The sequence below is a fragment of the Pseudomonas sichuanensis genome, from assembly GCF_003231305.1.
Lineage (GTDB): Bacteria > Pseudomonadota > Gammaproteobacteria > Pseudomonadales > Pseudomonadaceae > Aquipseudomonas > Aquipseudomonas sichuanensis.
On sequence record NZ_QKVM01000014.1, the window covers coordinates 1 to 107,488 of the forward strand.

At 64.5% G+C, this 107,488-nt stretch carries 107 protein-coding genes, 1 tRNA gene, 1 pseudogene and 1 riboswitch; of the genes and pseudogenes, 62 read left to right on the top strand and 47 right to left on the bottom strand.

Going from position 1 to position 107,488, the window contains the following annotated elements:
- Positions 1-18: 18 nt before the first annotated feature.
- From DM373_RS29195 to DM373_RS09515, 8 genes and pseudogenes are all read left to right on the top strand, one after another.
- Positions 19-273, top strand: a pseudogene (locus tag DM373_RS29195) (hypothetical protein); the annotation flags it as partial.
- A gap of 161 nt (positions 274-434) precedes the next feature.
- On the top strand, positions 435-950 hold the full coding sequence (locus DM373_RS09485; RefSeq protein WP_110993315.1) for a hypothetical protein: 516 nt from the start codon (positions 435-437) through the stop codon (positions 948-950).
- 393 nt (positions 951-1,343) lie between these two features.
- Positions 1,344-1,664 (top strand): hypothetical protein, encoded by a 321-nt coding sequence (locus DM373_RS09495; RefSeq protein WP_110993316.1) that lies wholly within the window; start codon positions 1,344-1,346, stop codon positions 1,662-1,664.
- Positions 1,665-1,715: 51 nt separating this feature from the next.
- Positions 1,716-2,024 carry a hypothetical protein gene (locus tag DM373_RS28705; protein ID WP_157966832.1) on the top strand — a complete coding sequence of 103 codons (309 nt, stop codon included), beginning with the start codon at positions 1,716-1,718 and terminating at the stop codon, positions 2,022-2,024.
- 327 nt (positions 2,025-2,351) lie between these two features.
- Entirely contained in the window at positions 2,352-2,834 is a 483-nt protein-coding gene (locus DM373_RS09500; protein ID WP_110993317.1) for a hypothetical protein, read from the top strand.
- A gap of 173 nt (positions 2,835-3,007) precedes the next feature.
- Positions 3,008-3,331: a hypothetical protein gene (locus tag DM373_RS09505; RefSeq protein ID WP_110993318.1), complete on the top strand. Its 324-nt coding sequence runs from the start codon at positions 3,008-3,010 to the stop codon at positions 3,329-3,331.
- A gap of 151 nt (positions 3,332-3,482) precedes the next feature.
- Entirely contained in the window at positions 3,483-4,202 is a 720-nt protein-coding gene (locus tag DM373_RS09510; RefSeq protein WP_244215054.1) for an SMI1/KNR4 family protein, read from the top strand.
- Between the two features lie 123 nt (positions 4,203-4,325).
- Positions 4,326-4,589, top strand: coding sequence for a PAAR domain-containing protein (locus DM373_RS09515; protein ID WP_011531938.1), 264 nt, complete (start codon positions 4,326-4,328; stop codon positions 4,587-4,589).
- A 198-nt stretch (positions 4,590-4,787) separates the two neighbouring features.
- On the opposite strand, the gene DM373_RS09520 is transcribed toward DM373_RS09515, so the two are convergent.
- The 6 genes from DM373_RS09520 to DM373_RS09545 form a co-directional block, all read right to left on the bottom strand.
- On the bottom strand, positions 4,788-6,173 hold the full coding sequence (locus tag DM373_RS09520; RefSeq protein ID WP_110993319.1) for a TolC family outer membrane protein: 1,386 nt from the start codon (positions 6,171-6,173) through the stop codon (positions 4,788-4,790).
- Positions 6,173-8,260 carry a peptidase domain-containing ABC transporter gene (locus DM373_RS09525; RefSeq protein ID WP_110993320.1) on the bottom strand — a complete coding sequence of 696 codons (2,088 nt, stop codon included), beginning with the start codon at positions 8,258-8,260 and terminating at the stop codon, positions 6,173-6,175. The genes DM373_RS09520 and DM373_RS09525 overlap by 1 nt, the downstream gene beginning before the upstream one ends.
- A 37-nt stretch (positions 8,261-8,297) precedes the next feature.
- Positions 8,298-9,455: a JmjC domain-containing protein gene (locus DM373_RS09530; protein ID WP_110993321.1), complete on the bottom strand. Its 1,158-nt coding sequence runs from the start codon at positions 9,453-9,455 to the stop codon at positions 8,298-8,300.
- Between the two features lie 1,025 nt (positions 9,456-10,480).
- Positions 10,481-10,792 carry a hypothetical protein gene (locus DM373_RS09535; RefSeq protein WP_110993322.1) on the bottom strand — a complete coding sequence of 104 codons (312 nt, stop codon included), beginning with the start codon at positions 10,790-10,792 and terminating at the stop codon, positions 10,481-10,483.
- Positions 10,793-10,935: 143 nt separating this feature from the next.
- Entirely contained in the window at positions 10,936-11,139 is a 204-nt protein-coding gene (locus tag DM373_RS09540) for a LuxR C-terminal-related transcriptional regulator (RefSeq protein WP_110993323.1), read from the bottom strand.
- A 43-nt stretch (positions 11,140-11,182) separates the two neighbouring features.
- Positions 11,183-12,475 carry an HlyD family secretion protein gene (locus tag DM373_RS09545; RefSeq protein ID WP_110993324.1) on the bottom strand — a complete coding sequence of 431 codons (1,293 nt, stop codon included), beginning with the start codon at positions 12,473-12,475 and terminating at the stop codon, positions 11,183-11,185.
- 291 nt (positions 12,476-12,766) lie between these two features.
- Here DM373_RS09545 and fdnG point away from each other — a divergent pair, with 291 nt between their 5' ends.
- The 7 genes from fdnG (at position 12,767) to DM373_RS09585 (ending at position 21,950) form a co-directional block, all read left to right on the top strand.
- Entirely contained in the window at positions 12,767-15,835 is a 3,069-nt protein-coding gene (fdnG, locus tag DM373_RS09555) for a formate dehydrogenase-N subunit alpha (RefSeq protein ID WP_157966833.1), read from the top strand.
- Positions 15,835-16,785: a formate dehydrogenase subunit beta gene (fdxH, locus tag DM373_RS09560; protein ID WP_110993327.1), complete on the top strand. Its 951-nt coding sequence runs from the start codon at positions 15,835-15,837 to the stop codon at positions 16,783-16,785. Before fdnG ends, fdxH begins: the two co-directional genes overlap by 1 nt.
- The gene (locus DM373_RS09565) at positions 16,782-17,438 is read left to right on the top strand and encodes a formate dehydrogenase subunit gamma (RefSeq protein ID WP_110993328.1); all 657 of its coding nucleotides are present in this window, start codon (positions 16,782-16,784) and stop codon (positions 17,436-17,438) included. Before fdxH ends, DM373_RS09565 begins: the two co-directional genes overlap by 4 nt.
- A 4-nt stretch (positions 17,439-17,442) precedes the next feature.
- Positions 17,443-18,363, top strand: a complete 921-nt coding sequence (gene fdhE / locus DM373_RS09570) for a formate dehydrogenase accessory protein FdhE (protein ID WP_110993329.1) — start codon at positions 17,443-17,445, stop codon at positions 18,361-18,363.
- A gap of 135 nt (positions 18,364-18,498) precedes the next feature.
- Positions 18,499-19,926, top strand: a complete 1,428-nt coding sequence (gene selA / locus DM373_RS09575) for an L-seryl-tRNA(Sec) selenium transferase (protein ID WP_110993330.1) — start codon at positions 18,499-18,501, stop codon at positions 19,924-19,926.
- Complete coding sequence (selB, locus tag DM373_RS09580; protein WP_110993331.1) at positions 19,923-21,845, top strand: selenocysteine-specific translation elongation factor; 1,923 nt, start codon at positions 19,923-19,925, stop codon at positions 21,843-21,845. Before selA ends, selB begins: the two co-directional genes overlap by 4 nt.
- A 9-nt stretch (positions 21,846-21,854) precedes the next feature.
- Positions 21,855-21,950: transfer RNA gene (locus DM373_RS09585), tRNA-Sec, on the top strand.
- Between the two features lie 145 nt (positions 21,951-22,095).
- On the opposite strand, the gene DM373_RS09590 is transcribed toward DM373_RS09585, so the two are convergent.
- Both DM373_RS09590 and DM373_RS09595 read right to left on the bottom strand, forming a co-directional pair.
- Positions 22,096-23,085 carry an asparaginase gene (locus DM373_RS09590; protein ID WP_110993332.1) on the bottom strand — a complete coding sequence of 330 codons (990 nt, stop codon included), beginning with the start codon at positions 23,083-23,085 and terminating at the stop codon, positions 22,096-22,098.
- A 149-nt stretch (positions 23,086-23,234) separates the two neighbouring features.
- The gene (locus DM373_RS09595; RefSeq protein WP_110993333.1) at positions 23,235-24,677 is read right to left on the bottom strand and encodes an alanine/glycine:cation symporter family protein; all 1,443 of its coding nucleotides are present in this window, start codon (positions 24,675-24,677) and stop codon (positions 23,235-23,237) included.
- Positions 24,678-24,856: 179 nt separating this feature from the next.
- Here DM373_RS09595 and DM373_RS09600 point away from each other — a divergent pair, with 179 nt between their 5' ends.
- Positions 24,857-25,660, top strand: a complete 804-nt coding sequence (locus tag DM373_RS09600) for a helix-turn-helix domain-containing protein (RefSeq protein ID WP_110993334.1) — start codon at positions 24,857-24,859, stop codon at positions 25,658-25,660.
- A 110-nt stretch (positions 25,661-25,770) separates the two neighbouring features.
- Here DM373_RS09600 and DM373_RS09605 read toward each other — a convergent pair whose 3' ends face one another.
- Entirely contained in the window at positions 25,771-26,610 is an 840-nt protein-coding gene (locus tag DM373_RS09605) for an alpha/beta hydrolase (RefSeq protein WP_110993335.1), read from the bottom strand.
- Between the two features lie 159 nt (positions 26,611-26,769).
- Here DM373_RS09605 and DM373_RS09610 point away from each other — a divergent pair, with 159 nt between their 5' ends.
- On the top strand, positions 26,770-27,654 hold the full coding sequence (locus tag DM373_RS09610; RefSeq protein WP_110993336.1) for a sugar nucleotide-binding protein: 885 nt from the start codon (positions 26,770-26,772) through the stop codon (positions 27,652-27,654).
- Positions 27,647-28,579 (top strand): NAD-dependent epimerase/dehydratase family protein, encoded by a 933-nt coding sequence (locus tag DM373_RS09615; protein WP_110993337.1) that lies wholly within the window; start codon positions 27,647-27,649, stop codon positions 28,577-28,579. Before DM373_RS09610 ends, DM373_RS09615 begins: the two co-directional genes overlap by 8 nt.
- A gap of 92 nt (positions 28,580-28,671) precedes the next feature.
- Here DM373_RS09615 and DM373_RS09620 read toward each other — a convergent pair whose 3' ends face one another.
- A complete protein-coding gene (locus DM373_RS09620) occupies positions 28,672-29,112 on the bottom strand; it encodes a winged helix-turn-helix transcriptional regulator (protein ID WP_110993338.1) in 441 nt (146 codons plus the stop codon).
- A 100-nt stretch (positions 29,113-29,212) separates the two neighbouring features.
- On the opposite strand from DM373_RS09620, the gene DM373_RS09625 reads away from it, so the two are divergent.
- Positions 29,213-30,457, top strand: coding sequence for an MFS transporter (locus DM373_RS09625; protein ID WP_110993339.1), 1,245 nt, complete (start codon positions 29,213-29,215; stop codon positions 30,455-30,457).
- Here the strand turns inward: DM373_RS09625 and DM373_RS09630 are convergent.
- From DM373_RS09630 to DM373_RS09650, 5 genes are all read right to left on the bottom strand, one after another.
- Positions 30,445-31,128, bottom strand: coding sequence for an OmpW/AlkL family protein (locus tag DM373_RS09630; protein ID WP_110993340.1), 684 nt, complete (start codon positions 31,126-31,128; stop codon positions 30,445-30,447). The two genes, DM373_RS09625 and DM373_RS09630, sit on opposite strands and share 13 nt — an antisense overlap.
- Before the next feature lie 109 nt (positions 31,129-31,237).
- Positions 31,238-31,750 (bottom strand): DUF3299 domain-containing protein, encoded by a 513-nt coding sequence (locus DM373_RS09635; protein ID WP_110993341.1) that lies wholly within the window; start codon positions 31,748-31,750, stop codon positions 31,238-31,240.
- Between the two features lie 170 nt (positions 31,751-31,920).
- Positions 31,921-33,186, bottom strand: a complete 1,266-nt coding sequence (locus DM373_RS09640) for an ABC transporter permease (RefSeq protein ID WP_110993342.1) — start codon at positions 33,184-33,186, stop codon at positions 31,921-31,923.
- The gene (locus DM373_RS09645) at positions 33,186-33,896 is read right to left on the bottom strand and encodes an ABC transporter ATP-binding protein (RefSeq protein WP_110993343.1); all 711 of its coding nucleotides are present in this window, start codon (positions 33,894-33,896) and stop codon (positions 33,186-33,188) included. Before DM373_RS09645 ends, DM373_RS09640 begins: the two co-directional genes overlap by 1 nt.
- Positions 33,897-34,466 (bottom strand): DUF2796 domain-containing protein, encoded by a 570-nt coding sequence (locus DM373_RS09650; RefSeq protein WP_110993344.1) that lies wholly within the window; start codon positions 34,464-34,466, stop codon positions 33,897-33,899.
- 132 nt (positions 34,467-34,598) lie between these two features.
- On the opposite strand from DM373_RS09650, the gene DM373_RS09655 reads away from it, so the two are divergent.
- Entirely contained in the window at positions 34,599-34,943 is a 345-nt protein-coding gene (locus tag DM373_RS09655) for a hypothetical protein (RefSeq protein ID WP_110993345.1), read from the top strand.
- 124 nt (positions 34,944-35,067) lie between these two features.
- On the opposite strand, the gene trxA is transcribed toward DM373_RS09655, so the two are convergent.
- The 3 genes from trxA to DM373_RS09670 are packed head-to-tail and all read right to left on the bottom strand — an operon-like array spanning position 35,068 to position 37,081.
- Positions 35,068-35,940 carry a thioredoxin gene (gene trxA / locus DM373_RS09660; RefSeq protein WP_110993346.1) on the bottom strand — a complete coding sequence of 291 codons (873 nt, stop codon included), beginning with the start codon at positions 35,938-35,940 and terminating at the stop codon, positions 35,068-35,070.
- A gap of 28 nt (positions 35,941-35,968) precedes the next feature.
- The gene (locus DM373_RS09665) at positions 35,969-36,628 is read right to left on the bottom strand and encodes a class I SAM-dependent methyltransferase (RefSeq protein ID WP_110993347.1); all 660 of its coding nucleotides are present in this window, start codon (positions 36,626-36,628) and stop codon (positions 35,969-35,971) included.
- The gene (locus DM373_RS09670) at positions 36,629-37,081 is read right to left on the bottom strand and encodes a YbaY family lipoprotein (RefSeq protein WP_110993348.1); all 453 of its coding nucleotides are present in this window, start codon (positions 37,079-37,081) and stop codon (positions 36,629-36,631) included. It abuts the gene before it with no gap.
- A 96-nt stretch (positions 37,082-37,177) separates the two neighbouring features.
- Here DM373_RS09670 and nrdR point away from each other — a divergent pair, with 96 nt between their 5' ends.
- The 12 genes from nrdR (at position 37,178) to DM373_RS09730 (ending at position 46,034) form a co-directional block, all read left to right on the top strand.
- Positions 37,178-37,642, top strand: a complete 465-nt coding sequence (gene nrdR, locus DM373_RS09675; RefSeq protein WP_016393425.1) for a transcriptional regulator NrdR — start codon at positions 37,178-37,180, stop codon at positions 37,640-37,642.
- Positions 37,643-37,644: 2 nt separating this feature from the next.
- Positions 37,645-38,775, top strand: coding sequence for a bifunctional diaminohydroxyphosphoribosylaminopyrimidine deaminase/5-amino-6-(5-phosphoribosylamino)uracil reductase RibD (ribD, locus tag DM373_RS09680; RefSeq protein WP_110993349.1), 1,131 nt, complete (start codon positions 37,645-37,647; stop codon positions 38,773-38,775).
- Positions 38,776-38,817: 42 nt separating this feature from the next.
- Positions 38,818-39,483: a riboflavin synthase gene (locus DM373_RS09685; RefSeq protein WP_110993350.1), complete on the top strand. Its 666-nt coding sequence runs from the start codon at positions 38,818-38,820 to the stop codon at positions 39,481-39,483.
- An 18-nt stretch (positions 39,484-39,501) separates the two neighbouring features.
- On the top strand, positions 39,502-40,593 hold the full coding sequence (gene ribBA, locus DM373_RS09690; RefSeq protein ID WP_110993351.1) for a bifunctional 3,4-dihydroxy-2-butanone-4-phosphate synthase/GTP cyclohydrolase II: 1,092 nt from the start codon (positions 39,502-39,504) through the stop codon (positions 40,591-40,593).
- Positions 40,594-40,684: 91 nt separating this feature from the next.
- A complete protein-coding gene (gene ribH, locus DM373_RS09695) occupies positions 40,685-41,161 on the top strand; it encodes a 6,7-dimethyl-8-ribityllumazine synthase (RefSeq protein WP_110993352.1) in 477 nt (158 codons plus the stop codon).
- Positions 41,158-41,658: a transcription antitermination factor NusB gene (nusB, locus tag DM373_RS09700; protein WP_110993353.1), complete on the top strand. Its 501-nt coding sequence runs from the start codon at positions 41,158-41,160 to the stop codon at positions 41,656-41,658. The genes ribH and nusB overlap by 4 nt, the downstream gene beginning before the upstream one ends.
- A 17-nt stretch (positions 41,659-41,675) precedes the next feature.
- Positions 41,676-42,632 (top strand): thiamine-phosphate kinase, encoded by a 957-nt coding sequence (gene thiL, locus DM373_RS09705; protein WP_110993354.1) that lies wholly within the window; start codon positions 41,676-41,678, stop codon positions 42,630-42,632.
- A complete protein-coding gene (locus tag DM373_RS09710) occupies positions 42,629-43,132 on the top strand; it encodes a phosphatidylglycerophosphatase A family protein (protein ID WP_023632630.1) in 504 nt (167 codons plus the stop codon). The genes thiL and DM373_RS09710 overlap by 4 nt, the downstream gene beginning before the upstream one ends.
- A 17-nt stretch (positions 43,133-43,149) precedes the next feature.
- Positions 43,150-43,890: a substrate-binding periplasmic protein gene (locus tag DM373_RS09715; RefSeq protein WP_110993355.1), complete on the top strand. Its 741-nt coding sequence runs from the start codon at positions 43,150-43,152 to the stop codon at positions 43,888-43,890.
- A 298-nt stretch (positions 43,891-44,188) separates the two neighbouring features.
- Positions 44,189-44,806 carry a GTP cyclohydrolase II gene (ribA, locus tag DM373_RS09720; protein ID WP_110993356.1) on the top strand — a complete coding sequence of 206 codons (618 nt, stop codon included), beginning with the start codon at positions 44,189-44,191 and terminating at the stop codon, positions 44,804-44,806.
- Positions 44,803-45,222, top strand: a complete 420-nt coding sequence (locus DM373_RS09725) for an MFS transporter (RefSeq protein WP_110993357.1) — start codon at positions 44,803-44,805, stop codon at positions 45,220-45,222. The genes ribA and DM373_RS09725 overlap by 4 nt, the downstream gene beginning before the upstream one ends.
- Complete coding sequence (locus DM373_RS09730; protein ID WP_110993358.1) at positions 45,222-46,034, top strand: cobalamin-binding protein; 813 nt, start codon at positions 45,222-45,224, stop codon at positions 46,032-46,034. Before DM373_RS09725 ends, DM373_RS09730 begins: the two co-directional genes overlap by 1 nt.
- Here DM373_RS09730 and DM373_RS09735 read toward each other — a convergent pair.
- The 4 genes from DM373_RS09735 to DM373_RS09750 form a co-directional block, all read right to left on the bottom strand.
- Positions 46,012-47,886, bottom strand: coding sequence for a TonB-dependent receptor domain-containing protein (locus DM373_RS09735; RefSeq protein WP_110993359.1), 1,875 nt, complete (start codon positions 47,884-47,886; stop codon positions 46,012-46,014). The genes DM373_RS09730 and DM373_RS09735 overlap by 23 nt on opposite strands.
- Before the next feature lie 79 nt (positions 47,887-47,965).
- Positions 47,966-49,861: a 1-deoxy-D-xylulose-5-phosphate synthase gene (gene dxs / locus DM373_RS09740; protein ID WP_110993360.1), complete on the bottom strand. Its 1,896-nt coding sequence runs from the start codon at positions 49,859-49,861 to the stop codon at positions 47,966-47,968.
- Positions 49,862-50,045: 184 nt separating this feature from the next.
- Complete coding sequence (gene ispA / locus DM373_RS09745; protein WP_110993361.1) at positions 50,046-50,933, bottom strand: (2E,6E)-farnesyl diphosphate synthase; 888 nt, start codon at positions 50,931-50,933, stop codon at positions 50,046-50,048.
- Positions 50,930-51,172 (bottom strand): exodeoxyribonuclease VII small subunit, encoded by a 243-nt coding sequence (locus tag DM373_RS09750; protein ID WP_011531978.1) that lies wholly within the window; start codon positions 51,170-51,172, stop codon positions 50,930-50,932. The genes ispA and DM373_RS09750 overlap by 4 nt, the downstream gene beginning before the upstream one ends.
- A 224-nt stretch (positions 51,173-51,396) precedes the next feature.
- On the opposite strand from DM373_RS09750, the gene DM373_RS09755 reads away from it, so the two are divergent.
- From DM373_RS09755 to DM373_RS09765, 3 genes are read left to right on the top strand one after another with little or no spacing between them, the layout of a single operon-like run.
- Positions 51,397-52,800 (top strand): MBOAT family O-acyltransferase, encoded by a 1,404-nt coding sequence (locus DM373_RS09755; protein WP_110993362.1) that lies wholly within the window; start codon positions 51,397-51,399, stop codon positions 52,798-52,800.
- Positions 52,787-53,914 carry an SGNH/GDSL hydrolase family protein gene (locus tag DM373_RS09760; RefSeq protein WP_167409816.1) on the top strand — a complete coding sequence of 376 codons (1,128 nt, stop codon included), beginning with the start codon at positions 52,787-52,789 and terminating at the stop codon, positions 53,912-53,914. Before DM373_RS09755 ends, DM373_RS09760 begins: the two co-directional genes overlap by 14 nt.
- A 1-nt stretch (position 53,915) precedes the next feature.
- Complete coding sequence (locus DM373_RS09765) at positions 53,916-55,109, top strand: SGNH/GDSL hydrolase family protein (protein ID WP_110993363.1); 1,194 nt, start codon at positions 53,916-53,918, stop codon at positions 55,107-55,109.
- 73 nt (positions 55,110-55,182) lie between these two features.
- Here the strand turns inward: DM373_RS09765 and ribB are convergent, their stop codons facing one another.
- Positions 55,183-55,833, bottom strand: a complete 651-nt coding sequence (gene ribB / locus DM373_RS09770) for a 3,4-dihydroxy-2-butanone-4-phosphate synthase (protein WP_110993364.1) — start codon at positions 55,831-55,833, stop codon at positions 55,183-55,185.
- A gap of 80 nt (positions 55,834-55,913) precedes the next feature.
- A riboswitch (FMN riboswitch) is annotated at positions 55,914-56,055 on the bottom strand.
- Positions 56,056-56,148: 93 nt separating this feature from the next.
- Between ribB and DM373_RS09775 the strand changes: the two genes are divergently transcribed.
- The 4 genes from DM373_RS09775 to DM373_RS09790 all read left to right on the top strand — a co-directional run bounded on the left by DM373_RS09775 (position 56,149) and on the right by DM373_RS09790 (position 59,153).
- Positions 56,149-57,354: an RtcB family protein gene (locus DM373_RS09775; protein WP_110993365.1), complete on the top strand. Its 1,206-nt coding sequence runs from the start codon at positions 56,149-56,151 to the stop codon at positions 57,352-57,354.
- 94 nt (positions 57,355-57,448) lie between these two features.
- Positions 57,449-58,432, top strand: coding sequence for a zeta toxin family protein (locus DM373_RS09780; protein WP_110993366.1), 984 nt, complete (start codon positions 57,449-57,451; stop codon positions 58,430-58,432).
- A gap of 158 nt (positions 58,433-58,590) precedes the next feature.
- A complete protein-coding gene (locus tag DM373_RS09785; protein ID WP_110993367.1) occupies positions 58,591-58,821 on the top strand; it encodes a type II toxin-antitoxin system ParD family antitoxin in 231 nt (76 codons plus the stop codon).
- Positions 58,818-59,153 carry a type II toxin-antitoxin system RelE/ParE family toxin gene (locus tag DM373_RS09790; RefSeq protein WP_110993368.1) on the top strand — a complete coding sequence of 112 codons (336 nt, stop codon included), beginning with the start codon at positions 58,818-58,820 and terminating at the stop codon, positions 59,151-59,153. The genes DM373_RS09785 and DM373_RS09790 overlap by 4 nt, the downstream gene beginning before the upstream one ends.
- A gap of 304 nt (positions 59,154-59,457) precedes the next feature.
- Here the strand turns inward: DM373_RS09790 and DM373_RS09795 are convergent, their stop codons facing one another.
- From DM373_RS09795 to exaC, 9 genes are all read right to left on the bottom strand, one after another.
- A complete protein-coding gene (locus DM373_RS09795; protein WP_110993369.1) occupies positions 59,458-60,156 on the bottom strand; it encodes a LexA family transcriptional regulator in 699 nt (232 codons plus the stop codon).
- A 163-nt stretch (positions 60,157-60,319) separates the two neighbouring features.
- On the bottom strand, positions 60,320-60,847 hold the full coding sequence (gene ppa / locus DM373_RS09800) for an inorganic diphosphatase (RefSeq protein ID WP_003255365.1): 528 nt from the start codon (positions 60,845-60,847) through the stop codon (positions 60,320-60,322).
- Between the two features lie 94 nt (positions 60,848-60,941).
- Positions 60,942-61,757, bottom strand: a complete 816-nt coding sequence (locus tag DM373_RS09805) for a M90 family metallopeptidase (RefSeq protein ID WP_110993370.1) — start codon at positions 61,755-61,757, stop codon at positions 60,942-60,944.
- A gap of 5 nt (positions 61,758-61,762) precedes the next feature.
- Positions 61,763-62,410, bottom strand: coding sequence for a DedA family protein (locus tag DM373_RS09810; RefSeq protein WP_110993371.1), 648 nt, complete (start codon positions 62,408-62,410; stop codon positions 61,763-61,765).
- A gap of 332 nt (positions 62,411-62,742) precedes the next feature.
- Positions 62,743-63,201: a GNAT family N-acetyltransferase gene (locus tag DM373_RS09820; protein WP_110993372.1), complete on the bottom strand. Its 459-nt coding sequence runs from the start codon at positions 63,199-63,201 to the stop codon at positions 62,743-62,745.
- Positions 63,202-63,307: 106 nt separating this feature from the next.
- Entirely contained in the window at positions 63,308-64,126 is an 819-nt protein-coding gene (gene eutC / locus DM373_RS09825; RefSeq protein WP_110993373.1) for an ethanolamine ammonia-lyase subunit EutC, read from the bottom strand.
- Between the two features lie 8 nt (positions 64,127-64,134).
- The gene (locus DM373_RS09830; protein WP_110993374.1) at positions 64,135-65,529 is read right to left on the bottom strand and encodes an ethanolamine ammonia-lyase subunit EutB; all 1,395 of its coding nucleotides are present in this window, start codon (positions 65,527-65,529) and stop codon (positions 64,135-64,137) included.
- A gap of 49 nt (positions 65,530-65,578) precedes the next feature.
- Complete coding sequence (gene eat / locus DM373_RS09835; protein WP_110993375.1) at positions 65,579-67,027, bottom strand: ethanolamine permease; 1,449 nt, start codon at positions 67,025-67,027, stop codon at positions 65,579-65,581.
- A gap of 208 nt (positions 67,028-67,235) precedes the next feature.
- Entirely contained in the window at positions 67,236-68,756 is a 1,521-nt protein-coding gene (gene exaC / locus DM373_RS09840; RefSeq protein ID WP_110993376.1) for an acetaldehyde dehydrogenase ExaC, read from the bottom strand.
- Between the two features lie 266 nt (positions 68,757-69,022).
- Here exaC and DM373_RS09845 point away from each other — a divergent pair, with 266 nt between their 5' ends.
- The 4 genes from DM373_RS09845 (at position 69,023) to DM373_RS09860 (ending at position 73,322) form a co-directional block, all read left to right on the top strand.
- Positions 69,023-70,996 (top strand): sigma-54-dependent Fis family transcriptional regulator, encoded by a 1,974-nt coding sequence (locus DM373_RS09845; protein WP_110993377.1) that lies wholly within the window; start codon positions 69,023-69,025, stop codon positions 70,994-70,996.
- 66 nt (positions 70,997-71,062) lie between these two features.
- Complete coding sequence (gene mpl / locus DM373_RS09850; RefSeq protein WP_110993378.1) at positions 71,063-72,412, top strand: UDP-N-acetylmuramate:L-alanyl-gamma-D-glutamyl-meso-diaminopimelate ligase; 1,350 nt, start codon at positions 71,063-71,065, stop codon at positions 72,410-72,412.
- Positions 72,409-73,038, top strand: coding sequence for a flavin prenyltransferase UbiX (gene ubiX, locus DM373_RS09855; RefSeq protein ID WP_110993379.1), 630 nt, complete (start codon positions 72,409-72,411; stop codon positions 73,036-73,038). Before mpl ends, ubiX begins: the two co-directional genes overlap by 4 nt.
- Entirely contained in the window at positions 73,035-73,322 is a 288-nt protein-coding gene (locus DM373_RS09860; protein WP_110993380.1) for a YceK/YidQ family lipoprotein, read from the top strand. The genes ubiX and DM373_RS09860 overlap by 4 nt, the downstream gene beginning before the upstream one ends.
- Before the next feature lie 125 nt (positions 73,323-73,447).
- Here the strand turns inward: DM373_RS09860 and DM373_RS09865 are convergent, their stop codons facing one another.
- The 3 genes from DM373_RS09865 to DM373_RS09875 form a co-directional block, all read right to left on the bottom strand.
- A complete protein-coding gene (locus DM373_RS09865; protein ID WP_110993381.1) occupies positions 73,448-74,092 on the bottom strand; it encodes an oxidoreductase in 645 nt (214 codons plus the stop codon).
- A gap of 26 nt (positions 74,093-74,118) precedes the next feature.
- Positions 74,119-75,852 (bottom strand): C13 family peptidase, encoded by a 1,734-nt coding sequence (locus DM373_RS09870; RefSeq protein WP_110993382.1) that lies wholly within the window; start codon positions 75,850-75,852, stop codon positions 74,119-74,121.
- Positions 75,853-76,017: 165 nt separating this feature from the next.
- A complete protein-coding gene (locus DM373_RS09875; protein ID WP_110993383.1) occupies positions 76,018-76,473 on the bottom strand; it encodes a MaoC family dehydratase in 456 nt (151 codons plus the stop codon).
- A 148-nt stretch (positions 76,474-76,621) separates the two neighbouring features.
- Between DM373_RS09875 and DM373_RS09880 the strand changes: the two genes are divergently transcribed.
- The 3 genes from DM373_RS09880 to DM373_RS09890 are packed head-to-tail and all read left to right on the top strand — an operon-like array spanning position 76,622 to position 78,297.
- The gene (locus DM373_RS09880; RefSeq protein ID WP_110993384.1) at positions 76,622-76,984 is read left to right on the top strand and encodes a CidA/LrgA family protein; all 363 of its coding nucleotides are present in this window, start codon (positions 76,622-76,624) and stop codon (positions 76,982-76,984) included.
- On the top strand, positions 76,981-77,697 hold the full coding sequence (locus tag DM373_RS09885; RefSeq protein ID WP_110993385.1) for an LrgB family protein: 717 nt from the start codon (positions 76,981-76,983) through the stop codon (positions 77,695-77,697). Before DM373_RS09880 ends, DM373_RS09885 begins: the two co-directional genes overlap by 4 nt.
- 9 nt (positions 77,698-77,706) lie before the next feature.
- Positions 77,707-78,297 (top strand): LON peptidase substrate-binding domain-containing protein, encoded by a 591-nt coding sequence (locus DM373_RS09890; protein WP_110993386.1) that lies wholly within the window; start codon positions 77,707-77,709, stop codon positions 78,295-78,297.
- A gap of 99 nt (positions 78,298-78,396) precedes the next feature.
- Here DM373_RS09890 and DM373_RS09895 read toward each other — a convergent pair whose 3' ends face one another.
- Both DM373_RS09895 and DM373_RS09900 read right to left on the bottom strand, forming a co-directional pair.
- Positions 78,397-79,713 carry a bifunctional DedA family/phosphatase PAP2 family protein gene (locus DM373_RS09895; RefSeq protein WP_110993387.1) on the bottom strand — a complete coding sequence of 439 codons (1,317 nt, stop codon included), beginning with the start codon at positions 79,711-79,713 and terminating at the stop codon, positions 78,397-78,399.
- Between the two features lie 3 nt (positions 79,714-79,716).
- Positions 79,717-80,409 carry a DNA-3-methyladenine glycosylase gene (locus DM373_RS09900; RefSeq protein ID WP_110993388.1) on the bottom strand — a complete coding sequence of 231 codons (693 nt, stop codon included), beginning with the start codon at positions 80,407-80,409 and terminating at the stop codon, positions 79,717-79,719.
- Positions 80,410-80,706: 297 nt separating this feature from the next.
- Between DM373_RS09900 and DM373_RS09905 the strand changes: the two genes are divergently transcribed.
- The 13 genes from DM373_RS09905 (at position 80,707) to DM373_RS09965 (ending at position 93,145) form a co-directional block, all read left to right on the top strand.
- Positions 80,707-81,978, top strand: coding sequence for a glutamate-5-semialdehyde dehydrogenase (locus DM373_RS09905; RefSeq protein WP_110993389.1), 1,272 nt, complete (start codon positions 80,707-80,709; stop codon positions 81,976-81,978).
- A 34-nt stretch (positions 81,979-82,012) separates the two neighbouring features.
- Positions 82,013-82,639: a nicotinate-nucleotide adenylyltransferase gene (gene nadD / locus DM373_RS09910; RefSeq protein ID WP_167409817.1), complete on the top strand. Its 627-nt coding sequence runs from the start codon at positions 82,013-82,015 to the stop codon at positions 82,637-82,639.
- Positions 82,640-82,683: 44 nt separating this feature from the next.
- On the top strand, positions 82,684-83,112 hold the full coding sequence (gene rsfS, locus DM373_RS09915; protein ID WP_110993391.1) for a ribosome silencing factor: 429 nt from the start codon (positions 82,684-82,686) through the stop codon (positions 83,110-83,112).
- Positions 83,113-83,121: 9 nt separating this feature from the next.
- Complete coding sequence (rlmH, locus tag DM373_RS09920) at positions 83,122-83,589, top strand: 23S rRNA (pseudouridine(1915)-N(3))-methyltransferase RlmH (RefSeq protein ID WP_023631106.1); 468 nt, start codon at positions 83,122-83,124, stop codon at positions 83,587-83,589.
- 16 nt (positions 83,590-83,605) lie between these two features.
- Positions 83,606-85,504, top strand: coding sequence for a penicillin-binding protein 2 (gene mrdA, locus DM373_RS09925; protein ID WP_110993392.1), 1,899 nt, complete (start codon positions 83,606-83,608; stop codon positions 85,502-85,504).
- A gap of 38 nt (positions 85,505-85,542) precedes the next feature.
- Positions 85,543-86,646 carry a rod shape-determining protein RodA gene (gene rodA, locus DM373_RS09930; protein ID WP_167409818.1) on the top strand — a complete coding sequence of 368 codons (1,104 nt, stop codon included), beginning with the start codon at positions 85,543-85,545 and terminating at the stop codon, positions 86,644-86,646.
- A 17-nt stretch (positions 86,647-86,663) separates the two neighbouring features.
- Entirely contained in the window at positions 86,664-87,674 is a 1,011-nt protein-coding gene (mltB, locus tag DM373_RS09935) for a lytic murein transglycosylase B (protein WP_110993394.1), read from the top strand.
- Complete coding sequence (locus tag DM373_RS09940) at positions 87,674-88,672, top strand: septal ring lytic transglycosylase RlpA family protein (protein ID WP_110993395.1); 999 nt, start codon at positions 87,674-87,676, stop codon at positions 88,670-88,672. Before mltB ends, DM373_RS09940 begins: the two co-directional genes overlap by 1 nt.
- Before the next feature lie 262 nt (positions 88,673-88,934).
- Complete coding sequence (locus tag DM373_RS09945) at positions 88,935-90,095, top strand: D-alanyl-D-alanine carboxypeptidase family protein (protein WP_110993396.1); 1,161 nt, start codon at positions 88,935-88,937, stop codon at positions 90,093-90,095.
- Between the two features lie 72 nt (positions 90,096-90,167).
- Positions 90,168-90,443 (top strand): DUF493 domain-containing protein, encoded by a 276-nt coding sequence (locus tag DM373_RS09950; protein ID WP_110993397.1) that lies wholly within the window; start codon positions 90,168-90,170, stop codon positions 90,441-90,443.
- A complete protein-coding gene (lipB, locus tag DM373_RS09955; protein WP_110993398.1) occupies positions 90,443-91,090 on the top strand; it encodes a lipoyl(octanoyl) transferase LipB in 648 nt (215 codons plus the stop codon). The genes DM373_RS09950 and lipB overlap by 1 nt, the downstream gene beginning before the upstream one ends.
- A 2-nt stretch (positions 91,091-91,092) precedes the next feature.
- Positions 91,093-92,109 carry a lipoyl synthase gene (gene lipA / locus DM373_RS09960; protein WP_110993399.1) on the top strand — a complete coding sequence of 339 codons (1,017 nt, stop codon included), beginning with the start codon at positions 91,093-91,095 and terminating at the stop codon, positions 92,107-92,109.
- 97 nt (positions 92,110-92,206) lie between these two features.
- Positions 92,207-93,145 (top strand): S66 peptidase family protein, encoded by a 939-nt coding sequence (locus DM373_RS09965; protein WP_110993400.1) that lies wholly within the window; start codon positions 92,207-92,209, stop codon positions 93,143-93,145.
- 84 nt (positions 93,146-93,229) lie between these two features.
- On the opposite strand, the gene DM373_RS09970 is transcribed toward DM373_RS09965, so the two are convergent.
- Both DM373_RS09970 and arfA read right to left on the bottom strand, forming a co-directional pair.
- Positions 93,230-94,543: a lytic murein transglycosylase gene (locus DM373_RS09970; protein ID WP_110993401.1), complete on the bottom strand. Its 1,314-nt coding sequence runs from the start codon at positions 94,541-94,543 to the stop codon at positions 93,230-93,232.
- Positions 94,544-94,793: 250 nt separating this feature from the next.
- Positions 94,794-94,958, bottom strand: coding sequence for an alternative ribosome rescue factor ArfA (gene arfA / locus DM373_RS09975; protein ID WP_110993402.1), 165 nt, complete (start codon positions 94,956-94,958; stop codon positions 94,794-94,796).
- 85 nt (positions 94,959-95,043) lie between these two features.
- Here arfA and DM373_RS09980 point away from each other — a divergent pair, with 85 nt between their 5' ends.
- Positions 95,044-96,735, top strand: coding sequence for a hypothetical protein (locus DM373_RS09980; protein WP_157966834.1), 1,692 nt, complete (start codon positions 95,044-95,046; stop codon positions 96,733-96,735).
- Between the two features lie 27 nt (positions 96,736-96,762).
- Here the strand turns inward: DM373_RS09980 and holA are convergent, their stop codons facing one another.
- The 3 genes from holA to leuS all read right to left on the bottom strand — a co-directional run bounded on the left by holA (position 96,763) and on the right by leuS (position 101,110).
- On the bottom strand, positions 96,763-97,800 hold the full coding sequence (gene holA, locus DM373_RS09985; RefSeq protein WP_110993404.1) for a DNA polymerase III subunit delta: 1,038 nt from the start codon (positions 97,798-97,800) through the stop codon (positions 96,763-96,765).
- Between the two features lie 36 nt (positions 97,801-97,836).
- Positions 97,837-98,442 (bottom strand): LPS-assembly lipoprotein LptE, encoded by a 606-nt coding sequence (locus DM373_RS09990; protein WP_110993405.1) that lies wholly within the window; start codon positions 98,440-98,442, stop codon positions 97,837-97,839.
- A gap of 61 nt (positions 98,443-98,503) precedes the next feature.
- A complete protein-coding gene (gene leuS, locus DM373_RS09995) occupies positions 98,504-101,110 on the bottom strand; it encodes a leucine--tRNA ligase (RefSeq protein WP_110993406.1) in 2,607 nt (868 codons plus the stop codon).
- Positions 101,111-101,349: 239 nt separating this feature from the next.
- On the opposite strand from leuS, the gene DM373_RS10000 reads away from it, so the two are divergent.
- Both DM373_RS10000 and DM373_RS10005 read left to right on the top strand, forming a co-directional pair.
- Complete coding sequence (locus tag DM373_RS10000) at positions 101,350-101,664, top strand: hypothetical protein (protein WP_110993407.1); 315 nt, start codon at positions 101,350-101,352, stop codon at positions 101,662-101,664.
- A 129-nt stretch (positions 101,665-101,793) separates the two neighbouring features.
- A complete protein-coding gene (locus tag DM373_RS10005; RefSeq protein WP_110993408.1) occupies positions 101,794-102,555 on the top strand; it encodes a YdcF family protein in 762 nt (253 codons plus the stop codon).
- Positions 102,556-102,681: 126 nt separating this feature from the next.
- Here DM373_RS10005 and lnt read toward each other — a convergent pair whose 3' ends face one another.
- From lnt to DM373_RS10030, 5 genes are all read right to left on the bottom strand, one after another.
- The gene (gene lnt / locus DM373_RS10010) at positions 102,682-104,199 is read right to left on the bottom strand and encodes an apolipoprotein N-acyltransferase (protein ID WP_110993409.1); all 1,518 of its coding nucleotides are present in this window, start codon (positions 104,197-104,199) and stop codon (positions 102,682-102,684) included.
- A gap of 8 nt (positions 104,200-104,207) precedes the next feature.
- Complete coding sequence (locus DM373_RS10015) at positions 104,208-105,047, bottom strand: HlyC/CorC family transporter (RefSeq protein WP_110993410.1); 840 nt, start codon at positions 105,045-105,047, stop codon at positions 104,208-104,210.
- 26 nt (positions 105,048-105,073) lie between these two features.
- Positions 105,074-105,547 carry an rRNA maturation RNase YbeY gene (ybeY, locus tag DM373_RS10020; RefSeq protein ID WP_110993411.1) on the bottom strand — a complete coding sequence of 158 codons (474 nt, stop codon included), beginning with the start codon at positions 105,545-105,547 and terminating at the stop codon, positions 105,074-105,076.
- Positions 105,540-106,538, bottom strand: coding sequence for a PhoH family protein (locus DM373_RS10025; protein ID WP_110993412.1), 999 nt, complete (start codon positions 106,536-106,538; stop codon positions 105,540-105,542). The genes ybeY and DM373_RS10025 overlap by 8 nt, the downstream gene beginning before the upstream one ends.
- A 249-nt stretch (positions 106,539-106,787) precedes the next feature.
- Positions 106,788-107,333, bottom strand: a complete 546-nt coding sequence (locus tag DM373_RS10030) for a tetratricopeptide repeat protein (protein WP_110993413.1) — start codon at positions 107,331-107,333, stop codon at positions 106,788-106,790.
- Positions 107,334-107,488: the final 155 nt, after the last annotated feature.

Consider the following 107,488-nt stretch of genomic DNA (forward strand, 5'->3'; position numbering starts at 1 on the left):
AGACGTTTGCAGGAGTAGTTGCTGGGTAGCCATGACGGCAATGTCACCTTGCTCAAGCGTCAATATCAGTACGACGCCGTGGGTCAACTGCCCGATATCCACGATACCCGCCGTGGTCACTTGGCCTATCAGTACGACCCGGTTGGCCGCCCGCTGCAAACCACCAGCAGCCTCGGTGCCGAGAACTATGCCTTCGATCCGGCAGGCAATCTTCTGGACGAGAAAACTCAGGAGTTCAATAGCCCGCTGGAGAGCGATCCACGCCGTAACAAGCATGATGGACATGTGGAGGCCAGCATTATCAAAAGGTACGCAGAGAAAAATAATATTTTGGTGCAGGAAATTGCGGCCAGCACGCCAATATGCGTGAACTGCGAGGAAACAATCATGGGGTATGGCGCCAAGCCTGTGTCGCCGTTGAGGCGGAGGAGAGCATGAGTGATGATGAGCGAGTTGGGCTTTATGTTGTATTGAAATCACTTGGTCGCCTTACAGTGCTGTTGGAGGGTAAAGGTATCGTAATTCCGGCCGTATTTACTGGTTTGCTCGATCAGGCATGGAGGTGGCTTGCGGAAGGCAAAAAAGTCACTCTTAAAGGGGTAGAGAAAACCATGCGAAGCACGGTTGTTGAGGAGCAAAATGCTAAAGCCGAGAGCATTCTCCTAAATATGTACTTGTACGCTCTGTCAGATCTTGCTCAGTATTTCAAGGAGGGTGGATTTGAGAGCTTGGAGTGTGTGGAGGCGGCTGTTATTGATTTTTATGACTTCTACGTGGCTCAGATGCATTTGGAGAACATTGGTGGTGCAGGGGCGGTAGTGTTCAGCGCTGCTCAAGAAACGGCGGTGAAGGAGGATCCGGTATTTGCTGGTGAACTATCAATGTTAAGTGCTGATCGTGCGTTTGCCAAAAAACAAATTGATTGGTCAGGTGTTGAATCGACTCGTTGAGGCATTGCTTTTCGCTGGGGGAATAAGTTATGGATGGCATTTAAAACAATTAACTTCCTACGTCTTGGCTCGATCATTGAGTGCAGGTCCAAGGCCCTGGCCGGCAGCGACCTGCAACTGGCGAAAAGTGGCCAGGCCGCGCATGTTAGGAGGGGGATTCGTGCGAAGGGCAATAATAGAGTGTATCTGGAGCCTGCCAGTAAAAAGCCGTTGTCAAAAATTGAGGTGCAGAAAAATATCAGTTCAAGGGAAATAAAGTTCGGGATTATATAGAGACTGATGTTGAACATAGTAGACTGGAGTGGGTGGGCAATCCCCGTCGTCATATAAAGAGTTGACGGTCAAAGGTGATCTTGAACTGAAAAGTCATACGCTGGTGCAAAGGAAGTGATTATGAGAATTGAGAATGAAGAAATCTCCCTGAGCAGAAAAGATGTGGACGCCATATTGAGGGAGATAGAGTTCATTTTGGTATCGCTTGGAAGATTGAATCGGCACTATGAAAGTGAGTCAGTCGCGGATCTCGCGGAATGTGAAGATTACTATGCTGCGATCACGAAATTTTTTGATTGCGAGCGGGTGACTGACAGGCTGGCAAAAATGAGAATGATAATTTCTTCAAGGTTCGATGATACGCTAGGCGATGATGATATGGATGATCTGGAGAGGGTGTTGGATAAAATTGAGCTTTGGGAACGGCCGGGGGATGCATAGCTTCGGTGGTTCAGAGTGGATTAAAATTTAACTCGGTGGGGAGGGTAGTAGTTGCGTGAAGAACAAGATGTAACAGTCTCTGGTGAAGAGGCTGTAGATATTCTTTGGGAGTTGGAGTATCTCCTGATTTCGTTAAGGGATATCGGGCTGCATTACTATATGCGTGAAGAAGTTGCCGCGAATGATGAAAGGGACTATCGCGTGGAAACTGCAAGGTTTATATGCGACTCTCAAATGATTTCTAGGCTGGAGAAGATTAAACGTAAGCTTTCGGATAGGTTTGAGGCGTGCTGTGGTCGAGAGGAGTTGGATGTGCTCCGTAAAAAGCTTAAAAGGAAACGTTTTTGGAAAGCGGAGTGATTTCTAAAAATGAAAGGGGACAGATTTGTTTTTTATTCTAATTTCTGTCGACTTGGGGCCAAGGGATCACAGAGCTCAGGAAGTTCCGGCTGGGAAATTTTCCTTGATTCGATTGGTTTTCCAATGGGCAGAACTGGCGGGCAATATTCGGTTCGTGGGCGAGCCTGCGCGAGTCGCTGGTAAATAGATCGAACGAAAGAAGCAGGCTAGACAGAAGTTAGGTTTGAGAAAATAAATCTGTTTCCTTTTTTAAATTATCTGAGGCGAGGCGCCGGGCAGGTCTCAAATAGTAGGCCGAAGAAAAGATAGGGAACTCATGTGGATGGCATGAAAGAGCTACAAGACAGATGGGTGGCCGGCCAGATAATAGGGCTGGATGTTTTGTATTGCGGGGCTGTCGCTGTTAAAAATATAGACATTGACTCTATTGAAAATGATAGGCTTGCGCACGCTTTTGGCAAAGAGTATAGAATCTCATATGAAGGTGAGATCGAGCTTGATGAGATGCTTGGCGATGATGATATTTGGTCAGAAGTACAGGTGTACAATAAGCTATTGCTGGAAGATGGGCGGGTAATTTTTTGCGGTGAGGGCGAAATGGGCAATGAGGGGTTTATTGCGCGAACGGATAAAGACAATAATATAGAGTGGTTTTTGTTCTCGATGACATCTAATCCGTTTGTGGATATAAAGCGGCAGGGTGACTTGATTTACATTCAGTCTACGCACAGATTTTGTATTGCCCTGAGCTTGCTGAGTGATGAGGTGTTTATTGTCAATGAGGAAATCTCCACGCTTGGTGCGGTTTGAATAACCTCTATGAGGGATGGGGGCGGAGCTTGAGGGGTTGATATCCTGCCCCTGCTCCTACCCGAGGCCTCATTCCAAGAGCTTGAGGCAATCTAGGCATGCTTAGTCGTAATTAGTAAGACGATCCGTAATCCCACAGACCTGCCTACCGTCCGAAAAAGGCCGCATGGATCATGAGCTACGAATACAGTCTTGTTTTTGATGACCCTGCTGCGTTACAGCGAGTTATCGAAAGGCTTCGCACCAGTCAAGCGCATGCGGGAGAGGCTGAAGGAGTTGTGTGTCTCAAAGATCAGAAACAGTCAACATTAGCTGCTTATGATGTGCGATTGACCAGGCTTGACTCACTTTCTGCGTGGTTGGAGGTCAATTTTAGGTCGCTGGAGTTGTATGAGCTCTTTAGTACTTCATTGGCAGGGGCAAATGTGAGGTGCTTTGAAGATGGCGACCTTGATGACGAGGTGACTCTGAGAGAGGCGTTCAGGATTAAAAATTGAACCTTTTAGCAGAGCTAAAGAAGGAAAAGCTCGCTGCCGTTAGTCGCGCTGTACGGTCCCTCGCATTTCCAAAGAGAAGGTCCGATAGCTAGTTCTCGAGGAGTCCCCACAAACCGAGGTGCATTTGTTGGGCCATGGCTCGCGAGCGACCTTGTCTGATGGATGGCAGGCTTACACGGATGCAGACGCTGATGCATCACAACGAAGGAAAGTTGAATTGACGGACACTCAGATAACTCGCCTGGAAAAACTGTTGTCGATCGCAGGTGAGCCCCTGGCCCTGCCCGACACGCTCGATGCACGTAGTCGCGCCCTGGCGGGCCCGCGGGCCGATGAGCTGGAAAGCCTGCTCTTACGGTGCAATGGCTTCTACGCCTTTGAAAGCGCGTTGCATGTGTTCGCCACAGGGGCCGCCGCGCCGGGCGGCGAATCCAGCCTGCAGCAGTGGAATGCCCCAGAATTGTGGCGCTTCGAATTTCCTGAACTGGAAGAAGCGCCGGTGTTGTTCTTCGCCGAGGACGTATTCGGTGTGCAGTTCTGTCTGCGCCAGGGCCAGGTGTACACATTCGACCCGGAAACAGGCGGGTTCGAATACCTGGCTAATGACCTGGAGGGTTGGGCAGCGGCAGTTCTGGCCGATTACAAGGTGCTGACCGGTTGGCCCCTGGCGAACGCCTGGCAAGCGCTGCACGGCCCCCTGGCCCAGGGCCAGCGATTGCTGCCACTCACTGGGTTTGCCTTCGGTGGTTCGTTCTCGGTGGATAACCTGCGCGCAGGCAATGCCATCGAGGGCATGCGCTACCGGGGTTGCATCGCACGGCAGATGGCAGGAGTGGCCGATGGCTCGGTGGTAAAACTCTCAGTGTCCTGACGGGTTGCCCCTGTCACCCTCAGCACATCAATCGCAGTGATGCCCTATAGCCTCTGATCTGCCACGCCATGTTAGGCTTTGCCACCGGCATCGACGCCACCTTACTGACACGGAGTTCCCCCCATGAAAGACATCATCCGCCTCGGCGATTCCACCACCCACGGTGGCAAGGTGCTCGGCTCCTTCGGCAACACCAACGTCAACGGCAAGCCCATCGCCGGTGTCGGGCACATGGTCAGTTGCCCGCTGTGCAAGGGCGTGTTCCCCATCGTCGAAGGCAGCGCCACCTACAACGTCGACGGCACCCCGGTCGCCCTCGATGGGCACAAGACCGCCTGCGGCGCGGCGCTGATCGCCAGCGGCCCGAAAAGCGGTGTCGCCAGCTGAAATTGGCCTGCGGGGACAACACATACCCAGTGGGCAACCGTCTTCTTGTACAGGCCGGGCTGGCCGATACCAGGCTCCGCGTCGCCGGCATCGCGGGGCAAGTCCGCTCCCACGCCATGCAGACTGCTCGAAATGCAGTTCCATACACGACAAGGAAGCCTGATTGATGGATGGGTATCTCGAGGTTGCGGTGACCCTCTAGTTCACCGCGTAACCTGTGGGAGCGGGTTTACCCGCGAAAGCGTCGGGCGCTTCACCTTCGTTTTCACGGGCAAGCGTTGAGCCAAGCAGCCGGTTGACCTCATGCAGGTCGCTTTCCATCAGGCCGCCCACGGCTGCCTTCAAGCGCAGCTGGGCCTGCAGGGTGTCGTAGCGCGCTCGGGACAGTTGTTGCACGATGTCGGTGAAACGCCCCTGGGCCTCCAGCACGTCGATGCTCACGCGCACCCCCACCCGGTATCCAAGCCGGTTGGCCTCCAACGCCGACCTGGCCGAGATTCTCGCCGCCTCCAGCGCCTGCACCTGGGCCCTGCCATCGAGTACACCCAGCCAGGCTTCGCGCACCTGCAACTGCGCGGTGCGCTTGGCTTCCTCGTACTGGGCCTCGCCTTGAGCACTCAATGCCTGGGCCTGGCGCACCGCCGAGCTGGGGCGCCCACCCGCGTACAGCGGCAGGCTCAGGCGCAGGCTGACACTGGTAAGGTCGCTGCGCGCGGCGCCGATGTTCGGCTGCTGCTGCACCCCTTGGCTTGCCACCAGGTCGAGCGTAGGCAGGTGCTCGGCCTTTCGGCTGCGTACTTCGTTCTGTGCGATGGCCAGGCGCAAGGCTTGCGTCTGGACCTCGTAGGCGTCTTGCTGCGCCGCAGCCAACCAGGCGCCGATATCGGCGGGGTGCGGTGGGGCCAGGCTCACGCCCTCGCGCAGGCCCTGCAGGGGGCCAGGGGTTCGGCCGATGATCCGCGCCAGTACGTGGCGGGCCAGTTCGACTTGGCTGGCGGCCTTGATCGATGCAGCCAGGGCCGCGTCGGCGCTGGCTTGTGCCTCGTGCACGTCGGCAATGCTGACGTTGCCCAACTCGAAATGCTTGCGGGCGCTGGCCAGTTGCTGGGTATCGGCGGCATGCTGCTGGCGCAGGGCATCCACGCTTGCCTCCGCGTTCAGGATCGCGAAGTAGGCTTCGGCCACGCGCAGCAACAGCGCCTGGCGGGCTTCGTGGTAACGGCTGATGGCCAGGGCGGTCTGTTGGCTGCCCTGCTGGTATTGGACCCAGTTCTGCCAACGGAACAGCGGTTGCACCAGTTGGATGCTGTAGGTCCGGCTCTGGCGGCGATATGTCATCGCCTCGTTGTCGAGCTGGTACTGGGTGCGGTTCCAGGCGTTCTGCGCCTGCAGGGACAGCTCGGGCAGCAGGCCGGCGCGAGCTTGTGCCTCGGCTTCCAGCCCTGCCTGGTGTTCGGCCTGGGCCGCCGACCATTGCTGGTCGTTGAGCAGGGCGTCCTGGTAAATGCTGAGCAGGTCGTCGGCCTGGGTGGGCAGCACCAGGTAGCCCAGGGCCAAGGCGAGCAGGCGTGTAGCAAAGGGCATCAGGCAGGCTCCGGCAGGGCTGCGCGCCGCCAGTCTTCGACGATCGCTCCTTTCTCAAGGCGCACCACGCGGCTGGCCAGGGCAATGGTTTCCTGGCGATGGGCGATGCTGACGCGGGTCATGCGCATTTGCTGCATGGCTTTTGCCACGCATTGCTCACTGTGCAGGTCCAGATGGCTGGTGGCTTCGTCCAGGGCCAGGATCTTCGGTTGCTTGTACAGCGCCCGAGCCAGCAGCAAGCGTTGTCGCTGGCCGCCGGACAGGCCGCTGCCCATCTCCGCCACCAGGGTCTGGTAGCCCATGGGCATCTGGCTGATCGTGTCGTGGATATGGGCATGCCGCGCCGCCGTTTCGATCCCGCCCTGATCGGCGTGAGGATCGAAGCAGGCGATGTTCTCGGCGAGGGAGCCGGCCAACAGATGGTCATCCTGCATCACCGCGCCCACCAGGCCGCGCAGCCCCTCGACCCCTAGTTGGCGCACAGGGATGTCACCGATCCGTATTTCGCCTTCGGTGGGTTGCAGCAGGCCGAGCATCAGTTTGAACAGCGTGGACTTGCCGCAGCCCGATGCGCCGACGATCGCCAGCGAGTCGCCGGCAGCAATGGTCAGGGACAGTTTACGCAGGATCCACGGCTCCCCTTCGGCATAGCGGAAGGAAACATCCCGGAACTCCAGGCAGGGCTCGATGCGCTGCATATCGGTTTCCAGCTGCGTCATCGGCTCGGTGGGTTCCAGAGCGATATCCGCCAGGCGCTCGGCATGCAACGACAGCATCCTGATCTCGACCCCCAGGTCGATCAATTTGCTGGCGCGCCCGGTGAACTGGCTCTTGTAGGCCAGGAAGGCGAGCAACATGCCCAGCGACAGCCCGCCCTCCAGCACCGCCAGGCCGCCGATATACAACAGCAACATGCCTTCAATGCCGAAGATCAGGGTATTGAGGCTGGCGAATGCCAACAGCATCTTCTGGGTGGCGACGTCGCGATTCTGTACATCGGCCAGCAGGTTCTGCCAGGTGGCCAGGCGCGCCGAGGTCATGTTGAACAGCTTCAGTGGCATGACCGTGCGGATGGTTTCGAGGAAGTACGAGTTCTCCCGGGCGGCCAGCACGATTCGCTTTTCCGAGGCATTGCGCAAGGGGTGGTAGAACGCCAGGCGCAGGGCCGCGTACAGCAGCACCGCCACCCCGACGATGCCGGTCAGTGTGGTGCTGTACAGCAGCATCATGCCCAAGGTAATGAAGGTGACCAGGGCATCCAGCACCACGGTGACGGCGCCATTGGTGAAGACCGCGCGAATGGCCGCCAGCGACTGGAAACGTGCGGTGATGTCCCCCAGCTGGCGTTTTTCGAAGAACGGCCAGGGCAGGCGCAATAAGTGGCTGAAGAGGTTGCCTGACCATTGCAGCGCCAGTTGCTGGTTGAGGCGCAGGTTCATCCAGCCCCGGGCCATGCGCAGGGCGAAGTCGACCAGCAGCAACAGGCAGCCCCCCATCACGGCCAGCAGCAGCAATTGGCGGTCGGCGGAAACCAGGGCGCCGTCGACCACCCACTGCGTGACTTGGGGAGAGAGCAGGGCCACCACTTCCAGCGCCAGTGCCAGCACCAGGATGTTGCCCAGCGCACGCTTGAGCCCCTGCACCCGGCCGGTCAACGCCCTCAGCCGCAGGCGCGGGTTGTGCTGGGCGGGCACGAACTCGGCGTTGGGCGAAAGCTCCAGGGCCACCCCGGTGAAGTGCCGGGAGGCTTCTTCCAGCGTGATCACCTGGCGGCCCCGGGCGGGGTCGAGAATCACCAGGCGGCCGGCCTTGATCGTATCCAGCACCACGAAGTGGTTCAGGTTCCAGTGCAGGATGCAGGGGGTACGTAACTGGCGGATTTCCTCGAGTTCAAGGCGCAATGGCCGGCAAGTGAACGCCAGCTGCTGAGCGTGGCGGATCAGTTGCGCCAGGCTGGTGCCTTTACTTGAAACGGCAAAGCGCCGGCGCAGGGTCGCCAGGTCCAGATGCAGGCCATGGGCGGCGGCGATCATCACCAGACAGGCCAGGCCGCACTCCTGGCTTTCGGCCTGCAGGATCACGCGCATGGTCTGAATATCCCGACCGGAGATGGCAGCCCGCTGCTCATGGGCGGCTCAACTCCAGGATGTCCTGGCAGCACAGGTCGTGAATCAGGGTTCGAAGTTTGCTGGGGGGCATATCGGCCAGGACAGCGATCAGTTGGCCCAGGCGGACTCCCGGCTGGTCATCGATGCAGCGCACCACGCGCAACGCCGATTCATCCAGGGTGATTCGAGAACCATTGGCGATCAGGCGACCCTGAGCGATCGACGCGGTGCGGTTGGCGGCAAGTCGTAACTGGGCATCATCTGGTAAAGGTGCCATGGCGGGGTTGCCGAAGAGATCCATGGCCAGTGGCGTATCGATACGTTGGGCCGCGTCAAAAGCCTCCATGAACTGTTGGTAGTGATCAGGATCGATGAGGCGTTCGGTCAGATGTGCGGCGAGTGACGACAGGTTGTCGCGGTCGTGCTTGAAGCTGCTCATCGACTGGCGCGCTGCCAGTAGCTCCGGGAGCTTTTGCGTTGTCCAGTGCAGGTAGTCCAGGGTGTTGGCTGGGAAGGTGCCGACGGAGAGATGGAAGGTTTCTTCCTCGAAGGGCAGCGGGTTGTGCCACCAGCCTCGCGGCAGGTAAAGGATGTCGCCTGGCTCGAGGACAAGATCCATGCAGGGCTCGGTTGGGCAGGGATAGTCATGCTCCAGGTCTTTGCTCTGCTGCATGAACAACGGCTCGGCGAAACTTGGCGGGTAGATGAGCCAGCGTTTGCGACCGATCAACTGGATGGCGAATATGTCCCGGGTGTCCCAGTGGGTCTGGAAGGATGCCTGGCGGCCGAAGGCGGCATACACGCTGCTGACGGTTTGTCGGCCTGTGAAGTGCGCCACCTGGCGAGCCAGGGCGTGGATCTTGGGTTCGTTGACGAGCTTGTTGGCGATCAGGGTTGCGCCATTCTTGAGACGCTCATAGACCGCCGACTTGATCAGTCGGTGCCTGACCATGCCGACGTCATAGAAGGTTTCGATGTACTCCTGCTTGGGGATCAGGCCGTTGTGGAGGATCTTGAAGTCGTCTGTATCAATAGACGCTCGCTCGATGATCTCATTGGCGTCGGGCCAGGAGAAAGATAGCGGTGTGCTAATGGCGTTATTGATTACAAGTGGCGATTTACCTTGGTGAAGGCGAGTGAAATCGTGCTTCGTGATTTTGAAGTCAATGATCATGGTTGTCGGTATGAAAGATATCTTGAGGCCGGTGTTTGGAGTGTTAATTATGTGTGGGTGGTGTGTGGTCTAGCTTTCCAGGCACAGGTGATTTATCAACTGATGCGACCATCTGTTGGAGAGGTAGGCTGATAGGATGGTTGAAGGGAATACTAATAGAAAAATATCGAGCGACTTTGATGTTCGCCAGCCGGATATCAAAAGCAGCGCCTTGATGATTAGTGCGCCGGCCAGCATTAAGAGTGATGAGGAGAAAAACTGTACGGCGCCAACACAAGTCATATTTGGTTTCTCTGGGTAAGGATGGATTTTATATTCGTCAGGGGCGTCACTCAACGGTTGTAGTTGGTTTCGGAAGTATCCAGTCCACGGCTTATCACTTCACCAATCATTCCCCAATAAAAACTAATTTCCCCGACCGTTATGAAAGCTGTGGCATTGGAATAGACTCCAGTAGGTTCGCCAATGATTAGATTGGACGGATTGCCCGGGAGAGAATGTATTTCTGTTTTGTGAGGTGGAAGTTATTTAAAGTTTCTGCAGTTGGTTTGTCAGTCCGAGTAGGGAGCCTAAAGATTGTGAATAGGTGCTTGTGATGTGGGCAGCAATTATGGCGGGCGCTCCGGTGAGCAATGAAAATTCTAGAGGTTCTGGAATTTTTGGTTTAAAAAGTAGAAGAAGTATTTTTATTAGGATGCAACTGATCAGTGCTACGCCTACTGTAAGGCTGAGCCTGATTGCTTCAAGGGGCTCCATGTCTATCACTCGATTATGCCTAAGGCGATGGCCAGTGTGCGTGACAATTTATCGGCGATGTGGAGCGCTGTTAATGTGGAAAAGGTGATGGCGAACGGAAAATATAATGGGTCTGATATATTTCTCTTAAGATAAAAAAGTATGTACTTTATTGCAAGTGTGATTATCAGGCTTGCGCCTATGGTGAGTGCAAATTTTAATGCACCTAAGGCATCCATGTTTTAATTGTCCATAGCTGATGGCGCGCATTGGAAGTGTGGTTTTAACGGCTATCGGTTGTAGTTGGTCCCGGCGGCATTCATCCAATTACTCATCATTCCGCCTGCCATACCGCCATAAAAACTGGCCTGTGTGCCTGCGATAGCTCCGGCTGCAACGGCTTGCGCACCCGCAGGGCCTGCCACGAAGCCGCTTATGGCACCTGCCGCCACAGTCGTTGCGAAACCATTCATTGAGCCTTCACCTGACATGCTTTGGTACCCGATGTAGCCGGCCCCGGCGGCGGCTGCACCGACAACAGCTCCGGAAACACCGTACCCGCCTGCGATCAGCTCGAGTTCTTCGATTAGTAAATCCTTCATGGCGTGTCTCCTGAAATATGGGCTAGTAGGTAGTTGTTTACCTTCGGTTGAATCGCTTGGTGTCAATCTAATTTGCGCCAAAAGCTTTATGTTTGGCTTTCGGAGCGGGTTGGGCTGTAATGCTGCACTCGTTTGATGCGCCTTCATATCCGACAGGTGTCGTGGTGGCCTGATAAATGCGCTGCCATCAATGTCGAGCGAGAGCGCGTGCAGTGTTTCCGAAGCAGCGATGACACATGGTCGCGTACCGTGTAATCGCTAATATGTAAATCAATCGCGATCTGCTTGTTAGTCTTGCCGAGCAACAGCAGCCGCAGTACCTCTGACTCGCGTGGCGTCAAGTTCATCGTTTCCCCGTAGTAGGTTGGGTATCGCCCTTGTTGAAAATGCTCAATCCCGCAATCGCCCCGTTACCGAATACAAAGGCTCCAACGCCCATTCATACAGCCGCCTTCGGTCCTGGACGACATCCGCCTCCAGCAACATGCCTGCTTGTAATGGCTGCTCATGCCCATAGACCCTGATGCTGTTCGCGTCGAGCGCCACCGTGACCCCATAGAACAGTTCAGATGGCCCGCCCTGGCCTTGCAGCGACGAGGCGATATGGGACGGCAGCTCCTGAACGGCATAGGGGCTCTGAGTGATACTCACCACTCGGCCCCGAGCCATGCCGAACTTCTGGTACGGATAGGCGGCATAGCGCATCAACACTGGCTGCCCTGGCTCGATGAAACCGGCCTGACGGGACGCTGCATACAAGTGGGCGTTCAAGTCCGATCCCTCTGGCAGCAAGCTGGCGAGCACCGTACCCGCGCTGACTTGCTGGCCGACTTGCACGTTCAAGCCGGTCACCGTCCCGGCATGGGGCGCCACGATCCTTGTTTCGCTACGTGCCCCGTTTTCCGCCTGCTCTTGTTTGATCTGAGCCATGGCCCCGTCCACGTCGCTCGTCTCGTCGCGATGGCGCAAACCTGCTTCCTGCTGCTGGGCCAGTAGCCCAGTGCGTTCACGCTCCAGGCCGGCACGTGCGCGTTGGGTAGCCTGCAGTTGGCCTTGCAGGGCCAGCAACTCGCTCTCGGCGGTTTGCAATTGGGCAGCGGCAATGAACCCGGCCGCTGCCAGTTGCTGTTGGCGTGCAAAGTGGGCATGCGCCAGTTCCACCCGGCGTTTCAGGAGGCGGTGTTCTTCGCTGAACTGACGAAGCTCGCCGGCGATGGTGGTGAGGCGGCTGTCGAGCATCCGCTGTTGCCCCGACAAGCGTTCATCCGCCAGGGCCTGGCGCCTCTCGAGTATTGCCTGGCGCTTTTGCAACTGCTCGGCAATCAATGCCTGCGTGTCACCCAGGCCTGATTGACGTTCACCCGAGATCACTACCAGCACATCACCTTTGTCGACGCGCTGCCCCTCTGCGGCCAGCACCTCGCTGAGGATTCCGGTGCCGGGCGCGCTCAGGCGCAACATGCCCTGCTCGGGCATCAACAGGCCGTGCAAGGTGGCTTTGCGTGTGTAGCTGCCGAAATAGCCGAACGCCGAGATCATGGCGATCAGAAGACCGGCCAGCAGGGCTATCAACCAATAGCTCAGGGGCTGATCGACGAGGACCTTGCCGAGTTGTTGTGCCCGCGATGCGCAAACGGCTTCGGGTCGATACAGGGGCTGGGTGGGTAATGGCGCAGAGGGCATTGGCTGGCGAAATCTTGGGCGTGTGGGGTTGGCAGAAGGAAGGTAGCGGCTCCACCTGCGAGTCGATACCCGTCCAGCACGCCCTGGCAGGTAGGAATGCTCCTGCTGATCCGTGGCCCCCAAGAGAGTCCGGCATGAGCCCGGCACTCACTCCAATCATGACCCAGGTCATCCCCCTTCCCGAATTCTTGACTAGTCTTAACCGTTGGCGGCCTCTGTGTGCCGCCACCGTGAAGTCCCTGAGGCGCCGGCCATGTCCCGCGCGCCCGAGAACCTGATCAGGAGTGCACGATGGACCTCAACCGTCGGCAATTCTTCAAGGTCGCCGCCGTCGGCCTTGGAGGCTCGAGCCTTGCGGCGTTGGGCATGGCCCCAACCCCCGCATTCGCCGAGCAGATACGCCACTTCAAGCTGGCGCACACCAAAGAAACCCGCAACACCTGCCCCTACTGCTCGGTCGGCTGCGGCCTGATCATGTACAGCCAGGGCGATGCGGGCAAAAACGTCAAACAAAGCATCATCCACATCGAGGGCGACGCGGACCACCCGGTCAACCGCGGCACCCTGTGCCCGAAAGGCGCGGGCCTGCTGGACTTTATCCACAGCCCGAGCCGCCTCAAGTACCCCGAGATCCGCAAGCCGGGCAGCAAGGAATGGACCCGCATCGAGTGGGACGAAGCCCTCGACCGCATCGCCGACCTGATGAAAAAGGACCGCGATGCCAACTTCATCGAGAAGAACGCCCAGGGCCAGACGGTCAACCGTTGGCTCACCACGGGCTTCCTTGCTGCGTCCGCCGCTTCCAGCGAAGCGGGCTACCTGACGCACAAGGTGATCCGTTCGACCGGCATGCTGGGGTTCGATAACCAGGCGCGTGTCTGACACGGCCCGACGGTGGCAAGTCTTGCCCCGACGTACGGCCGTGGCGCGATGACCAATCACTGGTCTGACATCGCCAACGCAAACCTGGTCCTGGTGATGGGCGGCAACGCCGCTGAAGCGCACCCGTGTGGCTTCAAGTGGGTGACCGAAGCCAAGGCGCACAACAAGGCGCGGCTGATCGTGGTCGACCCGCGGTTCACCCGTACCGCTTCGGTAGCCGATTACTACGCGCCGATTCGCACCGGCAGCGACATCGCTTTCATGGGCGGGCTGATCAACTACCTGCTGAGCAACGACAAGATCCAGCACGAGTACGTGCGCAACTACACCGACGTGTCGTTCATCGTCAAAGAAAGCTATGGCTTCGAGGACGGGCTGTTCAGCGGCTACGACGCGGCCAAGCGCGTGTACGCCGACAAGTCCGGCTGGGGCTACGAGCTGGGCGAGGACGGCTTTGCCAAGGTCGACCCGACCCTGCAGCACCCGCGTTGCGTCTACCAGCTGATGAAGCAGCACTACAGCCGCTACACGCCGGAGCTGGCGAGCATGACCTGCGGCATGCCCCAGGACCAGATGATGAAAGTCTGGGAAGAGATCGCCACCTGCTCGGTGCCGGGCAAGACCATGACGATCCTCTACGCCCTGGGCTGGACCCAGCACTCCATCGGCGCGCAGATCATCCGCAGTGCGGCCATGGTGCAGTTGCTGCTGGGCAACGTCGGCATGCCGGGTGGCGGGGTCAACGCCCTGCGCGGGCACTCCAACATCCAGGGCCTGACCGACCTGGGCCTGCTGTCGAACTCGCTGCCGGGTTACCTCACCCTGGCCGGCGACGCCGAGCAGGACTACGCCAGCTACATCGACAAGCGCGCCTCCAAACCGCTGCGCCCCGGGCAGCTGTCGTACTGGCAGAACTACGGCAAGTTCCATGTCAGCCTGATGAAGGCCTGGTACGGCGCCAACGCCACCGCCGACAACAACTGGGGCTACGACTGGTTGCCCAAGCTCGACGTGCCGGCCTACGACGTGCTGCGCATGTTCGAGATGATGGGCCAGGGCAAGGTCAACGGCTACATGTGCCAGGGCTTCAACCCGATTGCCGCGCTGCCGGACAAGAACCGCGTCACCGCCGCGCTGGCCAAGCTCAAGTGGCTGGTGATCATGGACCCGCTGGCCACCGAAACCTCCGAGTTCTGGCGCAACGCCGGCCCGTTCAACGACGTCGACACGGCCAACATCCAGACCGAAGTGATCCGCCTGCCCACCACCTGCTTCGCCGAAGAAGACGGCTCGCTGGTCAACAGCAGCCGCTGGCTGCAATGGCACTGGAAGGGCGCCGACGGCCCGGGTGAAACCCGCACCGACGTGCACATCATGAGCGAACTGTTCCTGCGCCTGCGCAAGCGTTACCAGGCCGAGGGCGGCGCTTACCCCGACGCGATGCTCAACATCAGCTGGCCCTACAAGGTCCCTGAGGAGCCATCCCCCGAGGAGCTGGCCAAGGAGATGAACGGCTGGGCGGTCAGCGACCTCACCGACGCCAGCGGCGCCACGCTCAAGGCCGGGCAACAGCTCGCCGGCTTCGCCCAGATGAAGGACGACGGCAGCACCGCCTCCGGGTGCTGGATCTTCGCCGGCAGCTGGACCGAGCAGGGCAACCAGATGGCCCGCCGCGACAACAGCGACCCGTACGGCATGCACCAGGTGCAGAACTGGGCCTGGGCCTGGCCGGCCAACCGCCGCATCCTCTACAACCGCGCCTCCAGCGACCCGCAAGGCAAGCCGTGGGACCCGGAGAAAAAACGCCTGGTGTGGTGGAACGGCAAGGCCTGGACCGGCACCGACGTGCCGGACTTCAAGGTCGACTCGCCACCGGAAGCGGGGATGAACCCGTTCATCATGAACCCCGAGGGCGTGGCCCGGTTCTTCGCCATCGACAAGATGGCCGAAGGGCCGTTCCCCGAGCACTACGAGCCGTTCGAGACGCCGATCGGGATCAACCCGCTGCACCCGCAGAACAAGAAGGCCACCAGCAACCCGGCCGGGCGCATCTTCGATTCGGTGTGGGACACCCTCGGCACCCACGACGAGTTCCCTTATGCGGCGACCACCTACCGGCTGACCGAGCACTTCCACTTCTGGAGCAAGCATTGCCGGCTCAACGCCATCGCCCAGCCCGAGCAGTTCGTCGAAATCGGCGAGGTGCTGGCCAACGAGAAAGGCATCAAGGCCGGCGACCGGGTGCGGGTGTCGAGCAAGCGCGGGCATATCGACGCGGTAGCGGTGGTGACCAAGCGGATCCGCCCGCTGCAGGTCAACAACCAGACCGTGCACCAGATCGGCATCCCGCTGCACTGGGGCTTCACCGGCAGCACGCGGCACGGCTACCTGACCAACACCCTGGTGCCGTTCCTCGGTGATGGCAACACCCAGACGCCCGAGTCCAAGTCGTTCCTCGTCAAAGTGGAGAAACTCTGATGGCCAGCCAAGACATCATTGCCCGCTCCGCCACCACCACCGTGCCGCCCTCGGTACGCCAGCAGCAGGAAGTCGCCAAGCTGATCGACACCACCAAGTGCATCGGCTGCAAGGCCTGCCAGGTGGCGTGCTCGGAGTGGAACGAACTGCGTGACGAGGTGGGCCACAACCACGGCACCTACGACAACCCCCAGGACCTGTCTGCCGAAACCTGGACCCTGATGCGCTTCACCGAGCACGAGCGCGACGATGGCAACCTGGAGTGGCTGATCCGCAAGGATGGCTGCATGCACTGCGCCGACCCCGGTTGCCTGAAGGCCTGCCCGAGCCCGGGGGCGATCATCAAGCATGCCAACGGCATCGTCGACTTCAACCAGGACCACTGCATCGGCTGCGGCTACTGCATCACCGGCTGCCCGTTCAACATCCCGCGCATCTCGCAGAAGGACCACAAGGCGTACAAGTGCACCCTGTGTTCCGACCGCGTCAGCGTGGGCCTGGAGCCGGCCTGCGTGAAGACCTGCCCCACCGGGGCGATCGTCTTCGGCAGCAAGGAAGAGATGAAGGTGCATGCCGACGAGCGCATCGTCGATCTGAAGTCGCGCGGCTACGAGAACGCCGGGTTGTACGACCCGGATGGCGTCGGCGGCACCCACGTGATGTATGTGCTGCACCATGCCGACACGCCACGGATCTACGCCGGCCTGCCGGACCAGCCGGTGATCAGCCCGCTGGTGGGGCTGTGGAAGGGCTTCACCAAGCCACTGGCGCTGCTGGCCATGGGCGCGGCGGTATTGGCCGGGTTCTTCCACTACGTGCGCGTCGGGCCGCAGCGGGTCGAGGAGGACGAACACCCGGCGCCTGTGGATAACACGGTCCATCAGGTGGACCCGGCGGTGCATGTCTATGATCCGAACCGCCCCGGCGGGCAGGGGGAGCAGCGGCCATGAACGACGACAAACCGATCCTGCGCTACAACGCCAACGAACGCAGCAACCACTGGGTGGTGGCGATCCTGTTCGTGCTGGCCGGCCTGTCGGGGCTGGCGCTGTTCCACCCGGCGCTGTTCTGGCTCAGCCACCTGTTCGGCGGCGGGCCGTGGACGCGGATCCTGCACCCGTTCATCGGCGTGGCGATGTTCGTGTTCTTCCTCGGCTTGGTTTTCCGCTTCTGGCGCGCCAACTTCATCACCGCCAATGATCGCCTGTGGCTGCGCCGCGTCGACCGGGTGATGCTCAACCAGGAAGAGGGCGTACCGCCGGTGGGCAAGTACAACGCCGGGCAGAAGCTGCTGTTCTGGACCCTGCTGGCCTGCATGCTGGTGCTGTTGATCAGCGGCGTGGTGATCTGGCGGGCGTACTTCAGCCACTGGTTCGGCATCGACGTCATACGTCTGTCGGCCCTGCTGCATGCCCTGGCGGCGCTCGTGCTGATCCTCAGCATCATCGTGCATATCTATGCCGGGATCTGGATCAAGGGCTCGATCGGCGCCATGCTGCATGGCTGGGTCAGCCGCGCCTGGGCACGCAAGCATCATGAACTCTGGTACCGCGATGTGACCGGCGACAAGACGCCGGGCAATCACGGCCGTAAGGAAGGATGACCGTTTGAGCACGATTCTCGAACCCGGGCAGATCGAAGCGTCGGCAGTGATGCCGCCGTTTCTGCACCTGCCCCCCGCCAACCTGTTCGAACTGCGGGCCGCGCGGTTGCAGTACCTGGCCGAGGGCAACGCCCTGGGTGAGTACCTGCAATGGGTTGCGCAGCTTTGTCGGATCCAGCAGCTGCTTGTGGATAACCCGCCCGGCGCCTTGCCGGTGGCGGCAGAGCGTCAGCGCCTGTGCATAAGCCATGGTTTGCCGCCGCTGGCGGCGGACAGCCTGGTGCGCGAAGGGCCGTGGTTGCCGTGGTTGCAGGCGCTGCTCGAGCATTTCAAGGTCGACGCCGAGGGCCCCTTGGCCGATGCGTTGCAAACCCTGCGCGATGCTGACGACAGCCAGCGCAAAGGCTGGGGCATCGCCTTGCTGGGTGGCCAGTACGATGCGCTGCCGGCGGCGCTGGTGCCCTTCATCGGCGCCGCGTTGCAGGCGGCCTGGTCGAGCTGGTTGCTGGCGCTGCCCGAACCCGAGCTCAAGCCCGCTGGCAGCCTGGCGCAATGCCCGGCCTGCGGCTCGCCGGCCATGGCCGGTGTGGTGCGCAACCGCGGCAAGCACAACGGCCTGCGCTACCTGGCCTGCTCGCTGTGTGCCTGCGAATGGCATGTGGTGCGGGTCAAGTGCGTGTATTGCGAGTCGAGCAAGGACTTGCGCTACAGCCACTTCGAAGATGACCGCTACGCCGCCGGCAAGGCGCCGCTGCGCGCCGAATGTTGCCCGGGGTGCGAGAGCTACCTCAAGCAGTGTTACCTGGAGAACGACGCCGCCGCCGAGCCGCTGGCCGACGACCTGGCGAGCCTGGCGCTGGACATACGCCTGGACGAGGAGGGCTTCCATCGCCTGGCGCCGAACCTGCTGCTGGCGCCGGGGTAGTGTCTACACTGCAATCGAGTTGAACCGGATCGCGGGGCAAGCCCGCCCCCACGCAATGGATGAGATCGGCGTGGGAGCGGGCTTGCCCCGCGATTGCGCCCGACCAGACAACGGATCAGTCATAGGTAGTACCGCATGTCTTCAAGCCCCGCCAGCGCCACCCCACGCCTGCCCTCCATCGACACCCTGCTGCGCCACCCAGCCTGCGCCCCGCTGATCGACCGCCACGGCCGCGACGCCACGCTGGCCACCCTGCGCCATCTGCTCGACGACCTGCGCGAGCCAGCTCGTCTCGGCCAACTGAATGCCGCCGAACTGACCGCCGAAGTCCTCCTGGGCCGCACCGGCGAACGCCTGGCCATCCAGCAACGCAGCCAGGTGCGCCGGGTGTTCAACCTCACCGGCACGGTCCTGCACACCAACCTGGGCCGGGCATTGCTGCCCGAAGAAGCCGTCGAGGCGATGCAGACCGCCGCCCGTTACCCGCTCAACCTGGAATTCGACCTGGCCACCGGCAAGCGCGGCGACCGCGACGACCTGATCGAAGGCCTGATCCGCGAGCTGACCGGCGCTGAAGCCGTCACCGTGGTCAACAACAACGCCGCCGCCGTGCTGTTGGCGCTCAACAGCCTGGGCGCGCGCAAGGAGGGCATCATCTCCCGCGGCGAGCTGATCGAGATCGGCGGCGCCTTCCGCATCCCCGACATCATGGCCCGCGCCGGCGTGAAGCTGCACGAGATCGGCACCACCAACCGCACCCATGCCCGCGACTATGAAGGCGCGATCAACCCGCGCACCGGGCTGCTGATGCGCGTGCACTGCAGCAACTACAGCATCCAGGGTTTCACCACCCAGGTGCCCACCGCCGAGCTGGCAAGCATTGCCCACCAACACCAGTTGCCGTTGCTCGAAGACCTGGGCAGCGGCAGCCTGCTCGACCTCACCCGCTGGGGCCTGCCGGCCGAACCGACGGTGCGCCAGGCCCTGGCCGACGGCGCCGATATCGTCACCTTCAGCGGCGACAAACTGCTCGGTGGCCCGCAGGCCGGGATCATCGTCGGGCGCAAGGACCTGATCGCGAAGATCAAGAAGAACCCGCTCAAGCGCGCCCTGCGCGTGGACAAGATCACCCTCGCCGCGCTGGAAGCGGTGCTGGCGCTGTACCGCAACCCCGACCGCCTGGCCGAACGGCTGCCCAGCTTGCGCCTGCTGACCCGCAGCCAGGCCGATATCCAGGCCCAGGCACTGCGCCTGGCTCCCGACCTCCGGGCCCACCTGGGTGAACAATGGGCGGTTACCGTGGAGCCGGCCCTGGGCATGATCGGCAGCGGCAGCCAGCCGGTGGCGCGCCTGCCCAGTGCCGCCCTGTGCCTGCGCCCGCAGGTGTCGAAGAAGCTGCGTGGCCGCAGCCTGCACGTGCTGGAGCGGGCCCTGCGCGATTTGCCGGTGCCGGTGCTCGGCCGCATCGACGACGATGCCCTGTGGCTCGACCTGCGTCAGCTCGACGACGAGGCCCAGTGGCTGGCGCAACTGCCGGCGCTGCAACTGGGGCCGGTACAGTGATCGTCGGCACCGCCGGGCATATCGACCATGGCAAGACCGCGCTGCTGCAAGCCCTGACCGGCCAGGCCGGCGACACCCGCCAGGAAGAGCGCGCGCGGGGCATGACCATCGACCTCGGCTACCGCTACGCGGCGCTGGCCGAGGGCGCGCCGCTGACCGGCTTCATCGATGTGCCCGGGCATGAGCGCTTTATCCACAACATGCTGGCCGGGGCCCACGGCATCGACCTGGTGCTGCTGGTAGTGGCCGCCGACGATGGCGTCATGCCGCAGACCCGCGAGCACCTGGCGATCATCGAGTTGCTGGGCATTGCGCAGGCGCTGGTGGCGATCAGCAAGTGCGACCGGGTCGAGCCGGCGCGGCTGCTCGAGGTGCAGGCGCAGGTTGCCGAGCTACTGGCGCCCGGGCCCTATGCGGGGGCGTTGCAGTTCCCGGTTTCGAGCTTGAGCGGCGAAGGGGTCGAGGCTTTGCGCAAGGCCTTGCTCGACGCTGAACGACAGGTTCATCGGCGCAGTGCGCGCGGGGGCTTTCGGCTGGCCGTGGACCGCGTCTTTGCCGTGTCCGGCGCGGGTATCGTGGTCACGGGGACGGCGTTGGCCGGGCAGGTCAGCACCGGTGACACCCTGCTGCTGGGCAAGGCCGGCAAACCGGTGCGCGTGCGCGGCTTGCACGCACAGAACCAGACGGCGCTGATGGCCGAAGCCGGGCAGCGGGTAGCGCTGAACATCACCGGCGAACGCCTGGCGATCGAGCAGGTGCATCGTGGCGATTGGTTGCTGCCTGAGTGGTTGCATGCGCCCAGTGTGCGGGTCGATATCGAACTGAACCTGCTGCCCACGGAAACCCGCACCTTCGAACATTTCAGTGCAGTGCACGTGCACCTCGGCACCCAGGATGTGACGGCCCGGGTGGCGCTGCTGGAAGGTGAAAAGCTGGGCGCCGGCGAGCGCATGTTCGCCCAGTTGCTGCTCAATGCCCCCTTGCAGGCGGTGCACGGCGATCGCCTGGTGCTGCGCGACCAGCGTGCCCAACGCACGCTGGGTGGCGGCCGGGTGCTCGACCCATTCGCCCCGAGCCGGCAACGCCGCAGTGAGGTGCGTTTGCGCCAGTTGCAGGTGCTGCGTGATGCCATCGAGCTGGAGCAGGCCTTGCCCGCGCTGCTCGAAACCGCCCCCGCAGGGCTCGACCCGCAGCGCCTGGAGCGCCAGTTCAACCGCCGGCGTGAAACCTGGCAGCTACCAGACCACGTAGTGGTGATCGCCACGCGCCAGGGCCAGCTGTTGTTCGCCCGTCAGCAATGGCAGGCACTCAAGCAACAGCTGCTGGCGCGCCTGGCGCAGTTCCACGAGCAGGAACCCGATCAGCTCGGCCCCGACCGTGACCGGCTGCGCCGCTTCTGCGCCATGCCGCTGGAGCGCCCGGCGTTCGTCAGCCTGCTCGATGAGCTGCTCGCTGACGGCGCGATAGACAGCAGTGGGCCCTGGCTGCACTTGCCGGATCACAAGGTTCAATTGAGCGAGGCCGATGCGGCCTTGTGGGCGCGTTTGCAGCCGTGCCTGCTGGCAGGCGAGTACGACCCACCCTGGGTCAGGACCCTGGCCGGGGAACTGCAACGCGAAGAGGCCGAAGTGCGGCTGTTGCTGCGCAAGTTGGCAAGGCTGGGTGTGGTGCACCAGGTGGTGCGTGACCTGTTCTACCCGCAGGAGACGCTAAGGCGCATGGCAGAGCTGCTGTTGCAGCTGGCGGCGGGATCGCCGATAGTACAGGTCGCCGCGTTTCGCGACAGGTTGGGCATCGGTCGCAAGCGCAGTGTGCAGATACTCGAATACTTCGACCGCATCGGCCTGACCCGCAGGGTCGCCGACCAGCGTCACATCCGTACCGACAGTGCCCTGGCCCAGCAGCAGGCCGAGCTCTGAACGATCCAAGGAAGGCAATCGCGCCCGGTGGCGCGGCCGGGCTTCAAACCCGGTTGGGGACGGCATCCGTTCCCGGGCAGGTTCGACTCCCGCTGCCTTCCGCCACTTTTCCAGCTGTACAAACGATCGCGGGGCAAGCCCGCTCCCACGCAGTTGGACTGCCCCCATCCAATCCTTGGGGCAGTCCACAGCCCTCAACAGGGCGTGGGAGCGGGCTTGCCCCGCGATGACGTACTGACGGCCTACGGGTTTACGCGCGCTCCCCGCACAGGTCCAGCGCAAACCAATGCTCGGCCGCATCGGCATCCAGCCCCGCCCCCAGCAGCGCAAACAACTTGCCCAACGCCGCCTCACGGGTCATGCCACCGCCACTCACCAGCCCGGTATCGCGCAGGCGGCTACCGGCGGCATAGGTATCGAACACCACCGAACCTTCCGGGCACTGGCTGATGGCGACGATCATCACGCCGCCCTGGCGGGCGTCATGCAGTACGTCGAGCAGCGCCTGGTCGTCGGACGGCCCGGTACCGCTGCCATAGCACTCCAGCACCAGCCCCTGGATACCGCTGCCGAGCAGGCCGCGCAGGTGCTCGGCGGCAAGGCCCGGGAACACCGGCAGCACCGCCAGGTTGACCGGTTGGCGTGGCTGGCGATAACCCAGCACCGCCGGGATCGCTGCGGCTCGCTCGCCCTCACGGTGGCGGGGCAGGGCAGTGAAGGCGTCGAACGCCTCGCTGCGCAGCTTCGACGCACGGCAGCCGTGCAGCAGCTGGCCGTGGAAGTACAGCTGCACGCCGTCTTCAAGGCCGCTTTCGAACAGGCGCAGGGCGCCGATCAGGTTGGCCCAGGCATCGCTGTCCGGCGCGCCGGCCGGCAGCATCGAGCCGGTCAGCAGCACCGGCACCGGCAGGCCCAGCAGCAGGAACGACAGGGCCGCGGCGCTGTAGGCCAGGGTGTCGGTGCCGTGCAGCACCAGCACGCCGTCGTGGCCCTGCTGCTCGACCGCCTCGACGATGGCATCGCGCATTGCCAGCCAGTTGGCCTGCTGCATGTTGGCGCTGTCGATCAGCGGGTTCAGTTCACGCAGGGTCCAGGGCAACTGGGGGGCATCGGCGCAAACGGCAAAGTGCTCGCGCATGCGTGCGTCGAAGCCGCCGGCTGGCGCCAGGCCTTCGGCGGACTGGAGCATGCCGATGGTGCCACCGGTGTAGAGGACGAGGAGATTCTTGACTGCACGCATTGGAACATTCCGTAGCGATGTCAGGCCCTGTCGCAGCGTATGCCCGAGGCAGCGCGATCCCCTGTGGGAGCCGGCTTGCCGGCGAGGGGCCCGAAGACGAAGAAAGAGTCAGCCGCCCACGAACGGGGCGGCTGGGGCAGGGGAGAATATCAGCGCTGGGTTTGCGCTTGGGCGGCGCGATTGTCAGCGGCTGTTTCAGCCTGCGGATTGGCCGGCCAGGCGGCACGGTCCAGGTCCAGGTCGGTGAACTTGCTCGAGTCGAACACCGGCTGCTTGATGCCAGCCTTGCGCTGCGCGTCGTAGTCGCGCATCACCCGCAGGCCGACCTTGAACAGCAGGGCCAGGGCCACCAGGTTGACGAAGGCCAGGCAGGTCATGGTGATGTCGGCGAAGGCGAACACGGTCGACAGGTCCTGCATCGAACCCCATACCACCAGCGCCAGCACCAGGCCGCGGAACGCCATCAGCACGGCGCGGTTGCGGGTCAGGAACTGCAGGCTGTTCTCGCCCAGGTAGTAGTTGTAGAGGATGCAGGTGAACACGAACAGCGACAATGCGACGCTGACGAACACGCGGCCCCAGTCACCCACCACGGCGGCCAGCGAGTTCTGGGTCAGGACGATGCCGTCACCTTCGAAGCCTGGGGTGTAGAAGCCCGACAGCAGGATCAGCAGCGCGGTGCAGGTGCAGATCACGAAGGTGTCGAGGAACACGCTGAAGGCCTGGACCACGCCCTGGGCGCCAGGGTGTTTCACCGCGGCCACGGCGGCGACGTTCGGCGCACTGCCCAGGCCCGCTTCGTTGGCGAACACGCCACGCTTCACGCCCATGACGATGGCGCTGCCCAGCAGGCCGCCGAACGCAGGGTCGAGGCCGAAGGCGCTCTTGAAGATGGTTTCCAGCATGGCCGGCACGTGTTCGATCTGGGTGCCGATCACGTACAGGGTCACACCGATGTAGGCCAGGGTCTTGATCGGTACCAGCAGGTCGGACACCGCGGCGATGCGCTTGATACCGCCGATGAAGGTGATCGCCAGCAGCACGGCCAGGACGATACCGGTCTGGCGTGGGTCGAAGGCAAAGGCGTTCTGCAGCGAGTGGGTCACGGTGTACGACTGCAGGCCGATGAAGGCGAAGCCGTAGGTGACCAGCAGCAGGATCGAGAACACGATCGCCATGCTCTTGCGCTTCAGGCCGTGCTGGATGTAGTACGCCGGGCCGCCGCGGTACAGGCCGTCGCCGTCGGCGCGCTTGTAGACCTGGGCCAGGGTGCATTCGAAGAAGCTGCTGGACATGCCCACCAGTGCGGTGACCCACATCCAGAACACGGCGCCTGGGCCGCCGAGGGTCACGGCGATACCGACACCGGCGATGTTACCGGCGCCGACACGGCCGGCCAGGCTCAGCATCAGGGCCTGGAACGAGCTCAGCTGGCCTGCCTGGCCACGCAGGGATTCCTTGAACACACCGAACATGTGGCCAAAGTGGCGGAACTGCACGAACCGCGAGCGGATGGTGAAGTAGCTGCCGAGACCGACGATCAGCACGATGAGGAGCTTCCCCGAGAGGAAATCGTTGAGTGCTTCGAGCATTTTTAAATGACCTCGATTCTTATTGTTCGTGTGGAAAATCTGCGGACGGCAGGCGCACCGCGATTGATTGGGGCGCAGGGTGGGTCATGACAACTGCGGTTACAATTTCGCGGGTTGCTCTGTTTTGGTGCGACTTGATGCTAGAATTGCATCACTCGCATCATCTGGACCCCGGCATCATGGGCGATCACTTCGCTGACAACCTTAAATTGGCCTGCAGCCACTACCGCTCTATCTCGGAGGTTTGCCGGCAGCTGTCGATCAACCGCGGGCAGTTCAACAAGTACCTGAGCGGGCAAAGCCGGCCGACGCCGTACAACCTCAAGCGCATCGGCGACTTCTTCGGCGTCGAGGATTACGAACTGGGTTTGCCGCCCGAACAGTTCGCCCGCCTGATCGGCGCGCGCAACCCGGCCGCGCAGCAGAACAACCCGATCAGCGAGCTGTTCAAGCCGCTCAACGATCATGTCGTCAATCTGTCGCGCTACTGCGGTTACTACTTCGAATACTCCAACTGCATGTCGGTGCCGGGCTTGATCCTGGTGTCGCTGGTGCACCTGCGCGAAGAACGTGAGCGCTACCTGTTCGAACGCCAGGAGCGCCAGGAGCGCAGCAGCGCCACCGACCCCCACGCCGAAGTGCGCTGCCGCTACCTGGGGGCGGCGTTTCAGTTGCAGGATCGCCTGTTCCTGGTCGACTACGAGTCGCTGACCTTGAACGAGATGAGCCAGACCATCCTCATCCCCAGCTTCAAGAGCCGCATCACCCGCCTCAACGGCCTGAAAACCGGCGTGTCCAGCGGCGACCGGCGTAACCCGGCGTGCACCCGCGTGGTCTGGGAGTACCTGGGCGAGGAGATCAACCGGATCAACGCCTTCCGCCAGGTACGCCTGTATCGCCCGGATGACCCGCGCATCGACGACGATATCCGCGACCGCCTCAGCGCAGGTTCGATCAGCAACGGCCTGTTCGAGATCGAGTAGTACCGTCTCCTTTCCTTGAATGTGGCGCGTGGGAGCGGGCTTGCCCCGCGATGAAACGACCTAGTCGCATCGGCGCACCGCCGCTCCGACATGGATGCCACAGACCCGGGTTATTCGAGAATGAACGCACCCACCGTCTGCGCCACCTGATCCGCCACCTCCGGCCGGTCACGCAGGTGGGCGGCAATGCCATGGTCGCAGTCGGTGAGCATCAGGCACTCCACGTGCGGCGCCGGCACAGAGCGCAGCAGGCTGTGGGTAACTTCCTCGGGGATCGGGCTGTAACGCTCGACCCCCGCCATGCGCCGCAACCCCGCCGACGTCCCGGCCCCCTGGCCGTGCACCCGCGAGTTGAGTCCGTCGTATTCGCCGATCACCAGCAGCACGCGGCCCTGGAACTGGCGCAGGAAGGCATAACTGTCGCAGTCGAGAAAGGCGAAGGGCTTGCGGATCGCCGCGCTGAACGCTGGGCCGAAGGGCGCGCTGTGGGCGGCATCGGGGTACACCGCCGGGCAGATCAGCACCAGCTTGCGCACGTTCGGGCGCTGCGCCGCCAGCTTGAGGGCGATGGCGCCGCCCAGGCTGTGGCCGATCAGGGTGTCGCTGCGGCTGTCCAGATGCTGGTGGAAGCGCAAGGCTTCCTGCAGGTTGCTGGCCAGCGAGGCATCCTTTGCCCCCGGTTCGCTGGCCAGGCTGTGGCCGGACAGGTTGCCGGTCAGCGAGCCGATGCCTTGCTGTTGCAGACGGTACAGCAGCGGGTTGAGCCGAGTGAAGTCCGAACGGGCGCCGCCGACCACGAACACCGGTGGCGCCCGTTCGCTGTCCGGCAACAGCAGGCGGGCCTGCTGGCGATAACCGTCGAAGGCTTCGTCAATGAAGCGCTCTGCACCCGGGGCGGGTTCGTCGTACTGCCAGAGAGCGCGTTGCGCGGTGGTCGATTCGGCGTCCATGAACATCTCCTTGTGCAGGCCTGGCGCAGTATAAGTAGCTGTCGGGCAAGGGGGAACCGCGCAGCGTGCTGCTGCGACCCGGCCTACGTTGGACTTCCCCTGCCGGAAACCGCAAAATGCCCCTTTTCCTCCATCGATCTGAGCGGACTTGTTGACTCTATGCGTATGCGCCTGATGCTGTTGGGTGGAGGCAATGCCCTCGGGCAAGCACTGATTCGTCTTGGCGCCGAGGAAGACATCGCCTTCCTGGCACCGCGCCCCCCGGAAAGCGGCTGGGCCCCGGCCAGCCTGACCCTGTTGCTCGACGAGCACCGCCCCGACGCGGTGGTCAACCTTGCCTATTACTTCGACTGGTTCCAGGCCGAGTCGGTCAGCGAGCAGCGCCTGGCCCAGCAGGAGCGTGCGGTGGAGCGGCTGGCCGAGCTGTGCCAGCACCACGAAATGGTCCTGGTGCAGCCTTCCAGCTACCGGGTGTTCGATGGCTCGCGCGCCACGGCCTACAGCGAGAAGGACGAGCCGGTACCGCTCGGCCTGCGCGGCCAGGCCCTGTGGCGCATCGAGCAGAGCGTGCGCGCCACCTGCCCGCAGCATGTGCTGCTGCGTTTCGGCTGGCTGCTGGACGAAAGCCGCGACGGTGCGCTCGGGCGTTTCCTGACCCGTGCCGAACAACCCCAGGAGCTGCTGCTGGCCGATGACCGGCGCGGCAACCCGACGCCGGTGGACGACGCCGCGCGGGTCATCCTCTCGGTGCTCAAGCAGCTCGACTGCAAGGCGCCGCTGTGGGGCACCTACCACTACGCCGGCAACGAGGCCACCACGCCGCTGGCGCTGGGCCAGGCGATCCTCGGCGAAGCCGCGCAGTGGCACAAGCTGGCCGTGCAGCAACCGACCGCCCAGGCCCATGCCGCGCGCCCGGATGCCAGCGAAGAGCCGCAGCATGCGGTGCTGGCCTGCAAGAAGATCCTTCACACCTTCGGCATCAAGCCGCGCGCCTGGCGTGCCGGCTTGCCGCCCCTACTGGACCGTTTCTACCGACATGGCTGATGCCCCCATCCTGATCACCGGCGGTGCCGGCTTCATTGGCTCCCACCTGTGCGATGCGCTGCTGGAAAAAGGCTACGCGGTACGCATTCTCGATGACCTGTCCACCGGCAAGCGCAGCAACCTGCAACTGGGCCACCCGCAGCTGGAGCTGATCGAGGGCGATGTCGCCGATGCGGCGCTGGTCGCGCGTGCGGTCGCCGGCTGCCAGGCCGTGGTGCACCTGGCCGCGGTGGCCTCGGTGCAGGCGTCGGTCGAGGACCCGGTAAAAACCCACCAGAGCAATTTCATCGGCACGCTCAACGTCTGTGAAGCGATGCGTCAGCATGGCGTACGCCGGGTGCTGTTCGCCTCCAGCGCGGCGGTGTACGGCAACAATGGCGAAGGCCAGTCCATCGCCGAAGACACGCCCAAGGCACCGCTGACCCCGTACGCGGTGGACAAGCTGGCCAGCGAGCAATACCTGGATTTCTACCGTCGCCAGCACGGCCTGGAGCCGGTGGTATTCCGCTTCTTCAATATCTTCGGCCCGCGCCAGGACCCGTCTTCGCCGTATTCCGGGGTCATCAGCATCTTCTGCGAGCGTGCCATCAGCGGCAAACCCATCATGGTGTTCGGCGATGGCGAACAGACCCGTGATTTCCTGTATGTCGGCGATCTGGTCCAGGTCATGGTCCAGGCGCTGGAGCAGCCGGCGGTGGAAGAGGGCGCGGTGAACATCGGCCTGAACCAGGCGACTTCGTTGAACCAGTTGCTCAAGGCCCTGGAACAGGTGATCGGCAGCCTGCCGGCGATCAGCCACGGCCCGGCGCGTTCCGGGGATATCCGCCATTCGCGGGCGGACAATGCGCGGCTGCTGGCGCGCTTCGACTTCCCGCAGCCAACGCCCTTCGTTGAAGGCGTGGCTCGCTTGCTCGGCAAGGCCTGAGGCGCGGCCCGATCGCTGGCAAGCCAGCTCCCACAGGGTATTACCCGGTCGGTGTGGGAGCCGGCTTGCCGGCGATCGGGCCTTGCAGGCCATCACCCATGCCGAACCAACCGCCGCTGGCACTGCTCCGGCTCCACCGCTCGCCCATCCTCAGCCCGCACCTGCAGCGTCTGTAGCCCCTGGCCACGCTCATCGACCAGTTGCGAGCGTGGCTCCCCTTCCGTGAACAGATACCGCTCCCCCCACTGGCGCAGGCCGATCACGATCGGGAACACCGCGCGCCCCTGCTCGGTCAGCACGTATTCCTTGTAGGCACTGCCATCGGAGGCGGGTTGTTGCGCCAACAGGCCGGCCTCGACCAGCAGCTTCAGGCGCGCGGCGAGGATGTTCTTCGCCAGCCCCAGGTTCTTCTGCCATTCGCTGAAGCGGCGCAGGCCATCGAAGGCATCGCGCAGGATCATCAGCGCCCAGCGATCGCCGAGCACTTCCAGTGCGCGGGCCACGGGGCATTGCTGGTTGTTTTCGTCGAGCATGGGCCATTCCTGATCAATGTTGGTTGCAGATTAAAACCACATTTGCTAGAAATCCAGTTGTGGTTTCAAAACGAAACAGGAATCTGTCGAGGACTGTGCAATGACATCTGCCTCATCTGTAGCGCCGCCATTGACCCGCGGCCTGACGCTGCTGCTGGCGCTCGCCTGCGGCCTTGCGGTGGCCACTGTGTATCTGTCCCAGCCGCTGCTGGAGGCCATGGCCGGCAGCCTGGGTATCGCCCAGGCCCAGGTCGGCCTGGTGGTCGGCGCGACCCAGGCCGGGTATGCCGCAGGGTTGCTGCTGATCGTGCCGCTGGGCGACCTGTTCGCGCGCAAGCGGTTGATCCTCACGCAACTGGTGCTGGCGGCCGTTGCCCTGCTGGCGGTGGCGTCGAGCCTTGACTGGGCCATGCTGCTGGCGGCCATGGGCATGGTCGGGCTGATGGCGGTGGTGGTGCAGGTGATGGTGGCCCACGCCGCCACACTGGCCACGCCCGCGCAGCAGGGGCAAGCGGTGGGCACGGTCACCAGTGGCGTGGTGCTGGGTATCCTGCTGGCACGCCTGGCCTCGGGGTTGGTGGCCGATCTGTCGGGGTGGCGTACGGTTTATTGCGTGGCTGCGGGCCTTGCCCTGCTGATGGCGCTGCTGCTCGGCTGGCGTTTGCCCGAGGCGCCGCCGCGCGGCGGGCGACAGGGGTATCTGGCCCTGCTGGGTTCGGTGTTCGCGCTGTACCGCCACGACCGGCTGTTGCGCCAGCGGGGCACCTTCGCCCTGTTGATCTTTGCCGCCTTCAGTGTGCTGTGGAGTGCCATGGTGCTGCCCCTGAGCGCCGCGCCGCTGGCGCTGGAGCATACCCAGGTCGGCCTGTTCGGCCTGGCGGGGGTTGCCGGTGCCCTGGCGGCCGCACGGGCCGGGCGCCTGGCCGACCGTGGGCAAGGGCAGAAGACCACCGGCCTGGCGCTGGGGGTGCTGGTGCTGTCATGGTTGCCGATTGCCCTGCTCGAGCACTCGTTGCTGGCGCTGCTGCTGGGCGTGCTGCTGCTGGACTTCGCCGTGCAGGCGGTGCACGTGACCAACCAGAGCCTGCTGCTGGCCGGGCGTGGCGAAATGGCCAGCCGGCTGATCGGTGCCTACATGTGCTGCTACTCGCTGGGCAGCGGGCTGGGTGCGGTGGCCGCGACCTGGGTCTACGGGCAATGGGGCTGGGGCGCGGTGTGCGGGCTGGGGGCCGGCATCAGTGGCCTGGCCCTGGGGTATTGGGTGTACCTGTGGCGGCTGGGCCAGAATGAAAAAGCCCGCTCGGGCGAGCGGGCTTGTCGGGCGGTGCCGGGTCAGAACTTGTAGCCCAGGCCCACCATGTAGACCCACGGGTCGACGTCCACGTCGACCTTGGTCTTGCCCACGCCCAGGGCGCTCGGGCCGTCGATGGTGGCCTTGGTGTCGATGTCGACGTACCAGACCGCGGCGTTGAACAGCAGGTTTTCGGTGAGCATGTAGTCCATGCCCAACTGGCCGGCGAGCCCGACCGAGTCTTTCAGCTTCATGTTGCTGAAGCCTTGCGCCTTGCGGTTGCTGCTCAGGTCTTCATCGAAGAACAGGGTGTAGTTCAGGCCCACGCCGGCGTAAGGCTGGAACTTGGAGCTGGCGTCCATCGGGTAGTACTGCAGCGACAGGGTCGGTGGCAGTTGCTTGATGTCGGCCAGCTTGCCGTCCAGGCCGCCGCCCAGGCCCTTCACGCCGACGGTGTGCTTGAACGGGGTGGCGGCCAACAGTTCCAGGCCGATGTGGTCGGTGAGCATGTAGGCGAAGGCCAGGCCCAGTTGGGTGTCGCTGTCCAGGGTTGCCTTGGTGCCCGACACCTTGGCGCCATCGAGTTTGATGTCGCCGCTGTTCTCGTTCGGCGCGGTGGTGATGGCGCCGGAGCGGATGATGAAATCACCTGCCTGGTGGGCGTGGGCAACAGGGGCTGCGAGCGCCAACGCGACGAGCGAGGCACTGAGCAAGGACTTGTTCATGGAAGCTCCCAAAGGACGTGAGTAATCGAGTAGTCCAATGGTACGAAGCCGACTAAACAGAAAGTTTGACCCAGCTCAACGAAGCCGTGTCATGAGCCCCAGTCAGTGCTCACTTCAGCTCATAGGCGTAGATTTTCTGCGCTTCCATCTGGTAACCGGCATCGGCCAGTTCGCTGCTGCTGGCCTTGACCTGCATCGTCCCTTCGATCCAGTACGGCTGGTAGAGGTCTTCGACGCGCACGCCCATCTCGCTGAAGATATGCACGATCTGGTTCGACGGCGGTGGCGGCACATGGATGCAGGCGCCGTAGTAGGGCACCAGCAGGAACTCGGTGGTGCGGCCCTCTTCGCTGACCTCCAGCGGCACGATGTAGCCGGGCAGCTTCACCTGCTGGCCATCGAGTGCCTTGACCACCGGCGCGTCGGGCGCCTGCTGGCGTGCGGCCGGGGCCGACTCGGAAAGCGCACTGCCGATCTGCGACAGGTCGTGCAGCGGGGCCAGTTGCGGCGGGATGACCGGTGCGCCCTCGGGGATCAGCGCGGGCCAGTCCAGTTCGCGCGGTTCGCTGGCCCAGAGCGGCAGTGAGAGCAGTAACAACGCCAGGAGCAGCAGGTAGCGCATCAGGGTTGCGTGGGAGCGGGCTTGCCCCGCGAAGACCGGCGGAGCCGGTGCCAAGCTGCGCGGTGCCTGTTTCGCGGGGCAAGTCGCAGCGGCGCACCGCCGCTCCCACGGATGGGTTTGAAGCGTGCTTTTTTCTGTGGTGACGCCAAGGTGCATGATCATCCCTGCCCTCAAAGATGAATCGACAGCCCATCGGCCAGCGACTGCCGATAGGCGCGCCAGGCCGGCACGCTGCCCATCAGCAGCGCCGCGCCGAGGATGACCGCCAGCAACGTCCACTCATGCGCACTCGGCCAGGCCAGCGGCAGGTACAGCCCGTAGTTGGCCTGCACATAGCCCTGGGCGAGGGCGATCCCGGCATACAGCAACCCCAGCCCGGCGGCGATCCCGGCCACGGCCAGGGCCAGTGCTTCGAGTATCAGCAACCCGGCGATGTGCCACGGCCGGGCCCCCACCGAACGCAGGATGGCCATCTCCCGGCGGCGTTCGTTGAGGCTGGTGAGGATCGCCGTGAGCATGCCGATCAGCCCGGTCAGCACCACGAACAGCGACACCACGAACAGCGCCTGCTCGGCCGTGCCCATCAGGCTCCACAGCTCTTGCAGCGCCACGCCGGGCAGGATCGCCAGCAGCGGCTCGTTGCGGTACTCGTTGATCTCGCGTTGCAGGCTGAAGGTGGCGATCTTGTTGTTCAAGCCGAGCACGAACGCGGTGATCGCCGCCGGTTGCAGGTCCATGCCGCGGGCCTGCTCGGCGCTGATGCGCCCGGCACCGCGCGCCGGCACGCCGTTGTGCCAGTCGATGTGGATCGCCTCCATGCCCGCCAGGCTGATGTGCAGGGTGCGGTCCACCGGGGTGCCGGTACGCTTGAGCACGCCGACCACGGTGAATGGCTTGTCGTCGTGCTTGACCAGGCTGATGGCGGCTACACCATGGGCCAGCACCAGTTTGTCGCCGAGCTTGTAGTGCAGCGCGTCGGCCACTTCGGCCCCCAGCACCACTTCGAACGGGTCGTCGGCGAAGGGCCGGCCCTGGCTCAGCTCGAGGTGCTGGCGGCGGCCGTACTGATAGTGCGCGAAGTAGTCGCCGGTGGTGCCCATCACCCGGTAGCCGCGATGCGAGTCACCCAGGGAAATGGGGATGGCCCACTTGACCCGTGGGTCCTTGGCGTACTGCTGGTAGCTGTCCCAGCGAATGTTGTTGGTGGCGTTGCCGATGCGGAACACCGAATACAGCAGCAGGTTCACCGAGCCCGAACGGGCGCCGACGATCAGGTCGGTGCCGCTGATGGTGCTGGCGAAGCTGGCGCGGGCTTCGGTGCGCACCCGCTCGACGGCCAGCAGCAGGCACACCGACAGGGCGATGGCGAAGGCGGTGAGCAAGGCAGTGAAACGGCGGTTGGCCAGGCTGGCCAGGGCAAGGCGGAGCAGGTACATCATGCCTCCCGGGGCGTGGCGGCGCGGTTGAGTTCGGCCAGGGACAGGTGACGGTCGAACAGCGGCGCCAGGCTCTGGTCATGGCTGACGAACAGCAGGCTGGAGCCGGCCGCGCGGCATTCGTCGAACAGCAGGCGGATGAAGGCTTCACGGGTGTCGGCATCGAGCGCCGAGGTGGGTTCGTCGGCGATCACCAGTTCGGGCTGGCCGATCAGCGCCCGGGCGGCGGCGACGCGCTGCTGCTGGCCGATCGACAGGCTGCCGGCACGGCGGGCGAGCAGGCCGGAGTCATTCAACCCCAGGTGCGCCAGCAGGTGCGCGGCGGCCTGGTCGACGCTGCCATGGCGCTGGCTGGCGCGCTCGGCACGGGACTTCGAGAAGCGGCAGGGCAGCTCGACGTTCTCGCGCACCGACAGGAACGGCAGCAGGTTGAACTGCTGGAAGATGTACCCGGTGTGATCGACCCGAAAGCGGTCGCGGGCGCCCTGGCTCAAGCTGGCAAGGTCCTGGCCCAGCAACTGGATGCGCCCCTGGCCCGGGCGGTTCACCCCGCCCAGCAGGCCGAGCAGGGTGGTCTTGCCGCTGCCGCTGGGGCCCTTGAGGAACAGCGCCTCGCCGGCTTCCAGGCGGAACTCGCGGATATCCAGCAGCGGCGCCTGGCCGGGCCAGGCGAACACCAGGTCATGCAGCTCGATTAGCGCCTGGCCCATTCAGAACGCGACCACGGCCTTGGCCGCGGTGGCCTCGACGCCTTTCTGGCCATTGGGGCCGATCAGTTGCACGTTGATCTTCTGGGTTTGCGGGAAGGTCTTGAACAGCGGGCCAAGGTCGAGCTGGGTGAGCTTGGCCGGGGTGGCGCAGGTGAACTGGTAGTGGGCGTTCACATCGGCGTGCTGGTGGCCGTGCTCGTGTTCGTGCGCGTCGCCATCGTCGTCGGCATGGGCGGCGTCGCCGAACAGCGGGCTTTGCAGCTCTTGCGCTTCATCCTTGCAGCCGGCGGCCTGGGCCAGGCCGAACAGCTTCAGCGGTTGTTCCAGCTGCTGGCGCGCGGCGGCGACCTTGGCCTTGTCGGCATCGGTGCTGGCGGCGTGCTCGAAGCCGACCAGGTTCATGGCCGGGCTGTCCAGTTCCAGCTCCAGGGTGTTGCCGTCGAGCACCACGTTGAGCTTGGCCACGCCATGCTCGTGGGCGGCGAGGGTGCCGTGATCATGCTCGTCGTGGGCATGGGCCACGGCCAGGGGCAGCAGGGCAAAGGGCAGGGCGAGCAGCAGACGACGCATGAACGGCTCCAGGGGGTTTGGAATGGTTTGGTAATGTTATAACAATTTTTCCGCGCCTCGCCAGCCTGCCTGGCACAGGTTTCATGTTCGTGGGAGCATGACGGCATTCAGCCCTGGGACGAGGAAGGCAGCGTGAGAATTCGTGGACAGATCGGTGAATGGCCGGTGGACTTGACCATTGAACTGGCGCCGGAAGAGTGGGCGCAGTTGGGGCGCCGGCTGGAGCAGCCGGTGGTGGTCGAAAGCGCACCGGTGAGTGCCAGCCCCGTGCCGCGCCAGGATGATGGGCAGTGGATGGCCGCGCGTGATGTGTTGCGCCAGGCCGGGCAGATGAGCGGGCCCGAGTTGCTCGACCGCCTGGAAGGGCTCACCGGCAGCACGGCGGCGGGCAAGCGCCTGCTGGTGCGTCTGCGGCACAGCAGTGAGGTGAAGGTGGAAAGCGGCGTGGATGCGCCGGTGTATCACTGGCTGGGGTGAACCAGCAGGTTCTGTGCTGGCATTTTCGCGGGTAAACCCGCTCCCACAGGGATCGCGCTGTTCTTGAGTCCTGTGGGAGCGGGTTTACCCGCGAACGAGGGCGACGCCCTCGCCAACCATTGGCTCAGAACATCGCCGCCGACAACTTACGGCGGTACACACCCACCAACGGATGATCGCTGCCCAGCAGCTCGAACACCTGCAGCAGCGCCTTCTGCGGCAAGCCGTTCTCGTAGCCCCGGTTACGCTGGAACAGCTTGAGCAACCCGTCCAGCGCCGCTTCGTACTGCTGGCGCGCCAGTTGCTGGATGCACAGCTGATAGCTGGCCTCGTCATCCTGCGGGTTCTGCGCCAGGCGGCTTTTCAGCTCGGCGGCTTCCGGCAGGCTGGCGGCCTGGCGCAGGAAGGTCAGCTGGGCCTTGGCGCCTGCCAGGGCGGCTTTGTGCTCGTCGGTCCTCACCGCGTCCAGCACCACTTGCGCCTCGCCCAGCTCACCGCGTTCGGCCAGGCAGCGGGCGTACAGGATCAGCGCCTCGGCGTTGCTGTTGTCTTCACCCAGCAGCACCTGCAGCAGCGCTTCGGCCTCGCTGAAACGGCTCTCGGCGAACAGCGCCTTGGCCTGCTCCAGCGGCGCGGCGGTTGGCGCTGCGGGCATCTGCACATGGGGCTCGAGCATGGTGCGGATGGCCGACTCGGGTTGGGCACCGGCAAAACCGTCGACCGGCTGGCCGTCCTTGAACAGCACCACGGTCGGCAGGCTGCGGATGCCGAACTGGGCCACCACCTGCTGCTCGACGTCGCAGTTGATCTTGGCCAGCAGCAGCTCGCCCTGGTAGCCCTCGGTGATCTTCGCCAGCAGCGGCATCAGCGCCTTGCACGGCGCGCACCATTCGGCCCAGAAGTCGACCAGGACAGGTTTGTGGAAGGAGTTCTCGATGACCAGTTGCTGGAAGGTGGCATCGGTGGCATCGAAGATGTACTGCGTTTCCTGGCTCATCGTGACTCTCGCAAACGTGAATGCCCCACTATAAAGGCTCGCGGCTGGCGTGGTACAGGCTGACCCGGCGGAATTCGTGCGGCTCGGCCAGGTCCGGCAGGGTCAGCGCCTCGAGCACGCCCAGCGGGCGGTATTGCGGGTGGCTGAAGTCGCGCACGCGCGAATCCGCCACCAGCGCCTGGCGGCCACGGCTGAGGAATTCATCCAGCAACGGCAGGTTGGCGCGGTCATACAGCACATCGGCGACCAGGATCAGGTCGAAGCGGTCGGCTTCGGCGAAGAAGTCGCGGCTGTAGTTCAGCGCCACGCCATTGAGCGCGGCGTTGGCGCGGCAGGCGTCGAGGGCCAGCGGATCGAGGTCGCAGGCCACCACTTCCAGCGCCCCGGCCCGGGCCGCGGCGATGCCGGCAATGCCGGAGCCGGCGCCGAAGTCCAGCACGCGCTTGCCGCGCACCCACTGCGGGCGCTCGGCCAGGTAGCGCGCCATGGCCAGGCCGCTGGCCCAGCAGAAGCTCCAGTAGGGCGGCTCTTCGAGGATGCGCCGGGTTTCCTCGCTGCTGAATTCACGGTCCATGTTCCGGTCGTCGATCAACCAGAGTTTCAGTGCGCACCCGGGCAGCTCGCTGACCACCAGGCGCGCTTCGCCGATCAGGCCGCTCAGGGCCTGTTGCAGGGCGTGCGGTGCCATTTACGGGGCCTTTTCGAAACGCAGCGGGCCGGTGGCCTGGGTTTGGGCCTGGGCGATACGCACCGGTGGCAGGTGCATGATCAACTGGCCGGACTGGCTGGCACGGCCACGCAGCTCCACGCGGGCCCCGGCGGGGAAGGCCTCGGGGTTGAAGCGCAGTTGGTAGGGCAGGGCCTGGCCGGTGCCGGTCAGGGTGCTGCTGGCCAGCAGCTGTTGCGGGCGGCCACGGTCGTCGATGACCAGCAGTGCCAGTTCGACGTCGGCGCCGGCGGGGATCTCCATCAGCGTGCCGCTCAACTCGCGCTGGTAGGCCGGCAGCGGGCCGAGTGGCTGGGCTTTCTTCGCCACCTTGGCCGGCACGGGCGCGGGGGCCTGCTCAGGCTTTGGTCGGTCGCTGCCGCAAGCGGCGAGCAGGGCGGCGGCGCACAGCACGACGAGCGCTCGATAGTGCATGGTGTAGTCCTTGGCGGGCAGATTTGCATGGATGTTAGCTTGTCTTGCCAGTGCAATGCGCTACCATGGCCCTCCCTTTTTTTGTTGCCTGCCACCATGCACTGTCCGTTTTGCGGTGCCAACGACACCAAGGTCATCGACTCGCGCCTGGTCGCCGAGGGCGAACAGGTGCGTCGCCGTCGCGAATGCGTCGCCTGCGGCGAGCGCTTCACCACCTTCGAAACCGCCGAGCTGGTCCTGCCACGGCTGATCAAGCAGGACGGCACGCGCCAGCCCTTCGACGAAGACAAGCTGCGCGCCGGCATGCAGCGCGCGCTGGAGAAGCGCCCGGTCAGCGTCGAGCGCCTGGAAGCGGCGCTGGCGCATATCAAGAGCCGCCTGCGCGCCACCGGCGAGCGTGAAGTGAAGTCGCTGGTGGTCGGTGAGCTGGTGATGGCCGAGCTGCGCAAGCTCGACGAAGTCGCCTATATCCGTTTTGCCTCGGTCTACCGGCGTTTCCAGGACCTCGACGAGTTCCGCGAAGAAATCGACCGCCTGGCCCGCGAGCCAGCCAAAGAGTAAGCATGACCAGCCAAGCCGCCATTCTCGACGCCCACTACATGGCCCGGGCCGTGGAACTGGCCCGCAAGGGCCTCTACACCACCCACCCCAACCCACGCGTAGGCTGCGTGATCGTGCGCGATGGCGAGGTGGTCGGCGAAGGCTGGCACGTGCGCGCCGGCGAGCCCCATGCCGAAGTCCACGCCCTGCGCCAGGCCGGCGAGCGCGCCCGTGGCGCCTGTGCCTACGTCACCCTCGAGCCTTGCAGCCACCATGGTCGCACGCCGCCGTGCGCCGAGGCGCTGGTCAAGGCCGGCGTGGCGCGGGTGGTGGCGGCCATGCAGGACCCCAACCCGCAAGTGGCCGGCAATGGCCTGCGCCGCCTGCAGGAAGCCGGGATCGAAGTGGCCAGTGGCGTGCTCGAAGCCGAAGCCCGTGCCCTCAACCCTGGTTTCCTCAAGCGCATGGAGCACGGCCTGCCGTTCGTTCGCGCCAAGCTGGCGATGAGCCTGGACGGCCGCACCGCCATGGCCAGCGGCGAAAGCCAGTGGATCACCGGCCCCGCCGCCCGCTCGGCGGTGCAGCGCCTGCGCGCTCGCTCCAGCGTGGTGCTGACCAGCGCCGCCAGTGTGCTGCAGGACAAGGCGCGGATGACCGTGCGCGCCGAACAGCTGGGCCTGGACGCCGAGCTCACGGCCCTGGCCTTGTCGCGCCCACCCTTGCGGGTATTGATCGACGGCCGCCTGCGCCTGCCACTGGACGCGCCCTTCTTCCAGGCCGGCCCGGCGCTGGTGGTCACCGCCGCCGGTGAAGATCCGCGCTATGCCGCCGCTGGCCACGAATTGATCAACCTGCCTGGCAGCGCTGGCCAGGTCGACCTGCCGGCGCTGCTGCGCACCCTGGCCGGGCGCGGCGTCAACGAAATCCTGCTGGAGGCCGGTGCCGGCCTGGTCGGTGCCTTTGCCCGCCAGGGCCTGGTCGACGAGTTCCAGCTGTTCGTCGCCGGCACCTTCCTCGGCTCCGCTGCCCGCCCGCTGCTGGACTGGCCGCTGGCGCAGATGAGCGAGGCGCCGCGGCTGAAGATCACCGAAATGCGCGCAGTCGGCGATGACTGGCGAGTCACTGCCATCCCCCTGCCGGCCCCCGGCGTATAATGCCGGGCTTGCCCCGCGCAGCCTGTCTTTGAGGAGAACAGCATGTTCACCGGCATCATCGAATCCATCGGCACCATCCGCAGCATGACCCCCAAGGGCGGTGACGTGCGCGTTTATGTAGAAACCGGCAAGCTCGACCTGGGCGACGTCAAGCTCGGCGACAGCATCGCCGTCAACGGCGTGTGCCTGACCGCCGTCGAGCTGCCCGGCGACGGCTTCTGGGCCGACGTCAGCGTCGAGACCCTCAAGCGCACCGCCATGGTCGATTTGAAGACCGGCAGCCGGGTCAACCTGGAAAAGGCCCTGACGCCCACCACCCGCCTGGGCGGCCACCTGGTCAGCGGCCACGTCGACGGCGTCGGCGAGATCGTCTCGCGGGCCGATAACGCCCGCGCCATCCAGTTCCGCGTGCGCGCACCCAAGGAACTGGCCAAGTACATCGCCCACAAGGGCTCGATCACCGTCGACGGCACCAGCCTGACGGTCAACGAAGTCGATGGCGCCGAGTTCGAGCTGACCATCGTCCCGCACACCCTGTCCGAAACCATCATGGCCGACTACCGCGCAGGGCGTCGGGTGAACCTTGAGGTCGACCTGCTGGCCCGTTACCTGGAGCGTCTGCTGCTGGGCGACAAGGCCGCCGAGCCGAGCAAGGGCAGTGGCATTACCGAAAGCTTCCTGGCCGCCAACGGCTTCTTGAAATCCTGATTGAGAAGGGGGTGCCGCGTGGCGCTCAACAGCATCGAAGAACTGGTAGAAGACATCCGCCAGGGCAAAATGGTCATCCTCATGGATGACGAAGACCGCGAGAACGAAGGCGACATCATCATGGCGGCCGAATGCTGCCTGCCTGAGCACATCAACTTCATGGCCAAGCACGCCCGTGGCCTGATCTGCATGCCGATGACCCGCGAGCGCTGCGAAACCCTGAAGCTGCCGCTGATGGCGCCGCGCAACGGTTCCGGTTTCGGCACCAAGTTCACCGTGTCGATCGAGGCCGCCGAGGGTGTCACCACCGGCATCTCCGCCGCCGACCGCGCGCGCACTGTGCAGGCCGCCGCCGCCAAGGACGCCAAGGCCGAAGACATCGTCAGCCCTGGCCACATCTTCCCGCTGATGGCCCAGCCCGGTGGCACCCTGGCCCGCGCCGGCCACACCGAAGCCGCCTGCGACCTGGCGCGCATGGCCGGTTTCGAGCCGAGCGGGGTGATCTGTGAAGTGATGAACGACGACGGCACCATGTCGCGCCGCGCCGAGCTGGAAGTGTTCGCCGCCGAGCACGGCCTGAAGATCGGCACCATTGCCGACCTGATCCACTACCGCATGATCCACGAGCGCACCGTGCAGCGGGTTTCCGAGCAGCCGATCGAGAGCGAACTGGGTGAATTCAACCTGGTCACCTACCGTGACGCGGTGGAAGGCGACGTGCACATGGCCCTCACCCTCGGCAAGATCTGCGCCGAAGAGCCGACCCTGGTGCGGGTGCACAACATGGACCCGCTGCGCGACCTGTTGATGGTCAAGCAGCCTGGCCGCTGGAGCCTGCGCGCGGCCATGGCCGCCGTGGCCGAAGCCGGCAGCGGCGTGGTGCTGCTGCTGGGCCACCCGCTGGACGGCGACGTGCTGCTGGCGCACATCCGCGAAAGCGCGGGCGATGCGCAACCCAAGGCACCGACCACCTACAGCACGGTTGGCGCCGGCTCGCAGATCCTGCGCGACCTCGGTGTGCGCAAGATGCGCCTGATGAGTTCGCCAATGAAGTTCAATGCGATATCCGGATTCGATCTGGAAGTTGTAGAATACGTGCCCTCCGAGTGACTTGAGGCGGCTTGATCGCCTTGCAACTCGAGTCAAAACCCTCCCGAGGCCGCCACAGCGCGGCCTCGCTCTTGAAGATGAGAACTCAAGAATGACCCTGAAGACCATCGAAGGTACCTTCATCGCCCCCAAAGGTCGCTATGCTTTGGTGGTTGGCCGCTTCAACAGCTTCGTCGTCGAAAGCCTGGTAAGCGGTGCAGTCGATGCCCTGGTACGCCACGGCGTCAGCGAAAGCGACATCACCATCATCCGTGCCCCGGGCGCGTTCGAAATCCCGCTGGTGGCACAGAAAGTCGCCCAGCAAGGCAACTACGACGCGATCATCGCCCTGGGCGCCGTGATCCGTGGCGGTACCCCGCACTTCGAATACGTGGCGGGCGAGTGCACCAAGGGCCTGGCCCAGGTGTCCATGGAGTTCGGTGTTCCGGTGGCCTTCGGCGTGCTGACCGTCGACTCCATCGAACAGGCCATCGAGCGTTCCGGCACCAAGGCCGGCAACAAAGGTGCTGAAGCTGCCCTGTCCGCTCTGGAAATGGTCAGCCTGCTGGCGCAGTTGGAGGCCAAGTGATTAGCGACGAAAGCGATCGTTTCAACCCGCGCGATCCGAAACCTGCGGATGCCGGCAAGCCCTCGAAAAGCGCCAAGCGTCGCGAAGCCCGCAAGCTCGCCACCCAGGCCCTTTACCAGTGGCACATGGCCAAGCATTCGCTGAACGAGGTCGAAGCGCAGTTCCGGGTCGACAACGATTTCACCGATATCGACGGCGCCTACTTCCGCGAGATCCTGCACGGGGTCCCGGCGAAGAAGAGCGAAATCGACGAAGCGCTCAAGCCGTGCCTGGACACCCCGCTCGAAGAGCTCGACCCGGTCGAACTGGCGGTTCTGCGCCTGTCCACCTGGGAGCTGATCATGCGCGCCGACGTACCGTACCGCGTGGTGATCAACGAAGGTGTGGAACTGGCGAAAGTGTTCGGCGCCACCGACGGCCACAAGTTCGTCAACGGCGTGCTGGACAAACTGGCTCCGCGTCTGCGTGAGGCGGAAGTCAAGGCGAACAAGCGCTGAGTGCGCGCCTGCCAGCCATGGGTGAGTTCGAGCTGATCAGCCATTACTTCGCCGCCGCGCCCTGTGCGCAGGGCGGCGAAGGCGTGGCCCTGGGCATCGGCGACGACTGCGCCCTGCTGGACATTCCCGCCGGCGAGCAGCTGGCGATCTCCACCGATACCCTCGTGGCCGGTGTGCATTTCCCCGCAGTCTGCGACCCCTTGCTGCTCGGCCAGCGTTCGCTGGCCGTGGCGGTCAGCGACCTGGCGGCCATGGGCGCCACGGCGATCGGCTTCACCCTCGCACTCACCTTGCCCCAGGTCGGCCCCGACTGGCTCGAAGGCTTCGCCGACGGCCTCGGGCGCATGGCCCGGCGCTGTGGCATCAGCCTGATCGGCGGCGACACCACCCGTGGCCCGTTGAGCATCACCGTGACCGTGTTCGGCCGGGTGCCGGCCGGCCAGGCGCTGCGCCGCAGTGGCGCGCGCCCGGGCGACCTGCTGTGTGTCGGCGGTGATCTGGGCAATGGGGCCGGGGCGCTGCCGTTGGTGCTGGGCGAGCGCGAGGCCACCGACGAGGTGGCTGGGCCGTTGCTTGAGCACTATTGGTCGCCGCTGCCGCAACTGCGGCTTGGCGAGCGGTTGCGTGGCCTGGCCACGTCGGCGCTGGATATCTCCGACGGCCTGCTGGCCGATTGCGGGCACATCGCCAAGGCGTCCGGCGTGGCATTGCAGGTGAACCTGGCGCAGGTGCCAGTGTCTCCCGCTTTGCAGGCCTTGCTCGGCCATGAGGGGGCGCTGCACGCGGCGCTCACCGGTGGCGACGACTACGTGCTGGCGTTCACCGTGCCCGAGGCGGCCCTGGCGACCCTGGGCGCCGGCGTGCACGTGATCGGCCATGTGCTGGAAGGCCAGGGCGTGACCCTGCGCGACCCGCAGGGCCGGGACATCACCCCGCAACAGCGGGGCTATCAACATTTCAGGGAGACACCGTGACCGACCACCCCAATCAGGTGCCTGCGGAGTTCGTTCCGCCTTCGGTCTGGCGCAACCCGTGGCACTTCATCGCCTTCGGCTTCGGCTCCGGCACCTTGCCCAAGGCCCCCGGGACCTGGGGCTCGCTGGTGGCGCTGCCGTTCATTCCGCTGTGGCAGATGCTGCCCGACTGGGGCTACTGGCTGCTGCTGGGCATCAGCATGCTGTTCGGTGTGTGGTTGTGCGGCAAGGTGGCCAATGACTTGCGCGTCCACGATCATGAAGGCATTGTCTGGGACGAAATCGTCGGCATGTGGATCACCCTGTGGCTGGTGCCGGAAGGCTGGCAGTGGCTGCTCGCAGGGTTCCTGATGTTCCGCTTCTTCGACATTCTCAAGCCGTGGCCGATCCGCTGGGTCGACCGGCATGTGCATGGCGGGTTCGGGATCATGCTCGACGATATTCTGGCCGGCGTGTTTGCCTGGCTGGGCATGCAGGTTCTGGTGTGGGCGGTGGCCTGAAACACAGGAGTGTGGTGATGGGCGTTAGGACTGTTGTACTGGCATTGATGCTGCTCGTCGCCCCGGCCGTCATGGCCCGCGAGACAACCGCGCAGGTGCGCCTGGTCAGCGAGGAATGGCTCGACTACACCAACGCAGACGGCAGTGGGGTGGCCTGGGACGTGCTGCGCAAGGTGTTCGAGCCGGCAGGGGTCAAGGTCGTCACCCAAAGCGCGCCGTACAGCCGTGCAGTCGGCCTGGTCAGGCGTGGCGAGGCCGATGCCTGGGTAGGTTCGTACAAGGAAGAGAACGACGACAACCTCTACCCGCGCTGGCACTTCGACATGGACCACATCTACGCCCTGGGCCTGGCCGGCAAGGCACCGCCCACGCCCGAAAACGTCGGCCAGTATCGCCTGGCCTGGGTGCGCGGCTATGACTACGCCAGCTACCTGCCCAACGTGCACAACTTCCGTGAGGTCCAGCGCCGCGAGGGCATCCTGCCGATGCTCGAGCATGACCGGGTGGACTTCTACATCGATGCGCAGACCGAAGTCGACTTCGTGCTTGGGCAGTCGCCACACCCCGAGCGTTTTCGCAGCACCCACGTCGCCGAGCTGCCGCTGTACCTGGCCTTTACCCGTAGCGAGCAGGGCAAGGCCCTGAGTGCGCTGTTCGACAAGCGCATGGCCGAGCTGGTGCGCAGCGGTGAGTTGAAGCCGATCTTCGAGCGCTGGAAGCAGCCGTATCCGTTCACCGCCGACAGCCAGCCCCATTAAGGGCGGCTGGTGGTTTCCACTGCTGGCGCTGATCCTGTGGGAGCGGCTTTAGCCGCGAACACCGGCGAAGCCGGTGCCATCCACTGTGTTGCCTGCTTCGCGGCTAAAGCCGCTCCCACAGGGTTCGCGCCAGCGTCCTGACAATCAGCAGGGCAGTTGTTCCCAGGTGCATGCAGCGCGCGCTCCCCATAAGCATCGAACTTTTCGATCTTAAGCGGCGATATTCAGCCTGCGCACCCGCGCCGGGCTGCTGATACAATCGGCCCAACTGAAATTTCCTACTTCCCAGGAGCACAACGTGCCCGTCGTCTTTGTCGCCGCTTGCAAACTCCCGACCCCCTACGCGATTTTCACCATGCATGGTTTCCTCGACGAAGCCACCGGCCGTGAGCATGTGGTGCTCAGCCTGGGTGACATTGCCGACGGCGAGCCGGTGTTGGGGCGGCTGCACTCCGAGTGCCTGACCGGCGATGCGCTGTTCAGCCAGCGTTGCGACTGCGGCTCCCAGCTGGACGCCGCGCTGCAGGCCATCGCCCGCGAAGGCCGTGGCGTGCTGCTGTACCTGCGCCAGGAAGGCCGTGGCATCGGCCTGTTGAACAAGATCCGCGCCTACGAGCTGCAGGACGGCGGCGCCGACACCGTCGAGGCCAACGAGCGCCTGGGCTTCGCCGCCGACCAGCGTGACTACGCCATGTGCCTGCCGATGCTCGAGCACCTGGGCGTCAGCGCGCTGCGCTTGATGACCAACAACCCGCGCAAGGTCAAAGCCCTGACCGACATGCAGATCAAGGTCGCCGAACGCGTGCCGCTGCACACTGGCCACAACCCGCACAACCGCCTGTACCTGGCCACCAAGGCCGACAAGCTGGGCCACATGATGGGCAACAAGCACCAGGGCGAGGTGCCGCAGGCGTGACCCGTGGCGAAGTGAAGCGGCGCCTGGCGCTGGCCTGGTGGCAGTACCTGGCGGTCGGCCTGGTGCCGTTGCCGGTGATGGCCTGGGCTTTCGGTGGCGGCGAGCCGCTGATCCCGGTGCTGGCCATGCCGCTGTTCATCGCAGGCGCCGCGACCATGTTCCTCAGCCTGCCGCGCTTCGGCGCCTACAAGCGCACGCTGATCGCCACCGACAAGGTTCTCGGCAGTGCCGAGGAGCCGGCTGCCTGGATCGAGCTGGCGCGGGTGCGGCGCCTGGCCATGCTGTATGCCTGTTTCCCGGCCTGGGTCGCCGCCCTGTCGGTGCTGGTCGGGCTGGAAGCGGTGCCGCAGATCCTCCTGGCGATTTCCACCGTGGTGCTGTTGTACCTCTACCGCATTCCGCGCCAGCTCGGCTGATGCGGGCGCTGCTCGTCCTGCTTGCACTGCTGAGCTTCGGCGCCTGGGCCGAGGCTGCGCCGCGGGTGGTCAGCCTGGCGCCTTCGATGACCGAGATTGTTGTCGAGTTGCAGGCACAGGACTTGCTGGTCGGCCTGCTCGATGGCGGTGAACGCCCGGCATCGCTGCAGGATCTGCCCTCGGTGGGGCGCCATGGGCAACTGGACATGGAGCGGCTGCTCAGCCTGAAACCCGACCTGCTGCTGCTCTGGCCCGGCAGCGTGGCGCCTGCCCAGCGCGACCAACTGCGGCGCCTGGGCATCGCCACCTTCAGCGCCGAGCCCGGCGACCTCGACCAGTTGATCACTCAGATCGAAGCCATCGCCCAGCGCCTGGGGCGCGACGAGCAGGGGCGCGTGTATGCGGCCAGCCTGCGTGAACGGCTGCACGGGCTGCGCGAGCGCTACCGGCGCGAGACGCCGTTGCGGGTGTTCTACCAGGTGTGGGACAAGCCGCTGTACACCCTGGGCGGGCGGCAGGTGGTCAGTGATGCGTTGCGGGTCTGCGGGGCGCGCAATGTGTTCGATGACCTGCCGCAACCGGCGCCACAGGTCAGCGTGGAAGCGGTGCTGCTGCGTGACCCGCAGGTGATCCTCGCGGGCGCCCCGGCGCAACTGGCCAGCTGGCGCAGCTGGTCGAAACTGAGCGCCGTGGCTGCTGGGCACCTGCTGGTGGTACCGGACAAGGGCCTGGAGCGGCCCAGTGGGCAGATGATCGAGGCCACGGCACGCTTGTGTGCCTTGCTGGACGCTACAGCGCCGGGGTCCAGGTGACGCTGAGCAGCCAGGTGCGACCCTCTTCGCGATAGCCGTACTGGCTGGCGTCGAAGCTGTACAGGGCGCGGCTGTACTGTTTGTCCAGCAAGTTGTCGAGCTTGAGCTCGAGCTTCACCTCATCCGTCGCCGACCAGCCGCCACGCAGGCCGAGCAGGCCGTAGCCACCCAGGGTATTGCGGTTGGCTTCGTCGTCGTAGCTGCTGCTGACGGCCTGCCAGCTGCCGCCCAGGCTGAAACGCTCGAACTGTCGATCAAGGTCCAGGCTCAGCGTGCGCCGGGCGCGGCGGGCCAGGGTGTGGCCGCTGTCACGGTCGCGCGGGTCGATCAGTGCCAGGCCGAGCTGGCTGCGCCACTCGCCCCACTGCTGTTGCAGCCCCAGCTCGAAGCCATTGATGCGGGCCGAGGCCACGTTGCGTGGGATCGAGTCGGCGCCGAAAATGATCGCGTCGCGCAGGTCGGTGCGGTACAGCGAGGCTTCCAGGCGGCTGTCGGCGGTCAGCTGGCTACGCCATTGCAGCTCGTAGCTCTTCGAACGCTCAGGGTCCAGGTTCGGGTTGCTGTACTGCGGGTAGTACAGGTCGTTGAAGGTCGGCGCGCGGAACCCCTCGCTGTAGGACAGCAGCAGGTCGTTGCTGGCGTTGACGGGCAGGGTGAGGCTGGCGCTCCAGGTGGTCTGGCCGCCGAACTGCTGGTTCTGGTCGCGGCGCAGCCCCAGCTCGGTGGAGAACCACTCACCCGCGAAGCGGTGCTGGGCGAAGAGCGCACGGTTCCAGCGGCTGTCCTCGTCGAAGTCGGTGCTGGCATGCACCCGGTCCTGGTACCAGTCGCCGCCGAGCAGCAGGTTGTTGCGCGCATCCAGGGTGAAATCGTTCTGCCAGGTGACCTGGTCGCGGTAGGTGTTGAACACCTGACGTTCGTCGCTGAGCTTGTCGCGCTTGTCGTCACGGTTCTCGCTGTGGCCCAGCTCCAGGCGTGAATGCCAGGCGTCGTTGAGCTGGGCGTCCAGATAGGTGCCAAGGCTGCTGACGGTGAAGTCGGTATAGGGCTTCTGGCCGACGCTGTCGAAGGTGGCCGGGTCGAAGCGGCCGAACGGGTTGTCGTATTCGCTGCGCCCACGGCTGTCGAGCAGGTTCAGCCCGGCCTCGAGGCGTTCGTTGAACACGTGGCTCAGGCTCAGGTTCAGCGAGCGGTTGCGGTAGGCGTCATGGTCGCCGTCGCTGGTGAACGACGGGCCGGTCGAATCGATCCCGGCGGTTTCGTCCAGGCTGGCGCCCAGGTTGAAACGGGTGTCGCCATCGCCGCCGGACAGGCCCAGGCTGCGTTGCCAGGCCTGGTTGCTGCCGGCGGCCAGGCGCAGGCGGGGCTGCAGGCCCTGGTCGTCGCCACGGCGGGTGAAGATCTGGATCACCCCGCCGATGGCGTCGCTGCCGTACACCGCCGAACGCGAGCCGCGCAGCACTTCCACCCGTTCGATCTGCTCGACGTCGAGAAACTGCAGGCCGCTGTCGCCGGAGGTGGCGTTGGCGATGCGCACGCCATCGACCAGCACCAGCGTCTGCGCGGCCTTGGTGCCGCGGATGAAGATGCCGGGCAGGCTGCCACGGCCGCCGGTCGGCGCCACTTGCACGCCGGGCACGCGGGCGAGCAGGTCGCTGACGCTGGTGGGTTGCAGGCGGTCGATGTCGCTACGGGTGAACACCGTGTTGGCGGCGCTGGTGGCACTGCGCGATTCGACCTGGCGGCTGGCGCTGATCAGGACGTCGGGGAGCTTGAGGGCGTCGTCGCGGGAGGGTTCGGCGGCCAGGGCGGCGGCGGGGAGGCAGAGCAGGGAGAGCGTAGAGATCTTCATGGGCAGTTCAATTGAAATCGCGGGGCAAGCCCGCTCCCACAGCGATTGCGTGGGAGCGGGCTTGCCCCGCGATAGGGCGTTACAGGCCGAGCTTGGCCATTCGGGCTTTGACGGCAGCCTCGATCCCGGCGGCATCCAGCCCGCACTCGGCGAGCATTTGCGCAGGCTTTGCATGCTCGACATAGATGTCCGGCAAGCCCAGGTGCAGCAGCGGCTTGACCACAGCCTCGCGGGCCAGGAACTCACCCACGGCAGCGCCGGCACCGCCCATGATGGCGTTTTCTTCGACGGTCACCAGCAGCTCATGGCCAGCGGCCATTTCCAGCACCAGGGCCTCGTCCAGCGGTTTGACGAAGCGCATGTCGACCACGGTGGCGTCGATCTCTTCGGCGACCTGCAGGGCTTCGCTGAGTTGCACGCCGAACACCAGCAGGGCGACCTTGCTGCCGCGGCGGCGGACCACGCCCTTGCCGATCTCCAGTGGCTCGAGGTCGCCGCTGATCGGCGCGTTCGGGCCGGTGCCGCGCGGGTAGCGCACGGCCGCCGGGCCCTTGTAGTGGTGGCCGGTGCTGAGCATCTTGCGCAGCTCGTTCTCGTCGCTCGGGGTCATCACCAGCATGCCGGGGATGCAACGCAGGTACGACAGGTCGTAGGCCCCGGCGTGGGTCGGGCCGTCCTCGCCGACCAGGCCGGCGCGGTCGATGGCGAACAGCACGTCGAGGTCCTGCACCGCCACGTCGTGGATCAGCTGGTCATAGCCGCGCTGCAGGAAAGTGGAGTAGATCGCCACCACCGGCTTGGCGCCTTCGCAGGCCATGCCGGCGGCCAGGGTGACCGCGTGCTGTTCGGCAATCGCCACGTCGAAATAGCGCTCGGGGTAGCGTTCGCTGAAGTCGACCAGGTCCGAGCCCTCCTTCATCGCCGGGGTGATGCCCACCAGGCGGTTGTCGGCGGCGGCCATGTCGCACAGCCACTGGCCGAACACCGCGGAGTACTTCGGCCCGCTCGGCTTTTTCGGCGCGACCGGCTTGTTGGCCGGCTCCAGCTTGGTGATGGCGTGGTAGCCGATCGGGTCGACCTCGGCCGGGGCGAAGCCCTTGCCCTTCTTGGTCACCACGTGCAGGAACTGCGGGCCCTTGAGGTCACGCATGTTGCGCAGGGTGGCGATCATGGTTGGCAGGTCGTGGCCGTCGATCGGGCCAATGTAGTTCCAGCCCAGCTCTTCGAACAGGGTGCCGGGCACCAGCATGCCCTTGGCGTATTCCTCGGTGCGGCGGGCGATTTCCCAGGCGCCAGGCAGGCGTGACAGCACTTTCTTGCTGCCTTCGCGCATGCTGGCGTAGGTGCGGCTGGAGAGAATCTTGGCCAGGTAGTTGGACAGCCCGCCGACGTTGCGCGAGATCGACATGTCGTTGTCATTGAGAATGACCAGCATGTCGGCATTCACTTCCTGCGCGTGGTTCAGCGCTTCGAAGGCCATGCCGGCGGTCAGTGCGCCGTCGCCGATCACCGCGATGGATTTGCGCGGATCGTTCTGCAGGCGGGCGGCGATGGCCATGCCCAGCGCGGCGCTGATCGAGGTGCTGGAGTGACCGACGCCAAAGGTGTCGTACTCGCTCTCGCTACGGCGCGGGAAGGCGGCGATACCGTCCTTCTGGCGCAGCGACAACATACGGTTGCGCCGGCCGGTGAGAATCTTGTGCGGGTAGGCCTGGTGACCGACGTCCCACACCAGCCGGTCATCCGGGGTGTCGAAGACGTAGTGCAGGGCGATGGTCAGCTCGATGACGCCCAGGCCGGCACCGAAATGCCCGCCGGTCTGCCCCACGGTATAGAGCAGTTCCTGGCGCAGCTCGTCGGCCAATGGCTCGAGGTCGGCTTCGGCCAGCCGGCGCAGGCCGGCAGGCGTATCGGCGCGGTCGAGCAACGGCGTGACCGGGCGTTCGCGGGGGATCTCTTGAAACGTCGTGGGCATCAGGCGAGTCGTTATAGGTTTGAAGACGCGGCAGTTTACCCCATTGTGGGAAAAGCTGCCCATTCAGACGGGGGTATCAGCAGGGATCTGTGGACTCGTGGGAGCGGGCTTGCCCCGCGATGCGATGTCAGGGCAAGCGCCGTCATCGCGGGGCAAGCCCGCTCCCACGCGATCCGGTCAGGGCTTAATGACGGCGTTCGACGATATAGCGGGCCAGCGCCCGCAGCGGCTCGGCGCTGTCGCCGAAGCCGGCGAGGGCGCCCAGCGCCTGGTCGCGCAGCTCCAGGGCATAGGCCTTGGCCGCGTCCAGCCCGAGCAGCGCCGGGTAGGTCGGTTTGTCACGGGCGATGTCGGCGCCCTGGCGTTTGCCCAGGGTGGCGGTGTCGCTCTCCACATCGAGGATGTCGTCCTGCACCTGGAAGGCCAGACCGATGGCCTGTGCATAAGTCTGTAGGGCGTCGAGCTGGGCCTGTTCGGCGCGGGCGCTGGCCAGGGCGCCGAGGCGCACGCTGGCTTCGATCAGCGCGCCGGTCTTGTGCCGGTGCATGTATTCCAGGGCCTGCTGGTCGAGCTTGACGCCCACCGAGCCAAGGTCGATGGCCTGGCCGCCGACCATGCCGGCGGGGCCGGCGGCCTTGGCCAGGGCCTGGACCATCTGCAGGCGGATGCTGTCGGCCTGCGGGCTCAGCGCCGGGTCGAGCAGGGCGCTGAACGCCAGGCTTTGCAGGCCGTCGCCGGCGAGGATGGCGCAGGCTTCGTCGAAGGCTTTGTGGGTGGTCGGTTGGCCGCGACGCAGGTCGTCGTCGTCCATTGCCGGCAGGTCGTCATGCACCAGCGAGTAGGCGTGGATCAGTTCCACCGCACAGGCCGCACCGTTGGCCTGTTCGGCCGGCACGCCCAGGGCCTCGCAGGCGGCGTAGGCGAGCAGCGGGCGCACGCGCTTGCCACCGTTCATCACGCTGTAGCGCATGGCGGCGTACAGGCGCTCGAGTTCTTTGGAGGGGGCCTTGAACAGCGTTTCCAGTGCGGCGTCGACGCGTACCTGGGCGCTGGCCTGGTAACCGGCGATCATGCCTCTGGCTCCGCGTCGAACGGCTGGGCAGCCAGCTCGCCGTCACGCTCCAGCAGGATCTGCACCTTTTGCTCGGCCTGGGCCAGGGCGCCCTGGCAGTCACGGGTCAGGGCGATACCTTGCTCGAAGGCGGCCAGCGACTCTTCCAGCGACAATTCGCCGTTCTCCAGGCGCTCGACCAGGGCTTGCAGGTCGGCGAGGGACTGTTCGAAATCGATGGAGGCTTTTTTGCGGGCCATGGCGACTGTCTCGGTGGTATTCAGAACGGCGCGACACTAGCAGAGCGGGGCAGGGGGAGCAAATCAGCAAGGCTTTGGTCTTATCTTGTTGCATTTGCGTGAGTACAGATGCCTTGCAAATCCAGTCGTTTTCAGATTGTGAGGGGGTTGGCCCTCTGCCATACTCCGCGCCCTCTGGCCTGCGGGCTGGCGCCCCCCTTTGATGTCACGTAACGGACTACGTTGTGAGCTTCCTTTCGATCGAATTCGGCCTCTGCTTCACGCTGTTCTTCATTGTCTACTGGAGCCTGTGCTGGAGTGCACGGCTACAGAACCTCCTGCTACTGGCGGCAAGCTATGGCCTGGTGGCGAGCTTCAGCCTGAACTCGCTGTACATCCTGCTGGGCTACAGCGCACTGGTGTACCTGCTTGGGCTGCTGGCCGGGCGCTACCCCGGGCGCCGGTTCTGCGGCGTGCTGCTGCTGACCCTGGTGCTGGGCTGCTTCTACCTGTTCAAGTACCAGGCATTCTTCGTCGAAGGCGTGCAAGCCGCGCTGGCGGCGGCCGGGCTGGACGTGTCGCTGCCGTTGCTGGAACTGCTGGTGCCCATCGGCCTGTCGTTCTACACCTTCCATTCGGTCAGCTACCTGGTTTCGATCAACCGCCGCGAACTGGCGCCGGCCACAGCGCTGGACCTTGCCCTGTACCTGGCGTTCTTCCCCAGCCTGGTGGCCGGCCCGGTCAACCGCGCCCTGCACATGCTGCCGCAGATCCGCCCGCAGGGCCTGCGCCGGGTGCTGGAGCCGCAGCGGGCGCTGGGGCTGATCGCGCTGGCGGTGGTCAAGCTGTTCTTCCTCAGCGCCTGGCTGGGCAGCGAGTGGGTCGACCCGGTGTTCGAAACCCCGGGCAGCTTCACCCCCGAGCAGGTGCTGTTGAGCGTGTACGGCTACAGCCTGCTGATCTACTTCAACTTCAGCGGCTACACCAACCTGGTCACCGGCATCGCCCTGCTGCTGGGGTTCCGTCTGCCGGAGAACTTCAACGCACCTTATGCCGCGCACAACCTCAAGGAGTTCTGGGGGCGCTGGCACATCAGCCTGTCGCGCTTCATCCGTGACTACGTCTATATCCCGCTGGGCGGCAACCGCAAGGGTGTGTGGCGCGGCAACCTGAACATGCTGCTGGCGATGCTGGTGTCCGGGTTGTGGCATGGCGCCAGCATCAACTTCATTCTGTGGGGCGCGCTGCACGGGGTTGGCCTGGCCCTCTCCAAGCTGTTCAGCCAGTTGCTGCCAGGCTTTGCGCAGATGCCGGGCGCTGGCCTGCTGGCACGCCTGATGACCTTCCACTACGTGGCCTTTGCCTGGATCTTCTTCCGCAGCCCGACGCTGGACGGCGCCGTCGAGATGCTCGGCGACATCGCCCAACTGAGCCTGGCCGGGCTCAACAGCGCCACTGGCCTGATGCTGCTGGCCTGCGTGCTGTACATCGCCACTTATCCACAGTGGCTGGCAGTGCTGCGCAAGGGCTTTGCCGCCAGCCAGCGGTTGCCCTGGCAGCTGTACCCGGTGCCGTTGGGGATTGGCGTGTCGCTGGTGATTTTCGCGTCGCAATCGGGTGTGCCGGGGTTCATCTATGCAAGCTTCTGATAGCAAACAGCTGTTTCAGGTGCAGATGGGCGCGGCCCGTGCGTTGTACGCGATCGTGGTCACTACCGCCTTGTTGTTCTGGCTGAACCAGGACTCGATCAGGCTGTACTGCCAGCAGAAGTACCACCAGAGCTGCGAGATCCCGCTGCTCGGCCAGTTGCCGGCCTGGCGCTTCGGGGCGCAACTGACGGTGGCGCTGGAGCAGGGCCGCGACAGCGCCATCGCGCAACTGCAAGAGGCGCAGCAGCAGCTCGCAGGCCCAGTGCCCGAGGTGCTGCCCGCGCCGATGCCGGTGGTCACGGTCAACCTGGAAACACCGGCGGCGTTGGCCCAACCCTTGCCGGCGGCGCCAGTGGCCAGGCCGGCGCCCAAACCTGAGCATGCCCCGCAGCCCCAGGTGGCCGTTGCAGCACCGCCGGCGACGCCTGCCCCGACCTTGCTGCAACCCGGCACCGTGGTTTCCCTGGCCGCCGGCGACGACGTACTGCTGGTCGGCGACTCGCTGATGCAGGGCGTGGCCCCGCACCTGGCCAACAGCCTGCGCAAGCGCTACCAGATCCGCACGGTCAACCTCAGCAAGCAGAGTACCGGCCTTGCCTACCCGGGCTTCTTCAACTGGCCGAAAACCGTGGCCGAGACCCTCGCCCACGAGCCGAATGTCCGCCTGATGGTAGTGTTCCTCGGCCCCAACGACCCCTGGGACATGCCCCAGGGCAAGGGCAAGCCGTTCCTGCGCTTCAAGTCGCCGGAGTGGGAAGTGGCCTATCGTGCACGTATCGACTCGATCCTCGAGCAGGCCCGTGCGCACAACGTGCAGGTGCTGTGGGTCGGGCCGCCGAACATGGAGAAGCCGCGGTTGTCCACGGCCATGGGCTACCTGAGCGATCTGTACCAGCAGCAGACTGCGCTGTTCGGCCAGCACTATGTGTCGGCCAACCCGATCCTCGGCTATGCCGACGACGGGTTTGCCGCGACGGTGCTGACGCCTGAGGGCAAGCGGGTCAAGGTGCGGGTCGATGACGGCATTCATTTCACCATCACGGGCCAGAAGATGATCGCCGCACAGGTACTGTCGCTGATCAGCTTGCCGGGCCTGACCGTTACAGGACACTAAGATGCGCCAATGGCATCACTTGCTGGGCCTGGCCCTGCTGATCAGCGCCGTACCCGCGTGCAGCACCGGCGCCAACAGCGTGGCCACCCAGCCCGCCGCACGGCCGGCAGCCGCGCCCGTGGTGCGCCAGGACGGCAATGTCGGCCTGCTCGCCGGCAAATTGCGCAATGCCGGGCGTGCGCCGGTTGGCATCGTCCAGCTGGGCGACTCGCACACCGCCGCCGACCTGTTCAGCGGTGAACTGCGTCGGCTGCTGCAGGCCCAATACGGCGATGGCGGTATCGGCCTGGTGCCGGCGTCACCGGTGCCAGGCATCCGCAATGACCGGGTGATCATCAAGAGCGAGGCACGCCAGTGGCAACTGGTGTCGGCACGCAACCAGCAGAGCAGCCAGTTCCCGCTTGGCGGTTACCTGTCGCTGCCGCAGGCCAACCGCTCCGGCGTGCTGTTGCAGGCGCGCGATGAAGACCGTCAGCGCTACAAGGTTTCGGCGCTGTACCAGTCCACCGGCAATGCCACGTTGCTGGCCAACGGCGGCCAGCGTCGCCCGCTTGCCATCACCAACGGCCAGTGGCGCTTCAGCCCGGCCTTCGCCAATCTCGGCCTGCCGCTGCAACTGGGCGTCGAGGGCGGTCGCAACATCGCGTTGGGTGGCTGGTACCTGCAGGGGCAGAAGAATGCCGGGGTGATCTACTCGGCGCTCGGCATCAACGGTGCCCGCCAGGAGGTGGTGGACAAGTGGCAGCCGGGTTGGCTGGACAGCCTCAAGGCCGTGCGGCCGGACCTGGTGATCCTGGCCTACGGCACCAACGAGGCATTCGACGACACGCTCGACCTGGGGCTGTACCAATCGCAGCTGGAGGCGACGCTGCGCAGCCTGCGCAAGGACCTGCCGCAAGCAGCGATCCTGCTGGTCGGGCCGCCGGACTCGATCAAACGGCGCAAGGCGGTGAGTTGCGCGGCGCGCCAACCACAGCCGCTGGCATCGGTGATCCGCATTCAGAAGCAACTGGCACAGCGGCACAAGGCGCTGTTCTGGGACTGGCAGGCGTTCATGGGCGGGCCGTGCTCGATTGCCGGTTGGCAGGCCAATGGGCTGGCGCGGCCAGACCTGGTGCACCTGACGGCTGACGGCTATCGCAAGAGTGCGGCGGGATTGTATGCGTTCTTGAAGGGGCCGTTGGGGCTGCGTTGAGCTTCAGGCCTATCGCGGGGCAAGCCCGCTCCCACGTGCTCTGTGGGAGCGGGCTTGCCCCGCGATGCTGCTGTCAGGCCGGCTCGGCCTCGAGCTCTAGCATGGCTTCGCGATAGCGCGCCAGCTCCTCGATGGTCAGCACCGGCAGGTTGTACTGCCGGGCATACACCGCCACCTGCTCGCCCCGGGCCATGCTGCCATCGGGGTTCATCAGCTCGCACAGCACCGCCGCCGGGCGCAGGCCGGCCAGGCGCGCCAGGTCCACCGAGCCTTCGGTGTGGCCGCGGCGGGTCAGCACGCCGCCGTCGCGGGCGCGCAGCGGGAACACGTGGCCGGGGCTGACGATATGCCGCTGCTGCGCGGTGGAGCGCAACGCCGCTTCGATGGTGGTGATGCGGTCCTGTGCCGAGACGCCGGTGCTCACGCCCTCGGCCGCCTCGATGGTGACGGTGAAGCCGGTACCGTGACGGGCCTGGTTGTTCGGCACCATCGGTGCCAGCTGCAGGGCGTCGACGGTGGCTTCGTCCAGGCACAGGCAGACGATGCCGCTGCAGTCGCGGATCATCATGGCCATGGTCTGCAGCGAAAGGTTCTCGGCGGCGGCGACGATATCGGCTTCGTCCTCGCGGTCGTCGTCGTCGAGCAGCAGCACCGGGCGCCCGGCCTGGAAGGCGGCGACGGCGGCAGTGACATTGGGGAATTGCTTGTTGAGCAAGGTGGACATGAAACGCTCCTCGTGAATGATCGATGAACGTCTCGGGGCGAACAAAATGCGCGCGCAGGGGCGCCCGGATGGCCCCTGCCTGACGCCTTCTTTCATCCGGACTATGACCGTCGGCTCTGGAGTCGCACCAGATCTGCTGACCCCCGGCATGGCCGGGGCGCTCGCGGGCTCATCTTTCGATTTACCGCCGGTGGGGACTTTCACCCCGCCCTGAAGACCGGGCAAGCATACAGCACTGTGCCACCCTGCTGGCAAGCGGCCGGTCTACGACCTTCGGCGGTATCATGGCGGCAAAAGCTCTGCGGAAGCGATGACATGGACACCTTGCAAGGCGCCGGCGGCAAGCCGATCAAACTGTGGACCGACGGCGTGCCGGTCGAAGACGAGGCCCGCAAACAGTTGCTCAACACGGCGCAGATGCCGTTCATCTTCAAGCACCTGGCGGTGATGCCGGACGTGCACCTGGGCAAGGGCTCGACCATCGGCAGTGTGATCCCCACGTTAGGCGCGATCATCCCGGCGGCGGTGGGGGTGGACATCGGCTGCGGCATGATCGCCGCGCGGACTTCGCTGCATGCCCGTGACCTGCCGGACAACCTGCACGGCCTGCGTACGGCCATCGAGCAGGCCGTGCCCCACGGCAAGACCTTCGGTCGCCGCGACCAGGGTGCCTGGGACAACGTGCCCAGGCACGCTGACCAGCAGTGGCAAGGCCTGGCCGGGCGCTTCAAGGCCATCACCGACAAGTACCCACGGCTGGAAAAGACCAATAACCGCCAGCACCTGGGCACCCTGGGCGGTGGCAACCACTTCATCGAAGTCTGCCTGGACGAAGCCGACCGGGTCTGGTTCATGTTGCACAGTGGTTCGCGCGGCGTCGGCAATGCCATCGGCAACCTGTTCATCGAACTGGCCCAGGCCGACATGCGCCAGCACCTGGCCAATCTGCCGGACAAGGACCTGGCCTATTTCAAAGAGGGCAGCCGGCATTTCGCCGACTACGTGCAGGCCGTGGAGTGGGCCCAGGATTTCGCCCGGCACAACCGCGAGCTGATGATGCAGGCGGTGGTGGCGGCCACCCGCAAGGTGCTGGGCAAACCGTTCGAGGCCAGCCTCGAGGCGGTCAACTGCCACCACAACTATGTGCAGAAGGAACAGCACTTCGGTCGCGAAGTGCTGGTGACGCGCAAAGGGGCGGTGTCGGCGCAGAAGGGGCAGTTGGGTATCATCCCGGGCTCCATGGGCGCAAAGAGCTTCATCGTGCGCGGCCTGGGCAACGAGGAGTCGTTCTGCTCGTGCAGCCATGGTGCCGGCCGGGTGATGAGCCGCACCAAGGCCAAGAGCCGCTTCAGCGTCGATGACCAGCGGCGCGCCACGGCCCATGTCGAGTGCCGCAAGGACAAGGACGTGATCGACGAGATCCCCATGGCCTACAAGGATATCGACGCGGTCATGCAGGCCCAGCGCGAGCTGGTCGAGGTGGTGCATACCCTGCGCCAGGTGGTGTGTGTGAAAGGCTGAAGTTGCGGGCAGCGGTATCTACCGCAGGCATCGCCTGAACGGGTTTTACCTTTTTGGCTCGCCCATTCCCGGGCAGCCAACAGGAATGACCAGCATGTCCCAGCTCCACACCTTCACCGCCGAAGACGTTGCAAGCGCTTTCGAAACCCTCGAGCCCCTTCTGTTCAGCCGCAAACGACGGACCGACGCCCTGGGCAACCCGGCGCCGAGAATGCTGGTCGTGGCCGGCGCCGAAGGCTCGGGCAAGACCTATCTGCTCAACAACTCGCTGCTGGCGAGCAAGCGCTATGACGACTACGTCAGTCTCTACGACCCGGATTATCGCAAGCTGCATCCACAGTACGAGCAGATGAAGGCCGACGGTGGCCGGCATGTCTACGCCCACACCGAGCAGTTCATCTGGCAGTTGGGCGGCAAGCTCTTCGAACATGCGCTGGCTAACCACTACGACATCATCATGGAGACCGCGCTGGACAGTGCGGCCTTCGCCGATGTACCGACCCTGGCGCTGCAGGCGGGTTACCAGCTGGAGCTGCACCTGATCGCCTGCCAGAAGGAATTCGGTCACTGGAACACCTTGGAGCGCGGGGTGAAGAGCGTGGCCGAGGACCAGCTCGAACGCTTCGTTTCCCTCAGCAAGATCGAGGCGTCGCAAGCCAATGCCGCGAGGATCATCGATGCCTTCGAGGCCGCCTGCCTGGTCAGCCCCGGCTCGCAGATCAGCCTGTATCAACGCGGCATGGAAACCGACCGGGAGAGCAGGTTGCTGTGCCGCAGCATCTGCTCCCCTGCGTTGCAACTGGTGCCGCAGGCGGCAGAGGCCGGTGAAGCATACTTCCAGCCGCCCCATATAGAGGGGCTGTTCGAGATCCGCCGCACATCCCTGGATCAGGTGCCCAGTACCTATCCGCAGTACTTCCAGCTGGTGCATACCGGCATGGTCGATGATCAGGTACGCGGCAACATGCTCAAGGCCTGCTGCGCAACGCTGGGCAAGGCCCAGGCGTTGAGTGAGCGGATCCCGGCCGACGTGTTCCGCGAACTGTCCTTGTATGTGCTCAAGTATTTGCACCCCTGAGCATCAAGGGCGTCACCCGGCTGGGCTGTTGAGTGCTTGGCCTGGTGCTGGCGTTTCGTCGCAGGGGTAATGCTTGGCCATCCTTCTGTCGTGCAGGGCTTCAACAGTGTTTCCTGGGGTGTATGCTTTGGCAAATTTTGGCAAATCCGGACGCAGCCATGAGCACCATGAACATTTCCCTGCCGGACTCATTGAAGTCGTTCGTTGACGATCAGGTCAGCCAGCGCGGCTACAGCACCAGTAGCGAGTACGTGCGCGAACTGATCCGAAAGGATCAGGATCGGCAACATCTACGGGGGCTGCTTCTGGCTGGGGCTGGCTCGGCTCCCACCACTTCGGTGGATGATGAGTACTTCGAAGCACTGCGGGCAAAGGTACGCAGGGGGTGAAGGCAACGGCCAAGCCAGTGATTCCCCGAGTGCTCGCGCGTGAAGATGTCGAGAGTGCTGTCAGTTACTACCTTGCTGAGGCTACAGAGCAAGTCGCAGTCGGATTCATCGATGCGCTTCAACAAGGCTATGGGCATATCAGTCGCCATCCGACATCGGGTATCAGCCGCTATAGCCACGATCTGGATCTGCCTGGGTTGTTCTGTTGGCCGTTGAAGCGTTACCCCTACCTGGTGTTCTACGTCGAGCGCGATGACCACATCGATGTCTGGCGAGTTTTGCATGCCAAGCGCGACATTGCTCAATGGTTGGCCGACGACCTCATCCACTAGTTCGGTGGGCGCGCGTAAGACGCGCATGACAACCTCAGGCGATGCCCGGTGGTGATGCGCAGGGAACGAGCAGGCATTAAAAAGCCGGCTTGTGGCCGGCTTCTCGGGGACGATCTTGGCTCATTTTTGATAAGCCGCAATCGCCTTAAACGGTTGGCAACATGGCCTGAAAAAGATGGCGGACGGCTGTGTGAGGCGTCGCCAGGCCCTCTGCAATGCGGCTTGCACCATCAGGGGGCGTGATGTGGCGCGTAGCATACTAGGGCTCACCGGGGATGCCCAGCAAAAAGTGGTGCGAAGTGTTTCAGCATGGCCGCGCCGGGCGTAGGCAGGACCACCAGAACACCCAGCCGAGGATCAGCAGCTTCTGCGCTCTGCGCTGCTGGGCGGTGAAGCGCTCGACCGGGTGGTTGAGGCGGTCGTGGCTGTGCAGGCATAAGGTGCCGTTGTTGCCTTGGGTGAGTCGGTGCACGCGCAACTGGCCGTTGTGCAGCAGTGCGTAGTACTCGCCTTCGATCACCCGGGTGAGGCTGGAGTCGATGGCCAGGAGCGTGCCCTGGGGCAATAGCGGCGCCATGTTGCCGGCCGGCATGCCGATACAGAAGGCGTTGTGCGCGGCAACGCCGACGCTGTCGAGGGCTTGGCGGGGGATCGGCTGGAACAGTTCGGGTGTGGCACTCAGGCTACCCTGCTGCAACTGGTGCAAGGGCAGTTGCACGCTTTGCGTGCCCAGCGCCAGCAGCGGCGCTGGGGCTTGCGTGGCGGCAAGGGCAGGGCGGGCAGGGGTGAGCGGGTCGGGATGTTTGGGGCCTTCGCCGCTACGTAGCCAGCGCGGATACACACAGAACAGGTCGGCGATTTCGTCGAGCCGAGCTTGCGGCACGCCACGCTTGAACCAGTTGTTGATGTGTTGGGGCGTGACGTTGCGCTGGGCAGCAAAGTCGGAAGGGGTCAGGTTGCACTCCTGCAGGAGGGCTTTGAGGCGATCACCGGATGAGTTCATGCTGGCGAGTCTATCGCCCTGATTACTGTGTGGAAATGAACTCGATGTGGAGGCGATTTGTGGGAATCTTTATGGTTTGCAGGCATTTTCCTAGGGGTGAGTAGGAGTTTTCCATCGCCCACAAAAAAGCCCTGCCGAGGCAGGGCTTTTTCATAGGTCAGCTTCAGCCTTTGTAGGCGGCAACCGACTTGGTGATCGCGGCGCGGGCGGCGTCGGCGCCTTCCCAGCCTTCGATCTTGACCCACTTGCCCTTCTCCAGATCTTTGTAGTTGGCGAAGAAGTGCTCGATCTGCTGGATCAGCAGGGCTGGCAGGTCGGTGTATTCCTTCACGTCAACGTACAGCTGGGACAGCTTGTCGTGCGGGACGGCGATGACCTTGGCGTCGCCGCCGCCGTCGTCGGTCATGTTCAGCACGCCGACCGGGCGGGCGCGGATGACCGAGCCAGGGGCAACCGGGTACGGGGTGACGACCAGCACGTCCAGCGGATCGCCGTCGTCAGCCAGGGTGTTGGGGATGAAACCGTAGTTGGCCGGGTAGAACATCGGGGTGGCCATGAAGCGGTCGACGAACAGGGTGTCGCTGTCCTTGTCGATTTCGTACTTGATCGGCGCGTGGTTGGCCGGGATCTCGATAGCGACGTAGATGTCGTTCGGCAGGTCTTTGCCAGCCGGGATCTTGCTGTAGCTCATTGGGCTATGCCCCCGTGTTTGATCAAAAAAAAGTGGCGCGATTATAGGCACATTCCGACAGGGCATGCCACGCCCGGCCTGATGTGCGGGGCTGTCAGGCGTGGTTTTCGCGGTAGTCCGGATGCTCGGCCTGCAGGCGTGCCAGACGGGCCAGCGGGTCCTGGCGGTAGAACAGCGACAGTTGCAGGTAGACCTTTGGATAAGCGGCGTGCAGCAGGTCGGGGGCGCTGAAGAAGTACTCGCTGCTGACGGCAAAGAACTCCGCCGGATTCTCTGCCGCGTAGGGGTCGATGGCGGTCTCGGCGTCGGGGTTGGCGTCGAGCTGACGGTTCAGGTCGTCGTAGGCGTGCTGCATGGCATTGGCCCAGTCTTCGACCTGCATGCCGCTGTGCAGCGGCGGCAGGCCGTTGGCGTCGCCATTGAGCATGTCGAGCTTGTGCGCCAGTTCGTGGATCACCAGGTTGTAGGCTTCCCAGCCGCCGCTGGCCAGCACCCCCGGCCAGGCCAGGATCACCGGGCCCTGTTGCCAGGCTTCGCCACTGTGTTCGGCGTCCCACACGTGTTCCACGCCGCTGCTGTCGCGGTGGCGCTGGGGGCTGACGAAGTCGTCGGGGTAGAGAATGAGCTCATGGAACCCCTGGTACCAGTTCAGCTCGCCCAGGTTCAGCAGTGGCAGCTGGGCCTGGGCGGCGAGGAACAGACGCTGCTGGTCATCCAGTTCGACCCCGGGCAGGGCGGTCAGGTGCTTGTCGTGCAGGAACAGCACGCAAGCCTCGCGCAGCCAGCGGTCTTCGTCGTCGCTGATGCCGTCGAGCATTGGCAGGCGCTGGCGGATGGCCTGCCACAGTTGATCATCGACCGGGTAGCGGGCCAGGGTGCGCCGGCGCCGCCAGGCGCTGAACGACCACATTCGCGTCAGTGGGCCTTGGCGGTGCGGCCCAGGCGGCCGCGCAGCAGGCCGAGGAGCATAGGCACCAGCGACAGGACGATGATGGCCACCACCATCAGCGACAGGTGTTGCTTGATGAACGGCACATTGCCGAAGAAGTAGCCCAGCGTGACCAGGCCGCCCACCCACAGCAGCGAGCCGGTCACGCTGAAGGCCAGGAAGCGCGGGTAGTGCATGTGGGCAATGCCGGCGACGAACGGCGCGAAGGTACGCAGGATCGGCAGGAAGCGGGCGAGGGTGACGGTTTTGCCGCCATGGCGGGCGTAGAAGTCGTGGGTTCGCTGCAGGTAGTCCTGGCGGAAGATCTTCGACCTGGGGTTGCTGAACAGCCGTTCGCCCGCCGTGCGCCCGATCACATAGTTGGTGCTGTCGCCGAGGATCGCGGCTGCCATCAGCAGGCCGGCCAGCAGCACTGGGTCCATGCCGCCGCCTGCGGCCACGGCACCGGCGATGAACAGCAGCGAGTCACCCGGCAGGAAAGGCATCACCACCAGGCCGGTTTCGCAGAAGATCACGGCGAACAGGATGGCGTAGATCCAGGGGCCGTAGTTGGTGACCAGCAGATCAAGGTAGGCATCGAGATGCAGGATGAGGTCAAGCGGGTTGAAATCCATGTACAGCACCTGAGTTCATGACCCGCTTCCACGGGCGCGCGATGACGGACAGCGTCTTGGGCGTGGGCAGATTCACCTGGGGGAAGGTAACTTTTCACACATGACTGGATGGGGATTATACGGCGAAGTACCGATTGTGCCCGGAGAGATTGTAGCGGCGGGTTACGACGGATCACGCATGACCCGTGGGAGCGGCTTCAGCCGCGAAGCAAGCGACGCGATGAATGGCGCCGGCTGCGCCGGTGTTCGCGGCTGAAGCCGCTCCCACAGGGCCTGCCACACCCATTACATCTGTGCAGATCTGTGAGAACAGCCTCGCGCAGCGCTTGCGATCAATCCTGGCTGATCGGCAGGATGTAGTTCTCGAACTCGGTGTCCTTGCGAAAACCCATGGACTCGTAGGTCTTGCGCGCCACCTCGTTGTCGCTGCTGGTGGACACGCGCATGCGCACGGCGTTCGACTCCTTGGCCATCTTTTTGGCTTCGCGCATCAGGTGGTCGGCCACCAGCATGCGCCGCGAGTCTTCGGCGACGTAGATGTCATTGAGGATCCACACACGTTTGAGCGACAGCGACGAGAAGCTCGGATAGAGCTGGCAGAACCCCAGCAGTTTGCTGTCGTCGTCAACGGGCAGGGCGAGGTAGATGATCGATTCGCCGCGCCTGAGGCGCTTTTCCAGGAAGCTGCGGGAGCTGTCCGGGTAAGGCAGCTGGCCATAGAACTCACGGTACTTCACAAACAACGGCGTGAGCAGGTCGAGGTGCTCCAGGGTAGCCTTGATGATTCGCATGTGCGGGCCTCAGTGTCCATTTGGGGGATACGGCGGATTGCCAGCAGTCAACAGCATGCTGCCTAAAGCAGCCTACAAGTGCAATCCGCCTTCCGTGACATGTTTTTTACCCATCTCCTAGCAGGAAGTTTCCATTTTTTTTGCCCGAATTGTCACTTTCAATGCTGTGGACCTCGGCCTCATCCTTCAGATTCACCCCCGACAGCTGCCTTTTGCAGGCTTCGCGCATCAGGTACAGCAGGCGATGGGCGGCCATGCCATAGCTCAGGCCTTCCAGGCGCACGTTGGAAATGCAGTTGCGATAGGCGTCGGTCAGGCCGACCTTGGGCGCGTAGGTGAAGTACAGCCCGAGGCTGTCGGGCGAGCTCAGCCCTGGGCGCTCGCCGATCAGCATCACGGTCATGCGTGCCTTGAGCAGCTCGCCCACTTCATCGGCCACCGCCACCCGGCCTTGTTCCACCAGCACCACCGGGGCGCTGGTCCAGCCGTCGGCGGCGGCCTGCTCCTCGAAGCGGCTGAGGAAGGGCAGGGTGTGGCGGTGCACGGCCAGTGCCGACAGGCCGTCGGCGACGACGATGGCCAGGTCGACGCCGGCCGGGTTGGCCTGGGCGTGTTCACGCAGTTGCCGGGCAGAGTCCGCGTGCAGGCGCCGGCCAAGGTCGGGGCGCTGCAGGTACTGGTGGCGGTCGCTGGCGGCACTGTGCAACAGCAGGCTGTCGCGGCCACGATCACTGAGCTGCTGGCGCAGGCCGGCATGGTCGAAGGGCAGGTGCACGGCATCGCGGGCCTGGGCGTGGGCGTACTGGAAATCCAGTTGGGCGCTGGTCGGCAGGCTGATGCCGGTGCGGCCCAGGGCGATGCGCGCCGGGGTGAGGGTACGCAGGGCCAGCCAGGGATTTTGCTCGGTAGGGGTATGTCGGTCCATGGGCGCTCCTAGGCCAGTTGCGCGAGCGCGTGGCGGAAGGCCGGCGGCAGGTTGTCGCCGAAGCGCACACGGCCATCGGCCTGGGTGAAGATGCCGGTGCGTTCGAGCCACGCTTCGAATTCCGGCCCGGGTTTGAGGCCGAGGGTTTGCCGTGCATACAGCGCATCGTGGAACGAGGTGGTCTGGTAGTTGAGCATGATGTCGTCGGAGCCGGGGATGCCCATGATGAAGTTGATCCCGGCCACGCCCAGCAGGGTGAGCAGGGTGTCCATGTCGTCCTGGTCGGCTTCGGCATGGTTGGTGTAGCAGATGTCGCAGCCCATCGGCACGCCCAGCAACTTGCCGCAGAAGTGGTCCTCGAGGCCGGCACGGATGATCTGCTTGCCGTTGTAGAGGTACTCCGGGCCGATGAAGCCGACCACGGTGTTGACCAGGAAGGGTTTGAAATGCCGGGCCACGGCATAGGCGCGGGTTTCGCAGGTTTGCTGGTCGACGCCGTGGTGGGCGTTGGCCGACAGGGCGCTGCCTTGGCCGGTTTCGAAGTACATCAGGTTTTGCCCGAGGGTGCCGCGCTTGAGCGACAGCCCGGCCTCGTAGCCTTCCTGCAGCACGTTGAGGTTGATGCCGAAGCCGGCATTTGCCGCTTCCGTGCCGGCGATCGACTGGAACACCAGGTCCAGTGGCACACCACGGTTGATCGCCTCGATGCTGGTGGTGACGTGGGTCAGCACGCAGGACTGGGTGGGGATCTGGTAGCGCTGGATGATGTTGTCGAGCATCACCAGCAGATCGCAGATCGAGGCGATGCTGTCGGTGGCCGGGTTGATGCCGATCATGGCATCGCCGTTGCCGTACAGCAGGCCGTCGAGGATGCTGGCGGCGATCCCGGCGGGTTCGTCGGTGGGGTGGTTGGGTTGCAGCCGCGTGGACAGCCGCCCACGCAGGCCCATGGTGCCGCGGAAGGCGGTGACCACGCGGATCTTCTGCGCCACCAGCACCAGGTCCTGCACACGCATGATTTTCGACACGGCCGCAGCCATTTCCGGCGTCAGGCCGGGGGCCAGGGCGCGCAGGCGGTGTTCGTCGGCCTGCTCGCCGAGCAGCCAGTCGCGCAGGCCACCGACGGTCAGGTGGCTGACCGGGGCGAATGCCTGCGGGTCATGGCTGTCGATGATCAGCCGGGTGACTTCATCGTCTTCGTAGGGGATCAGCGCTTCGCTGAGGAAGTGCTTGAGCGGGATATTGGCCAGGGCCATCTGCGCGGCGACCCGTTCGCCATCGTTGCTGGCGGCCACCCCGGCCAGGTAGTCGCCCGAGCGTGCCGGGCTGGCCTTGGCCATGACCTCTTTGAGGCTGTCGAAACGGTAGAGCTGGTTACCCACCGTGTGTACGAAACTTGCCATACAGAATCTCCAGGGCGCCGCAGGGCTGGCCTGCGGCGCGGGTCGACGATCAGTGCAGGGCCTCTTCGGCCTTCTGGATCGCGGCGAATTCCTCTTCCGGCGTGCCGGCCACCAGGTGGTGGCGGCTGTAGAACGCAAAGTAGGCAATCAGGACCGCATAGATCACCGCGGCGCCAATCACCACCCGCGGGTCGACCAGGAAACCGGCGACCACGGCGATACAGGCCAGCACCAGGGCCACGCCCGAGGTGAAGATGCCGCCGGGGGTGCGATACGGGCGCTCCATTTTCGGGCGACGGATACGCAGGGTGATGTGCGCGGCCATCATCAGCACATAGGACAGCGTAGCGCCGAATACCGCCACCAGGATCAGCAGGTCGCCCTGGCCGGTCAGCGACAGGGCGAAGCCGATGATCCCAGGGATCACCAGGGCCAGTACCGGGGCCTTGCTCTTGTTGGTCTGCGACAGTTTGCGCGGCAGGTAGCCGGCGCGGGACAGGGCGAAGATCTGCCGCGAATAGGCGTAGATGATCGAGAAGAAGCTGGCAATCAGGCCGGCCAGGCCGACCAGGTTGACGAAGCCGCCCATCCAGGTGGAGCCGCCGTAGGCTTTGGCCAGCGCCTCGACCAGCGGGTTACCCGAGGCCTTGAGGGCGTCGGCCCCTGCGCCGCCGGGGCCGACTATCAGGATCAGCAGGGCGAAGGCCAGCAGCACCAGCATGGCGCCGATCAGGCCGCGCGGCAGGTCGCGTTTCGGGTTCTTGGTTTCTTCGGCGGCCAGGGGCACGCCTTCGACGGCGAGGAAGAACCAGATCGCATAGGGGATCGCGGCCCACACGCCGACATAACCGAACGGCAGGAAACTGCTGGCACCGACAGCGTTGGTCTTGGCGATGTCGAACAGGTTGGCTGCATCGAAATGGGGCACCATGCCGATCAGGAACACCGCCAGGGCGATGGCGGCGATGGCGGTGATGATGAACATCAGCTTCAGCGCCTCACCCACCCCGAAGATGTGGATGCCGATGAAGATGATGTAGAACGCCAGATAGATCATCCAGCCGCCGATGCCGAACAGCGACTGGCAGTAGGCACCGATGAACACGGCGATGGCCGCGGGGGCGATGGCGTATTCGATGAGGATCGCCGTGCCGGTAAGGAAGCCGCCCCAGGGCCCGAAAGCGCTGCGGGCGAAGCCGTAGCCGCCGCCGGCGGTGGGGATCATCGAGGACAGCTCGGCCAGCGAGAAGCACATGCACAGGTACATGGTGGCCATCAGCAAGGTGGCGAGGAACATGCCGCCCCAGCCGCCCTGGGCCAGGCCGAAGTTCCAGCCGGCGTAGTCGCCGGAAATCACGTAGGCCACGCCCAGGCCTACCAGCAGGACCCAGCCGGCGGCACCTTTTTTCAGTTCACGTTGCTGGAAATACTCGGAATTGACCTTTTCGAAGTCGACGGAGGAGCTTGCCGGCGCGCCGGCGGAATGATCGCTTGGCATGGATTCACCTGTTGTTTTTCTTGGTGGCCGGAAGGGTTCCGGGCCTTGGTGATTTGTGTTGCAGGAAGCGAGCCAGAGCGGTTGCTGCACGGCAACCAGCCTGGGTTCTGGTGTAAGCAGGTCTGGCCTCTTCGCGGGTAAACCCGCTCCCACAGGCCTTGTGCTCAACCTGTGGGAGCGGGTTTACCCGCGAAAAGGGCGACGCGGTTTAGAAGAAGCCCAGCGGGTTGATGTCGTAGCTCACCAGCAGGTTCTTGGTCTGCTGGTAGTGGTCGAGCATCATCTTGTGGGTTTCACGGCCGACGCCGGACTTCTTGTAGCCACCGAACGCGGCATGCGCCGGGTACAGGTGGTAGCAGTTGGTCCACACACGGCCGGCCTTGATGCCGCGGCCCATGCGGTAGGCGCGGTTGATGTCGCGGGTCCACACGCCGGCGCCGAGGCCGAACTCGGTGTCGTTGGCAATCGCCAGGGCTTCGGCTTCGTCCTTGAAGGTGGTGACGCTGACCACCGGGCCGAAAATTTCTTCCTGGAACACGCGCATCTTGTTGTTGCCCTTGAGCAGGGTCGGCTGAATGTAGTAACCGGTGGCCAGCGAACCTTCGAGTTGCTCCACCTTGCCGCCGGTCAGCAGCTCGGCGCCTTCTTCCTGGGCGATCTTCAGGTAGGACTGGATCTTGTCGAACTGCTGCTGCGAGGCCTGGGCGCCGACCATGGTGTCGGTGTCCAGCGGGTCGCCGCGCTTGATCTGCAGCACCTTCTTCATCACCACTTCCATGAACTGCGGGTAGATCGACTCCTGTACCAGCGCCCGCGACGGGCAGGTGCACACTTCGCCCTGGTTGAAGAACGCCAGCACCATGCCTTCGGCGGCCTTGTCGATGAAGCTCGGCTCGGCCTGCATGATGTCTTCGAAGTACACGTTCGGCGACTTGCCGCCCAGTTCGACGGTGGACGGGATGATGTTCTCGGCCGCGCACTTCATGATGTGCGAGCCGACCGGGGTGGAGCCGGTGAAGGCGATCTTGGCGATGCGCTTGCTGGTGGCCAGCGCTTCACCGGCCTCGCGGCCATAGCCTTGCACCACGTTGAGCACGCCTTTGGGCAGCAGGTCGCCGATCAGTTCCAGCAGCACGGTGATGCCCAGCGGGGTCTGTTCGGCGGGCTTGAGCACCACGCAGTTGCCGGCGGCCAGGGCCGGGGCGAGCTTCCAGGCGGCCATCAGCAGCGGGAAGTTCCACGGGATGATCTGCCCGACCACGCCCAGCGGCTCGTGGATGTGGTAGGCCACGGTGTTCTCGTTGATCTCGGCGGCGCCGCCTTCCTGGGCGCGGATGCAGCCGGCGAAGTAGCGGAAGTGGTCGACGGCCAGCGGAATGTCGGCGTTGAGGGTTTCGCGGATCGGCTTGCCGTTGTCCCAGGTTTCGGTGATGGCCAGCAGTTCGAGGTTCTGCTCGATGCGGTCGGCGATCTTCAGCAGCACGTTGGAGCGGTCCTGCACTGATGTGCGGCCCCAGGCATCGGCGGCGGCGTGGGCGGCGTCGAGGGCCTTGTCGATGTCTTCGGCAGTGGAACGAGGGAACTCGGCGATCGGCTGGCCATTCACCGGCGAGGTGTTGGTGAAGTACTCACCCTTTACCGGAGGAACGAACTCACCACCGATGTAGTTGCCGTAGCGGGCCTTGAAGTTGACCTTGGCGCCCTCGGTACCGGGATGTGCGTAACGCATGGTGTGTCTCCTGGTCTTTGTGATTGTTGCGGAGTTACCAAGCGTAGAGCAAAGGTCGGGCCAGTGTCGGCGGCCCCTTGTGGATCAATGACTTGGGTCATTTTTCAAGGCGGGCCGGCTCGGCGCTGTACCAGGGCTGACACGGGCCGGGTGACACTTTGTACCGTTCATGGCACAGCCGGTGACTCGGTGGTCAGCCAGCATTGCAAAGCGCTCGTGCCTGGAGGATGCTGGCGCAACGCTCTATCTGCGGAGAACAACAACAAATGCAGAGCAACCCGTTCAGCCGCCACGCCCAGCAAGTGCTGACTGTCGCCCATGGCCAGGCCAGCGGGCCGGGCAGCGACCCCTCCATCGCCCGCTCCTGGCTGCGTTGCCTGGAGGACTATCACCTCGACCCTGCGCGCGCCCAGGCCCCGGTGGTGCTCGAGCACGGCCGCCTGCTGGAAAGCCGCGAGCGCCTGCAACAGGTGCTGCAGATCGCCGACAACGAGATGAACAGCCTGCACCAGCAGCTTTCGGGCAGCGGGCATGCAGTGCTGCTCACCGATGCCCGCGGGGTAATCCTCAACTGCGTGACCGCACCCGGCGAGCGGCGCATTTTCGAGCGTGCCGGGTTGTGGCTCGGCGCCGACTGGAGCGAGGCGCGAGAGGGCACCAACGGCATCGGCACCTGCCTGGTCGAGCGCCAGGCCCTGACCATTCACCAGGGCGAGCACTTTCGTGGCCGGCATACCGGCCTGACCTGCTCGGCCAGCCCGGTGTTCGACCCCCACGGTGAACTGCTGGCGGTGCTCGACGTATCGTCGGCGCGGCCGGACGTGTCGCGCCAGAGCCAGTTCCACACCATGGCGCTGGTCAACCTTTCGGCGAAGATGATCGAGAGCTGTTACTTCCTGCGCCACTTCGAGCAGCAATGGCTGCTGCGTTTCCACCTGCAGGCCGAATCGGTCGGCTTGTTCAGCGAGGGCTTGCTGGCGTTCGACGGCGATGGGCGGATCTGCGCTGCCAACCAGAGCGCGCTGAACCTGCTGGGCAGCATTCGCGGCGGCGTGCTGGGCAAGCCGGTCGATCGGTTCTTTGCCTGTAGTCATGACGAGCTGTTCAGCCGCGCCACGGCGCAAGGCAGCACGGCATGGCCACTGCATACCCGTGATGGCCGGCAGGTGTTCGCCAGCCTGCGCGGCCAGGCGCGTAAACCTGTGTGGTCGGTGCCGGCGGCGTTGCCCCAGGCACGCCAGGCCGCCGAGCCAGGCATCTGCCTGCTCGACCCGGCGTTGCAGCATGACTTTCGCCGGGCCGTGCGGGTCTTTGAGCGTGATGTGCCACTGCTGCTGCGCGGTGAGACCGGGTGTGGCAAGGAGGCATTCGCCCAGGCCGTGCACCAGGCCAGCGCCCGCCGTCACAAGCCCTTCGTGGCGGTCAACTGCGCGTCGATCCCGGAGAGCCTGATCGAGAGCGAGCTGTTCGGCTATCGCGGCGGCAGTTTCACCGGGGCGCGCAAGGAAGGCATGCGCGGCAAGCTGTTGCAGGCCGATGGCGGCACCCTGTTGCTCGACGAGATCGGCGACATGCCGCTGGCGTTGCAGACCCGGTTGCTGCGGGTGCTGGAAGAGCGTCAGGTGGTGCCGATCGGTGGTGAACCGCAAGCAGTGGATGTGCGCATCATCAGCGCCACCCACCGCGATTTGCTCGAGCGGGTGGCGCAGGGCGGCTTCCGCGAAGACCTTTATTACCGCCTCAATGGCCTGGAAGTGGCATTGCCGGCGCTGCGCGAGCGCAGTGACAAAGGGCAACTGCTGGACTTTTTGCTGGGTCAGGAGGCCGAAGGGCAAGCGGTGGCTATCGAGCCTGCGGCGCGCCAGGCACTGCTCGATTTCGCCTGGCCAGGTAACGTGCGGCAGATGCGTAACGTGCTGCGCACGTTGGTGGCGTTGTGTGATGAGGGGCGGGTCGAGTACCAGGATCTGCCTGCAGTTGTGCGCGTGGGAGCGGGCTTGCCACGCGATGGCGTCGGCAGGGCTTTCGATGTTGCCCGGTCGGACGCTATCGCGGGGCAAGCCCGCTCCCACGCGGACCTTCGCTCCCACGTATGCCTCGAGCACGCCGAACGCGATGCATTGCTGGCAGTACTGGAAGCCAACCGCTGGCACATGACCCATGTCGCCGAGCACCTGGGCATCAGCCGCAACACCCTGTATCGGAAACTGCGCAAACACGGCATCGCCAGGGCCGGCTGAGCGAAACAGCGGGTGCGATTTCCCGCGCCCTGGGCTACCCTGCGTCGACGTTTTGCGAGGTCGACCATGCACATTCATATTCTCGGTATTTGCGGCACTTTCATGGGCTCGCTGGCGGTGCTGGCCAAGGCACTTGGCCATCGCGTCACCGGCTCGGACGCCAACGTCTATCCGCCCATGAGCACCCAGCTCGAAGCCCAGGGCATCGAGCTCACGCAGGGCTATGACCCTGCACAGCTGGAGCCGGCTCCGGACCTGGTGGTGATCGGCAACGCCATGTCGCGGGGCAACCCGGCGGTGGAGTACGTGCTGAACAAGGGCCTGCCTTATGTGTCCGGCCCGCAGTGGCTGGCCGACCATGTGCTGCAGGGCCGTTGGGTGCTGGCCGTGGCCGGTACCCACGGCAAGACCACCACCAGCAGCATGCTGGCCTGGGTGCTCGAGCACGCCGGCATGAGCCCGGGCTTTTTGATCGGTGGCGTACCGCAGAACTTCTCGGTATCCGCCCGACTGGGCGATACGCCGTTCTTCGTGGTCGAGGCCGACGAATACGACAGCGCGTTCTTCGACAAGCGCTCGAAGTTCGTCCACTACCACCCGCGCACCGCGATCCTCAACAACCTTGAGTTCGATCACGCGGACATCTTCCCGGACCTTGCAGCCATCGAGCGGCAGTTCCATCACTTGGTGCGCACCATCCCGAGCGAAGGCCTGGTGATCCACCCGACCACCGAGCAGGCCCTGGAGCGGGTGATCGGCATGGGCTGCTGGACCCCGGTGCAGACCACCGGCGAGGGTGGCCAATGGCAGGCACGCCTGCTCAGCGCCGACGGCTCGCGCTTCGAAGTGCTGTTCGACGGTGAGGTGCAAGGCGTGGTGGACTGGGAAATGACCGGCCAGCACAACGTCGCCAACGCCCTGGCCACACTGGCCGCCGCCCGCCATGTCGGTGTGGTGCCGGCCATGGCCATCGACGGCCTCAGTGCGTTCAAGAGCGTGAAGCGGCGCATGGAGAAGGTCGCCGAAGTGCAGGGCGTGACCATCTACGACGACTTCGCCCACCACCCGACCGCCATCGCCACCACCCTCGACGGCCTGCGCAAGCGCGTCGGCGAGGCGCCGGTGATTGCGGTGATCGAACCGCGCTCCAACTCCATGAAGCTCGGCGCGCACCGCGATGGCTTGCCGGAAAGCGTCAACGATGCCGACCAGGTGATCTGGTATGCCCCGGCCAACCTGGGTTGGGACCTTGCCGCCACGGCCGCCCAGTGCAAGGTGCCCAGTGTGGTTGCCGACAGCCTCGAAGCGATCATCGAACGCGTCAAGGGCCAGGCGCGCCCGGGCACCCATGTGGTGATCATGAGCAACGGCGGTTTCGGCGGCCTGCATGGCAAGCTGGCCGAGGCACTGAAGTGAACGGGCCGCAGCGCATCACCCTGGCCATGACCGGCGCCTCTGGGGCGCAGTATGGCCTGCGCCTGCTCGACTGCCTGGTGCGCGAGGACCGCGAGGTGCACTTCCTCATCTCCAAGGCTGCGCAACTGGTGATGGCCACCGAGACCGATGTGCTGCTGCCGGCCAAGCCCCAGGCGATGCAGGCCTTCCTCACCGAGTACACCGGCGCCGCCGATGGGCAGATCCGTGTGTACGGCAAGGAAGACTGGATGTCGCCGGTGGCTTCGGGCTCCGGCGCGCCGGCAGCGATGGTGGTGGTGCCCTGTTCCACCGGTACGCTCTCGGCGATTGCCACCGGCGCCTGCAACAACCTGATCGAACGCGCTGCCGACGTCACGCTTAAAGAGCGACGCCAGTTGATCCTGGTGCCGCGCGAAGCACCGTTCTCCACCATCCACCTGGAGAACATGCTCAAGCTTTCGCAGATGGGCGCGGTGATCCTGCCGGCGGCGCCGGGCTTCTACCACCAGCCGCAGACCATCGACGACCTGGTGGATTTCGTCGTGGCGCGCATTCTCAACCTGCTGAGCATTCCCCAGGACATGCTGCCGCGCTGGGGGGAGCATCACTACGGGGTCGACGATTGAGGCGGGTTTTGCTCGGGCTGCTGGTGCTGGCCCAGCTTGGCGGTTGCGCCACGGTGCGCACGCTGGACGCGAACAAGCCGGGCGCCCCGGTGGTGTATGCCGGGACGCGGCTGGACCTGTATGTGATGAATGGCGGCTGTTGCCCGCAAGATCACTTCGGTGCGCTGGCGCCGGCCTATCCGGGGCTGGACCTGCCGGGGAGCGCGTTGCTCGATACCTTGCTGTTGCCGTTGTCGTTGCTGACGGCGGCGGGGGTTGGCTTTAACGCCACGGGCGGGCTGTAGCAAAAGGTTAGTCATTGATCAGGTAGAGACTGTGGGAGCGGGTTTACCCGCGAATGCGTCTTTGGGTTCAATGGCGCATTCGCGGGTGAACCCGCTCCCACAGGTCATGCACTTCGCGCTTCAATTCACTTTTTGCCCAGCCTGCGCAGTTCGTCCGACTCGACCACCCGAATCCCGTCCTCTTCTTCCAGCGCCAGGCGCCACAACGCCCGGGCCAGTGTACAGGCCTCGATCCCACGATACTTGCCCGGGATCAGGCGAGAGAACGGCGCAGCCATGCGCTCACCAAGCCTTGGCTCCACGCGCTCACCCAGCAACAGCGAAGGCCGCACGATGGTCAGTTGCGGCCAGTCCTGACCCTTGAGCGCCTCTTCCATTTCGCCCTTGACCCGGTTGTAGAAGATCGAGGATTTCGGGTCGGCCCCCAGCGCGCTGATCACCAGCAGGTGGCGCGCACCCATCTCGCGGGCGCGCTTGCTGAAGGCCACGACCATGTCCAGGTCGACCGCGCGGAAGGCGTTTTCCGAGCCGGCCTGCTTGAGCGTGGTGCCCAGGCAGCAGAAGGCGATATCGACACGGCCGGCCAGTTGCGGGAGAAACACGGCCGGGTCACCCACTGGGTTTTCCAGGTGCGGGTGCTCGGCCAGCGGCCGGCGAGTCGGCGCCAGCACGCGGCTGATGGTGGGCTCGTTGAGCAGGCGGTCGAGCAGGTGTTCCCCCGTCAGACCCGTGGCACCGGCAAGCAGGACATGCTGAGGCGTCAAGTACATGATGTCTCTCCCTTGTTACACACAGCTTAGTGGGTGCCAGGTATTTTTGCCTGTTCGCCCGGTACTGGCTGGGTGCTATTGCGCAAGGCTTGTTCGGCCTGTTGCCGGCGCAGGCGCTGCCAGTGCGTGACCACGGCCGGCGGCGCCCAGAGCTGCGGCTCAGAGGCTTCGAAGCCTTCCCTTCTCTCCCGTTCGGCAACACTTTGCCGCGCCAGTTCAAACGCCTGTTTCAGGTCGTCGGTCTGGTTCAGTGCCTGGGCGAACAGGGCATCGCCGAAATAGGTGAAGTCGGCCTCTTCCGAGCAGCCGAACGATACCCGGTCGGGGCGGGCGGCGGTCATGATCAAGGTCCGGTCGTCCTTGAGCGGGGCGATGTAGCCACCGGAGTAGCAGGCGGAGACAACGATGACCTTGTCGCGGTCCTTGAGGGGGGCGAGGGCGCTGGCCAGCTCGTCGGCGGTCAGGTCGGCCAGTTGCAGGCGCGGTTGGTCGAGCACCAGCTGGTGGTCATGGCTGCCGTGGCTGGTCAGGTAGACGAACACCAGGTCTTCCGGGCCGCTGCGCTCGGCGATCACCCGGGCGGCGCGGGTGAGGTTCTCGCGGGTGGCCATGGGGCGGTCGGCAAGGTGGTCGCGGTGGTTGACCAGGGTCACCTGGCCATGGGCGCCGAAGCGAACCTTGAGCATGTTGCTGACGTAGTCGGCCTCGCGCATGAACACGCTTTGCTGACCATCGCCGGCCACCACCAGGCTGTACAGCTGCACGGGTGGGAGCGAGCGCGGCACCTTGCCCAGGGCATCGTCCAGCAGCTTGCCCTGGTTGAGCAGGGCAAGATCGAGGGGGTCGGGCAGCAGCTTGCTGTTCTCGTCACGCACGCGCACGCCGTTGGTCCAGTAGCCTGCCTCGACCCGGCCGTCGGGGTGGGTCAGGCGGCCATGGCCCTGGTAGGCATCGTCGGCGAAGCCGCCGAGGTACTCGCTGCCATCGGCCAGCTGCAGGCTGCCGTTGCCGTTGAACCGCCAGTCACGAAAAGCCCCTTTGTAGCGGCTGCCGTCGCTGCCCAGCAGTTCGCCCTGGCCCACCAGCGAGCCATCCTTGAAGTCGCCGATCCACACATCGCCGTCGGCATTCTCGTAGCGCCCTCGGCCTTCGAGGCGGTTGTCCTTGAACTCACCGATGTACTGCTCACCGTCGGCGCTGTCGTAGGTGCCGGCGCCTTGCAGTTGGCCGTCGATGAAATGACCGCTGTACTGGTTGCCGCTGGCATCGCTGCGTACCCCGGCGCCATTGGGCTTGCCTTTGGCGAACAGGCCCTGGTAGCGGCTACCGTCGGCCAGGTCGAGCTGGCCGGCGCCGTCGTACTGGTCGTCCTTGAACTGGCCGCGGTAGGTCTGGTCATGTTGCTTGAGGGTGCCTTCGCCGTCGCGGCGGCCGTGCTTGAAGGTGCCGGCGTAGTGGCTGCCTGGGGTGGTGAGGTCGCCCAGGCCCTGGAACAGCCCGGCGGCGAACTGGCCACGATAGACCTCGCCGTTGCTGCCGTGCCATTCGCCCTGGCCATGCCACTGGCCATCCTTGAAGGTGCCGGCGTACCAGCTGCCATTGGGGTAGTCGATGCGCCCCTCGCCCTGCAACAGGCCGTTGACCACCTGGCCCCGGTAGCGGCCGCCATCGGGCAGGCGGGCGTCAGGTGGCGACAAGGGTTCGCCATCGCCGCAGGCGGCAAGTAGCAGGATCAGGGTCAGGGGTAGCAGGGGGCGCATGGCGGAGTCCGGGCCGAACGATGCATGGAGTATGCCGCACAATGCGTGAAAGGGTGAATTGGGGCGTTTGTGGGAGCGGGTTCACCCGCGAACAAGGGCGAAGCCCTTGCCCTGCAACCCCGGAATCGAGGTGAGCTGCGCTCCCACAGCTGTTCAGTCAGCCCTTCAGACGAAGCAGAGCGACAGCGGCTCGGCGATGTAGGCCGGCTTCTCTTCGCCTTCGATCTCGAGGGTGACGGTGGCCTTGAGCAGCCACTGGCCAGGCTTCTTCTCGATGGCGTCGGTCAGGTCCACCTTCAACCGCACATTGCTGTCGACCTTGACCGGCTGGATGAAACGCACGCTGTCCAGGCCGTAGTTGATCACCATCTTCAGGCCTTCGGGCAGCACCAGCAGGTCTTCCATCAGCTTGGGGATCAGCGACAGGGTGAGGAAACCATGGGCGATGGTAGTGCCGAACGGGGTCTTCGCCGCTTTGACCGGGTCGACATGGATGAACTGGAAATCGCCAGTGGCCTCGGCGAACAGGTTGATGCGTTGCTGATCGATCTTCAGCCAGGCGGAACGTCCCAGTTCCTTACCAACGTACTGCGAAAGCTCTGTAACCGGTACATAGGGCATCGCGACTCTCCAGGTTGTCATTTGGTACGAAGGTGCAAGATCAGCACGGCCAGCCGTTGCAGTCAAGTTATGCGTTTTTCGCCGAATATCGCCTTATAGCCGCGTGCTTGGCGTGCTTATAATGGCCGCCTGCTTTCAGGAGGTCTTTATGCTGTTGCGTGGGTTGACCTGGCTGGTGCTGTTCCAGCTGCTGGGGACGGCGATCAATCATCTGTTCCTGCCTATCCTGCCCGGGCCGATCATCGGCCTGTTGCTGCTGTTGGCCTTCCTGATGGTGCGCGGTGAAGTGGGCAAGCCGCTCAACGAGGCCGCCAGCAGCCTGCTGCGCTACCTGCCGTTGCTGCTGGTGCCGCCGGCCGTGGGGGTGATGGTCTACGCCAGGGACATCGCCGCCGACTTCTGGGCCATCGCGGGCGCCTTGCTGATCTCCTGCCTGGTGACCCTGGTGTTCGTTGGCGTGCTGATGCAGAAGCTGATCCACCGCCAGGGCAAGCGCGAGGAGCTGCCATGACCCTCGACTGGCACGGTGCGCTCGACGCGGTGATCCATCATCCGTTGTTCGGCATCGGTATCACCCTGGCGGCCTACCAGCTGGTGCTGGCGGCCTATGAAAAGACCCGCTGGATCTTCCTGCAGCCGGTGCTGGTGTCGATGCTGGTGGTGATCGGCGTGCTGCTGGTGTGCGGCATCGACTACGCCGAGTACCGCAAGAGCACCGAGATCATGGGTACGTTGCTGGGGCCGGCTACCGTAGCCCTGGCGGTGCCGCTCTACCTGAACCTTCGACGCATCCGTCAGCTGTTCTGGCCGACATTTACTACGCTGGTAATCGGAGGTTTGTTCGCCACGCTGGCCTGCCTGGCGCTGGGCTGGTGGTTCGGCGCCGAGCACATGATCCTGATGACCATGGCGCCCAAGTCGGTCACCTCGCCGATCGCCATGCTGGTGGCCGAACAGATTGGTGGCGTGGCGGCGCTGGCGGCGGTGTTCGTGCTGATCACCGGGGTGATCGGGGCGATCTTCGGCCCGGCGCTGTTGACCCGCTTCGGTGTGCTCAGCCCCGAGGCCCGAGGCATGGCCCTTGGCGTGACCGCCCACGCGGTGGGTACCTCGGTGGCCTTGCAGGAAAGTGATGAATGCGGCGCCTTCGCCGCGCTGGCGATGAGCCTGATGGGAGTGGCCACGGCGGTGTTCCTGCCGTTGGCGGTCAGCCTGGTGGCATGAGGACTTGAGATGACGTTACCGCTGTTTCCCCTCAATACCGTGCTGTTCCCCGGTTGCCTGCTCGACCTGCAGATCTTCGAGGCACGCTACCTGGACATGATCGGCCGCTGCATGAAGCAAGGCGCAGGCTTTGGCGTGGTGTGCATCCTCGAGGGCGAGCAGGTGGGCAAGGCCCCGCCGACGGTGGCATCGATCGGTTGTGAGGCGCTGATCCGCGATTTCGTGCAGCAGGACAACGGCCTGCTGGGGATTCGCGTCGAAGGCGTGCGGCGCTTCAGTGTCGAGCAGACCGAGGTGCGCAAGGACCAGTTGCTGGTCGGCGAAGTCAACTGGCTGCCGGAGCTGGCCGACAGCCCGCTGGTAGAGCAGGACGATGACCTGCTGGCGCTGCTGCTGGCGCTGGGCGAGCACCCGATGGTCGAGGCGCTGGACATGCCGCGTGACGTGGACGGGCGGCAGTCGCTGGGCAACCAGCTCGCCTACCTGTTGCCGTTCATGGAAGAAGACAAGCTCGATTTGCTGGCGATCGATTCGCCGCAGCAACGGTTGGAGGCGATCCAGGCGTTGCTGGAGCGGATCCAGGGCGAGCTGTTCGCCTGAATGCTTTACCGGCCCCTTCGCGGCTGAAGCCGCTCCCACAGGGCCTGCGTATAACCTGTGGGAGCGGCTTCAGCCGCGAAGGGGCCAGCACAGTCGCCCTCAATACTGATAACGCAGCAACGCCTTCGGCAACGCATGCAGCGCAAAGAACGCCAGCAGTGCGACACACGCCGGCAGCACCAGCCACCACACCCGTTGCGACAAGGCCGTGAGCGGCTGGCGATACTGCACCAGCGTCAGGCTCAGCGCGCACACGCAACACGCCAGCAGCGCCCCGGCCAGGATGTCGGTCGGCCAGTGTGCCCCCAGGTACACCCGCGACAGGGCGATCGCCAGGGCTGGCAGGCAGCCCAGCATCACCCAGGTCAGGCGCATGCGCGGTGGTTGCCCGCGCCCGGCCAGTACCGCCAGCACCAGGAAGAAGGCAAACGCCGCTGAGCTGTGGCCGCTGGGCATGCTGTAGCTGGTCAGTGGGTCGCTCAGCACCTCCGGGCGGGCCCGGGCGAACAGCCATTTCAGCGTGCCATTGGCGATTGCCGTGCCGATCAGTGCGGAGCCTGCGAACAGCGCATGGCGCCACTGCCGGGCCAGCAGCAACAGCCCGGTCAGCAGGCCGCCAAGGAAGAACTGGGTACGGAAATCGCCCAGACGGGTGATCATCACCACGGCGCCGTCGAGTGCCTGGCTGCGGTGCTCCTGCACCAGGGTCATCACCCCTTGGTCGAATTCGCTCAGGTACGGCCAGCCGACGAACAGGGCCGCCACCGCCACGCCGCTGAGCGCCGCGACCAGCCGGGTACCGTGGCGCTGGTCGCGGATGCTGCTGTTCAGGCTCAGGCCAATCAATACCGCAAGGGTGCCGACGATGATCCCGGCATCCAGCCAGAACCCCTCGGGCAGCGGCAGGCGCATGGCGGCGCCGGTGGCCCAGCCAGGCAGCAGGTAGGCTACCGACCAGCCGGCGCCGGCCACCAGGCTGACGGCGATGAAGCGTGGCAGCGGCATGTCGAACATGCCCGCGACCATTGGCAGCATCGGCCGCAGCGGGCCGATGAAGCGGCCCACCAGCAGGCTGGCGATGCCGTAGCGCTGGAAGTAGGCCTCGGCGCTGCCGACCCATTGCGGGTGGCTGCGCAGCAGCGGCAGGCGGCGGATGTTCTGGTGGAAATACTTGCCCACGGCATAGGAAATGGCGTCACCCAGCAGGCCGCCGAGGAAGCCCAGCAACAGGGTTTCGCCCAGGCTGAAGGCGCCGCTGCCGGCCAGCACGGCGACAGCGAACAGCAGTACGGTGCCGGGCACGATGATGCCGGCGATCGCCAGGCATTCCACGCAGGCCACCACGAAAATCGCCAGGCCCAGCCACTGCGGGTTGGCGCCAAGCCAGGTGGTAAGGCTGTCGAGCCATTGGCCCATGGGTCAGTTTCCTTGTTCGAGAATGAAGAAGTCTTGGCCTTCGACCTGGCCGCGGCGCAGTGGGTTGCGCGTGCAGTGGCGGGCGTATTCGGCGTCGACGAAACGATAGGGCAGGTGCTCGTCACGGCCGTGGGGGATCCCCAGTCGGGCGGCCTGCAGCACCCGGGGCACGTGGATGCCGCAGTCCTCGACATACAGCCGCTCGGGGTCGAAGCGCTGGGCGTCCCAGTGCGGCACCTTGAGGCCCATGGCCCGGCACAGCAGGGTCTGGCCGTTGCACAGGCGCTCGGGTGGGCGCAGGTTGCCGCTGGCGTCGGGGTTGTTCAGTTGCATCTGCGCCAGGCTGTTTTCGTCGGACAGGGCATCGACCCACGGGTAGGCGGACTTGATCAGCACCGCGTTGCCCGGGCCATGGGCGCTGAAGTTCAGTGAGTCGCCGCCGCGGGCGTAGTACATGTAGATATGCCCGCCATCGAGGAACAGCGCCTTGCGCTTTTCGGTAAAGCCCAGGGATGCGTGGCTGCCCTTGTCGGTGAGGTAGTAGGCCTCGGTCTCGATGATCCGCGCCGCCAGCCAGAGATTACCGTGACGGTGGCGGATCACCTTGCCGAGCAGGTCGCGGGCGAGGGTCTGGGCGTCGCGGTCGAAAAAGCTGTCGGGCAGGGCGCGGGCCGGGCAGGGAGCGTGTTCGGGCATGCGGGCGGTTCGTGGCGGTAAAGGTGCGGATGATAGCAATGAATGGCTTAATCGAGGCTGAATCGCGGGCTGCTTCATCGCTGGCAAGCCAGCTCCCACTGGAGGGTGCCAAGCCTGTGGGAGCTGGCTTGCCAGCGATGACGGTAGTGCAGGTGTAGGATTTTTCGATAAGGCTAGTTACATCTTTCCTACACCTCTACGCCCACCATTTTCTACCATCCGCCACCCACCGCTGGGCGTACCGAAGCGCGCCAGTTATAATCAGCCGATTTCCCCTTTCGCCAAGACACCGAGCCCATGACTGAGTCCGTTCTTGACTACATGACCCGCCTGGGTCACGCCGCCCGTGAGGCCTCGCGGGTCATCGGCCGTGCCAGCACCGCGCAGAAGAACCGCGCCCTGCAGGCCGCCGCCGACGCGCTGGACGCCGCCCGCGACGCGCTCACCGCAGCCAATGAACAGGACCTCGCCAACGGCCGTGCCAATGGCCTGGAGCCCGCACTGCTCGACCGCCTGGCACTCACCCCGGCGCGCATCGACGGCATGATCACCGGCCTGCGCCAGGTGGCCAGCCTGCCGGACCCGGTCGGCGCTATGCGGGACATGAGCTACCGCCCGTCGGGCATCCAGGTCGGCAAGATGCGCGTGCCGCTGGGAGTGATCGGGATCATCTACGAGTCGCGTCCCAACGTGACCATCGACGCCGCGAGCCTGTGCCTCAAGTCGGGCAACGCCACCATCCTGCGCGGCGGTTCCGAAGCCATCCATTCCAACCGCGCCATTGCCACCTGCATCCAGCGTGGCCTGGCCGAGGCCGGCCTGCCGCCGGCGGTGGTGCAGGTGGTCGAGACCACCGACCGCGCCGCGGTGGGTGCGCTGATCAGCATGCCCGAGTTCGTCGATGTGATCGTGCCGCGCGGCGGCCGAGGCCTGATCGAACGCATCAGCCGCGACGCGCGGGTGCCGGTGATCAAGCACCTGGACGGTATCTGCCACGTGTTCGTCGACGAACACGCCGACCTGGACAAGGCCTGGCGCGTTGCCTTCAACGCCAAGACCTACCGCTACGGCATCTGCGGCGCAATGGAAACGCTGCTGGTCGACCAGCGCGTGGCCGAGCGCTTCCTGCCGGAGATGGCCCGCCGCTTCCAGGAAAAGGGCGTCGAGCTGCGCGGTTGCCAGCGCACCCAGGCGATCATCGACAGCCAGCCGGCCACTGAGGACGACTGGCACACCGAATACCTCGACGCGATCCTGTCGATCCGTGTGGTCGACGGCCTGGACCAGGCCATCGAGCACATCAACCACTATGGCTCGCACCACACCGATTCGATCATCACCGAACACCAGGGCCAGGCCCGGCGCTTCATCGCCGAGGTCGACTCGGCGTCGGTCATGCTCAACACCCCGACCTGCTTCGCCGATGGCTTCGAGTACGGCCTGGGCGCGGAGATCGGCATTTCCACCGACAAGCTGCATGCCCGCGGCCCGGTCGGCCTGGAAGGCCTGACCTGCGAGAAGTACGTGGTGATCGGCGACGGCCAGCTGCGCGGCCAGGAGTCCTGCTGAGTTGAGCAAGGCGGTGGCAGTGCGGCGCGTCGGCATGCTCGGCGGTACCTTCGACCCGGTGCATATCGGTCACCTGCGCAGTGCGCTGGAAGTGGCCGAGTTCATGCACCTGGACGAATTGCGCCTGCTGCCCAACGCCCGCCCGCCGCATCGCGATACGCCGCAAGTGGCGGCGCAGGACCGGTTGGCCATGGTGCGCAGCGCCGTACAGGGTGTTGGCTGCCTGAGCGTGGACGCCCGCGAGCTCGCGCGCGACAAGCCGTCGTACACCATCGACACCCTCGAATCGGTGCGTGCCGAACTGAACGTGCACGACCAGTTGTTCCTGATCATGGGCTGGGACGCGTTCTGCGGCCTGCCCAGTTGGCACCGCTGGGAAGAGTTGTTGCAACACTGTCACATCCTGGTGCTGCAACGCCCGGATGCCGATGTCGAACCCCCTGACGAGCTGCGCAACCTGCTGGCTGCGCGCTCACAGAACGACCCCACCGCCATGTCCGGCCCGGCGGGGCACATTTCGTTCGTCTGGCAGACGCCGCTCGCGGTGTCCGCCACGCAGATCCGACAGCTGCTGGCCAGCGGCAAGTCGGCGCGGTTCCTGGTGCCGGACGCAGTACTGGCCTACATCGAGGCGCACGATCTGTATCGTGCGTCCAACTGACGGCGCCCACGGGCGCCTCAATCAATGAGTTGAACGAGTTTTATATGACCAAGCAGAAAATCAATGGCATCAGTGGCGAAGAGCTGGTCGCGCTGACCAAGGCCGCGCTGGAAGACGTCAAGGCCCAGGACATCCAGGTTATCGACGTGCGCGAAAAGCACAGCCTGACCGACTTCATGATCATCGCCACCGGTACTTCCAATCGTCAGATCAACGCGATGCTGGAAAAGGTCCGTGAAGCGGTCAAGGCCAAGGGCGCTCAGCCACTGGGCGAAGAAGGCAAGGGCGACAGCGACTGGGTGCTGCTGGACCTGAACGACGTCATCGTGCACATGATGACCGCCGCCGCGCGCCAGTTCTATGACCTGGAGCGCCTGTGGCTGGGTGCCGAGCAGAGCCGCGCCAACGATGGCAAGCACCACAGCCCGGAGCACGCGCACGAGTATTCCGACAAGCTCAAAGACCGGGAATAAGGAAGCGTCGTGCGTCTGCGTCTGATCGCGGTCGGCTCGCGCATGCCCAAGTGGGTCGAGGAAGGTTGGCATGAATATGCCAAGCGCCTGCCCCCGGAGCTTGCGCTCGAGCTGGTGGAAATCCCGCTGAACACCCGCGGCAAGAACGCCGATGTCGCCCGCCTGATCCGTCAGGAGGGCGAGGCGATGCTGAGCAAGGTGCAGCCCGGGGAACGCATCGTCACGCTGGAGGTCCATGGCAAGCCGTGGAGTACCGAGCAGCTGGCGGGCGAGCTGGACCGTTGGCGCCTGGATGCGCGTACGGTCAACCTGATGGTGGGCGGCCCGGAAGGGCTGGCGCCGGAGGTCTGCGCACGCAGCGAGCAGCGTTGGTCGCTGTCGCCGCTGACGTTGCCGCACCCGTTGGTAAGGATACTGATCGGCGAGCAGATCTATCGCGCCTGGACCGTGCTGTCCGGGCATCCGTACCACAAATGAACCTGTAAGCCCGCCGATGCCGCAGCAGATCCGCCTCAAGGACCACGAGAAAGACGCCCGCCTGGTGCGCAACCGCGTCGTCGTGGGCGCCGTGGCGGTGGTGCTGCTCGTCTGCGTGTTGATCGCCCGGCTGTACTTCCTGCAGGTTATCCAGTTCGACTACCACTCGACGCTGTCGGAGAACAACCGGGTGCATGTGCAGCCGATCCCGCCGACCCGCGGGCTGATCTTCGACCGCAACGGAGTGATCGTCGCCGACAACCGGCCCAGCTTCAGTCTGGTGATGACCCGCGAACGCTCCGGCAACCCTGGCAAGTGGCAGGAAGTGCTGGATGTGATCGTCGAGGTGCTGGAGCTCACCCCGGATGACCGTGCCCTGTTCGAGAAACGCATGAAGCAGGGGCGCCGGCCATTCGAGCCGGTGCCGATCCTGTTCGAGCTCAACGAAGAACAGATCGCCCGTATCGCGGTCAACCAGTTCCGCCTGCCCGGTGTCGAGGTGGCGGCGCAGTTGGTGCGTCACTACCCGCAGGGCGCGCACTTTGCCCACTCGGTGGGCTATGTGGGGCGGATCAACGAGAAAGAGCTGAAGACCCTTGACCCGGTGAACTACAGCGGCACCCACCACATCGGCAAGACCGGCATCGAGCGTTTCTACGAAGATGACCTGCATGGCCAGGTGGGCTACGAGGAAGTCGAGACCAACGCCCGCGGCCGAGTGCTGCGGGTGCTCAAGCGCACCGACCCCAAACCGGGCAAGGACATCGTGCTGAGCCTCGACATCAAGCTGCAGGAAGCGGCCGAGCAGGCGCTGGGCGGGCGGCGCGGCGCGATCGTGGCGCTCGACCCGCGCACTGGCGAAGTGCTGGCGATGGTCAGCCAGCCGAGCTTCGACCCCAACCTGTTCGTCACCGGCATCAGCTTCAAGGCCTATGCCGAGCTGCGCGACTCGATCGACCGGCCACTGTTCAACCGTGTGCTGCGCGGCCTGTACCCGCCGGGTTCGACCATCAAGCCGGCGGTGGCCATTGCCGGCCTGGACAGTGGCGTGGTGACCGCCTCCAGCCGGGTGTTCGACCCGGGCTACTACCAACTGCCCAACTACGACCACAAGTACCGCAACTGGAACCGCACCGGCGATGGCTGGGTGGACCTGGATGTGGCGATCATGCGCTCGAATGACACGTACTTCTACGATCTTGCGCACAAGATGGGCATCGACCGCTTGTCCAACTACATGAACCGGTTCGGCATCGGGCAGAAGGTCTCGCTGGACATGTTCGAAGAATCCCCCGGCCTGATGCCGTCCCGCGAATGGAAGCGCGCCACTCGCCGCCAGGCCTGGTTCCCGGGCGAAACGCTGATCCTCGGTATCGGCCAGGGCTACATGCAGACCACGCCGCTGCAACTGGCCCAGGCCACCGCGCTGATCGCCAACAAGGGGGTGTGGAACCGCCCGCACCTGGCCAAGACCATCGAAGGCCAGCCGCCGGTGGACGAGAACCCGATGGAGAACATCGTCCTGCGCGACAAGTCCGACTGGGCCAAGGTCACCCATGGCATGGAGCAGGTGATGCACGGTGCCCGTGGTACCGCGCGCAAGGCGGCCCTTGGCTCGCAATACCGTATCGCCGGCAAGAGCGGCACCGCGCAGGTGGTGGCGATCAAGCAGGGCGAGAAGTACGACCGCAACAAGCTCCAGGAGCGCCACCGCGACCACGCCCTGTTCGTTGCCTTCGCCCCTGCCGAAGACCCGAAGATCGTGGTCTCGGTGATGGTCGAGAACGGCGAGTCCGGCTCCGGTGTCGCCGCCCCCGTGGTACGCCAGGTCATGGACGCCTGGCTGCTCGACGAGAACGGCCGACTCAAGCCTGAGTTCGGCCCCGCCACAGTCGCCCAGGAAACGGCCCCGTGATGAACAACTTCGATCGCATGCTCTCCAGCGAAGACGTGATGCGCCGACGCGCCAGCTTCCTGCAGCGCATCCACGTCGACGGCCCCTTGCTGCTCATCCTGCTGACGCTGGCCGCCGGCAGCCTGTTCGTGCTGTATTCGGCCAGCGGCAAGAACTGGGACCTGCTGATGAAGCAGGCCACCTCCTTCGGCATCGGCCTGGTGTCGATGTTCATCATTGCCCAGCTGGAGCCGCGCTTCATGGCGCGCTGGGTGCCGCTGGCCTACCTCACCGGGGTGATGCTGCTGGTGGTGGTGGACGTGATGGGCCACAACGCCATGGGCGCCACGCGCTGGATCAACATCCCCGGGGTGATCCGCTTCCAGCCCTCGGAATTCATGAAGATCATCATGCCGGCGACCATCGCCTGGTACCTGTCCAAGCGCACCCTGCCGCCGCACCTCAAGCACGTGGCGATCAGCCTGGTGCTGATCGGCGTGCCGTTCATCCTCATCGTGCGCCAGCCCGACCTGGGCACGGCGCTGCTGATCCTCGCCTCCGGTGCCTTCGTGCTGTTCATGGGCGGCCTGCGCTGGCGTTGGATCGTCAGCGTGATCGCCGCGGCGGTGCCGGTGGCGGTGGCCATGTGGTTCTTCGTCATGCACGACTACCAGAAGCAGCGCGTGCTGACCTTCCTCGACCCGGAAAGCGACCCGTTGGGCACCGGCTGGAACATCATCCAGTCCAAGGCGGCGATCGGCTCGGGCGGGGTATTCGGCAAGGGCTGGCTGCTGGGCACCCAGTCGCACCTGGACTTCCTGCCGGAAAGCCACACCGACTTCATCATCGCCGTGTTGGGCGAGGAATTCGGCCTGGTCGGCATTTGCCTGCTGCTGCTGATCTACATGCTGCTGATCGGCCGTGGGCTGATGATCACGGCCCAGGCGCAGACCCTGTTCGGCAAGCTGCTCGCGGGCAGCCTGACCATGACCTTCTTTGTTTATGTGTTCGTCAATATCGGTATGGTCAGCGGCCTTCTGCCCGTGGTGGGTGTGCCGCTGCCCTTCATCAGCTATGGCGGAACTTCGTTGGTGACGCTGCTGTCAGCGTTTGGCGTTCTGATGTCGATCCATACGCACCGCAAATGGATTGCTCAAGTTTGAAAAAGGTGAAGAATTCAATGCAAGCAGTGCGTGGCTGGGTTGCCCGTTGTGCGCCGTGGATCGGTGCCCTGGGCCTGTTCGGCGCTGTCCAGCAAGCCCTCGCCGGCGATTACGACGGCTCGCCCCAGGTGGCCGAGTTCGTTGGCGAGATGACCCGTGACTACGGCTTTGCCAGTGAGCAGTTGATGGGTGTGTTCAGCGAGGTGCAGCGCAAGCAGGCGATCCTCGACGCGATCTCGCGGCCGGCCGAGCGGGTCAAGCCGTGGAAAGAGTACCGCCCGATGTTCATCACCGACGCGCGCATCGCCCGCGGGGTGGACTTCTGGCGCCAGCACGAGGCGGTGCTGGCCCGCGCCGAGCAGGAATACGGCGTGCCGGCGCAGTACATCGTCTCGATCATCGGCGTGGAGACCTTTTTCGGCCGCAACACCGGCAACTACCGGGTGATCGACGCGCTGTCCACCCTCGGTTTCGACTACCCGCCGCGCGCCGAATTCTTCCGCAAGGAGCTGCGCGAGTTCCTGCTGCTGGCCCGTGACGAGCAGCTCGACCCGCTGACGCTCAAGGGCTCCTACGCCGGCGCCATGGGCCTGCCGCAGTTCATGCCGAGCAGCTTTCGCAACTACGCGGTGGATTTCGACGGCGACGGCCACATCAATATCTGGAACAACCCTGACGATGCCATCGGCAGCGTCGCCAGCTACTTCAAGCGTCATGGCTGGGTAGCCGGTGGGGCCGTGGTCAGCCGCGCGCAGGTCGCAGGCGCCAGCGCCGACGAAGGCCTGACCACCGGCATCGAGCCGGTCAAGACCGTGGGGCAGTTGCGAGCGCTGGGCTGGTCGAGTCATGATGCGCTGCGCGATGATCTGCCGGTCACCGCCTTCCGCCTGGAAGGCGAGTACGGCCCCGAGTACTGGATGGGCCAGAAGAACTTCTACGCGATCACTCGCTACAACCGCAGCGTGATGTATGCCATGGCGGTGCATCAGCTTGCCGAACAGCTGGTTCAAGCACGGGGCGTCAAGTAATGCGCGCAATCATCTCTGCCAACACCTTCAAGCTGCTGACCTGCGTCACCGTCGGCATGCTCCTGGTCAGCTGCTCCAGCAGCCGCCCGACCTCCCAGGGCAGCGGCAACGCAGTGCGTTCGCAGCCGGGCCTGGACATCAACCGCGCCCACAAGGATGGCGCTCCGTGGTGGGACGTGGACGTCAACAAGATCCCCGACGCCACCCCGACCGTGCACACCGGCAACTACAAGGCCAACCCGTACACGGTGCTGGGCAAGACCTATTACCCGATGCAGGACTCGCGCAACTACCGCGCCGAGGGCACTGCCTCGTGGTACGGCACCAAGTTCCACGGGCAGAACACCGCCAACGGCGAACTGTACGACCTCTACGGCATGAGCGCGGCGCACAAGACCCTGCCGCTGCCGGCCTACGTGCGGGTGACCAACCTGGCCAACGGCCGCAGCGTGATCCTGCGGGTCAACGACCGTGGGCCGTTCTATTCCGACCGCATCATCGACCTGTCCTACGCCGCGGCGAAGAAGCTCGGTTACGCCGAGAGCGGCACCGCCCATGTGCGTGTCGAAGGCATCGACCCGCAGCAATGGTGGGCCCAGCGCGGCCAGCAGCCGCCGCTGATGCTCAAGGAGCCGCAGGTTGCCCAGGCCCAGCCGATCGCCGCCAGCACCGGGCGTGTCGAGCAATGGACCCCGCCGCCGCAGCAGCACGCAGCGCCCGTGGTGCCGGTGCAGGTGAGCGGCAACAACGTGCCGAACAGCAACGGCGGCAGCATCCTGCAGGTGGGCGCCTTCGCCAACCCGGACGCCGCCGAACTGCTGCGCTCCAAGCTGAGCACCATGGTCAGTGCGCCGGTGTTCATCAGCTCCGTCGTGCGTAACCAGCAGACCCTGCACCGGGTCCGCCTGGGGCCGATCAACAGCCAGGGCGAGATCCAGCAGACCCAGGACAGCATTCGCCTGGCCAACCTCGGCCAGGCCAAAGTCGTCACCGACTGACGTCTTCGCGGGTAAACCCGCTCCCACAGGCTTGCGCATAACCCTGTGGGAGCGGGTTTACCCGCGAAAAGGACGACGCCGACCTGTCGGTTTGTTCATGAATTGCCGGGCGTTGCCATGTACAATGCCCGCTTTTGCCCGCAGCGGCATTAGGTCGCACTTTTGCGGGCCAGGCCATTGGCCATAAAACTAGACTGACGGGGCGCCGGGCACACGATGTGGCCCGCGGAACATCAGACCATTAGCGATTTACGAGAGACGGATGAACATCACCAACCTTGCCAAACGACTTTGCCTGCCTGTTCTGCTGCTGATCACGCCTGTCGCCTTCGCGGCCGAGCAGATGATGCCGGCACCACCGCAACTGGCCGCCAAGTCCTATGTACTCATGGACGCGGCCAGCGGCAACGTGCTGGTCGAGAACAACGGTGACGAGCGCCTGCCGCCAGCCAGCCTGACCAAGCTGATGACCGCCTACATCGCCACCCTGGACATCCGTCGTGGCCAGATCGGCGAGAACGACCCGGTGACCGTCAGCGAAAACGCCTGGCGCACCGGCGGTTCGCGCATGTTCATCAAGGTCGGCAGCCAGGTGACCGTCAGCGACCTGCTGCACGGCATCATCATCCAGTCCGGCAACGATGCATCGGTGGCCCTGTCCGAGCACATCGCCGGCAGCGAAGACGCCTTCGCCGACATGATGAACAAGACTGCCGCCGACCTGGGCATGGGCAACAGCCACTTCATGAACCCGACCGGCCTGCCGAACCCGGAGCACTACTCCTCGGCCCACGACATGGCCCTGCTGGCACGCGCGATCATCAACGAAGACCCTGCGCACTACGCCATCTACTCGCAGAAAGAGTTCTTCTGGAACAACATCAAGCAGCCTAACCGCAACCTGCTGCTGTGGCGCGACAAGACCGTCGACGGCCTGAAAACCGGCCACACCGACGAAGCCGGCTACTGCATGGTCGCCTCCGCCGTGCGTGACGGCCAGCGCCTGATCGCCGTGGTGTTCGGCACCAACAGCGAGCAATCGCGTGCCGCCGAAACGCAAAAGCTGCTGACCTACGGCTTCCGTTTCTTCGAAACCCAGACCTTCTATCAGAAGGGCACCGAGCTGACTCAGGCCCCGGTATGGAAAGGCGCGACCAACCAGGTCAAGGCCGGCCTGGCCAACGACCTGACCATGACCATGCCTAAAGGCCAGTTGAAACGCCTGCAGGCTTCGATGAGCATGAATCCGCAACTGACCGCTCCGATCGCCAAAGGTGACGTGATCGGCAAAGTGGAAGTCAAACTGGACGAGAAAGTGATTCACAGCGCCGACCTGATCGCCCTCGATGGCGTGGAGGAAGCTGGTTTCTTCGGCCGTATGTGGGACAGCATCCGCCTGTTCTTCTATGGTTTGTTCAACTGATACGTGACCTGCATGCCCCCGTGAACCAGGCGGGGGCGTTGCTGTTGCCACGGCTTACGAGGCCATCCCGCAATGAGCGAAGAAGACGTCAAGTCGCATAAGATCGAATTCCCTTGCGAGGACTATCCGATCAAAGTGATCGGCGATACCGTGGTCGGTTTCAAGGACACCGTGATCGAGATCCTCAGCAAGTACGCCAAGGTCGATCTGGCCACACTGGCGGAGCGCCAGAGCAAGGAAGGCAAGTACACCACGGTGCAACTGCACATCATTGCTGAAAGCGAAGATCAACTGCACGACATCAACAGTGCCCTGCGTGCCACCGGCATCGTGAAAATGGTGCTGTGATGAGCACATGCCTCGGTATACGCGAGCTTGGCCTGCAGCCCTATGAACCGGTGCTGGAGGCCATGCGTCGCTTTACCGAGGCGCGTGGCCCGGATGCCCAGGACGAAGTCTGGCTGGTGGAGCACCCGGCGGTGTTCACCCAGGGCCAGGCTGGCAAGGCCGAGCATCTGCTGGTGCCTGGCGACATCCCGGTGGTGAAGACCGATCGCGGTGGCCAGGTGACCTACCACGGCCCTGGCCAGTTGGTCGCCTACCTGCTGCTGGATGTGCGCCGCCTGGGCTTTGGCGTGCGCGAACTGGTCAGTCGCATCGAGCAGACGCTGATCGAACTGCTTGCCAGCTACGGCGTGAACGCCGCAGCCAAGCCCGATGCCCCTGGCGTATATGTCGATGGAGCGAAGATCGCCTCCCTTGGCCTGCGAATCCGCAACGGTCGTTGCTTCCACGGCCTTGCTCTGAATGTGGACATGGACCTCGCGCCATTCCGCCGAATCAACCCCTGCGGGTATGCGGGGCTGGCGATGACCCAGCTGCGCGACCTGGCAGGCCCGATCGAACTCGACGAGGTCAGGACAAGGCTGCGCGGACAGCTGGTCAAGCACCTCGACTATGCTGAGCAGACGACCCTCACGGGCGGAATCGACTGAATATGACAACTGTGCAAGAAGCCGTGCCGAACCTGATCCCGACGCAAGACGTCACCTCGCGCCCCGCGCCCAAGAAAGTCGAAGCCGGCGTGAAGCTGCGCGGCGCCGAGAAGGTGGCGCGCATTCCGGTGAAGATCATCCCCACTGAAGAACTGCCGAAGAAACCCGACTGGATCCGTGTACGCATCCCGGTTTCGCCGGAAGTCGACCGTATCAAGCAGCTGCTGCGCAAGCACAAGCTGCACAGCGTGTGCGAAGAGGCCTCCTGCCCGAACCTGGGTGAGTGCTTCTCGGGTGGCACCGCCACCTTCATGATCATGGGTGACATCTGCACCCGTCGCTGCCCGTTCTGCGACGTCGGCCATGGCCGGCCGAAGCCGTTGGACCTGGACGAGCCGAAGAACCTTGCGGTGGCCATCGCCGACCTGCGCCTGAAGTACGTGGTGATCACCTCGGTAGACCGCGACGACCTGCGTGACGGCGGTGCCCAGCACTTCGCCGACTGCATCCGCGAGATCCGCGCGCTGTCGCCGGGTGTGCAACTCGAGACCCTGGTACCGGACTACCGCGGCCGTATGGACGTGGCGCTGGAAATCACCGCGCAGACTCCACCGGATGTGTTCAACCACAACCTCGAAACCGTACCGCGCCTGTACAAGGCCGCGCGCCCGGGTTCGGACTACGACTGGTCGCTGGACCTGCTGCAGAAGTTCAAGCAGATGGTGCCGCACGTACCGACCAAGTCCGGGCTGATGCTGGGCCTGGGCGAGACCGACGAGGAAGTGATCGAGGTCATGCACCGCATGCGCGAGCACGAGATCGACATGCTCACCCTCGGCCAGTACCTGCAGCCGTCGCGCAGCCACCTGCCGGTGCAGCGCTTCGTGCACCCGGACACCTTCGCCTGGTTCGCCGAGGAAGGTTACAAGATGGGCTTCAAGAACGTCGCTTCCGGCCCGCTGGTACGTTCCTCGTACCACGCTGACCAGCAGGCTCACGAAGCCAAGATCAAGCTCTGAAGCGAGCTTGAGCTGAACATGCCGATGCACGCCGAAAGGCGGCATCGGCTTTTTTTTAGCTGTAAGTTTCAAGCAGCAAGCTGCAAGGAGTAGCGCGATGAATTGCGTGGAGACCGTTGAAACCCTGCTGCCTGGGGCTCTGTCCGGCAATGCCCGGTTCGCTATCGTCGCCCCGGCAGGGCCGGCCCGACTGGATGCAGACAAGGCTCGCCAGTGGTTCGACAGCCGTGGGTATCAATGCCGCATCTACCCAGGCGTGAACCTGGCCGATGGTTACCTGGCCGGTAGCGACCAGCAGCGCCTGCAAGACCTGCACGATGCCTTCCAGGCCCCGGACATCGACGCCATTGTGTGCATGCGTGGCGGCTACGGCAGCATGCGCCTGCTGGATGCGCTGGACTTCGACCTGATCCGTCGCCACCCCAAGCCGCTGGTGGGCTACAGCGATATCACCGCGTTGCATACGGTGCTCAATCGACATGCCGGGCTGATCACCTTCCACGGCGCGATGCTTAATGCCGACCTGTTGGGGGGCAAGCTGGAGCCGACGGTGAGCTCACTGTTCGAGCAGCTGGGTGGGCGGCTGGGGGAGGGTGATGCCATTGTTCACCCGGCGGCCTATCCGCTGACCACGGTTGTGCCGGGTGTGGCGAGCGGGCGGCTGGTTGGCGGTAACCTGTCGTTGCTGGGCGCAACGCTGGGGACTGTGGCCGAGATCGATTGCGAGGGCGCGATCCTCTTCATCGAGGACGTCAACGAGCCGCTGTACCGGGTTGATCGCCTGCTGACCCAGTTGCGCCTGGCGGGCAAGCTGCAAGGCCTGCGGGGTGTGCTGGTTGGGGACTTTGCCGGGGTGACGGTTGCAGCGATGACGCCGTTGCTGCTGGATACCTTCGGCCCGCTCGGGGTGCCGGTACTGGCCGGCTGGCGCAGCGGGCACTGTGATCCGAACCTGTGTTTGCCGATGGGGGCGCGGGTGGCGCTCGACAGCACGCTTCAGTACCTGAGGCTGGCGCAGTCCCTGTTCAGGGCATAAGGCCATCGCGGGGCAAGCCCGCTCCCACGCCGGATATCAATCCTGTGTGGGAGCGGGCTTGCCCCGCGATGTGCATCAACGGATTCAGCGGCGCAGGCTATCCAGCAATTTGTGGGTCGGATAGCCATCCGCCGGCCAGCCCTGCGCCTGTTGCGCATTGCGAATGGCCTTGCGGGTGTTGGCGCCGATGATGCCATCGGGATTGCCCGCCTCGTGCCCGCTGGCGTTGAGCAGCGTCTGCAGTTCGATCCGCTCGCTGCGGCTCAAGGGCAGGTCGTCCTTCGGCCAGCTGCCGGCGATGAAGCCCCAGCCATAGAAACGATCGCCCAGCAGGCTGACCGCCAGTGCGTAGGACGACGAGTTGTTGTACTTGAGGATCGCGCGGAAGTTGTCCAGCACCAGGAACGCCGGGCCGCGAGCGCCAGCCGGCAGCAGCAGGGCGGCGGACAGCTGGCTGCTGTTGGCCGGCAGCTGGGTGCCCGCCGGTAGTTTCACGCCCAGTTGCAACCATTCGTTGACGCTCTTGCGCTGGCTGCCGTCGGCCAGCCAGTAGTCGAAGCCGGCAGGTACCTGCACTTCGAAGCCCCAGGGTTGGCCGCGTTTCCAGCCAGACGCCTGCAAGTAGTGCGCGGTCGACGCCAGGGCGTCGGCGGTGCTGTTCCAGATATCGCGGCGGCCGTCACCGTCGAAGTCCACGGCGTGGGTCAGGTAGGTGGTGGGGATGAACTGGGTCTGGCCCATGGCCCCGGCCCAGGAGCCACGCATGGCGTCGGGCTGGATGTCGCCGTTCTGCAGGATCTGCAAGGCGGCGATCAGCTGGTCCTGGGCGAACTGCGGGCGACGGCCCTCGTAGGCCAGGGTGGCCAGCGAGCGAATCACCGATTTGCTGCCCTGGAACTGGCCGAAGTTGCTCTCCATGCCCCACACCGACACCAGCACCTGGCGGTCGACGCCGTAGCGTTGCTCGATGCGGGCCAGCAGCTCGGCGTTCTGCTCCAGCAGCTTCTTGCCGTTGCGCACGCGCAGGGGCGACAAGGCGCCGTCCAGGTATTCCCAGACCGGGCGGGTGAATTCGGGTTGGCTACGGTCGGCCTTGATCACGTCCATGTCCGGGGTGACGCCGAGGAAGGCGCGATCGAACAGGCTGGGGCTGATACCGGCTTGCAGGGCCTGTTGACGGAAACCCGCCTGCCATTGGGCGAAGGTCTGCAGGGGCTGGATTTCTGTGCTGGTATCGGCGCTGGTGCCGGGCAGCGTCACCACGGGGGCGGGCTGGGCGGGGGCCAGCGGCAGGGCGTCGGCGGCGGTGGGTTTCTCCGCGCAGGCGACGAGCAGGATGAAGCTGGTGGCTGCGATCAGCTGGCGGGGGGGCCAGCGGTGGGAAAGGCTGGAAAGCATGCACAGGTCCAAGGCTTACAGGTCAGGCCTGAACCTTACCATGGCTGCCGGGCCGACCGGAAAATTATGCATGTGGGCAATCGTATCGATGTGCGTTTTATCAAGTGACTGTCAACTGACAGAACTGTCAGTTGTGCCTGGATACGGCGTTTTATATGTTGTGTCTCGTCAGTAAGTTTAATTGCCGTTGTATCAGTGAAGTTTCTCGAGCAACTTCGAAGTTTGTTCGCTTATCCGCCGAACAGCAATTTCAGGCGGCCATTAAGCAAGAAGCCTCCCAATCTCTCGATTGGAAGGCTTCGCGGCGGTAGCTGCCTTTGCCCTTTTCCGGCCTTTCCTGGCGGCAGCGGAACAGGGGTTGGGCGACGATCGACTTGGCTTTGTTGGGCGGATGTTTCTTGGTTTTCCTGGTCATTTCGATACCTCTCAAGTAGGGCGGGCAGAATAAGCCATTGCTGGACGACCGAGCCAATTGATTGAAACTATGTGAGGGTGCGTCGATGAACATCGGAACATCAGCAAAGCCAAGCTTCGCCCCCCTGTTAGTAATGTTCATTCTTCTGGGCTTGAGTGGCTGTATCGGGCCGCGTGTCGGTGAGCCCTTGCCACCGGCTCCAACGCCATCGCAGCCATCGGGGGTGCTTGATGTCGCGGCGCGCCTGAATGCGCGTTACCAGGACACGGCACAGAGTTGCAGCGGTGGCGAGGCCGCTTACGAGTGCTCTGGTGTATTGATCAGGCGTTCGAACTCAAGCAGCTTCTGGGAGCACAGCAGCGCAGCAGCGGCACTGGGCTCTGTCACGTTTTCCTACCTGCGCGCTGATGCGACGACTTCAATTGCGGATGCCAGTGGCTTCATCTTCATGGACCGGAACACGGCCCAGCAGCAAGGCAAGGCCTGGTTTGAGCCGCGCTGCATCTACCCCTTCATCGCCGGTACACAGAATGCTGGCAGGCCATTGAATGGCTGCGGCTTTGCGACGCGCTCGGCGAGTTCGAACGTTGATCAAAGCACCTGCGCCGGGTTGGCCGTACCGGCGGTGACGCCTGGGCTGTGGATACAAAACTTTCAGCGCTTCGGCTCGAATCCCCGTAACCAGTGCTCATTGAGTACCCACGATGCCAGTCAGTTCATGACCAGTCTCGTGGTGCGAGGCTCACTGGCAAGCCTGGCCAACACCTACTTGAACGAAGTGTTGATTCCGACCTGGGATGTGAACACGCCGGAGCGGCTGCCCATCGAAGCCTTCTTCTACAACGCTGCTAATTCCGGCAGCCTGATCAATGCCCAAATGATGCGACACGCCTATAGCGTGAAGACCGGGTTATCGCTGCCAATCGTCAGGCTGGACTTCACCAGGCCGCCGACCGAGCGTTTCAGCCAGCGCGTCCAGGACCAGGAGGATGGCTGGCAGGTCGTCGACCGGCTCAATGCCCGTTTCGCGGACAAGTCCCGGCAGTGCGCCGATGGCCGTGCTCCGGTGTATTGCAATGGGGTGCTGGCGCGTGCGTCGCAATACAGCACGGCGTATCACGCCTGGAACCCCAACCCCAACACCAATCCCAAAGATGCTGTTTCGTTCTCGTACTTAAGAGCAGACGTCAAGACGGTAATACTGTTCTTCCCGCAGGGGCTGCTTTTCGACCGCCTAGGATACACCTCTGGCCCTGGGCTCGTTGCGATTGAGCCGCTGTGCATCTACATGGCTGATGCCAATACCTGGAGCCGCAGCATGCAGGGTTGCGGGCCCGGTACGGACTTCCCTTCCGACAGCGGGCCTTGCGCGTCAATGGATATCAATGACCTGGCTGCGCTCGGCGCGCACTTTCTAAAGGCACCGGCAGTTCCGGCCTGGCAGCGTCTGCATCACCAGTGCAGCTTGGCGATCCAGCCGCTTAGCTTCATGCTCGCAATCGACGGGCGCGCGCAGTTCATCGGGGGCACCGAGAACCAGTCCTACGGCTACAACGAAATCATGTTGAGAGCATGGCCGCAGAATATTCCTGACAATCTGCCCCTGGATGCGATCTTCTACACCTCGGCCGGTGGCACTGGCGCCCTGACCCAAGCCAAGCAGATCCAGCAGGACCTGTTCCGCAGCTCTGCCAGCCTGGTCAAGCCGGTGGTGCGTATTGACCTCAGTGCGACCGGGCAGGCGTTCAGCTATCACCGGGAGGACCAAGGCTATTGATGACGCACCAGGACGGCGTCGGGAGGCTTACTCTGCTGGCAGTGTGAGTCGCTGGCCGGCCATCAACAGCGCCAGACGCGCCAGGCTGGTCCAGGGCGAACCTTCGGCCTGGCCCTTGATCTGCGCATCGATGCGCTGGGCGTCTTGCAACAGCATGGCCCAGCGCTGCGCCGAGAGGCGCTGCAGGGCCTTGCTCACCAGCGGGCGGCGCTTGTCCCATACCGGTGGCCGGGCCTGGCTGAAGGCCTTGTCCAGCGGCACCCCCTGGCTGAATTGCTGGGCCAGCCCCGCCAGCAGGCGCAGTTCACGGGCCAGGGCCCAGAGGATCACCGGCGGCTCGACACCTTCGCCGCGCAGCCCCTCGAGCATGCGCAGGGCATGGGCTGCCTCGCCGTTGAGGATGGCATCGACCAAGCCGAACACATCGAAACGGGCGCTGTCGGCAACTGCCGCCTGCACAGTCTCGACGGTGATCTGGTTGCCATCGGCCAGCAGCTTGAGCTTCTCGATTTCCTGGGCGGCGGCCAGCAGGTTGCCTTCGACCCTGGCGGCGATCATGTCGACCGCATCGCGCTGAGCTGTCAGGCCGGCCTGTGACAGACGCTGGTTGATCCACTGTGGCAATTGCTGGGCGTCCACCGGCCAGATCTGGATGAACTGGCAGTGGCCGCCCTCGATCAGTGCCTTGCCCCACTTGGTTTTCTGCGCGCTGCCATCGAGCTTGGGCAGGCTGATCAGCAGCAAGGTGTCTTCGGCGGGGTTGGCGCAGTACTCGATGAGTGCGGCCGCACCCTTGTCGCCAGGTTTACCCGAAGGCAGACGCAACTCCAGCAGACGGCGCTGGGCGAACAGCGAGAGGCTGGCACCGGCCAGTAGCAGATTGCCCCAGTCGAAGTTGGCATCGGCGCTGAACACCTGGCGCTCGTCGTAACCTTGCTGGCGCGCGGCGCCACGAATGGCGTCGGCGGCTTCCTGGCACAGCAGCGGGTCGTCGCCGCTGACGATGTACACAGGCGCCAGCTGGCCCTGCAGGTGTTTGTTGAGTTGGGCTGGGGAGAGTTTCATGGCGAAAGGCGGGGTGCCGGGGCACCCCGTTCAGGCTCAGTTGGCCGGGACTTCCAGCGGGGACTGCTGGGGCGTCTCGTCGCGGATGCGTTGGGCTTCCTGCAGTGCCTGGGCTTCGGCGCGGGCGCGTTCGTCGGCCTTGTGCTGCAGGTCGGCCAGGCGGTCCGGGGTCAGCTGTTGCAGGCGGACCATCATGTTCTGTACCAGGTCGGTGCGCATTTCCTGACGAACCTGGGTCGCTTCCTGGCCGGAGCCGGTGATGTTGTTGCCATCGTGCACGTAGTAGCGCTGCACTTGCAGTTTGTCTTCCAGCAGCAGGGTGTCGTTCTGGCCTTCGATGGCATAGTTCAGCACCGTGGTCAGCTCGTATTCCGCCGAGCGGCTACCGCCGGTGTAGGTCGCCGCACGTTGGGTTTCCTGCTCGTTGGTGAGTACCAGCTTGTACGGAGCGCCGCTGTATACCTTCACGCCACTGTTCTGCAGGGTGTTGCGCAGTTGCTTGACGGTTTCGCCGTAAGCGTTGCGGGCGCTGAGGTCCAGCTCCTTGATGGTCAGTTCGGTGGTGCCGGTGCCGCGCAGCTGGAAACCACAGGCGCTGAGCAGTACGGCCAGGCCCATTACCAGCAGATTGCGTTTGATCATGTTGTAGCTCCCTCGTGGGCCTAATACGCCCGCCCGTGTCATGCACGGACGGGCGCTGCCATCAATTGGCGACGATGTTGACCAGCTTGCCCGGTACCACGATGACCTTGCGGATGGTCAGGCCATCGGTGAAGCGCAGGACATTCTCGTTGTTGCGGGCGGCCGTTTCGATTTCCTCGCGGCTGGCGGCGGCGGGCATCTCGACATGGCCACGCAGCTTGCCGTTGACCTGCACCACCAGGGTGACGGTGTCCTGCACCAGCGCCTGTTCGTCGACGCTCGGCCAGGCGGCGTCGATCACCGAGTCGGTGTGGCCCAGTTGCTGCCACAGCTCGTGGCTGATGTGCGGGGTGATCGGCGACAGCAGCAGGGTCACGGCCTCCAGGCCTTCCTGCAGCAGTGCGCGGTCTTGCTCGGTCGCCTGCGGGGCTTTTTCCAGCACGTTCATCAAGGTCATCACCTGGGCGATGGCGGTGTTGAACTTGTGGAACTGGCCGACATCGGTGCTGGCCTGCTTGATCGCTGCGTGGATGGCGCGGCGGATGACTTTTTGTGCGTCGTCGAGCGAGGCGACATCCAGCTTGCCTGGCAGGCCCTGAGCAACGTGGCCCTGGGCCAGGCGCCAGACGCGGCGCAGGAAGCGGTTGGCGCCTTCGACGCCGGAGTCGGACCATTCCAGGCTGGCGTCAGGCGGCGAGGCGAACATCATGAACAGGCGGCAGGTGTCGGCGCCGTACTGCTCGATCATCGACTGCGGGTCGACGCCATTGTTCTTCGACTTCGACATCTTCTCGGTGCCGCCGATTTCCACCGGCAGGCCGTCGGTCTTCAGGCGGGCGCCAATGATCTTGGCCTTGGCATCACGCTCGATTTCGACGTCGGCCGGGTTGAACCAGTCCTTGCCGCCATTGCTGGCCACGCGGTAGTAGGTCTCGGCAACGACCATGCCCTGGGTGAGCAGGTTCTTGAACGGCTCGTTGGAGGTGACCAGGCCTTCGTCACGCATCAGCTTGTGGAAGAAGCGCGCGTACAGCAGGTGCAGGATGGCGTGCTCGATGCCACCGATGTACTGATCGACCGGCAGCCAGTGGTTGGCAGCTTTGGGGTCTACCAGGCCCTTGTCGTAGTTCGGCGAGGCGTAGCGGGCGAAGTACCAGGACGACTCGACGAAGGTGTCCATGGTGTCGGTTTCGCGCTTGGCCGCGGTGCCGCATTTCGGGCAGGTGCACTCATAGAATTCGGGCATGCGCGCCAGCGGCGATCCGGCGCCGTCCGGCACCACGTTCTCCGGCAGGGTGACCGGCAGCTGGTCTTCCGGCACCGGCACGTCGCCGCACGCAGGGCAGTGGATGATCGGGATCGGGCAGCCCCAGTAGCGCTGGCGGCTGATACCCCAGTCGCGCAGGCGGAACTGGGTGCGCGACTTGCCGAGGTCCTTGCGGATCAGGGCGGCTTCGATGGCGTCGAAGGCGCCGGCGAAATCCAGGCCGTCGTATTCGCCGGAGTTGATCAGCTGGCCATGCTCGCCATAGGCGGCCTGCCATTCGCTGGAAACGTCGTCACCGGCGCTGGTGCGCACAACGGCCTTCACCGGCAGGTTGTACTTGTGGGCGAATTCGAAGTCGCGCTCGTCGTGGGCCGGCACGGCCATCACGGCGCCGTCGCCGTAGTGCATCAGGACGTAGTTGGCGACCCACACCGGCAGCTTCTCGCCGGTCAGCGGGTGTTCGACCAGCAGGGAAGTGGCCATGCCCTTCTTCTCCTGGGTGGCCATGTCGGCTTCGGCGACGCTGCCGCTCTTGCACTCGTCGATGAACGCCTGCAGCGCCGGGTTGCCCTGGGCGGCCTGGGTGGCCAGCGGGTGCTCGGCGGCGACGGCGACGTAAGTGGCGCCCATCAGGGTGTCGGGGCGGGTGGTGAAGACTTTCAGCGTGCCTTGGTGGCCGATGCTGGCCTGGTCGTACGGGAACTGCACTTCCATGCCGCGCGACTTGCCGATCCAGTTGCGCTGCATGGTCTTGACCTGCTCAGGCCAGCCCGGCAGCTCGTCGAGGCTTTCCAGCAGCTCGTCGGCGTAGTCGGTGATGCGGAAGTAGTACATCGGGATTTCGCGCTTTTCGATCAGCGCGCCCGAGCGCCAGCCACGGCCGTCGATGACCTGCTCGTTGGCGAGCACGGTCTGGTCGGCCGGGTCCCAGTTCACGGTACCGTTCTTGCGGTAGATGATGCCTTTCTCGAACAGGCGGGTGAACAGCCACTGTTCCCAGCGGTAGTAGTCCGGCTTGCAGGTGGTGACTTCACGCGCCCAATCGATACCAAGGCCCAGGCTCTTGAGCTGGGTCTTCATGTAGTCGATGTTTTCGTAAGTCCACTTGGCCGGGGCGACGTTGTTTTTCATCGCCGCGTTTTCCGCCGGCATGCCGAAGGCGTCCCAGCCCATCGGCTGCAGGACGTTCTTGCCCAGCATGCGCTGGTAGCGGGCAATCACGTCGCCGATGGTGTAGTTGCGCACGTGGCCCATGTGTAGCTTGCCGCTCGGGTACGGGAACATCGACAGGCAGTAGTAGGTGTCCTTGCCTGGCTGTTCGGTAACAGCGAACGACTGTTGCTCGTCCCAGAACTGCTGGGCGGCGGCTTCGATATCACTGGGCTTGTATTGTTCGTGCATGGCTACTTTTTAACTGAGAGAGAAGGGACCCTGTTTCCAGGCAGCGGAACCTCGCTGCGACCGGCACTCCGGTGTCGATAGAGTGAACGCCGTAGCATACATGAGCGCCGCGCATCGTGGGAAACCCTGATTGCATCCCCCGCCGCGCGGGCCGTTGGTCGCGGCGGGCAGCTGCTTTTCATGACAACGCTAAGCTCATTTGTGGGGGGAGATATTCTTACCTTCAATGAGGTGAACGGATGGGAGAGTCGCAACTACCTGCAAGCAAACCGGAGCTTTACCAACGCCTGATCGACCGCCTGGGCCTGGCACTGGAAGTGGCCAGAACCTCGGTACGATTGCGCGACGAGATGCCTGCCGAGCTGGAATTGCGTGGCCTGAGCCACGCCGAGTTCGAGGTGATCAAGGCCTACCTGGAGTCACTCCCGGCAGGTCGCCATGCCAGCGCCGGTGCCTACCCGCAACCGGAACCATCCTCGGCCAGAATCATCTGGCTCAAGGATCGAAAACGCGCCACTGCTCCAGCAAGATCCAGGACGCAGCCATCCCGATAGCCGTTCAGGTTTGCAGGCGCACGTGTTCACGCGCCGGTTCTTCAACACCCACACTGCGATCGGCGTCGACCTCCCCTTGAGGCCTGGCGCCGATCCTCTTAGGCTGCATGCCTTCCATGGAGGTGTGCGATGCCGATTCGCTTTTTCATCAAACAATGGCTGATGCCGCCGGGCGTACTGCTGCTGTTGCTGCTGGCGGCCTGGTGGTGGCGCCGGCGCCGGCCGCGCCTGGCGGCTGCGTGTTTTGCACTGGGCCTGGGCGGGCTGTGGCTGATGAGCCTGCCGTTGGTGGTGGAGCAGGCGGCCCGGCAGCTGGAAACGGAGCCTGCGTTGGCGCCGCAGAGCTGGGCGAGCCTGGCAAGCCGTGCCGATGCCATCGTGGTGCTCGGCGCCGGGCGTGATCGAGGCGATCCGGCCTGGGGCGGCAGCGATCAACCGTCCTACCTGGCTCTGGAGCGCATGCGCTATGCCGCGCAACTGGCCAAGGCGTCCGGGTTGCCGGTGCTGACCAGCGGCGGCCTGCACTATGGCACGCCGCCGAGCGAGGCGCAGTTGATGGCTGAGCGGCTGCAGGCAGATTTCGCTGTTTCGGTCACCTGGAAAGAAGAAGCCAGCCATACCACCTGGGAGAACGCCACGCTCAGCGCGCAGGTCCTGCAGCCGTTGGGGATCCGCCGTGTGGTGGTGGTGACCCAGGCCTGGCACATGCAGCGCTCGCGCTGGAGCTTTGAACGTGCGGGGTTTGAAGTGGTGCCGGCGCCGGTGGGGTTCCTCGGGCGCGATCATGCCCGGCCGTTTGCCGGGTTGCTGCCGGAAAGCCGGGCGATCTGGCAGAGCGGGCAGTTGCTGAACGAGGCGGTGGGGCTGGTGGGGTATCGGGTGTTCTACTGATTCTTGCACCGCAGGTGCCGGCCTTTTCGCGGGTGAACCCGCTCCCACAGGTACCATGCAAGCCTTGAGGGCCGCGGCGAACCTGTGGGAGCGGGTTTACCCGCGAAGAGGCCCTTGCGAGCGCTATCAGACGGTCTTGGCAATCCGCCCGGCCAGCAGCGCCCAGCCCAGCAGCAATGCACAGACAATCGCCAGCGGCCACGAACGCCATTGCAGGTAAGGCGTCAGCTGTTGCATCGGCACTACCTCGCCATACAGCACCGCGCGCTCGAACTGCGGGATCTGTGTGGTGATCTTGCCGAACGGGTCGATCAGTGCGGTCACCCCGTTGTTGGTGGCGCGGATCATCCAGCGGCCGGCTTCCAGTGCCCGCATCTGCGCCATCTGCAGGTGCTGCAGCGGGCCGATCGAGGTGCCGAACCAGGTGTCGTTGCTGATGGTCAGCAGCAGGTCGCTGCGGGCTGCCAGGCTGGCGGCGAACTCGGGGTAGACCACTTCGTAGCAGATGTACGGCGCAATCTGGTAGCCCTTGGCCTGCAGCAGCGGCTGGTCCGCGGGGCCGCGGGCAAAGTCCGACATCGGCAGGTTGAAGAACTCGATCGCCCCGCGCAGCATGTCCTGCAGCGGCACGTATTCACCAAACGGCACCAGCTTCTGCTTGAGGTACAGGCCGTCGCCTTCACCGGTCACGGTGATGCCGTTGAAGTAGCGCCGCTGGTGGTGGACCATCTGCCGTACCGGTACGCCGGTGATCAGCGCCGAATGCCGCTCGGCGGCAAACGCCCCCATCATGTCGATGTAGCCTTGGGCCTGGTCCTTGAGCACCGGTACCGCGGTTTCCGGCCAGATCAGCAGGTCCACCGGTTTCGAGCTGAAGCTCATGTCACGGTACAGCGCCAGTTGGGCGTTGACGTGGGCCGGGTCCCATTTCAGGTCCTGTTCGACGTTGCCCTGAAGCGCGGCGACCTTGAGCGGGTCGCCGGCCGGCCGGGTCCAGGCGTGGCCTTTGAGCGCCATGCCGACGACCCAGGGTGCCACCAGCAACACGGCGCCGATGGCCATGAACGATGGGCGCGCGCGCAGGCGAAGGAGGTTGCACAACAGTGCCGCGGTCAGCGCAAGGCTGAACGACACCAGCCACACACCGCCGAGCGGCGCCAGCCCGGCCAAGGGGCCGTCGAGCTGGCTGTAGCCAGCGTAGAGCCATGGGAAACCGGTCAGGAACCAGCCACGGAAGGCTTCCTGCAGCAGCCACAGCGCAGCAAAGCCCAGCGCGTCGGCCAGGGGGGCCTCATCGCGACGCAGCCAGCGCGCCCAGAGCCAGGCCGGCAAGGCGAAGAAAAACGCCAGGCAGGCGAAGAACGCCAGTAGTAGCAGGATCGCCAGCAACGGCGAGGCGCCGCCGTAGGTGTTCATGCTGACGTAGATCCACCAGGTGCCGGCGCCATACAGGCCGAAGCCGAAGCACCAGCCGCGAGCCAGGGCCTGGCGCGAGCTGAGAGTGCGCAGGCCGGCGTAGAACAGGGCGATGGACAGCAGCGCCAACGGCCAGATGTCGAAAGGCGCCAGGGCCAGGAGGGTGGAAGCGCCGGCCACCATGGCCAGCAGGTTACCGGGCCAGCCGGGGCGGGTGATCCAGCGCATGTTCGTCCTTAACGGTTGATCGGTGTCAGGCGTAGCAGGTGTATCCGCCGGCTATCGGCGTTGAGAATGCGGAAGCGGTAGCCGCCGATCTCGGTGGTCTCGTTGCGTTTGGGCAGGTGACCGAACGCACTCATCACCAGGCCGCCGACCGTGTCGAACTCGTCATCAGAGAATTCGCTGTCGAAGAACTCGTTGAAGTTCTCGATCGGGGTGAGTGCCTTGACCAGGAAGTCGCCGCTGGGCAGCGGCTTGATGTAGCTGTCTTCCTCGACGTCGTGCTCGTCTTCGATGTCGCCGACGATCTGTTCAAGCACGTCTTCGATGGTTACCAGGCCGGCCACACCGCCGTATTCGTCGATGACGATGGCCATGTGGTTGTGGTTGGCGCGGAACTCGCGCAGCAGCACGTTCAGGCGCTTGGACTCGGGCACGAAGGTGGCCGGGCGCAGCAGGTCCTTGATGTTGAAGCTGTCGCCGTTCTCTTTGAGGATCAGCGGCAGCAGGTCCTTGGCGAGCAGGATGCCAAGCACATCGTCATGGCTTTCGCCGATCACCGGGTAGCGCGAGTGCGCGGCATCGATCACCGCTGGCAGGAACTCGCGTGGCGACTGGCTGGCCTTGATGCTGATCATCTGCGAGCGCGGCACCATGATGTCGCGCACCTGCAGGTCGGCGACCTGGATGGCGCCTTCGACGATGGTCAGCGCTTCGCTGTCGAGCAGCTTGTTCTGATGGGCTTCGCGCAGCAGTTCAAGCAGCTGCTGGCGGTTTTTCGGCTCATGGGCAAAAGCCTGGGTCAGTTTACCCAGCCAGGACTTTTGCCCGTTGCTCGATCGGTCTTCGCTCATGGCGGTTACTCGTGTTCCTTGCAGTGTCAGTGTGTGATTGGGTCGGTTTCGTCGTCGGCGTATGGGTCCGGGTGACCCAGTTCCGCCAGCAATTGCCGTTCCAGCGCTTCCATCTCTTCGGCTTCGTCGTCGTCGATGTGGTCGTAGCCGAGCAGGTGCAGGCAGCCATGGATGACCAGGTGGGCCCAGTGCGCGTCGAGGGCCTTGCCTTGTTCTTGAGCTTCGCGCTCGACCACGGCGACGCAGATCACCAGGTCGCCGAGCAGCGGGATGTCCAGCAGGTCGTCGGGCACGTCGGCGGGGAAGGACAGCACGTTGGTCGCGTAGTCTTTGTGCCGGTAGGTATGGTTCAGCTCGCGGCCTTCGGCTTCGTCGACCAGGCGGATGGTCATCTCGGAGTCGGCGCTGCGCTGGCGCAGGGCAAGCTCGCACCAGCGGCGGAAGGCGGCGTCATCCGGGCTGGCAGCATCCGTGGCCCGTTGCAGATCGAGTTCAAGCATCTTTGCCGCGCGCCTCGGGTTGGGCCTGTCGGGCTTCGAAGCGGTCGTAGGCTTCGACGATGCGTTGCACCAACGGATGGCGCACCACGTCCTTGGGCTGGAAATGGGTGAAGCTGATGCCCGGTACGTCCTTGAGCACCTCGATCACATGAGCCAGGCCCGACTTGGTGCCGCGTGGCAGGTCGACCTGGGTGATGTCACCGGTGATCACCGCGGTCGAGCCGAAGCCGATGCGGGTGAGGAACATCTTCATCTGCTCGAGCGTGGTGTTCTGGCTCTCGTCGAGGATGATGAAGCTGTTGTTGAGCGTGCGGCCGCGCATGTAGGCCAGCGGGGCGATCTCGATCACCTGGCGCTCGATGAGCTTGGCCACATGTTCGAAGCCGAGCATCTCGTACAGCGCGTCATACAGCGGGCGCAGGTACGGGTCGATCTTCTGGGCCAGGTCGCCGGGCAGGAAGCCGAGCTTCTCGCCAGCCTCGACCGCCGGGCGCACCAACAGGATGCGGCGCACCTGCTCGCGCTCCAGCGCATCCACGGCGCAGGCTACAGCCAGGTAGGTCTTGCCAGTGCCGGCCGGGCCGATGCCGAAGTTGATGTCGTTGGCCAGGATCTCTTTGACGTAGCGTTGCTGATTGGCGCCGCGCGGCGTGATTTTGCCCTTGCGCGTGCGCAGCGAGACGCTGACTTCATTGACGGCGGGGTTGTCGATGTTCTCGACCGCGGATTCCTGGAGATAGAGGTGGACCGTTTCCGGCGACAGCTCGCTGGCCTTGGCCTCGCGATAGAGGCGGCGCAGCAGTTGTTCAGCGGCGGAGGTGGTCTTGGGTTCGCCGATCAGCTCGAATTGATTGCCGCGGTTGCGGATCTCGATGGCCAGGCGTTGCTCGATCAGGCGCAAGTGCTCGTCGAACTGGCCGCACAGGTTGGCGAAACGGTTGGCCTCGAAAGGTTCGAGGATGAAGCGATGGGGTTGTATGGGAGCGTTCAAGGTGGTTTTTAGCCGCTCGACGGCAATGAATGTGAGCTCAAGAATAACCCTTGAGTGGCAGTGGCGAAAGCACTGAAACGATCAAGGGTCGCTACTGCCCGTGGCGGCCTGATCGCGGAGCAAGCCCGCTCCCACGAAACTGCCATGACGTGGGAGCGGGCTTGCCCCGCGATAGGGCCGGCGCGAGCACGAGAAATCCCCGGCCCATAGTGATCGGCGTTTCTTACGGCTGTGTGATAGGGGCGGCGATCAGGGGAGGGGAGAGAACGGTGTGCGCCCTTCGGCGTTCTGTAGTTCCAGCAGGTACTTGCGGAAGATCTGGCCAAGCACCTGGGTGGCATGCTCAAGCTCGTCGCGCGGCATCTGCTCGGTGACTTCGTCGGCCATGTCCAGTGCATCTTCGGCGCCGTTGACCGCAGCCATCTTCAGCAGGATGTAGGCCTGCACGTTGTTGGCCTTGACCCCTTCGCCGTGGAAGAACATCGAACCGAGGCGATATTGCGACTGGGCGTGGCCCTGCAGCGAGGCCTTCTCGAACCACTTGAGCGCTTTGTCGAGGTGACGGGGGGTACCGCTGTAGTAGAACTCGCCCAGCTCGTACTGTGCTTCGGCATCCCCGGATTCCGCGATTTGCTCGCAGGCCTTCAGGGCGCTCGCCTGATCCTCCGGCGCGGCATTCAGCGTGCAGCGGCCCGTCGCTGGAATCAGCAACGAGTTACCGCCCTCCGCCAGGGCCAGCAGGGGCTGAAGAAGCAACAGGCAGCCCATGGTCAGGGCGCGGCCGGTGCGGTTCATGGGGATCGACTTACCTCTGCAAAGCTACGGCCAAGGTCTCTGGTGGCACATTATGGGATAAGCAGCGCCAACCTTACAAAGTTTTACTGGAAATTCTACACCCCGAGGGAAGGCTGCCGATTTTGCCAGTGTTTGTGAGACAGGTCACATTCACC

Excerpts from the sequence above, each read along its gene's own strand:
- DM373_RS09485 (WP_110993315.1), top strand. The coding sequence starts at position 435 with ATGAGTGATGATGAGCGAGTTGGGCTTTATGTTGTATTGAAATCACTT.
- DM373_RS09495 (WP_110993316.1), top strand. The coding sequence starts at position 1,344 with ATGAGAATTGAGAATGAAGAAATCTCCCTGAGCAGAAAAGATGTGGAC.
- DM373_RS09500 (WP_110993317.1), top strand. The coding sequence starts at position 2,352 with ATGAAAGAGCTACAAGACAGATGGGTGGCCGGCCAGATAATAGGGCTG.
- DM373_RS09505 (WP_110993318.1), top strand. The coding sequence starts at position 3,008 with ATGAGCTACGAATACAGTCTTGTTTTTGATGACCCTGCTGCGTTACAG.
- DM373_RS09515 (WP_011531938.1), top strand. The coding sequence starts at position 4,326 with ATGAAAGACATCATCCGCCTCGGCGATTCCACCACCCACGGTGGCAAG.
- DM373_RS09520 (WP_110993319.1), bottom strand. The coding sequence starts at position 6,173 with ATGCCCTTTGCTACACGCCTGCTCGCCTTGGCCCTGGGCTACCTGGTG.
- DM373_RS09525 (WP_110993320.1), bottom strand. The coding sequence starts at position 8,260 with ATGCGCGTGATCCTGCAGGCCGAAAGCCAGGAGTGCGGCCTGGCCTGT.
- DM373_RS09530 (WP_110993321.1), bottom strand. The coding sequence starts at position 9,455 with ATGATCATTGACTTCAAAATCACGAAGCACGATTTCACTCGCCTTCAC.
- DM373_RS09535 (WP_110993322.1), bottom strand. The coding sequence starts at position 10,792 with ATGAAGGATTTACTAATCGAAGAACTCGAGCTGATCGCAGGCGGGTAC.
- DM373_RS09540 (WP_110993323.1), bottom strand. The coding sequence starts at position 11,139 with ATGAACTTGACGCCACGCGAGTCAGAGGTACTGCGGCTGCTGTTGCTC.
- DM373_RS09545 (WP_110993324.1), bottom strand. The coding sequence starts at position 12,475 with ATGCCCTCTGCGCCATTACCCACCCAGCCCCTGTATCGACCCGAAGCC.
- fdxH (WP_110993327.1), top strand. The coding sequence starts at position 15,835 with ATGGCCAGCCAAGACATCATTGCCCGCTCCGCCACCACCACCGTGCCG.
- DM373_RS09565 (WP_110993328.1), top strand. The coding sequence starts at position 16,782 with ATGAACGACGACAAACCGATCCTGCGCTACAACGCCAACGAACGCAGC.
- selA (WP_110993330.1), top strand. The coding sequence starts at position 18,499 with ATGTCTTCAAGCCCCGCCAGCGCCACCCCACGCCTGCCCTCCATCGAC.
- DM373_RS09590 (WP_110993332.1), bottom strand. The coding sequence starts at position 23,085 with ATGCGTGCAGTCAAGAATCTCCTCGTCCTCTACACCGGTGGCACCATC.
- DM373_RS09595 (WP_110993333.1), bottom strand. The coding sequence starts at position 24,677 with ATGCTCGAAGCACTCAACGATTTCCTCTCGGGGAAGCTCCTCATCGTG.
- DM373_RS09600 (WP_110993334.1), top strand. The coding sequence starts at position 24,857 with ATGGGCGATCACTTCGCTGACAACCTTAAATTGGCCTGCAGCCACTAC.
- DM373_RS09605 (WP_110993335.1), bottom strand. The coding sequence starts at position 26,610 with ATGGACGCCGAATCGACCACCGCGCAACGCGCTCTCTGGCAGTACGAC.
- DM373_RS09610 (WP_110993336.1), top strand. The coding sequence starts at position 26,770 with ATGCGTATGCGCCTGATGCTGTTGGGTGGAGGCAATGCCCTCGGGCAA.
- DM373_RS09615 (WP_110993337.1), top strand. The coding sequence starts at position 27,647 with ATGGCTGATGCCCCCATCCTGATCACCGGCGGTGCCGGCTTCATTGGC.
- DM373_RS09620 (WP_110993338.1), bottom strand. The coding sequence starts at position 29,112 with ATGCTCGACGAAAACAACCAGCAATGCCCCGTGGCCCGCGCACTGGAA.
- DM373_RS09625 (WP_110993339.1), top strand. The coding sequence starts at position 29,213 with ATGACATCTGCCTCATCTGTAGCGCCGCCATTGACCCGCGGCCTGACG.
- DM373_RS09630 (WP_110993340.1), bottom strand. The coding sequence starts at position 31,128 with ATGAACAAGTCCTTGCTCAGTGCCTCGCTCGTCGCGTTGGCGCTCGCA.
- DM373_RS09635 (WP_110993341.1), bottom strand. The coding sequence starts at position 31,750 with ATGCGCTACCTGCTGCTCCTGGCGTTGTTACTGCTCTCACTGCCGCTC.
- DM373_RS09640 (WP_110993342.1), bottom strand. The coding sequence starts at position 33,186 with ATGTACCTGCTCCGCCTTGCCCTGGCCAGCCTGGCCAACCGCCGTTTC.
- DM373_RS09645 (WP_110993343.1), bottom strand. The coding sequence starts at position 33,896 with ATGGGCCAGGCGCTAATCGAGCTGCATGACCTGGTGTTCGCCTGGCCC.
- DM373_RS09650 (WP_110993344.1), bottom strand. The coding sequence starts at position 34,466 with ATGCGTCGTCTGCTGCTCGCCCTGCCCTTTGCCCTGCTGCCCCTGGCC.
- trxA (WP_110993346.1), bottom strand. The coding sequence starts at position 35,940 with ATGAGCCAGGAAACGCAGTACATCTTCGATGCCACCGATGCCACCTTC.
- DM373_RS09665 (WP_110993347.1), bottom strand. The coding sequence starts at position 36,628 with ATGGCACCGCACGCCCTGCAACAGGCCCTGAGCGGCCTGATCGGCGAA.
- DM373_RS09670 (WP_110993348.1), bottom strand. The coding sequence starts at position 37,081 with ATGCACTATCGAGCGCTCGTCGTGCTGTGCGCCGCCGCCCTGCTCGCC.
- nrdR (WP_016393425.1), top strand. The coding sequence starts at position 37,178 with ATGCACTGTCCGTTTTGCGGTGCCAACGACACCAAGGTCATCGACTCG.
- ribD (WP_110993349.1), top strand. The coding sequence starts at position 37,645 with ATGACCAGCCAAGCCGCCATTCTCGACGCCCACTACATGGCCCGGGCC.
- DM373_RS09685 (WP_110993350.1), top strand. The coding sequence starts at position 38,818 with ATGTTCACCGGCATCATCGAATCCATCGGCACCATCCGCAGCATGACC.
- ribH (WP_110993352.1), top strand. The coding sequence starts at position 40,685 with ATGACCCTGAAGACCATCGAAGGTACCTTCATCGCCCCCAAAGGTCGC.
- thiL (WP_110993354.1), top strand. The coding sequence starts at position 41,676 with ATGGGTGAGTTCGAGCTGATCAGCCATTACTTCGCCGCCGCGCCCTGT.
- DM373_RS09715 (WP_110993355.1), top strand. The coding sequence starts at position 43,150 with ATGGGCGTTAGGACTGTTGTACTGGCATTGATGCTGCTCGTCGCCCCG.
- DM373_RS09730 (WP_110993358.1), top strand. The coding sequence starts at position 45,222 with ATGCGGGCGCTGCTCGTCCTGCTTGCACTGCTGAGCTTCGGCGCCTGG.
- DM373_RS09735 (WP_110993359.1), bottom strand. The coding sequence starts at position 47,886 with ATGAAGATCTCTACGCTCTCCCTGCTCTGCCTCCCCGCCGCCGCCCTG.
- dxs (WP_110993360.1), bottom strand. The coding sequence starts at position 49,861 with ATGCCCACGACGTTTCAAGAGATCCCCCGCGAACGCCCGGTCACGCCG.
- ispA (WP_110993361.1), bottom strand. The coding sequence starts at position 50,933 with ATGATCGCCGGTTACCAGGCCAGCGCCCAGGTACGCGTCGACGCCGCA.
- DM373_RS09750 (WP_011531978.1), bottom strand. The coding sequence starts at position 51,172 with ATGGCCCGCAAAAAAGCCTCCATCGATTTCGAACAGTCCCTCGCCGAC.
- DM373_RS09760 (WP_167409816.1), top strand. The coding sequence starts at position 52,787 with ATGCAAGCTTCTGATAGCAAACAGCTGTTTCAGGTGCAGATGGGCGCG.
- DM373_RS09765 (WP_110993363.1), top strand. The coding sequence starts at position 53,916 with ATGCGCCAATGGCATCACTTGCTGGGCCTGGCCCTGCTGATCAGCGCC.
- ribB (WP_110993364.1), bottom strand. The coding sequence starts at position 55,833 with ATGTCCACCTTGCTCAACAAGCAATTCCCCAATGTCACTGCCGCCGTC.
- DM373_RS09775 (WP_110993365.1), top strand. The coding sequence starts at position 56,149 with ATGGACACCTTGCAAGGCGCCGGCGGCAAGCCGATCAAACTGTGGACC.
- DM373_RS09780 (WP_110993366.1), top strand. The coding sequence starts at position 57,449 with ATGTCCCAGCTCCACACCTTCACCGCCGAAGACGTTGCAAGCGCTTTC.
- DM373_RS09785 (WP_110993367.1), top strand. The coding sequence starts at position 58,591 with ATGAGCACCATGAACATTTCCCTGCCGGACTCATTGAAGTCGTTCGTT.
- DM373_RS09795 (WP_110993369.1), bottom strand. The coding sequence starts at position 60,156 with ATGAACTCATCCGGTGATCGCCTCAAAGCCCTCCTGCAGGAGTGCAAC.
- ppa (WP_003255365.1), bottom strand. The coding sequence starts at position 60,847 with ATGAGCTACAGCAAGATCCCGGCTGGCAAAGACCTGCCGAACGACATC.
- DM373_RS09805 (WP_110993370.1), bottom strand. The coding sequence starts at position 61,757 with ATGTGGTCGTTCAGCGCCTGGCGGCGCCGGCGCACCCTGGCCCGCTAC.
- DM373_RS09810 (WP_110993371.1), bottom strand. The coding sequence starts at position 62,410 with ATGGATTTCAACCCGCTTGACCTCATCCTGCATCTCGATGCCTACCTT.
- DM373_RS09820 (WP_110993372.1), bottom strand. The coding sequence starts at position 63,201 with ATGCGAATCATCAAGGCTACCCTGGAGCACCTCGACCTGCTCACGCCG.
- eutC (WP_110993373.1), bottom strand. The coding sequence starts at position 64,126 with ATGGACCGACATACCCCTACCGAGCAAAATCCCTGGCTGGCCCTGCGT.
- DM373_RS09830 (WP_110993374.1), bottom strand. The coding sequence starts at position 65,529 with ATGGCAAGTTTCGTACACACGGTGGGTAACCAGCTCTACCGTTTCGAC.
- eat (WP_110993375.1), bottom strand. The coding sequence starts at position 67,027 with ATGCCAAGCGATCATTCCGCCGGCGCGCCGGCAAGCTCCTCCGTCGAC.
- exaC (WP_110993376.1), bottom strand. The coding sequence starts at position 68,756 with ATGCGTTACGCACATCCCGGTACCGAGGGCGCCAAGGTCAACTTCAAG.
- DM373_RS09845 (WP_110993377.1), top strand. The coding sequence starts at position 69,023 with ATGCAGAGCAACCCGTTCAGCCGCCACGCCCAGCAAGTGCTGACTGTC.
- mpl (WP_110993378.1), top strand. The coding sequence starts at position 71,063 with ATGCACATTCATATTCTCGGTATTTGCGGCACTTTCATGGGCTCGCTG.
- DM373_RS09865 (WP_110993381.1), bottom strand. The coding sequence starts at position 74,092 with ATGTACTTGACGCCTCAGCATGTCCTGCTTGCCGGTGCCACGGGTCTG.
- DM373_RS09870 (WP_110993382.1), bottom strand. The coding sequence starts at position 75,852 with ATGCGCCCCCTGCTACCCCTGACCCTGATCCTGCTACTTGCCGCCTGC.
- DM373_RS09875 (WP_110993383.1), bottom strand. The coding sequence starts at position 76,473 with ATGCCCTATGTACCGGTTACAGAGCTTTCGCAGTACGTTGGTAAGGAA.
- DM373_RS09880 (WP_110993384.1), top strand. The coding sequence starts at position 76,622 with ATGCTGTTGCGTGGGTTGACCTGGCTGGTGCTGTTCCAGCTGCTGGGG.
- DM373_RS09885 (WP_110993385.1), top strand. The coding sequence starts at position 76,981 with ATGACCCTCGACTGGCACGGTGCGCTCGACGCGGTGATCCATCATCCG.
- DM373_RS09890 (WP_110993386.1), top strand. The coding sequence starts at position 77,707 with ATGACGTTACCGCTGTTTCCCCTCAATACCGTGCTGTTCCCCGGTTGC.
- DM373_RS09895 (WP_110993387.1), bottom strand. The coding sequence starts at position 79,713 with ATGGGCCAATGGCTCGACAGCCTTACCACCTGGCTTGGCGCCAACCCG.
- DM373_RS09900 (WP_110993388.1), bottom strand. The coding sequence starts at position 80,409 with ATGCCCGAACACGCTCCCTGCCCGGCCCGCGCCCTGCCCGACAGCTTT.
- DM373_RS09905 (WP_110993389.1), top strand. The coding sequence starts at position 80,707 with ATGACTGAGTCCGTTCTTGACTACATGACCCGCCTGGGTCACGCCGCC.
- nadD (WP_167409817.1), top strand. The coding sequence starts at position 82,013 with ATGCTCGGCGGTACCTTCGACCCGGTGCATATCGGTCACCTGCGCAGT.
- rsfS (WP_110993391.1), top strand. The coding sequence starts at position 82,684 with ATGACCAAGCAGAAAATCAATGGCATCAGTGGCGAAGAGCTGGTCGCG.
- mrdA (WP_110993392.1), top strand. The coding sequence starts at position 83,606 with ATGCCGCAGCAGATCCGCCTCAAGGACCACGAGAAAGACGCCCGCCTG.
- rodA (WP_167409818.1), top strand. The coding sequence starts at position 85,543 with ATGCGCCGACGCGCCAGCTTCCTGCAGCGCATCCACGTCGACGGCCCC.
- mltB (WP_110993394.1), top strand. The coding sequence starts at position 86,664 with ATGCAAGCAGTGCGTGGCTGGGTTGCCCGTTGTGCGCCGTGGATCGGT.
- DM373_RS09940 (WP_110993395.1), top strand. The coding sequence starts at position 87,674 with ATGCGCGCAATCATCTCTGCCAACACCTTCAAGCTGCTGACCTGCGTC.
- DM373_RS09945 (WP_110993396.1), top strand. The coding sequence starts at position 88,935 with ATGAACATCACCAACCTTGCCAAACGACTTTGCCTGCCTGTTCTGCTG.
- DM373_RS09950 (WP_110993397.1), top strand. The coding sequence starts at position 90,168 with ATGAGCGAAGAAGACGTCAAGTCGCATAAGATCGAATTCCCTTGCGAG.
- lipB (WP_110993398.1), top strand. The coding sequence starts at position 90,443 with ATGAGCACATGCCTCGGTATACGCGAGCTTGGCCTGCAGCCCTATGAA.
- lipA (WP_110993399.1), top strand. The coding sequence starts at position 91,093 with ATGACAACTGTGCAAGAAGCCGTGCCGAACCTGATCCCGACGCAAGAC.
- DM373_RS09965 (WP_110993400.1), top strand. The coding sequence starts at position 92,207 with ATGAATTGCGTGGAGACCGTTGAAACCCTGCTGCCTGGGGCTCTGTCC.
- DM373_RS09970 (WP_110993401.1), bottom strand. The coding sequence starts at position 94,543 with ATGCTTTCCAGCCTTTCCCACCGCTGGCCCCCCCGCCAGCTGATCGCA.
- arfA (WP_110993402.1), bottom strand. The coding sequence starts at position 94,958 with ATGACCAGGAAAACCAAGAAACATCCGCCCAACAAAGCCAAGTCGATC.
- DM373_RS09980 (WP_157966834.1), top strand. The coding sequence starts at position 95,044 with ATGAACATCGGAACATCAGCAAAGCCAAGCTTCGCCCCCCTGTTAGTA.
- holA (WP_110993404.1), bottom strand. The coding sequence starts at position 97,800 with ATGAAACTCTCCCCAGCCCAACTCAACAAACACCTGCAGGGCCAGCTG.
- DM373_RS09990 (WP_110993405.1), bottom strand. The coding sequence starts at position 98,442 with ATGATCAAACGCAATCTGCTGGTAATGGGCCTGGCCGTACTGCTCAGC.
- leuS (WP_110993406.1), bottom strand. The coding sequence starts at position 101,110 with ATGCACGAACAATACAAGCCCAGTGATATCGAAGCCGCCGCCCAGCAG.
- DM373_RS10000 (WP_110993407.1), top strand. The coding sequence starts at position 101,350 with ATGGGAGAGTCGCAACTACCTGCAAGCAAACCGGAGCTTTACCAACGC.
- DM373_RS10005 (WP_110993408.1), top strand. The coding sequence starts at position 101,794 with ATGCCGATTCGCTTTTTCATCAAACAATGGCTGATGCCGCCGGGCGTA.
- lnt (WP_110993409.1), bottom strand. The coding sequence starts at position 104,199 with ATGCGCTGGATCACCCGCCCCGGCTGGCCCGGTAACCTGCTGGCCATG.
- DM373_RS10015 (WP_110993410.1), bottom strand. The coding sequence starts at position 105,047 with ATGAGCGAAGACCGATCGAGCAACGGGCAAAAGTCCTGGCTGGGTAAA.
- ybeY (WP_110993411.1), bottom strand. The coding sequence starts at position 105,547 with ATGCTTGAACTCGATCTGCAACGGGCCACGGATGCTGCCAGCCCGGAT.
- DM373_RS10030 (WP_110993413.1), bottom strand. The coding sequence starts at position 107,333 with ATGAACCGCACCGGCCGCGCCCTGACCATGGGCTGCCTGTTGCTTCTT.